This is a genomic window from Chitinophaga filiformis (assembly GCF_900102545.1).
GTDB classification, from domain to species: Bacteria; Bacteroidota; Bacteroidia; order Chitinophagales; family Chitinophagaceae; genus Chitinophaga; species Chitinophaga filiformis.
On record NZ_FNBN01000003.1, the window covers coordinates 219,330 to 334,672 of the forward strand.

The window sequence follows — 115,343 nt, forward strand, 5'->3', positions numbered from 1 at the left end:
GGAGCAGCTTTCTTAGCAGCGGCTTTTTTAGGAGCAGCTTTCTTAGCAGCAGCTTTTTTCTTAGGAGCAGCCTTTTTAGCAGCAGCTTTTTTAGCCGCTTTCTTAATTGTTGCCATTGTTTTTTGAATTTTGGGTTAGTAATTAAAATTGGGTATTAAAAAAAACTTTATGGCAAACACTGTTCCAGACTTACGCCTGGGCAGTGGTGTCAAGTGATTTTACGGAAACGATGGTTCTATTATCACGTCCCTTTCTGAATTCCACAACACCATCAGCTACAGCGAAAATGGTAAAATCTCTACCAATTCCTACATTCTGTCCAGGATGATAAACGGTACCGCGCTGGCGAATAATAATGTTGCCAGATACGGCTGCCTGACCACCAAATATTTTTACTCCCAGCCTTTTGCTCTGGGAATCACGGCCGTTCTTAACGCTACCTTCACCTTTTTTATGTGCCATTTCTTATGTAAGGTTTAAAACTTTATCAATTAATAATTAAGCAATCTCGTTGATCCGGATCTTCGTAAAGTGTGTACGGTGACCAACTTTCTTTCTGAAACCTTTTCTGCGTTTCATTTTGAAAGCAATTACCTTATCACCCTGAACGTGGCTCAGGATCTCTGCTTTAACCACTGATTTTACATCAGTACCAACGGTCAGCTGGCCGCCATTATCTATTAACAGCACTTCAGAGAACTGCACTTTATCTCCAATATTTCCCTGCAACTGCTGTACAAAGATTTCCTGGTCTTTTTGTACTTTGAATTGCTGACCTGCGATTTTTACAACTGCAAACATAGTTATCCAAAAATAATTTCCTGCAAAAGTAGGATTTGTTTTCTAATTGACAAAGTTTTCTCAGCTTTTTGCTATCAGCCTGTAAACAGACTGATTCCGCTGAGAATTACAATTTATATTTTCAAAGATACATACTTTATTTTAATATAGTTGATTGTAATCACTATATATACTACTGTTTTCGCTGATAAATCCAGCCTCCGGGAGCTGCGCCACATACTCACAAATACCTGTGAACCCTTGCAATATGGGCTTTTATAACAATTTTTATTTTATACATTTGTCCTTTCACTTATCCTAAAATAAAAGGCATGAAGCTTAAATCACTGCTTGCCAAACCATTTGCTTCCATCATAGCCAACAAGATCAGGAAGGAAATGCAACGGGCGGTAGAAGACCAGGAGGCAATTCTGGAGGAGTTGATAAAAACAGGCAGGAAGACCGAGTTTGGAAAAGATCATCATTTCGACAATATCAATAATTACAATGATTTCAAACAGGCAGTACCTGTCAGGGATTACGAGCAGTTCAAGCCCTATATTAATAAAATAAAGGACGGTAAACAGAACGTATTATGGAAAGGACAGCCTATTTACCTGGCTAAGACTTCCGGTACAACGAGTGGTGTAAAGTACATTCCTATTACAAAAGACTCTGTTTCCAATCATATAGATACAGCCCGCAATGCGTTGCTGATGTATATGGCGGAAACCGGGAAAACTGAGTTTGCCAGCGGAAAGCTCATTTTCCTGTCCGGCTCTCCCGTGCTGGAAAGAGTAGGAGGCATTCCTTATGGTCGCCTGAGTGGTATTGTGAACCATCACGTACCCCGTTATCTGCGCACCAATCAGCTGCCTTCATATGAAACTAATTGTATAGAAGACTGGGAAACCAAGTTGGATAAGATTGTCGACGAAACCATTGATCAGGATATGACGCTGATCAGCGGCATCCCACCATGGATGCAGATGTATTTTGACAGGCTGATTGAAAGAAGCGGAAAACCGGTAGGGGAGCTGTTCAAGAACCTGGACGTACTGGTATATGGCGGTGTGAACTTTGAACCTTACCGCGCAAAACTGTTGGCTTCCGTTGGTCGCCCGATCAATACAATTGAGACTTTCCCGGCATCTGAGGGCTTCTTCGCATTCCAGGATACACAGGAACATAAAGGATTATTGCTGAATACCAACTCAGGTATCTTCTATGAATTTATTCCTGCGAATGAAATATTTGATCCGAATCCTACCCGTTTATCTCTCAGGGATGTACAGGTAGGCGTGAACTATGCGCTGGTAGTAAGTACCAACGCGGGTTTGTGGGGATACAATATCGGTGATACCGTGAAGTTTGTATCCACTAATCCTTATCGTTTGCTGGTAACAGGCCGTATCAAACACTTTATTTCCGCGTTCGGAGAGCATGTGATCGGAGAGGAAGTAGAGTATAGCCTGATGAAGGCCGCAAAGGAAGAAAATGTGCATATCACAGAGTTTACCGTGGCTCCAATGGTAGCGCCGCAGGACGGACTGCCTTATCACGAGTGGTTTGTGGAATTTGAAAATCCGCCTGCCGACCTGGCTGCTTTTTCGAAAAAAGTAGACGGATACATGCAGGAAAAGAATATTTATTATAATGATCTGTTGACAGGAAATATCCTGCAACCCCTGAAGATCAGATCGGTGCGCAAGCATGGTTTTATTGATTATATGAAGTCTGTAGGTAAACTTGGTGGACAGAATAAGGTACCCCGTTTAAGTAATGACAGATCATTAGCAGATGAATTGAGCAAGTTCCTTCAGTAAGAACTTTTTGCCGGGAATTAGTAATGAAGAATAAGAGGATAGTACTCCTTCCTCTTAAATCCGACATCCCTAATTCTCTTATTTCCCTTATTATTGCATCAATGAGTAAGAAGAACATAGCCATATTTGGCTCCACAGGATCTATTGGCATCCAGGCACTGGAGGTGATTGAAGCACATCCTGACAAGTTCAGTGTGGAAGTATTGACCGGCGGACAGAACGCCGCACTGTTAATTGAACAGGCTCTGAAGTTTCGTCCGAACGCCGTTGTGATAGCCGATGACACACAATATGAGAAGGTTAAGGAAGCACTATTCGATAAAGGGATAAAGGTATTCGCGGGCGCCAAAGCGATGGTAGAAGTGGCTGCCTGGAGTAATATAGATATGATGTTGGCTGCTGTAATGGGGTTTGCCGGTCTGGCGCCTACCCTGGCAGCTATTGAACAAGGTACACCTATTGCCTTGGCCAACAAGGAAACCCTGGTGGTAGCCGGAGATATCGTAATGGCAGCTGCTGCCAGGAGAAACGTGCCGATAATCCCTGTAGATTCTGAGCATTCCGCTATTTTCCAATGTCTGCTGGGTGAGTCGCTCAGCAAAGTGGACAAGGTGATCCTGACCGCTTCCGGCGGACCTTTCCTTGGTAAGAAACCTAACTTCCTCATCAACGTGAAGAAAGATCATGCGCTCCAGCATCCTAACTGGAGAATGGGCGCCAAGATCACGATCGACTGTGCAACCCTCATGAATAAAGGTCTGGAGATGATCGAGGCCCGCTGGTTGTTCAATCTGCCACCAGATAAGATCGAAGTAGTGATACATCCTCAGTCAATTATCCACTCTATGGTAGAGTTTATTGACGGATCGGTGAAAGCGCAGCTGGGTGTGCCTGACATGAAATTACCTATACAATTGGCTTTAGGATTTCCAGAGAGATTAGCCAACGATTTCCCAAAATTCTCTTTCAAGAATAATCCTACGCTAACATTCGAACAGCCTGATACCAAGACTTTCCGCAACCTTGCCATCGCTATTGAGGCGATGCACAAAGGCGGAAATGCTGCCTGTGTAATGAATGCTGCCAACGAAGAAGTAGTACATGCCTTCCTGAAGAACAGGATTGGTTTCCTGCAAATGACAGAGGTGATCGAAGAGATTATGGTGAAGGTGCCATTCGTTGAAAAACCCACATTGCACGACTACTATGAAAGCGACCAGGCTGCCAGAGAATACGCGAATTCTATGATCAATGCGATCGTAATTTAATATTACATTAACGCTGTACTGCAGTTGAACCGCCTATATTTGTCGGACATCTATAGATTATTAACATTATATATTTACTGTCAGATTCATCTACATGACCACACAAGAAATATTGGTAAAGGCCGGGCAGTTAATACTGTCACTCTCAATACTGGTAGTATTACATGAGCTTGGGCACTTTATCCCTGCCAAGCTTTTTAAAGCAAGGGTTGAAAAATTCTATCTGTTCTTTGATCCCTGGTTTTCCCTGTTTAAGAAGAAGAAAGGAGACACAGAATATGGTATAGGTTGGTTACCCCTCGGTGGATATGTGAAAATATCCGGTATGGTGGATGAGAGCATGGACCGTGAGCAGATGGCCAAACCACCCCAACCCTGGGAATTCCGCTCCAAACCAGCCTGGCAGCGTCTGATCATTATGATAGGTGGTGTGACTGTCAACCTGATACTCGGTTTCCTGATATACGCCATGATGCTCTGGCATTGGGGCGAAAGCTACCTGCCTACCAAGAACCTGACCTACGGTATAGCCGTAGATTCCCTGGCAAGCAGCATTGGTTTACGCGACGGAGATATGGTCCTGTCTGTTAACCATCAGCCTGTTGAAAACTTCAAAGCCATCCCTGCCGAGATCATCCTTCGTGAAGCTACCAGCATACAGGTTTCACGCGATGGTAAACCGCTGGATATCAAAATCCCTTCTGGTTTCATCCGTGAAATGATCAAAAAGAAAGGTACTTTGATGGAGGTACGTGTTCCCTTCACTGTAGATAGCGTGTTACCGAAATCTGCCGCTGAAAAAGCTGGTATTCGTAAAGGCGATAAGACTTTGACTGTCAATGGTCAGCCTGGTTATTATTTCCATGAATTCAAAAAAGCTTTACAGGCATATAAGAACAAAACTGTTCCGGTACAGGTATTACGCAACGGAGACACACTTCAGTTATTCGCCCATGTACCAGAGACAGGTATGTTAGGTATGGCTCCAGCCAGTCCGGACAAGGATTTCAAACTGGCTACCCGTGAGTACACTTTCTTTGAGGCAATCCCTGCAGGTTTTTCCAAATGTATCAGTACGCTGGTGAAATATGTGCAGCAGTTGCGCCTGATCTTCGTATCCAAAGAAGTAAAGGCGAATGAGTCATTAGGAGGTTTTATCAGCATCGGTAACCTGTTCCCTGCTCATTGGGACTGGATCGCCTTCTGGGAAATGACAGCTTTGCTGTCTATCATCCTGGCATTTATGAATATCCTGCCGATTCCGGCCCTGGATGGTGGTCACGTACTCTTCCTGCTGTACGAGATCATTACAGGTCGTAAGCCTAGTGAGAAGTTCCTGGAATATGCGCAGATTGTGGGTATGGTTATCCTGTTTGGCTTGCTGATATATGCGAATGGACTGGATATATGGAGGAGTTTATTTAAATAGCTGATAATCAGTTTGAGTATTGAAAAAGAGGCCTTTCATGGCCTCTTTTTTTATGTGGTGAATTTGCTTCACGGCGTTATTGGCAAAATGTTGTTGTTTGTTCGTACATAAAGTACATTGGCTTGTTCCAGGTCCAACTTAAAGGCATGTATGCGCCGTATATAAGCCATGTATACGCCATATTTAAGGCGTACTTTACTTTCTTTATGTCCACGTATAAGGCATATATACGGCATTTTTAAGGCATGTATAAAGCGTACCTGGCCCTATTGAATACAAATATCGGTCAATTCTCCTGCATTAGCCCTTACTGTGATGGAATTTCGTTAGAATGTTGTACCTTTGTAAGCTGCGAAAGCAAACTGGGGTCGCCTGGTTTTGACAGCATAGATCTTTGAGAGTGTAAGCATGTCGTGCGTTGTATAATTAGCACGTAAATCTGAATATACAACCTTTAAATGGCGAATCTAACTACGCCATGGCTGCCTAATCAGCGATTAGCGCACCCATTTTGGCCGCCGCAAGTTCCCGTCTGCTAGAACTGCCGCCGCCTAAATCAAAACCTTAGCGGAATAGGTACTTATGGTTTCCGTGAGTGGGTACCGAAATAACAACGGATAAGGACCAGGCTGGTTAGTTGCGCCCCTGGCAAGGTTCCGACACACTAATGCGCAAATAAACATGTAGAAAGCTTTCGGCGAATATGTTTGGACGCGGGTTCGATTCCCGCCGACTCCACAGAATAGATTTCAATCTGTAAAAATTGAAAGCCATCTTCCCAGGATGGCTTTTTTTATTCGATAAATTGTTTATCTCCAATAAATTAACCAATCCAGGAAGGGCACTTAAGTTTATGAGACTGCATACATCGTTGATAAATGAAATTAAAGTGCTGATCTCCCAAAGTAGGGAACAGGCTGTTCGTGCTGTGGATCATGCCCGGGTGCTGATGTACTGGAATATAGGCAAGCGTATTTTTGAAGAAGAGCAGGCCGGTAAAGAACGGGCTGAATATGGATCGTATCTTCTTAAATCATTATCAGAAGCCTTACAACCGGAATTTGGAAGTGGTTTTTCGGTACGTCAGTTGGAACGATACAGGCAATTTTACAGAATGTATCCAAATACGTCCGCACTGCGGACGCAATTCGCATGGACACATTATAAGCTGCTGATATCAATTGATAATGAGAAAAAAAGGGAATACTACCAATTAGAAGCAGCAAATAATAATTGGACCGCTCGTCAACTGGAGCGGCAAATTAACTCCCAGTTGTATGAAAGACTTCTCTTGAGCAATGATAAAGAAAGCGTATTGGCTGTAGCGCGTAGAGAAAAAATGCCATTAAGTCCAAGCGAGATCATTAAAGATCCGATGATATTAGAATTCCTGGGTTTAAAACGCGAAGCCGCCTATTACGAAAAGGATTTGGAATTGGCGCTGATTACTCACCTTCAGGACTTCCTGTTGGAACTAGGAAATGGTTTTTCATTTGTTGCCCGTCAAAAGCGTATGCATATAGAGGGGGATGAGTTTTTTGTTGATCTCGTATTTTATAACCGGTTATTACAAAGCTTTGTGTTGTTTGAAATCAAAACCCATAAACTTACGCATCAGGATTTAGGGCAACTGCAGATGTACGTGAACTATTATGATCGTTTTGAAAAGCAGGATTTTGAAAATCCTACTATTGGGGTGTTGCTATGTGCTGATAAAAACGATGCTATGGTAAAAATAACTCTCCCGGAAGATAATAAGTCGATTGTGGCGAGTAAATATCAGCTATACCTGCCTACGGAGCAGCAGTTATTGGATGAGTTGAAAAGTGAATTGGATAAGTTGAAGGAGAGTGATAATAGTTAGAAGATCCTAAAAATGTATTGTATTAATGCAACAACCATTAGATAATGGTCATTCTGTTTTAACTTTCCAACGAACTTGTCGTGACAAGAATACAGTACCGTTGGCCTGACTTGATGAACAAGCAGTACCTTGGAGTAGAGTGGACAGGTAGATCATGTCGCCATCCAAGATCATTTTGGGGGGCGTCAGCATTTTTTTTTGATAACTGGCGCAGGCAATGGTTTCCGGAAAAAAAGATGGAAGTAGGTTCTTGATAAATATTCTATATGGATCTGATATTTGAAATGCTTATTCCTTCCGGCATAGACGTTCCCGGCATCACATTCAGAGAGCCTTTCTATGAGTGGCAGGGGGAAAGATATCCTCAGGGACCGCCAGAGACTAGCTTTGGTTCAAATTTTAAACTCGTTTACGGGCAAATACCTGACTTTGTAAAAAATAAAATACCTGTTGCATATGCCTCCGTTGACTGGCAGTGCATTTGCGTGAAAGGTTCCGGACTGGATTTGTACGGACATAAGCTCTGGATGGATCTCCCTGAAGATGAAGAACCCGAAGATCCCGAAGAAGAGCATTTTACCTTAAGGGACCTGCTGCATACAATCTGTACACGTCGCAAATGGATTATTGTAATTGATATCGATGAGGCATTTGAAGTCATGCCATCAGGCGGCCTTTCAGATGTAATAACAGCTTTGAATGGTGTTATAATAGGAGAAATAGAGGGTAAAGGATTCCTGATCTGTGGAGAAGGTAGTGAACTTTGTCTGACTATCTCCGAAAATCCCTGATACTGAAAGGTCAGATAATTAGCATTGTGCTGATTGGCTGCGCCTCGCTCTTCATCATCATAAGCAGTACGTACCACCGCAACAAGCGTTAAACACACCAGCGCCGATGCCGGTTTATTCTATGCCCCCGAGGAAAGCCTGGAACTACAATTCGTCGACGGGATGGGCGCGCCGGCCAGCATGAAAATGGACAGTCTGCGTCTGTGGGAGAGAAGTGGGCGTCATCTGAACGAAGCCTTATACTATCAACATTGCACCCTATTTGCAGAAGGGTAACAACCATATCGAGCTGCCGGTCACTAACTGCTGGATTAGCCGTCTCATTGGTGATGAGCGGAATAGTACGCAACAACGATATACTTTTTCTACATACAAACATTACAGCGCCGGGAATTCAACAGTGCCGTCGGGATTGGTTGGGAGGGTATGGTAGGTGTTTTCAAAATAGTTACCTTTTTTGTGCTTTTTGGTTTTTTTTGTCAATTTATTTTCTTTCCAAACATCAATTCTAACTTAAATTTGATGCCGCATAACGCTGTATCTAGCTCACGATAGAATGAAATGCTACAAAATGAATAGTCAACGAATAAGATAGGACGTTTTCAAGGACTTATTTAGCTTAACAAATAATACAGCAAAAGATGGACGATAGAAATGCAACAGTTTACTATATTTAAATTATAGTTTTGTTATAAGTGTTGGTGTGTGAAACTCCGCCTTTCGGCAATATTTGAACGGTTATTATCATACTATTACACTAGTTAAACCAGTTAGACCAATTACAGCAAAATGCCAATAAAAAAATCCGAGCTCTATAGCTCCATTTGGGCGAGTTGCGATGAACTTCGCGGCGGCATGGATGCCAGTCAATACAAAGACTACGTATTATTCATGCTCTTTATTAAGTACGTATCCGATAAATACGCAAATTCTGACGATTTCGCACCACCGGTAACTATTCCTAAAGGCGCGAGCTTTAAAGATATGCTGTTACTGCGTGGTAAGGACGATATCGGTGATAAGATCAATACGCAAATTATCCAGCCACTGATTGACAGCAATTCCAGGTTGTCAAGAAGTGACTTCCCCGACTTCAACGATCCAAATAAGCTTGGAGAAGGAAAGGCCATGGTTGACCGCCTTACTAATCTGATCAACATTTTCAACAGCCCTTCGCTTGATTTCTCTAAGAATCGGGCTGATCACGACGATATTCTGGGTGACGCCTATGAATACCTTATGCAACATTTCGCGCAGGAGAGTGGTAAAAGCAAGGGGCAATTTTATACACCTGCAGAAGTGAGTCGCATCCTGGCCAAGGTAATCGGCATCAGCCCTAAAAATTCAGTGGCTGCTACTACGGCTTACGACCCTACCTGTGGATCGGGTTCGTTGCTACTGAAAGTGGCAGCAGAAGCGGGCAAACACATTACGCTCGAAGGACAGGAGAAGGATGTGACTACCTCCGGTCTGGCACGTATGAACATGATCCTGCACGATTTTCCTACAGCCAATATCATGGCAGGTAATACGCTGGCCAATCCGAAGTTCAAAGACGGGGATAACCTGCGTACCTATGATTATGTGGTAGCAAATCCGCCGTTTTCTGACAAGACCTGGAGCGCGGGAATCACACCTTCTGAAGATCCCTTTAATCGTTTTGCATGGGGTGAACCGCCGACCAAGCAGGGTGACTATGCTTATCTGCTGCACATCGTTCGTTCCATGAAGTCCACCGGAAAGGCAGCCTGCATCCTGCCACATGGTGTATTATTCCGTGGCAATGCAGAAGCGGCAATTCGCAAACAACTTATCCGTTCGGGAATACTCAAAGGCATCATCGGTTTACCAGCCAACTTGTTTTATGGTACCGGTATTCCTGCTTGCATCCTGGTGTTGGACAAAGAAAACGCCTCTGCCAGCAAAGGCATTTTCATGATTGATGCCTCCAAAGGCTTTATGAAAGACGGCAACAAGAATCGCTTACGTGAGCAGGATATTCATAAGATTGTGGACACCTTTAAAAAGCTGGAGACCATCGAAAAGTTCTCCCGTATGGTATCGCTCGAAGAAATTGCTGACCCAAAGAACGATTACAATCTCAACATCCCGCGTTATATCGATACCACTGAGCCGGAAGATATTCAGGATATAGATGCACATCTGAACGGTGGCATCCCGCAGCGCGATATCGATGATATGAAACACTACTGGGATATACTACCTGGATTAAAGAACACACTTTTTGAAGAAGGTCGTAGCGGTTATCTAAATGCACGTTTGCATGCGCGGGATATCCGCAGCACTATTCAACAAAACAAGGAATTTTTAACACTAAAGGAAAATAATAAGAGCATTTTTGAAGGCTGGAAAAAGAAAGCCCTGCCGGAACTGAATGGATTTGACAAGGGTGCTCATCCTAAAGATTTGATCTATTCACTCTCAGAAAGCCTTCTTGACGATTTCCGCAAGGCAAAGCTTATCAACGCTTATGAGGTGTATCAACATCTGATGGATTATTGGAATGAGAATATGCAGGACGATGCTTACCTTATTGCAGCCGATGGCTGGAAAGCGGAAACCCGCCGCGTAGTCGAGGAAGTAAAAGCTGGCAAAGATAAGGGCAAGCAAAAAGACAAGGGCTGGACCTGTGATCTTATTCCGAAGGCATTGTTGGTATCGAAGTATTTTGCCAAAGAACAGGAAGCCTTGGACACCAAGCAGGTAGAACTGGAAACAACGCAGGCCTCCCTGACAGAGCTGGAAGAGGAGCATGCCGGAGAAGATGGTGCTTTTGCCGAACTCGAGAAAATCAACAAAGCAGAGATCAGTAAGCGGTTGAAGGAGATAAATGGAATTAAAGATTATAAAGCGGAGGAAAAAATTCTGAACCAATGGCTAAAGTTAGACGCACAGCAAAGCACACTGAAGGCCGAAATAAAGAAGCTTGATGAAGCGCTGGATAAACTTGCTTATGAGAAATACCCTAAGCTCACGGAGGACGAAGTGTGCTCCATAGTCATCAATGATAAATGGCTGCCAACTATTGAAGCCAGTGTGCAAACTGAAATGAACCGCCTGAGCCAGCAACTCACAGAGCGCCTGAAAGAGTTAATAGAGCGCTACGAAACATCGCTGCCGCAAATTCAACTGGCGTTGACCGAAGCCGAAGAAAAAGTAAAGTCTCACCTGGAAAAAATGGGGTTCGCATGGATATGAAGAATGGTCTCAAAATGACGGAATTGGGATTAGTGCCAGAAGATTGGGAAATCGAATATCTGAGTAATTGCTGTTCAAAAATTACCGATGGCACTCATGACACACCAAAACCTGTTGCATATGGAATTCCGTTCCTGACAGCAGTTCACATAAAAGAGAACCGAATAGATTTTAATAATTGCTATTATTTGCCCGTTCCTGTTCATGAGGCGATATTCAAAAGATGCAATCCGGAAAAAAATGATGTACTGATGGTGAATATCGGAGCTGGTGTTGCAACAACAGCTCTTGTTGAAGTTGATTATGAGTTCAGCTTAAAAAATGTCGCCCTCCTCAAACCCAATGCGGCCAAATTGACCGGATCATTTCTGAATTATTGGCAAGTCTTTTATAAAAAAAACATCGTCAGCTCTATAATTGGTGGGGGGGCACAACCATTTTTATCATTAAGTCAAATTGGAAAGTTAAAAATTCCACTACCTGCAATCCCAGAACAAGCCGCCATTGCCACGGCCCTGTCCGATATGGATGCGTTGATCACCCAGACCGAAAAGCTCATCGAAAAAAAGAAAGCGATCAAAAAAGGCATGATGCAGCGACTGCTTTCGCCTTATGATGCAGAGGGGAAGATGAAGATCGGGTGGGAAATTCTTCAACTCGGCGAAGTAATAAAAATTAGTAGAGGTGGGTCACCTAGACCGATACAAAATTATTTAACTGCTGATCCAAGTGGAATTAATTGGATTAAAATTGGTGATACGAGTATAAAGGAAAAATTCATCACATCTGCGCAAGAAAAAATAATTACAGAAGGAATATACCAGTCTCGCCAAGTCTTCGTTGGTGATTTCCTCTTATCGAATTCGATGAGTTTTGGAAGACCTTATATTCTAAAAATTGAGGGATGTATTCATGACGGATGGTTAGTACTTCAAGAATATCAAAATACATTCGATAGTGACTACCTGTACTATCTATTAAGCTCAAACTTTGTATTGAATCAGTATCGAAGTTTAGCTGCTGGTAGTAGTGTTTTAAACTTAAACAAAGAAATTGTTGGGAATGTTAAATTGTTTAAACCAAGATCATTTCAAGAGCAAACTTCTATTGCTAAGACATTGAATTCAATAGAGCATGAAATGAGTCATTTAAATGCTAGGCATGAAAAACTGCTATTTCTCAAACAATCCATGATGCAAACCCTACTTACCGGCAAAATCAGAATATATAAACCCGAACATGAACCAGCAACCCCGATCTGAACGAGATTCCCAAAACCGGGTAGTGAAGCAGCTTTTCACTCAAACGCTCGGTTATACTTATCTGGGTAATTGGGAGAAGCGTGACCATAACCGCAATATTGAAACGGATCTGCTCAAACAGAACCTACAGAAACGAGGTTACTCTGATGCGCAGATTTCCGCCGCTTTGCTGCAATTGGAAGTGGCTGCAGATGTCACCGGCACCACACTCTACCAGGCAAACATGCGCACTTATCATTTGTTGCGTTATCCCATCCGTGTCAAAACATCCGTAAGCAAACCTTACGAGGATGTGAACATCATTGACTGGGACAATCCGGCGAACAACGATTTCGGCATCGCCGAAGAAGTCACTCTCAAAGGTGGCTACCAACGCCGGCCGGATGTGGTGCTTTACCTCAACGGCATTGCTATTGGGGTAATTGAGTTCAAGCGCAGTTCGGTGGAGATCAACGACGGCATCCGCCAGCTCATTACCAACCAGGAGGATATCTTCAACGAAAAATTCTTTTCCACTGTGCAGCTGCTTTTCGCCGGCAGCGACTCCCAGGGCTTGCGATATGGTACCATTGGCAGCCCGGAGCAGTTTTTTGTGGAGTGGAAAGACAAAGATAGAAAGGGCAGTACTCTTTCCGGTGAATTGCTTGATGCACCATTGGCGCAGCTTTGCAATAAAGATACTATCCTTGATCTCATCCGAAATTGCGTCGTGTTTGATGCTGGGCAAAAGAAAGTACCGCGGCAGCATCAGTACAACGGCATTAAAGCTGCACGGGAACGTATCCGTCAACGCGAGGGTGGGGTAATCTGGCATACTCAGGGCAGTGGCAAAAGCATCCTGATGGTGTTGCTTGCGAAGTGGATCATGGAGCATGATGCCGACGCGAGGATTCTTATCGTCACCGATCGTGATGAACTCGATAAACAGATCGAAGGAGTGATGCGTAACGCAGGGGTATTACCTGAGGATGCACCCTCACCACGTATTACCTCAAGAGCAAGATTACTGGAGGCTATTGGCGCAACCACACCCCGATTGCTTTGTGCCCTTGTGCACAAGTTTGACACGACCGACCTGACCGGAGCTCTGCCGCCAGTTAGTGGAAAGTTCTATGTGTTTGTGGACGAATGCCACCGTACCCAGGGCGGCGACATGAATAAACAGATGAAGCGTTGGATGCAGCATGCTATTTTCATTGGCTTTACCGGTACGCCCTTGCTGCGCAACGACAAGCAGACCACCCGTGAGGTATTCGGAACGAACATTCACACCTATAAATTCCATGAGGCAGTTGAGGACGGTGTTGTACTCGACTTGAAATACGAAGCGAGAAAAGTACCCCAGCAACTCACCTCGCAAGCCGCTATTGATAAATGGTTTGATGCGAAGACCAAGCATCTCAACAACTTCCAGAAAGCCGTGGTGCGCAAGGCCTGGGCTAATATGGAGAAGCTGATGAGCGCCGGCGAACGCAAACTACGCATTATTGCCAGCATCATCGAAGATTTTACCCTGAAAAACCGTCTGAACAATAACCGCGGTACAGCAATCCTGGTGGCGGCTTCCATTTATGATGCCTGCCACTATTACCGGTTATTCCTGAATACCGACTTCGGACGCTTTATAGGTATTGTCACCTCATACGAACCTAATCATAATGCAATTTCGAGAGAACCAGCCAACAGTGACGAACGATACAAGTTTGACACATATACGAAATATGTATTGAGACCTGACCAAACCACTGGGAAATATGAGGAGGAGATTAAGAGAAAATTTAAGGAAGAACCAGCCAATTGTAAACTGCTGATCGTAGTGAGTAAGTTGCTCACAGGCTTTGATGCGCCTTCCTGTTCATATATCTACCTGGATAATGAACTGCACGATCATAACCTTTTCCAGGCCATCTGTCGAACAAACCGCCTCGATGGCGAGGATAAGGACTTCGGGTATATCGTAGATTTCAAGGAATTGTTCGGCAATTTGCAACAGGCCATTGCAGTATATACATCTGACGAACTGGATCTGGAAGGAGGTGGCGAAAAAGAGAATAATGTAGAGCTCAAACACTGGTTATTGGTTGCTCGGGAAAAACTAAATGCCGCCCGGGAAGGGCTCAATTATTTATGTGACCCAGTGGCTCAGCCCCGGGAAGTAGAGCAGTTTTTCGATTATTTTTGCGGAGATGCCTCCAATCCGCTTTCACTGAGCGAAACCGAGCCGCTGCGTATTGCATTCTATAAAGCAGTAGTAACTTATGTAAGAGCATACGGTGCTATTTCCCAGTGCATGAGTGAGGCAGGATACAGCGATAGTGAAATTGCAGACATTGAAGAGGAGATTGATTTTTATTCTGAAGTACGTCTTTCTATTAAGCGCTATTCAGGAGAGGAACTTGATGTTAAGCCGTTCGAAGCCGATATGCGTCATCTGATGAATACCTATATCAAGGCAGAACCTGCGGATCCACTGGGTATGGTGGATCAGTATTCGCTTGTCGATCTGATCATCCGCACCGGTATTCACGACGCCATAGCTCAGAAGTTAAATCAAAAAGGCAAACTATCACGTAACGCTATTGCTGAAGGCATCATCAATAACGTAAGGCAGACGATTATTCGCGAGCGCCTTACCGATCCGCGCTTCTACGAAGAAATGTCGAAATTGCTGGATGACCTCATACGGCAGAAACACGAGGAGACTGAAGATTACGAAGCGTTTTTGCGAAACGCCGAAGAGCTTGTAAAAAAGATGGCGCAAGGACAGGACACAGACGACGTTCCCGAAAACTTGCGAGGCAAACCAGAATCCATCGTGATATACAACAACCTTCCTAATATTCTCTCCACCAATGGAGTTAGCAACCAGGATGCAAAAAAACAGACAGTTCATGATGATAAATTAATACAACTTGCATTGGAAATTGATCGTGTAATGCGTGAAAGTGCACCTGCAGGTTGGCGAGGCGATGATATACGCGAGAAGCAGGTCTTGAATGCCTTATTTCCTGTGTTAAATAGGGACCGGGGAGCAACCAAAGCATTGTTCGATCTCCTCAAGAATATGAATGGCTACGAATGAGAGATGTGATTCAACTAGGAGATATCAGTATTGAAGTGGACAGGAAAGCGATAAAAAATGTACACCTGTCGGTACATCCTCCGGATGGAAGAGTGACCCTGTCAGCCCCTTTAAGCACGCGCCTGGAAGTGGCAAGGGCCTATGCGATCACTAAACTTGCCTGGATCAGAAAGCAGCAGGAAAAAATGAAGGAACAACTGCGGGAAACGCCCCGTCGATATGTTCAACGTGAATCACATTACCTCTGGGGAAGAAGATACTTATTGAATGTAGTGCATACAGAAGATAAAGCGCATGTAACGATTGATCATAAGCGCATCACGCTGCATGTGAAAACCGGAAGTAACAGAAACAAACGGGAAGCCGTTATGTATGAGTGGCAAAAATCATTGTTGCACGATTATATCCAGGAGATAATTCCCAAATGGGAGAAAATGCTAGGAGTAAAGGTGAACGCTTACTATGTGCAGCGAATGAAAACAAAATGGGGGAGCTGCAATCATCGTTCGGGCACTATCCGATTAAATACAGAACTGGTTAAAAAGCCAAAAGACCTTGTGGAATATGTGATCGTTCATGAAATGGCCCATTTGCTTTTTCCAAATCATGGCGAACATTATGTGGCACTGATGAACCGTTTTTATCCACGCTGGCGTGAAGCCAGAATGGAACTTAATGAGCTGCCGCTGAGCCACGTGGAATGGAAGATGCCGTAAAATTGTCAATTCTCTGATCACGCTACAACGTCTAAATAAATAAACAAGATCCTATTAAGCCCCCAACACCCATTGTAACACCTGGGTTCCTATTTCCGTCTGCCACTTACTGATATCGGTAATCACCTTTATACCCATCACAGAACATTCTTTATCACTTAGTTGATGATGCTTATCATAGTAGATCCCTTTTTTAATGCCAAAATTCCCCGGATAAACCAACGCCACTTTTTGAGCATCATAAAATTCATGATACACATACAATTGTCTTAAGTCATCCGGAGATGGATTACTACCATTCAGATTCTTCCATTTTGTATCGAGTACAACACATTTATCCTGCTCTGGCCCATATTTGAAAACTATATCGGCCTTTATGCTCGACCGATAACCTGCCGCCGGTTTCCAAAAGTATTTTGATGCCTGCGCTATCACCCTATAGTCGGATAGTTGTTTTCTCAGATATGCCCGGATGCTGACGAAAACAAAACGTTCCCAAAGCATATTCATATCAAACATTAACGCCAGTACATGATTTTTCCCTGTCCTGACATCAGGATGATAGTTTAACAGTAATAAGCGCGCGATCTCGATAGCCTTCCGGTAATGTTCAGTTTTCCTGTTAAAGATTATTTTTTCGAACATTGCCTCAGTTACTCTGATGTCCGACTGTTCAGGAAAATGGAGTAGGAGGGAGCCCATTCTGCTGGTTAATGCGGTATTGGAGTTTAGCTGTTGTAGTAAAAGGATGGCTTTGTAAAGAATCTGGTGCAATGGATGCTGAACGTCGTATACTGTATGCCTCGTGAAAAATCGCTCTTTTCTTATCAGGTTCTTTTGAATCTGTTCACCAAACAGCAGGTTGCCCTTAAGAGAATTACAATTGCCATCTGCCTTTTTATATTTTTTTACCAGACCCAGATGTACTAAATGCTCTACTTCCTTAATGAATAATTCAAAATATAAGTCAAGTATTGAATTATGCTTGACGTTTAAAGTACTACTGCTGGGCGCTTCCACGTCAAACACGCCAACGGAGCGCAGCATGCCTATGAGCGCTTCACGCCATGCTGCTTTACTGTCTGTATGATCGGCCTTAGGTAGTACTTCTATGGTAGTTTTGCCTATCTGAATAACTCCAACATACTCACAGAACTTTACACAATTGTTGCCAAGGGAGAAATAAGGCACACCATTTTCTCCATGAAAATCCTGAAGTGCCTCTAATAAAGTCCTGTCATTATGTAGTTTCAGCGTGTCATGTTCAAAGACAGTGAGAATATTTTGCTTAGCAGTGGTCAAAGTTACTTTTATTTAAATAAGAGTTCTATGGCTTTTTCAAAGTTCATAGAGACTGGCTGGCCGTCAATCTCAAGCGTATAATTTACCGGTTGGGTATAATCAACTATTTCGTAGATGATTTTACCCTCTAATACAGAGCTGTCATAGTTATTAAAGCGGGCAAACACAGTATTCCCGCCTGTATGCTTCGCTCTGACAAATCCTTCTCCGAGTACTAAACCGATCTTACCATAGTCGCCGTAGAAGTACTCCTGCAGTAACGGAATAATCTTGTTTTGGAAAGCTTCAGTAAGTTTTTCAATTGAATTAACCTGCATGAAAAAGCTATGTCCTATTAAATGATCTCTGTTTAATAAAACTTCTATACGGGTATTGATCTTATTCAGTAACGATTCAAGTTCGATACCGTTAAGTATACCCCTCTGATCTCTTAACAGCCCCTCTTTGGTGATTAAGGATCCTTGAGGGGCAATTTCATGGAAAACAAACCTTCTCCTTAGAGCTGCGTCAAGGGCTTCTACGCTGCGGTCTGCGGTGTTCATAGTACCTATTATATACAAGTTGGAAGGAACACCAAATACGTCTTTACTATACGGTAAAGTAACATAGAGTTGCTCTTCTTTACCCAGACGCTTGTTGTCTTCAATTAAAGTGATCAGCTCTCCAAATATCTGTGACATATTGCCACGGTTGATTTCATCTATAATTAACACAAAATTCCCATCTACGGACTCCACTGCCTGATTATACTTGTATTTTTGTTTAACATATTCTCCCAGTGCTTTTGTATAGGATGCCCAGTCTGATGCTTCTCCGGTTTTTAGATATTGCTCAAGCACTTCTTTTTTTATTACCCCTTCATATGCCTTCTCCGTATTTGCGTGAAACTTTATGTTATTATTGGAGTTTTTATAAATAGTGAACTCTTTGGCGCGTACCAGGGTTTCTAAGATCAGTTTATTGCCATCCGCGTGATCGATTTCGTTCAATAGCTGTTTATAGACAGCTTCAAAATTACTGTTCTTGATTTCTTTTTTCTGTGCGTCCAGACAGAGCTTTTTAAATATACCATTTTGAATTTCGTAAATAACATGATTATTGTCTGTGGTAGCAGGTTTTATTCCTTCAATAAAATCCTCATAGCTCATACTTTGATGGAAGGTAGTGAATATGATCCTCTCTTCCGATACTCTCTTTTGGAATTGAGTTTGAACAGCAGTTCTGTCAGCCCAGTTTAAATTTTGTTCTGCTTCTTCTCCTATTATCCGCAAGGCTTTTTCAATAGTACTATATGTTTTTCCTGTTCCCGGTGGACCAAAGAGTATTTGATTCAGAGGGTGTTTGGAGCGAGGTTGACTAACGGCTTCTCCCGATTTCATTTGCATAATACTCCTGATTTGATTTCCGACATTGTCTTCAAGGTATAACAAGGCTTCTTTTATTTTATCAATTAGATCGTCATCCGTCGGATCGATACCTTCTTTATATCCAATACTTTTGGCCTTTCCCCACTGTATCCATTCACATTTTTCTGGAAGATCACCAAACCTCTTTCCAAATTCTGAAAAGTAATTTTGTTGGTCGGGACCTTCAAAATGAATGTCCACAAAATAAAAATTGCTTTTCTTATCTCTGGTCAGGGTAGACACTTCAAAATGAGCTGAGAAATTACCTATTATGCCCTCAGCGTCGCCTATCCAGGTGTACTTTTCTTTTATCCTATCTGCTTTTTTTCCGAAGGTAAACTTGCTGAGAATAGATTCGTCTCGGGCCATACTTGCTTTTAGCTCCTCTATAACAGTACTAAAAGACTGTTCTTTTTTATCTAACATTCTATAAAATATATCCTGTGCTAAGATCTTATGATTTGTATCCGGATAAGCAGTACCTGGAAGTAGGCTGCGGAGCATCTCCAACAGCTCATCGTCTGTCTTCACATATTTCTCAATAAAATCGTCCACCAATTTAAGATAGTGCGGATACTTTTTACCTGCTTGTGCGGGCTTCTCATTTAATAATTTGCAATATTTACTATAAAAGGAATCTTTATAAAGACTGTAAATGTCGGGATTATAGAAAGTAAGAAAAGTAGCAATTGTGCGCTCATCATGATGATGTTTAAGCGTTCCCCCTGCCAAACGATAGATATTATCAACCGCTTTCTGAAAAGCAACGATCCTCGTCTCCAAATCAACTGATTCGTCAAAGAGGATTCTAAAGGCTTGGGCATATTCCTCAGGACTTTCTTTGGCCAGTTTATTTTTTACATCTATACCACTGTAGAAAATTAAATTGCCGTAATCTATGGCCAATATTTCTGCACCAAAATCTGGTGTATCTAATCTGGGTCTTCCTTTGTATTTAGCCAGCAATTCCCAGTTATAAATTTCCTCTTTAAGGGCTGTTTCCACCAGGTACTGTTTATAATCTTCAACAAGCTGTTGAACAGGTCCTGTTTTGTCCGACCGGATCTCAAAATCCGGACTTAATTTAGTCAGGTATTTCTGCGCCATCAGTGTATTTAGCTCGCCATGCTCCAATGGCCGCCCATTAGCAAACTTGTTCGCAATTGAAACAATATATTTAGGCGGATAGCTTTTGTTGTTATAGATTAGTTCATGGACTTTTGAATCTACTGAGGCATCTTTTAAACCGTTTGTGTCAATATCGGCTATTGCCATCAATATATGATCTTTAGTGATGTTGGTAGGGATCATCTTCGTTGGGGATGTTTTCGGATTATAAATTCTTAGAAACAGTAAACAAGCTGGCAATATAAGACTTTTCGGCATTTTGATTGCTCATGCCGGACATATCCTGAAAATCCGGTTTGTACTTCAGCCATTCTCCTTCGTATTTCTGATAGAGGGTGAAGATATGTATCAAATGATATTGGAAACCCGGGATACTGAAGAAGCCAGCTATTTATGGCATTTTGAAAAACAACGGGCACTTTTACCTGCCTTTTTAAAAGAATTGGACCGGCAACTGGATATCATCAGAAATCAGGGTCGACACGTCTTCATCACTTCTGCTCCTGAAAATTTCAACCGCGTTGTCCATGACTACAGTAATGAACAGAAAGGGTTCATTACCTGGAAATATATGTTGGAAGAGCGTCTGATATGATAATTAGCCATTTAAAACAACATTCCCCTTCTTTGTGGCTACAATAGGCTTATCTTACATTTAATCATTTCTTGTTGACTACCTTGAATTGAAGCTCCATTACACAATGCATACGGAAGAAAATGCGACATTACTTAAGACGCATTATTCCATTTCAAGAAGCGTTACATGCGCGGCAACTGCCCTCCATTTCCCTTCTCTTTTTACATACACATCCTGGTAGCAATTTTTCCCTTTTACATCTTTACCATCTATCTTCATTATAAATGTTGTATACGCTGTAATCAATCCAACATCAGGGGTTAACAATTTGACATCCACATTATCAATTTTTACCGCGACCGTTTCCTGCTTATCCAGGTTAGCTATAATATCATGTTTAGACATTTTGGTTCCTTTAGGAGATATCAAAACAAAATCATCCGCAAAGATCCTATTCAGTGTGGCAGCGTCTTTCTTTGGATACGAGTTAAGCCAGTCCTGATTGATGCTGGTTAGCTCTTCAACGTCCGTTCTGGTCTGTGAAAATGTGTGCTGAATAGGTAATGCCAGCAAAATTGAAAGTAGGAGCCTGACCATATTACTGATTATTGGGAGATGGTAATTATAGTTGTCAAGATTAACTATTGGAAGTTAAATAATTTTTTTAGACGATTCCTGGGAATCCACCTGACAATATCTCTGTAGAAGATTGTGACCCAAGATACATTGAGCAAGTTAAGCCAGCTTGTCCCTACTTTTACTTTTTCTTACAATTTCGGAATCCAATTCCGAAATTGTAAGAAATTGGATATATGAAATTGTAAGTAATTGATTATTATTTTATTATTGCTAATTAAACAGGCGCAATGTCGGCCTCCCTTCTTCCGCCAACCCCTTCCATAATCCACTTTTTCCTTTGAAATTGTCCCGACTTAAGTCCAACTCAAGTCCTATTCATATTCGACTGAAGTTCTATTCTATAAGCTCATTAAAGGCTGATTATAAGGTCATTACAATAGCCCAATAGGATATATAAGTGTACCTCTTATACCATTATAATGCCCTTAAGAAATAAAATCTCAATCGAACAAAGAAGCCTAACTATCAGTTGATTAACCCCACTTTTTCCGTAAATTGAATAAAATCTATTGCCTGTTATGGCCCAAAACTTCAACATCCTTACTCAAGGTCTCTCCGGCCATGTCGGAGACCTGATCTATTACGAGCGTAACGGCAAACAATTCTGCCGTAAAATGCCTCAATATGGCCCGGACAGCATGTCCGCCGCCAGTAAACAAAGCAGCCGCGAATTCGCAAAGGCCAGCAAGGCCGCGAAATCGATCCGTGCTGCCCTGAACGGTATCTGGCAGCCGGCGAAGGACGAAACGACCGTATACAGGCTAAATAAGGCCGTTTATGCGGCGCTGAGAGAAGACACCCAGCCAAGAGGCAAACGTGTATTCAGCCCTGCTGCCTTGCATCAACACCTGAAAGATTTCCGCTATAATAAGAAAGCTGTCATGACCATCGGGGGTATAGACACGGTACGCCAGGAAAACGGTAGCATTGAGATAAAACTCCCGAAGAACTGGCAACACTGGCTGAAACCACCCAAAGACGCCCGTTATATTCAGCTCCAGGCCGTAGCGCTGGATATGGACCTTGAGCAGCATACCTGCCTCGGAAGTACCACAGCTGCCAGCTGCGTGCCACTGGGAGAAAAACAACACACCCTGTTGCTGCCCGCTAAACCGGTCAGGGTCACCGCTACGATCGTCCTTTTACAGATTCGCTTTCTGCATACGAACGCCGGTATTCAGCCCGCCGGTACAACAAGCAGTGAGCAAGCATTTGTGACAGCAGTATTGGCCCCGGTATTACCATTGATGGAAAAGACAAAAGGGCCAGTCAAAACATCCAGGATTGCGAAGCGAAGCCGTTCCGCAGCCGAGATGTTGGATAGCAAGCCACAGGAAAAGACAATGCCTTCGCATAAAGAACAAACAAAGTTTGCCATCAGGGAAAGATTCATTCAGGGAGGACTGATCCCTCTGCCGGATATACCGGAAGGATGAAACATAAGACTGATTTAATCACAATCCAATAAGAAAGTCTGCACAAACAATAAGCTAAAAAGCCTGGAAACTAGTCCCAGGCCTTTGGTATGCTTTCCTATTGCCGTACAAATTCCTTCACCAACACCATCGTACAATTCGTCGTCGAACGATGCCTGATCGCTTTCACGGGCTGATACTCCGGATCGGTATAACAAGCCAATGCCGCCTCCTCCGACGGAAACCTGATAATAGCATTCATGCTTTTGGCTACGCCTTCTACAGCGATTGCATTTAGATCCGAAGCCACTACTTCAGCACCATACTTCTGCAGTAATTTATACACAGGAGCAGCATAATTCGCATACTCCTCCATATCAATGATGTCATAACTATTGATATAATAAACCGCCATTTACGAAAAGATTATAGGTTAAAAAATATATTCCGGCGGAGTAATGCCTTTGCAACGCAAATAAGTTGTTGCCTGCCCTCTGTGATGCGTAATATGATCCACGACACCAAAGAATCCAACGATAGATTCTTCATCCTTCGCCATCTTATCCACTGTATTTTCAAGTACTACGAAAGCCTCTTCAAGCCATGCAATGGTTGCATCTTTGTCCGCAGTTACTGCCGGTGGCTCCCAGGCCACATCCTCTTTTTGGATCAGTGTTCCTTTGAACCAGTAGATCCCGTAACCAATATGATGCATCAGTTCCCGGAAACTCCAAACGTCTGCTGTTGGCTTAAAATCATAATGTGCGGATGGCATTCCGTTAGCCACTGCCAGGGTGTAAGTTTTTGAATTTTCCAGCTTGGCCAGTAATTGCTTTTTCATACAATGTTTATTTTGATGAAACAAAGCTAAAAAGCTCGTCTGGCGTTGACTTAAGACATCTTGCTGTTTTTAGGTCCGTAGTTGAGAGGGAGCCTTTCCATATATGTTTTTATACGACGCAGAGAAATGCTCCAGGCTATTGAACCCACAGGAGAAAGCAATATCAGTGATAGGCAGATGGGTATTCCTGATTAACAAAGTAGCTTGGGTCAGCCTTACCTTTAATAGATATGTATAAGGCGTAACGCCTGTTAACTGTTTAAATAAACGGCTGAAATGAAAGGGACTTAAATGACCTATACCTGCCAGTTCAGTTAATGAAATATCATCGGTAAAACGGTCATTAATATAATACTTCACCGATTCAATGATCGGAAGATAAAACTTCTTCTGTTTATAGCTCAGCAGAGGATGTTCTTGCGGAGCGCCAGCTGATATCACCATTAATAGAAGATTAGCAACAAGCTGCTCTATAAACAATGAATCATGACGTGATTTCGCAAGTTCACAAAAGATGATATGATGCAGATGCTCCGTTTGCGGCGTCGCCTTTATTAAGACCGACTGTATATCCGGATTATTAAAAAACCAGGAAAACTCATTAGTCTGTCCCTTGAATGACTCCAGATGCTCAGCAGGCAATGAAAAGATAGTACACTCATCAGGAAGATCGTGTACATGTCCCACTCTGTGCTCATACCCCTGCTTACAGACCAGGAATAATCCATGGTGAGCATCAAGGTCATCTCTAAACACTTTAAACTCGAAATTCCCCTTGCGTACATAAGCAATAGAGAAAGTTTCCTGTGATTCAGTTTTTGACACCGTACACTCCGTACATCTGCATAAAAAGTTATGCACCGTACACAATTGTGACTCGTAAAGTGTGGTAATATCTGCCTGCATAGCCTTGTAAATATATGACAAAGTAAAGCGGCATGAGTGACAACAGTATGTCAGCAGGAAAAGTACCAGGCTGATGCTTCCAATGTCATTTTGATAGATCTAAGCTGCAAGTGTACTAATACGATCCGTCCTCCCGTCGTTTAAACCAAAAATCAACGTATGTAAATGCAAAATTAACATATTGTTTCTACCATAAATCAGCATAAACAAACAGGCCTGAGCACAGTATTTCCACTGCTCAGGCCTGGTAAAATAATCTTACACGGCTGAATCATCCAGCGCATTGAACACTAGAACCTGAAAACAAAATTAGCCGACAGTCTTCTTGGCATCTGTTTCTCCAATGTCGTCCATCCGCCGAAATACTCCTTATCAGCCAGGTTATCTACTTTCACACCAATACGGTATTTACTCGCATTATAAAACACCGAAGCATTGAGCACAGTATAAGAAGGCAGCGTAAATAAACCCGTTCTGGCATCATTGGTAATAACATTATCACTCGCATAGTTACCGCCAAATCCAAGCCCTAATCCCTTAGCAACACCCTTCGTAATAGTATAGCTGATCCACGCATTCGCGAGATTAGCCGGGCCTGCGGAAGTCGGTCTTCTGCCTTTTAAAGCGTCAATAGCCTGCACCGCCTTGCTGTCATTATAACTATATCCGGCTACAATGTTCAGGCCCGGCAGGGGGTTGGCTATCACATCCAGTTCGATACCTTTACTTTTCTGGGTACCATCCTGAACGGTAACATTATAACTCTGTCCGTCGCGTACAACGGTTTCACCACGTGTGATATTCTTTACAAGCAGGTCGTAGTAGCTGGCAGTCGCAGTCAGCCTATGATTGAACATATCGAGTTTCACACCACCTTCCCACTGGTTAGCCTGTTGTGGCTTGAAAATATTGGTATAATCATCCAGTACCTTTGTACCCGGAGCAACGTTGCGGAAACCATTCATATAGTTACCAAACACACTTACCTGGTCTTTTACGATCTGGTATACCAACCCGAATTTCGGAGATACCGCTGTCTGTCCATATTTACCGCTGATTACACCAGTAGCATAGTTTTTACTTCCTTTGCTTTCGAAACGGTCAATACGTACACTCGCCATTACACTCAACGCATCTGTGAAGTTGAACACATCTGAAACATACGCACTATACACCTGGTTGCTGTTACCATCCTTGGTTCCGCCAAGACCGGCCAGTTTCGCATCTACCGCTGCTTTGGTGAGCATGGCATAACGTGGATCATTGTTGCGGGTAACGTTTACATAGTCGAACAGTGCATAAGCGCTGTTATCATTCACTGCGCTTACATCCGCGAAATCAAGACCGAATACCACCCTGTTACGCATACTGCCAAGCCTGAAATCTCCTATGAAATTTTGCTGGATGTCAGTGGTAGTAGTGGTAGAGTTCTGATAGTAAACGAAGCGGCTGATCAATGAGTCGTTAGCTGCTATCGGTCCCGTAGGACTTCCATCCAGGAACATCACATAGGAATAGTTGCCGTCGCTTTTACGAACACTTCTTGACAGATTAGTCTGAGATATCCATTGATCAGAGATCTTGTAAGTAGCCTGTCCGTATAAATTGATGGTAGGCGTTTTGTAAGTAATATCATTGCTGGTGTAAGACCTGTCAAAGTCCATGTTTAACTCAGCAGGCGTGTGCGCTATTAATGGACGGCTCCTGTTCATGAATACCATCAGCGCATTGGTGCTCTGTGCGGTATAAAATTCAGCGTTGATCAGGAATGATAACCTGTCGTTCGCTTTCACAGAAAGACTGGGCGCTAAAAAGAATGACTTTTTAAATCCTGCATCCTGGAAACTTCCCTCACTGTGATAAGCCGCATTTACACGCAATAATGCAGTTTTATCAGCATTCAATGGTGCATTCACATCGGCAGTAAAGCGGCTCAGGCCAAACCCACCGGCAGTATAACTTACTTCTCCTCCAAAATGATCGTATGGTTTTTTAGTAACGATATTCAGTAAGCCGCCGAAAGAAATAAAGCTGCTACCAAATAAAGTACCTGATGGTCCTTTGATAGATTCAATCCTCTCTACATTCGCAGGGTCGATACCTCCGTTAGTCAGACCGGGAATACCATTGATCATGGTAGGTTGTACACTGAATCCACGCATAGAGAAATAGCCAGCGCCATCATTAGGACGGCCGGTAGATGACCAGAGTCTGTTCACACCTGGTGTGTTCTTTAACGCATCGTCAAAATTAACAACCACCTGTTCCTGCATCAGTTCTTTCGACACCACATTATACACCTGCGGATTCTCCAGGTTCTTCAACGGCAGGCGTGCTACATACTCAGACTCCTTTTTAGCAAACTTGCTGCGGCCGGTATTCACAACAACTTCCTGCAGCTGCATATCAGACAATGATAAGGAAATGGCTACCTGAACAGTATTATCACTTGTTACTGTTACAGTTTCTTCTTTGGAACCGTATCCAACCAGTGTTACCAGCAAAGTGTAAGTACCTGGTTTCACATTACTCAAAACGAAAGCACCATTTTCATCTGTAAGAGTAGTTTTCTTCGTGGTTTTGAGTCTTACCGTAACCTGATCAGCAGGTTTACCATCAGTAGTCGTAACCGTTCCTCTGATAATTCCATTCCCGTCTGAATCATTGTCATTGGCAGAAAGCACGCAGGGGCAAAGTATCATCAGCGTCAAAAGCAGCAATAGAAAAGATTTCATATAGTGTTGATTTGGGCCGCCAAATTGCTGCATTCTATTTTTATTTATTTTAACATTCGGGAATAACTTTTACGCTATCGGGAAAAATAGTTGTTTATCTTATCTTGCAGTTAAATAAATTATGTTTTTTCATTTCAGAAATAAATTTCCGCAACTAGATGCCTTCTGGGATAAATACCTCCCATTCCAGAAGCGTTTGGAGGTTCCAGCAAAGACTATTTTGCTGGAAGAGGGAAAGGTTTCCCAGCACTACATTTTCATAGAAAAAGGTTGTGTACGTTTATTCTTTAACAACAATGGTGAAGAGAAAACAGTACAGTTCTTTTTCGAAGAAGAGGGATTAGCCTCTTTTGATAGCTTCGTTAATAATGTTCCCAGTCAGTGTTCTATCGAGACGATCGAACCGTCTGTTGTTTACATGCTGCCCAGGCAATATGCTATTCAAATGATAGAGGAGTTAATGATAGAGAAGGGCTTTGCTCAGATGATGTTGCAGATGTTTGCGCTGCGGCAGACGCACTATATCAATGAATTTATCTCCTTTATTCGTGATACTCCCGAGCAGCGTTATCAAAATCTGCTAAAGGAACGTCCGCATATTATACAGCGGGTGCCACAGCATTATATTGCTACTTATCTGGGTATAACTACTGTACACCTGAGCCGTATTAAAAGTAAAATAGCGAAGGGGAAAACACATTTCTAAAAAGGCCTCGGTAGTCAATACGAAGGCCTTTTTAAATGAGATATATCGATCAGATTATTACAGTGTCTTCGGCGTATATACCTTTAAAACACCATCATCCTCGCTGCTTACGATCAACAGGCTTTTTCCTGTAGGACTGTCTTTAGCAGCCACAAACAGTACTCCTTCCGGAGCATCGCCTGATTTCAGTATCTGAAGGAAACTCGGTGCATTAGGTATAGATACATCATAAACGGCTACAGCGTCTGCGCGTTCCATGCCAATGAATGCAATGTTTTTATTACCTACCTGTCCCAGCGCGACACCCTCCGCCTCTACACCTTTATCGTCACTGCGGGCATCGTCATAGTAACCTGCAGCATTGGCCTTTACCTCTAATTCATTCTTGCTGTCATAGATGAGAGAACCATTACTACCATTCCAAACGCTGAATGAACGTGCGCCAAAAGAGTAAAGCGTCTCATAAAGACCGTCTCCATCAGCATCGCCCAAAGTCTTGGTGATGTTCAGACGACCGAGTTTTGCGTCGACCTTTAGCTCTGCAGCATTAGGGAAAGCAGTCGGATCCAGGGCAATATTCTTGATACGGTCAGCTTCTTTAAAAGCGTCATATTCACGTACGTCACCTTCATTTACGGTAAAGAGGTAAGGGATCGCACCTGTTTGCAGTACGGCAATAGCATCAGGCTGATACATGCCTTTAACAGGCCATTTGCCGAAGGTAACGCCATTATCCTTATCAGAGGGATCTATGGCATTGGCATCGGTGTTATAATCTTTAAAACCCAGCGGGAAGATATCTGTAGCAGTTTTTGTAGTCAGATCAATCTTCGCGATAGCATTATTTTCCTGTAAGGTTACCCATGCTGTTTTTGAGTCTGGAGATACAGTTACATATTCAGGTTCCATATCCTGGGCAAAGCTGGCATTAGGACCGAACACACGCAGTCCTTTCTGCATCAGGGCTGTCTGCTGGGAGGCAAAGCTGCTGAAATCAATATTGACAACGCTGTAATTATCTTTCACACTGATCACAGACACAGAACCTAAAGGATCATTAGTATAGGTTGCATTGGGCTCACCTTCATTGGCAGTAAGAATATAGTTACCATCAGGGCTGAAGGTGACCATGTCTGGTAAAGCGCCGGTAGCGATAGTTTTGATTTCCTGGTAATTGCTGGTATTATATACCGTTACTTTACCAGGTTGCTGTTTGTCCAGTGCTTCTATAGCAGCGGCCAGCTTACCGTTGTTTACAGATACGCTGTTTACAGCGCCGCTGTTGGTGGGGATGGAGTCAATCACCTTCATCTTGGTAGGATCGGCCATGTCTACGACATCGATCCTGTTTCTGCCACCATTGTTTACAACAAACAGTCTTTTGGTAGCCGGGTCGTAAGCGCTGATCTCAGCTGCGCCCGCCTCGCCAATATCCAGGGTACCGATTTCTGCAAACGTAGCAGGATCTTCATTAACAGTGGGCTGATCCGGATGGTCGTCCTTAGAGCAGGCGGCAAGCATAGCAAGGATAACAACAGGTAACAGATGTTTTAGTTTCATATGCGTCATATAGGTTTTGAAGTTCGCAAGGGTACTGAACCCATATGAATATATTATTAAGAAAATGTTTCTAAATTATTAACATCTGATCCATCAGAGACTCTTCGGTAATTTAAACCATCTCCCCGGACTTAATAACATATGTTATCGTGCAATTGTACTGCCCATTCTAATTTTGTCCCAACAAAAAAGAGAAAAAAATGAAAGCCGCAGTAATGTATCAGCATGGAGAACTTCCTAAATATGTAGATTTCCCTGAGCCAACCATTCAGCATGATGATGAGTTATTGGTGACCGTAAAAGCAGTTGCTATTAAACACATTGATAAAGGCAGTGCTTCAGGCAGGCATTATTCAAGCGACGCTCCAAAACAAGATGGCCGGGTAGTTGGTGGAGATGGCATCTGCCTGTTGGAAGATGGTACAAGAATATATGGTATAGGTGTCAGCGGGATGTTGGCAGAAAAAGCAACTATCCGCAAGAATTATATAGTGAAAGTGCCGGATTCCCTGGATGACGTCACAGCAGCAGCACTGCCGAATGCTGTTATGGGCGCTGCTATGGGCCTTAAGTTCAAGGCAGATACTCAGCCGGGAGACATAGTATTGATCAACGGTGCGACAGGTTTTACCGGCCGCATTGCTGTTCAGATAGCCAAACACTACGGCGCAAAAAAGGTCATTGTAACCGGTAGAAACCAACAATCGCTGGAAGACCTTTTATCACTCGGTGCAGACGAAATAATTTCCGTATTACAGGATGATGAAAGCTTTAAAAACAGGATTAAAGAAATCCATTCACAGACGCCCATTGATATCGTTATTGACTATCTATGGGGGCACACCGCAGAAATGATATTGGGTTGCCTGAAAGGTAACGGTTCATTTACCAATAGAACAAGGTACGTATCTATCGGTAGTATGGCAGGAGATATCATACAATTATCAGCTGCAAATTTGAGAAGCGTCGATCTGCAGTTAGCAGGATCAGGCATGGGCTCCTGGTCTAAGTCTGAGGTTGGTTTGCTCTTTACGGAGATGTTGCCGGAAATGTTCGAGCTTGCGGCCACAGGTAAACTTAAGGTAGGAGCTACACAGGTAAAGTTGAAAGATATTGCTGAACTATGGGACCTGGATGTTTCTAACGGACAACGCCTGGTGGTAACCATTTAAGTAACCCTCTTTCCCAAGTCTTAATTACTTACAATTATGATAGCAGCACTATTAATTGCCGCGTGGTCATTCATTGTCCTGAGGCTAAGGAAGTCTGGCCTAATGAGGGGAATAAGAGCCTGGTTAATGAAGTCTGTATTCGCGGGAAGAGAAAAATAAGGTTGAACAATAATACAACGCCCCTGACCATTAGGTGAGGGGCTTTATAATTCTTTTGCAGGGTCCCAGAAGAACTTCCTGAAGTTCACCACCTTATCGCCTTTTAATTCCACACCTTCCTTTTCAAGTAATTTCTTTCGGGCTGCAATACCTGCTGGTTCACCTGTCAATTGTCCCTGGCTGTTCACTACACGCTGTGCCGGTACAGGAGGCTTTTCACGGCCGCAGGCGCCCATTGCATGGCCTACCATGCGGGAGTAGTTTCCTTTGCCTAAGGCCTTTGCAATCGCTCCGTAAGAGGTTACACGGCCTTTGGGAACTAATCTGGCAATCTCATAAACGAGTTTGTTGAAATCCGGGTCATTCATCATACTGCATAATTATCGTTATGAAGTTAGAGAATTCTTGTCAGCGTGCCAATATCAATGATAATCCCTGACCAGTATACGCAACCGGCCAGGGATCTGTAATGGTACTGCCCTCGAATTTTGAATATTCACATGACAACTACAATTTTCCCGTCTGCTGAATTACTATCCATTAACCTATGCGCCGCAACAATATCATCAAGCTTAAACGTACAGCTGATATTCAGTTTTATATCACCTGCTTCTACATCACGGATAAACGTCTGCAAATGCTCACTGTTTAACCTGATCTGGCCAGTGCTGTACATCGTAAGACGAACTGTTGCCGGAATATATTCCATAGGCGCGAAATTATTTATTGTCCACTGTTCTGAGAGCATACCGGTCATACAGACTGTTCCTCCCTGTGCAGCACATTGGAGTGAATCTTTTAATGTCGCGGCGCCCACCAGTTCAAGTATTTTATCTATGCCTGCAGGAAACGAAGTTTTAATCCTGGGAGCCAGCTGACCATCATCAATGAATACCTCATCGGCACCATTATCAAGGAGCAGTTGTTCCTTTTCTGGTTTCCTAGTAGTTGCCACTACATACAGCCCGTTCTTTTTCGCCATCTGTGTGGCAAGCATGCCAATAGAAGACGTGCCTCCCCTGATCAGTAAAGTTTCGTTCTTTTTGATATCCAGTGCCAGATGCAGCGAGCCATACACTGTCTGGAACATCTCAGGAATAGCACCAAGTTGTTCCCAGCTCAAATGACTATCGAAAGGAGTAAGAATAGACCGTGGCAGTACGGCATATTCCGCATAACTGCCATCATATGCCCTGCCCATTTCTCCCATGAAGGCAGCTACTTTTTGTCCCTGTGTCAATTCTCCTGCCGGATCATTTTCTACTTCACCTACACATTCAATACCCAATACCCTGGGGAAAACCACGCTTGGCGATAAGCCTTTACGTGTCATTAATTCCGATCTGTTTAATCCAAAAGCCTTTACTTTTACCAGCACCTGTCCTTCCCCCGGAGTAGGTATCTGCCTTTCTTCCAGTGTAAAGTTTTCCGGTCCGCCAGGGCGGTATAATACTGCTGCTTTCATGTATACTTATTTAGATAATTATTTAATGCTGATGAGCGGCAACATAATTGAACATATAACGATAGATCTTCCAGGCCTTTCTCTCTTTACGAAGCACAAAGAAATCCCTGCTCTGCTTTGCCGATGGCTGCCCTGTCAGCAGATCATGGGTAGTAGCGATGGCAGTCGCCTGCACAAATGCATACCGTGTATCCAATACAATGTCTTCTACCGTAAAATCAATATGAAACTTTGTTCTATGGATGTAGTTGCCATTATTCCTGGTCGACAGATCCTGCGTGGTAAAGGTCTTCATACCATCAGCCATAAAGAGCCCATCTGCTGTATAAAAGGCGGATATCAGCGCAATATTCGCTGTGTTTAAGGTATCTGCATATGCAGTCAGTAATTGCTGCACTGACTTTATTTCTTCCTGGAAGCTCATGTCTGTCCTTTTTTGTAGTGCAAAGGTGACATCTTAAAGCAGGATCAGCCAATGACGTATCTTAAGAAATACCCTTAATATAGTTTAAGGGTTGGACCTTTGAGACAGGTCTTTACGGATCTTACTGAGGAATTCAGGGGTGATGCCGAGATAAGAGGCTACCTGTGTATTAGGTAACCTATTGGCGATATGTGGATATTGTTCCAGGAAGGATTGATAACGCTCTTCCGCTGTTGAGCTGATATTCTGCAATACCCTATTTTGGAGGGCGATGAATTTTTGTTCGATAATGATTCTGAAGTTGCGGTCAAATTTATGATGGTTGATATAGAGAGAAAGCAGATCAGGATGTTTGATCTGTAAGATAAGAGATGGTTCTATTGCCTCTATATATAACTGACTGGGTTTTTCAGAATAAAAGCTGGCCAGATCAGTGATCCAGTCATTCTCCGCAGCCAACTGGATATTGTGTTCTTTCCCGTTCTTATCCACTGCGTACATCTTGAAGCAACCGCTTACAACAAATGTAAAGTGACGACATACATCTCCCTGTTGAAGGATAAGCCCACGTCGCTTTATTTTTCGCTCTGTAAAGTGCAAGAATAGCTCTTCACGTTCCTTGCTGTTAAGTGGGAAGTAGTTTTTGAAATAGTTGATTAACTGCTTTACTGATGTATTTTCAGCGCTCAAAATCCAAAGAATAAGGGTTTATTACGAGATTATAAGTAAAGATAATAAAATCAGGCTACTGAAGAGAATATCACACTGACAGTAGTACCGGTGCCCACTTCCGAAACTACTTTTAATTTGATGCCATGATAATCAGCAATACTTTTTACAATGGACAGGCCCAGTCCATAACCTTCCCCATCCGTATTCTTTTTCCTGAAACGGTTGAATATGGTGTCAATATCTGAAGGATCAATTCCAATTCCCGTATCCCTGATAGAAACAGTATAGGAACCATCCACAGTAAGGGTATCACTAATATGAATACCGCCGTCCTGTTTATTATACCGGATAGCATTGTTGATCAGGTTGTAGAATAACTGGAATAGCAGGTCATGATTCATTTTACGCAAGGTAACCAGTGGCTGCAAGACAACAGTCATCCGGATATTTTTATCTTCCAGCCGGTGTGTCAGTTCCTGTATGATCTCGCCGATCATTCTCCCAGGCTGAATAGTATCCTGCCTGGCATACTGATCGTTCTCAATCCTTGATATCAACAACAGTGAATGCACAATCTTTTTCAACCTGTTAAGCGTTTTCATCATCTCCATGATCTTTTCCATTGCTGTTTCATCCAGGTCATTTAACAGCAGTAGATTTTCCATCTTGGTCTGTAAAATACCTATGGGTGTCATCAGCTCGTGAGATGCATTGGAAGTAAACTCTCTTTCCCTGTCAAAGTCTTCCTTTATCCGCTTCATCAGTTCAATCAGAGAATTGTCCAGGTATTTGAAGTCAATGGTTGTAGTGCGGATAGGAGAAGGGATCTCCTTGAATGGAAAGACAGGATTGATCAGCTTTGTCTGGATGATTGTTTGTAATGGTTTAAGGAGTATACGGGTAAAGGAAATGTCCGTAAGCAATGTCAGTATTGTCAGCAGGCCTAATACGTATAAGGCAATCCTTTGTAACGGACCATTATACTGGCTGATAGACGCAATCGTCTTACCGATTTCCAGCTCATACAACTGATCATTGTATTCAAAGGCCTGGTTGAGGATGCGGTACATCACAGTATCGCCCTCTATAATTCTTTGTGCCGTCTGAATAGTATCCGGTGAATAGATATGCTTCGCCCGTTCCAGGGAAATATATTCTTCCCTTAGCAGGGTATAACTGCCATACGTTGAATCTCCCTGCAGATAATAATCAATACCATTGGTCTGGATATTGGTCATTACCTTTTTCGCCTGCTGCTTTAACAGGCGGTTGGTGCTTTGAAAAGCAACCCTGTCAATAAGAACAGGCAACAGTATAATAAAGAGAATAACAGTTGCTATCTTCGACAGGGTAGAGGTAAGCGTAAGTTTGGTAAGCAGCTTCACGATATGGTTATAGTTTAATTTTGTATCCTACTCCTCTGATAGTTTGCAGCCATTCTACTGTTCCGTGCTCGGTCAATTTTTTGCGGATATTTTTTATATGTACATCGATGTAGTTGGAATCATAATCATCGTCTGAAAAGCTTCCCCAGATGTGCTCACTCAGCTGCATACGTGTAAGCGGACGGTTCTTGTTCAGCAACATATAACTCAGCAGATCAAACTCTTTTTTCGACAGGTCAATATCTGCATCTCCATACGATATCATCCGGGTATTTAAGTTGACAGTGAAATCACCCAACGCCACGAGATTACCTTTCAGTCCTGATTTCCTGCGACTGATCGCCTGCATACGCGATTGTAGTTCCAGTAGTGAAAATGGCTTGGGCAGATAATCATCAGCTCCCAGGTCCAAACCCTTTATACGATCTTCCAGTTTACCACGGGCAGTAAGAATGATGTAGGAGGCTTCCGGACAGCTCTTCTTGGCATCCTCCAATACCAGTAATCCGTCTTTATCGGGTAAGCCAAGATCAAGCAGTATAAAATCATAGGGACTTTCCTCCATGAGCTGTCTTGCCTGCTTTGCAGTAAAGGCAAGATCACAAAGGTATCCTGCCTTCACCAGGAAATCTTCCATTTCCAGCGCCATGCCTCTTTCATCTTCAATGATCAGTACTTTCATATCAATTAAAACTGGTAGTAAAAGCTTGCCGTAAAAAATGAATTCGCTTTCCCCGGATCAGATTGGGATTTTTGTCCAAGCAGGGAAAGCTGGTATTCCAACTCTATCATATAGCTGGCCCTGTTGTAAGCCAGGGGCAGTTTCAGATTGTAGGATAACAGATCATAGCTGGTGGTAGCCTGGGTAGTAGTCGTGCTACTTGTTCCGCTTCCAGGAGTGGTGCCGAGAATGGGAGGAAGAATACCCAGTAAACTGTCCCTGAGGCTTTTTTCCTTTATATAGTAAGTATAGAACCGTTGAGTGCCCGCTGTCACATCTATCAAAGGAGTAAGCGTCACGATATCTTTTGAAGTCACACTAAAGAGATTAATCTGTTTACTGATCCCCAGCGTAGAGAAGAAATCATTGGTCTTTCCGAAAGCATAATCCACTCCCAGCGTGGTGGTAAGCCAGCTCTTATGAGTGAGGCCTACTGCTGCTGAATGAGGATTGGCTGCCTGCAGGAAAGGAGAAAGCTTAGGAAAAAAAGTATAGTTATAGCTAAGATCTGCCGACAAACGTTTACTCAGTTTAAATGCAAAACCTGCTCCTGCGCTGTAGGCTGAAACAGTATGATCGTGATCGTTCAATAAACGATAGGCTGTACCAGTCAGTGAGAAGCCCGAACGATGCTGGTATTTAGCTACAGCTGCCACATAGGCCATTCTTTCTGCTGATTTTTGTCCGTAGTAATTCGCATTGTTGGCATAACTGCTTCCAACAGTAAGCGTTGATTTCTCAGTAGTAGATGCACTGTCCTTTTGTAATGTACTATCCGTCTGCGCCCGGCAAAAAATGCTGATCAATAATGTCGGCAGTAATAAGAATATCTGTTTCATGGTTTTTCATTGAATGGCGGTGTTATGGCACACGAACACCTATTTTCTTTATGACAATCTTTGGCTTGATGATTTGCGTTGGTTTTACAGGCGTCACCACCGTTGGAACAGCGATAGGTTTCAGCTGTTTTTTAGCCTTGGGAACCTCTTTAATAACCGGTTCCACTGGCGGCTCCTGCTTTGGTTCTACTGTCTCCGTCTCTACCGGCTTTTTAACAGGAATAGTGTCAGGCAGCGCGGTATATGGGGGTACTACCTTGTAAGTAGGTTGGGGTAGTTTTACACTACCCCAACTATAGAGGGAAATGATTAATAGTATAGCGGTTATTCCTACATGGCGATATAATGCCCCTTTGTTCATATTCACAACAGTATTTTAATAATGTGTTACCTGAGTCCCACTTTCATATTTGCCCCGATATGAGCGGCAGGTTTGATAGATGGCGCCTTCAGGTTATTATGTACAACTCCTGCAACTTTTACGGATGATGGAGCGACAGCTTTTGCATGTGTCTTTACACCAGCGTCTACTGATTTTACAGCTGCTGTTGTACCTACAGTAGCCTGTTTAACGTCAGTGTTGGCAGTTATGGCAACATTTTGTGTGCTTTTAACAGTCGCGCTGCCTGTACTTACAGCAGTCTGTTTGATTTCGCTGTTGACAGCTGTGGCGGCATGCTGCGTGCTTTTAACAGTCGCACTGGTGGTGCTGTTTACCCCGTTCTTTAATGCATCTGCATGTTCAGTGGCAGTAGCAGCAGCAATGTTTGTTTTGCCTTCAGAAGCAATAGCTGTACCGTTTTTAGTATTAATCCCGGTAGATCCATTTGCAGCTCCTTCAGTCCCCATTTTTACATTGCCTGGTTTAATATCAGCCTGGGAAGCAGTCTGCGCAGACGCTGTTCCGTTCACTGAATTAGTCCTGACAGTCGCTGATTGTGTTGTTTTTACAGTGGCATTCTGAGCAAATACAGCACCTGAAAATAAAAAAGCGGCAATGACAAAAAGTGTTGTTTTCATACAATTCCAGTTTTAAATTAGTAATTATTGCTTGTTGATACAAACTTAGAACCCCAACATGAAGAAAAAATGAAAAACGGGTTGTGGGGGAGGAGAGGGAGTGCCAGAAAAATATCTGATACAGGATAAAATAATATTATCGGCAGTAAGGATCCTCTTGTTGTGGCCTGCTATTTGGGGTATCTTTATATATTAACCATCACCGCTATGAATATTCTTACGCAAATATACACACATCTGCTGGACACCCTTGAGGGCGAGAACTGGACTGACGTAAATGTAATGGATAGCCTGAAGGACATAACGGTACAGGAGGCCACGTTGAAAACAAAGGCTTCACCTAACACGATCGCATCCCTGGTAAATCACCTTATCTACTGGAACCGGGTGATGATACAGCGGATAAACGGTATCAAGGTAAATATACCTGATATTAATGGATTCGATGTTCCCAGCTTGACAAGTGAAGTGGAGTGGACAAATTTGAAGAATGAGCTGGTTACATCTACACATGATCTGGCCAACGCGATTAAGAAAGTAGATGAGAGCAGACTAGAGGAACCGATCCTGCCAGATCATTCCTCTACATATAAAAGCCTGCATGGCATGGTGGAGCATTTACATTATCACCTGGGGCAGATAGTGATCCTGAAAAAGCTGATTAAGGCGGGTAATTAATTGTACCGCCTTAATCATTCTCTTCTTCTTTTTCCTTTTCTATTTCTTCCGGATTATCTTTCTCATCGTTTTCTTCTGCTTTCTCGCCAATCTTTCTAATAACAGAAGATATGGGTCCTTTCATATGTTCCTCGGGGTCTGGACCAAGTGTTTCCGGGTCTGGTTGTATGTTGGAATCTTCCTTTTCCTTTTTGATGTCTTTATCTTTTGGATTGTCCTGTATCATAAAAACGTATTTATTATTCTCCCGTAACAAAATCATGCCAATGCATGAGCATAATGCCGGGTTTGGGCAGGCAATCAATACGGGCTGTTTGAATTTTGCAAATGATGGTTTGATGTTCGTAATTGCTATGATGTGGCTCCTGCCTAATTTTGGGTATTATTTAACGTAAACAGATTAATCAATGAAACTAACAGGAAATAAAATTTTAATTACCGGCGGCGCCAGCGGTATTGGGCTGGGGCTTGCAGAAAGATTTCTACAGGAAGGCAATACCGTGTTGATCTGTGGAAGAAGGGAAGCTACTTTGAAAGAGGTGTCAGATAAATATCCATCTATCATTACCAAAGCATGCGATTTATCAACAGAAGCCGGACGGGAAGAGCTGTATAAGTGGGTTGCTACACATCACAGTGACTTGAACGTGCTGGTGAATAATGCCGGTATCCAGAACTGGATGAACATTACAGATGCGGATTTTTATCAGCGTGCAAAGACTGAGATAGTAACGAACATTGAAGCACCGGTGCATTTAACAGCGCTTTTCAGTAACCTGCAATCGTTGAATGCGATCCTCAATGTCACTTCAGGATTATCTTTTGTACCATTGACTAAAGTGCCTGTGTACAGTGCTACCAAGGCATTCTTCCATTCATTCACACGGTCATCACAATACCTGCTCAAAGCAAAAGGTATAGAAGTGATTGAAGTAATACCGCCTGCATTGAATACAGACCTTGGTGGAAAGGGGCTGCATGATGCTGCACCTCCGGTAAGTGATTTTATAGAGGCAGTATTCAAACAGTTAAAGGAAGGCAAAACAGAACTGACTTTTGGCTTCAGTGATGCTATGTCAAAAGCTAATCCTGAAGAGTTGACTAATGCGTTTAACAGGATGAATCCAAGCTGACGAAGCGCAATTGAATGTGAACAAACCCGCTCTGTCAGGAGCGACATGTTCGTAGTGGGGGATGTTGTGTCATATGTATACGTCTTCTCCCGGAAAATGGCGGTATTGCTAAAAGGCGGTGCCGCCATTTCCTTTATACAGCACACTCAGGTATTGATCAGCTTCCCACTGAATTGTTTCAATGTGAAATAGACAATACCAAACATAGTGAAAGAAACTGATACCAATAGCATTCTTTCAAGAGAAGAGATATTCTTTAACATATTGACGATATAGTTTAGCCTTAGTGCGCAATAGCGTTGTTGCTGAATAAAGCACTGTTTGCTGTTATACGATTAATGATTCTGTTGTACTTGTATCTCATCTTGATCATATATTTCCTGAAAGTGTTACCACCTGCTTTAAATAGTTTTTTGTGCGCCAGCCATACCACGAATGCAGTGGAGAAGTAGAAGATACAATAGGCCCTGAGAGAGAGGGCCTTTCCCAAAGCAGTCTTGCTGTTGAAGATGATGGAAAGCCGCTCCGTCTGAAACTCAATATGAGGCGCTTCATCAATAAGGATATCGGTACAGATCTGCTTCAGTAATTTGCACCTGGTAGCGTCTTTCATAGATTGATAGAATATTTGCGCAGTACTTTCCACAACAGTAACTGTCAGCGTCCATATCTCCATATTAGCATTGAAATACCTTACTTTCCTGAAAAGTGTATCTCCGAGATCTGCTTTGATCCTTGGTTTTCCTATTCGGTCGAGGTATATGCCCAGGTTGTTGCCATGTTTCTGTTCTTCCTTTATAAAGAGAGCAGTAGCTTCTATATACGCCGGATCGTTGGTCTGGTTGGCATACCTGGTTACTGCTTTCAGCAGATGCCTGCCGTCTGATGTCTCTCCCAGTTGCCATGCCTGAAGCGAATGTAATATTGCCGAAATTTCCTGTTCAGAAATCTCTGGTTTCAAAGACCAGTCTATACGCTGGCGTTTTGCGTTTTCTTTAAAGTGCAAAATCCACTGATTACTTGTTTTCATGTGTTGTATTTTATCATAGTTAGTACAGGTCGATAATTATGCTTTGTGTTTCAAAGTGTGGCGGCAAAAAAAAAGGCAAAACAATGCCTTCATCAGACTATCAGCATTATGCTTGTCACGATCAAATGAACCGGCCTACTGAAACGTACCAACATTGCAGGTAACATCAGGTCCGGGTGCTGTTCTTAGTACCTTTGAAGGAGAAACTACCGGCAATAGGCAAACAGGGAGATCTCGCAGCTAATTATATCGCTGTTAACAGGTTACAAATGCATGCATGCTGCTGATCTCTACCTGTGTGAAAGTGCTTATAAAGTACTTTGAATAACAAAGTAAGTGAATAATTTTAACATTGAGTGAAATATTTTTGTTTCCCGTTTTACCGCTCATAAAAGCTTGCTTTTAGTACTGCAGATCTTTTTATAAATTGGATTAAACTATCTCTACAACATATGCGTAAACTGTCTATTGTCGCCTGTGCCTTAATATGTACCAGTTCTATGTGTTATGGCCAGGAAAGACCCACCATTGATTTTGAAAAATATGACCCGCCTTCCTCACTGGTAGTACCGGAACATAAACTGACAAGGGCGAAGTTCCCCTTCATAGATGTACACAACCATCAGAATGGCTTATCGTCAGGGAACCTGCGTGACCTTTTGCAGGACATGGATGCCCTGAACATGAAAGTGATGGTGAATCTCAGCGGAGGAAACGGCAGTCGCCTGAAAGCTCAAACAGACAATGTAAAGGATAAGGCGCCTAACCGCTTTATCATTTTTGCAAATATTGATTTCAGCGGTATAGGTGAGGAGGGATGGACGGAGAAAGCCGTGCGTCAGCTAACAGAAGATGTGAAGAATGGTGCAAACGGTCTGAAAGTATTTAAGAACCTCGGACTCAGTGTACGTGATAATAACGGCAAACGCGTAGCTGTTGATGATCCCCGCCTGGATGCTATATGGGATCAGTGTGGTAAACTGAAGATCCCTGTACTGATACACGCTGCCGATCCAAAACAATTCTGGCAGCCTGCAGATTATAACAACGAACGCTGGCTGGAATTGATCACCCATCCGGGCCGTAAGCGTAGTAATACTGACCCAGCACCCTGGGAACAGATTATTGAAGAGGAACACCGTATGTTTAAGAAACATCCGGGTACTACTTTCATAAACGCTCACTTTGGCTGGTATGCGAGCGATTTGACGCATCTATCGCAGCTGATGGAGGAGATACCCAATATGTATGTTGAATTCGGAGCAGTGATTGCTGAAATAGGACGGCAGCCAAGGGCCGCAAGACAGTTTTTTGAGAAGTACCAGAACAGGATCCTTTTCGGTAAAGATTCCTGGCAGCCAGAAGAATACACTACCTATTTCCGTGTGCTCGAAACAGCAGATGAATATTTTCCATATCACAAAAAATACCATGCCTTCTGGCGTATGTATGGTATGGCGCTGCCGGATGATATCCTGAAGAAGGTGTATTATCAGAATGCGTTGAGAATTATTCCGGGGATAGATAGGAGTTTGTTTGAGTAATAGCAAGGGGCTGTCTCATAAATAACTTTTATCCAATTTATTCGGGTACCTAATGGAGAGAATTTCCGTATGAGAAATTCTCAGAGCCATCGAGTTACTTATGAGACAACCCCTTGTTTTATCAGTCATTGTTTGCAACCGGACTTACATAAATGGCTTCCGGAAGATCTGCGAATACATGTTCTGTCACCGCACAAAGCCACATCGGATGGTTCACAGGTTCGCCCATATACGTTTCCATTATATAGTTGCCTCCACCGATAGAATCACGTAAATCGGTAACCAGTTTAAGGGTATCCGATCCCTCAAAAGGTTCGTCACTCATATCTATAAAGCATTCATTGGTATCACCACTGATCCTGTTAAGCATAGTATCTGCACCTTCCACCATTTCCAGTTCGGAAACATCACCCTCCCAACCTGGCAGATCAATGTACCACCTGTTCGAAGGAGATTTGTAAAATCTGAATGTGTGTCTCATATCTCTATATGATTTTAAAAGAGTGCAAAGGTAATGCATCGTTTCGTTCAATACGGTAGTACCGGGTATCTATATTGCGTATTTCCGGTATATGTCAATGTGACAAGGTTAAGACTTGCATCAAACTGCATATAACCAGGATTATCCTCCGATGATCCTCCCATTTGATCGGGAGAATATCGGAAGATAATCCTAATCATATGCAACTTACATGCTGGTTTGATGAATTCTTCTTTACTTCGCAAACGACTCCAACAGCGCCGCCGTTTTTCCCGGTTCAGTGATCATTGCATCATGTCCTGTCGCTAGCGCATAATATTGCCAATCCTTGCTGTTTTTTGTCTTTTCTGCAAAAGGAACTATCGCCGGCAGCATTTTTACCGTACAGGCGATATAGATCAGCGGAAGATGATTGCCGTAAGGATGTTGCAACACCAGTGGCTGTGTAAATGTCCGGAAAGGATGACCCACCAGTCGCGCATTCACCCAGCTGATATCTGTCGGATTGCTTACACCAAATGTCTCTGCAGACCATGCCGGAAGTGTAAGCCCGCTGTCTTTTTCTGCGGCTTTCAGCATAACATCCTGCACCGCTTTAGGCTGAATAGAGAATGCACTTTGCCCGTTCTCCGGCAGTATGGCATCCAGGAATACCAGTTTACTCAGCCGTTCAGGGATCCTGTCGGCAACACCGGCAATTACAGTACCCGCATAGCTGTGACCCACCAGTATCACATTATGCAGATCTTCCATTTCTATCAGGTTGACAATATCAGAGATATGTGTTTCCAGGTTGACCGCAGGACTTAAAATATTCTTATGTTCTCCCAGTCCGCTGAGCGTTGGTGTATACACAATACCGCCATGTTCCCTGAGCTGACTGCTTACACGCTGCCAGCACCAGCCGCCATGCCATGCGCCATGTACCAGCACATATACAGGATGTTTGGAGGAAGAAGATTGTGCGTATATATCCGTCAGGATGAAAACGGATACCAACAGTAGGAATGCCAGTCTGATTGTTCTTATTTTCATAATGTTTATTTTTGATGCAAATTTATCCCGGCCCGTAATGGCCGACAATAACTCACCCGAAAGTGAGCCGTTAAATAAATCTTTATGGCGAGCAAGATTAAGGAGACTTCTACCAATGCATATAACCTGAAAGTATTGGCAGCTTCATGTGAAGTGAATGATATTCTGAAGATGATCAGTCCCAAATGGAAGATGCAGATCCTCTATTGCATCTCACAGGGAGTACGGCAGTTCAGCCGCCTGAAGGAAACCTTTCCTTCATTGTCAGACCAGGTATTGGGAAAAAGGCTGAAAGAGTTGGTGGACGAGGGGTTGGCAGAGAAGACGGTATTGAATGATACCGTTCCTCCACAAGCTATCTATACGCATACTGGAAAAGGAGCAGCCTTGTTGGCTATTATCCTTGATTTACATCTATGGGGAAAACAAGACTGGGGAACTGGTCCAATGGAATTCTGTAAGTCGATGCAACCTACTTCCCTCTGATAAGCCAGCCGCCCAGAGGCGCCGACCGCCATCCCATACTGAAACCGAAGCTACTTAGCGTAAATAAAAAGAGGTTATATCAAATTTACTTTTGATAAACCTCTTTTTGTTGGGATTGTAACAAAAGATGTTACTTTTTTATGTTCAGTACATGTTAGAAGCCATAAGTAACCGATGCACTGAGAATCTGCCCCGTGGAAGTACCTTCTTTCTTTAATTCACCATCTACATAGATCTGCACTTTTAATGATGAAGATGCGTTTACCCCTGTTGCACTAACGGCTGCTGTTGCCACTACTGTGCCTGCCGGAACGGTGATCTCAGGACTGGTCCAGGTAGTACCAGTAAGGCTGGTAGCAGTTGTCTGATTGGAGTCATAAGCGTAAACAGCTACAGAGATATTGGAACCGGTACTGGCTGTTGCCTTGAATATAACTTTATGGGATTTGGATGCCGGTTTGTTATCATCGTCTTTAGAACAGCCAGCAAAAGTGGAGGCTAACATCAATGTGAGCAACGCGTTTCTTAAAAATTTCATACATGCAAAGTTTGGTAAAATGCCTACTCTTTCGGTTAATCAGTTTTCGGCGTCCCTGTTATCGGAAAACAAAGTTATACCTGACCGTTAGGCATGACAATACCCGGAACCCATGATTTATTTCTACCTGTTTCCAGGTATTTCTTTAATTTTACTGACCATGATCCGTTTACTTAACCTGATAGCATTATTCGTAATCATCTCTTTATGTTGTAAAGCCCAGTTGCCTCTTGATCAACAGAGATATTATGATAGCTTAACCACCATATTGCAGAAAACCACCTCCGATAGTGTAAAGGCCAGGGCCAATTACGGACTGATTTATTATTGGGTACCCAGAGATACGGCAAAGGCCAGACAATGCCTGGATGAAGCGCGCAGGTTTAGTAAACAGTATCCCTTCCTGCTGGCTATTTCTTATGCACATGAAGGGTATCTCTATTACAGTGCTGATATAGAAAGAAGTGATGCCGCCTTTGCGAAGGCTGACAGTCTTTTAAACAGCTTTACTACGAAAGAAGCGTATCAGTCAAGAGCCAATGTATGGATAAATCGTGCAGCCATCAGACAGAGGAAAGATGATGACAGGGCCTATATTGATATAATACTGAACAAAGCCATTCCCTATGCACTCAAAGCAGGAGATAGTGCTATTGTAGCATCCCAGTATGTAGGCATAGGTACTGCCTTTATGAACCTGGAAGAATATGACAAAGCAGAACCTTACTTTGACAAGGCCATTGCTATCTTTCAATCGACCCATGCTCAACCTTCAAGATTAGTGGCAGCGTTGAACAGGGCAGGAGAGAATTACACCTATCTGAAGAAATTTGACAAAGCAAAGAAAACAGTCGCCGCTGTAAAAACATTGCTTGCCCCTTATCCAGAATCAGAGCTATATGCGGTACATTATATGGTGGAAGGACTGTGTTACCTGCATGATCAGCAGTATGCACTGGCAGAGACCAGCTTTAATAAGGGAATAGCAGCTGCTAAAGGGCCTAATAAATCTTATGTGATACAGGAGCTCCTATTTTATAAGGTGAAAGCATTACTCGCGAATAAGAAGTATGAACCGGCCAAACAGATCCTTCTTGAGCTTTCCAGGGATGAAGAAGTGATGGAACTGGGCAGCAGCAGATTGGAAGTATACGAAGGACTGGCAGCAAGTTACGCAGGACTGGGACAGATGAAGCCTGCTTATGAGTGGATGAAGGAATCCCGCCGTCTGAGCGACAGCCTGCATGAGAGTGATGTTGCCAACGATATCAATGACCTCGAGATGAAGTATCAGCGTGCAGAAAGCCAGAAAGAGATCATTACGCTGAAAGCAAAAAATGAACAGGCAGCCCTCTCCGCAAGGAACAGCCGTTTATATATTTTACTCCTTGCCTCCACTGCCTTGCTCTTGTTAATAGTAGCCACATTTGCCTTGCTCTACTATCGTAGTAACAGGAAATTACTGGCGCAAAAAGAACTGAATCATCAACAGGAATTGAAGGAAATAGAACAACAACAACGCCTGCAGTTTGGTCAGGCTATTTTACAGGGCGAGGAACAGGAACGCCGCAGGCTGGCCAGAGACCTGCATGATGGCCTTGGAGGAATGCTGGCAGGTGTGAAACTGAACCTTTCAGGTCAGGTGGAGAAGATAACTGCTGAACAGCAGCACGAACTGCGGAAGACAATCACTCAGTTGGATGATTCCGTCACTGAACTGCGTCGCATTGCCCACAATATGATGCCGGCAAACCTGCTGAGGTTTGGGTTGCAGACTGCGTTGAAAGATTTGTGCGAGTCCACGATGACAACTGCTTTGAGTATAGACTTTCAGGCTTATGGCATTGAGCCGTCTATGCCTGAACAGACGCAGATAAACATCTACCGCATTGTACAGGAATTGCTGGCGAATGCTATCCGTCATGCAGATGCCAGTAATATCATCCTGCAATGCAGCCAGGATGGAGATACATTCCTGATCACACAGGAAGACAATGGAAAAGGCTTTGATACATCCATCAATGGGAAGGGAATAGGGCTCAGTAATATCAGGAACAGGGTAGGTTTCCTAAGGGGAACGATGGAGATCAGCTCTGTTATCAATGAAGGAACTACAATAAACATAGAACTACATGTCGGATAATAAGACCACACTCGCCATTGTGGATGATCATCCAATTGTACAGGAGGGATTGCAGAAACTATTGGTGAATGCAGCAGATATCACAATTGTGGGTTGCTTTACCACAGGAACGGACTTCATTCATTTCCTGAAGAAAAATCCGGTAAATGTTGTGCTGCTGGATATCAGTCTGCCGGATGTCAGCGGTATCGATCTTTGCAGGGAAATAAAGAAGTTGTCGCCTGATACCAGTGTACTGGCATTGAGTAATCACAGTGAACGCAGTATGGTGCTGCAGATGTTGCAGAATGGAGCGACAGGATACCTGCTGAAAAATATCTCCGGAGAAGAACTAATAGCTTGTATTAACGAGGCATTGAATGGACAGCTTACTTTCAGTCATGCGGTGAAAGAGATCATGTCCAGGCCATCTTTAAATGAGTTAAAAGACATTCCTAAACTGACAAAAAGGGAAAAGGAGATCTTACAACTCATTGCTGATGGTATGACGACAGCCGATATAGCAGGAACGTTGCATTTAAGCCCGTTGACAGTAGAGACGCATCGTAAAAGCCTGTTGCAGAAATTCGAGGTGAAGAACGTAGCAGCAATGATCAGGGTAGCTATCGAGCAGAAGCTGATACCCTAATTACCATGTTCCGCTCTTTGTTTGACGATCTGCAGGATATTATTCTGGATATCTTCCATGATCCATCCGGCCCACCAGCTGGCGTAAAAATTAAAGGAAGTGGTCAGCTTAAAATGACTATACAGATGCAATCTGTAAGTATTATCATTTAAACGCTCAAGTTCATAAGTACCGTTCAATACATCAAAATAATCGCCGCCCACCACTATATGTTCATCCATAGTAGTCGAGGGTATGTCATATGGATTCGCCTTGATAGTAAAACTCATTTTCCGCTGATGCTCGTAGTCTGTCACTGTTTCATCGAATATCAGGCCTTTATCAAAGATAGCCTTACGGAAGGCGCCTTTGCCTTCAAAGTTCAGCTCTGCTTTTATAGGGCGGGGAAAGCCAAGGAATCTTGTGAACCATCCTTTGTCCTGTGACTCGTTGATTTCTCTTACACGCGTTACATTATTCCAGATCTGTTCTTTGCTGGCATGAATATCTATATGGGTATCTGCCTTGTAACGGCCTGGTATTGTGGCAATGCGTTGTTCGATAGGAGAGATGAATAGAGGTAGCAATAAGATGAACGAAATGTACATCTTCTCATTCTTGTGTTTTTCTATCTTGAAGAATCCAGCTACCTCACCTCCTATGGAAGCAGCTATTAAAAAGACCGGCATGATCATAATCCAGCATGCCCAACCTTCAATGGTAAGCAGTATGGTAACAGCAAAGAAGACGAGGATCGGCAACCATGGCATGCACAGACGGTAGAATCTTGATTTTACATTTTCAATGGGAGAAAGATTGATGGTCAGCGCGCCGATGCCAAAAGGGACGAAGAACAGGAAGGCAAAGCTCATTAGTTTAAAAAGGTCGTTCAGCGTGGCAAGACCAAAAAGGCCGCGGAGAATTAGGGCAAATACAACGGGTATAACAACCGCGAACATGACTTTTTTACTCGGATATTTCATATGTAAGGGAATCTGCTCGTAAATATAGTCAAAGCCGCCATATATCCCCCTCAGAAAAATTTATTTGACCAGGCAACCCTTTCTCTGTAAACTGCATTTATAGAAGTACAAACCCGCTGTTCTCTTGAATATACCGGAACTCATAAAAGAAGCCAAAAAGGGCAGTACGGCTGCTCAACGTTACCTGTTTGACCTGTTGTCGGACAGGATGCTCATGGTATGTCGCCGCTATGTCAGGAATCAGCAGGATGCGGAGGAGCTATTGCTGGACGGCTTTTATAAGTTCTTTAAGTCTCTGCCGGAGCTAAACTATCAGGGAGATGCCGCCCTGCATAGTTGGGCAAAACGGATCATGATCAATGAATGCCTGATGTTTCTGCGGAAGAAGAATGCGTTTGTAGTGGTATCAGAACATGTGGCAGAAACAGTGGCACTGGAAGAAGATGTGTTGAACAACCTATCGGCCGCAGAGATCTTTAATCTTGTCATACAATTGCCCGCAGGTTACAGAGCCGTCTTCAACCTATATGTTATCGAGGGCATGAATCATGGGGAGATAGCCGGACTATTGGGAATATCAGAGGGCACTTCTAAGTCCCAGTTAAGTAAGGCCAAATCATTATTGCAAAAAATGCTTATGCAGCAAAATATTGAGTATGTCAAACGAAAAACACAGTGATAGCTGGATAGGTAAACTAGACGAGCTGGAAAGCTTACCGGGTGAGACGCCGTTTAATAAAGCGGCAGCATGGGACCGTTTGCATCAGCGGATGGACGGAAAAAAGACTAAAAAGAGAGGGATTTTGTACTGGGCAGCTGCTTGCCTGTTCCTTGCTGCTATGGCACTTCTTTTCCTCGAACAGGAACGTAAAGCACCTCCGGCATCATATGTGGAGAATCCGGATAAAAAGAAGGTGCATGAAGTAGTAGTTGATGTAACAGAAACGCCTGTTATCGTGAAAGCCCCGGTAGTACCAGTTGTGGGGGATAGTCCTGCAAGGAAAAAGTCACTTCCCGTAAAGGACAGGAACCCAATCATTATATCGGATGTAGCTACCATACTACCTCCTATCATAAAGGCAATTCCTCAATCTGATACTATGCTGGCAGAGACGACAGCAGTGGCAGCAGCACCTAAGAAAATGAGGGTAGTACACATCAACGATGTAGGTGGTGATGTGATCGGCAATGCCTATGTATATCCTGAACACAAACAATTCAAAATAAGTCTTAGTGGTCCTGCTGGTTTCGCCAGCCAGATAGTGGCCGATAAGACAGATAAAACAGCATCCTCGCCCAAAAATTAAAGCAACATGAAGACGAACATTTACTTTCTGATGCTCTTTATGAGCATCACCGGGATAGCCCATGCCCAGAAAAATCAGCCCTCTGCCAATGAAGACCGGATCTTTGACGTTCCCGCAAATGAGATCAATAAGCGCTTTTTCATCGCCCTCGATAAAGGCGATAAAATGCAGGTAGAACTGGTAGATATGAAGGACCTTGCCCGTGTTGGAAATATCGATTCACTACTAAAGATATTTTTGACTGACCTGACTCCACTGAAAGATTCCTTGTCAGACGAGCTTTCTGTAAAGCGTATCGATTATGTGATGGAACCACCTGCGGCAAAGAAGATCCGTATCAGACAAGGGAGACCTTCCGGCAAAAGTTTCCTCATCCAACAGAACGATGTGGCAGCATTGAAACTGGAACAGGATACCGTTCATTTCATCGGTGTAGTGCCTGTACCTGGTACCAAAACTATCCACCGTTACAGAATTAGTTTCTTCGTAAACCACCTGGAAGATCTTGCCGCTTATGCAGATGGACGTTTACAGGCGCGGTTGGTCAGTCTCCGGGAGAATGTGAATACTAATTGGGTGAGAGGCGATAATGGTATGATGCACATCAAAAAGGATTACACCATTTCGTCAAATGTACCGGCTGGTTCAATCTATGCTCATGGTGACTACCTGGCCTTTACGCCTTCTGCCAATATTCAGAATTACAAAAACTACTTTGTACCATCTTTCAGCCTGGGGGCTACTGTAATAGCCGGAACGATGGGGAGCAAGGGAAGAACGCATGAATTCGGGGCTTACTGGGAACCTAACTTCTTCTTTGGAAAGAATAGTGAAGGCAAAGTGAAAACGTACAGGAATGACTTCCTGACGCTGGTATATGGTACAGGACCTGGGAGGAAGGAAGTGGAAAAGAAAGAACCTTATCTGCAATATGTTTTCTCTCTCAGTTATCTCATTCACCGCAGCGGAGACTATTTCGAAGAACATACCTTTCGGGCTGGTTTAGGACGGATGTCGTTGTTTGAAGGCAAAACCAAGATAGAACCTGTCCTGTACTTTCATGAATTCCTGAAGGGAGTTACACCCGGTGTAAGACTAATACAAAGCTTTTAAGGGCACCGATTTATAGAACTATTTAAGCGGAAACAGAGAATTACGGGAATTCCCGTAATTTTCGCTTATGTATACAAGGAACCTTACCCAACAGCTGGAAATCGACTATGTGATCACCGAAAGATGGCCCTTGCCCCTGCATAAACATACCCATTATGAACTGCTTTATATCATGCGGGGAAAGGGCCAGCATATCATCAACGGACATGGTTATAACTATGAAAAGGGCGACCTGTTCATCCTTGCCCCACAGGATAGTCACTTCTTTATTTTTCAGGAGAAAACTGCTATCTGTTTGGTAAAGTTCCATGAAGATTTCTTCCAGGATTTCCTGCAGGATGCGAGGTTTAAAGCGCTTTTTACACACCTTTCATCTCCTTATCGCAAACTGTCTGCCACAAGCAATAACAAACAACATATTGTACCATTGATGGAACTGATCATTGCTGAACACCGGAAGGAAACCACTTACCAGCAGATCATCATTAAAAATGCATTATCGCTGATCATGGCGCTTACCGTCAAAGATGCCGGCGAGCATACCACCACCGCTAAAGATGATAAAATCCAGTCCGTCCTTAATTATATACATCAGCATATTGCAGATAAACATCTGCTCTCTGTACAGAAGATGGCAGAAACCTTTCATATCAGCAAAAGTTATTTTAACCAGTATTTCAAAAATGCTACCGGCTGTGCCTATAAGAAGTATGTACAGGAATATGCACTAAAACTGATTGCCCAGCAACTCGTAGACCGGAATAAGACCATATCACAGCTGGCGGAAGAATTTGGATATAGCGATGAGAGCCACCTGACCCGGTCATTTAAAGCGTATTTCAAACAGACGCCTTCTGCGTTTAAGAAACAGCAACAGGTGGTCTGACCTGGCTTCATTTTATACAGGATATTCATTGTTTCGTTCAACTTTTCAGCCATGGCATCGTCTCAACTTTGTACAGGATAATTAAAACGTGACGTTATGCACATTGATCATACTACTCTGCGGACAGATCACCTGGAGGAAACAAGAGATTTTTTTATCCGTGTTTTTGACATGGTGGAAGGACCAAGGCCTGCCTCCATTGCAAGGGCTATGCCAGGGTACTGGCTGTATTGGAAAGACGCGCCGCTGGTGCATCTCATACCCAGTTCATTTTATCATGACAGGAGCGGAAAGGCTGCTGCAGAAGCGATTGATCATACTGCTTTTTATATGGAGGATTATGAGGGGTTTAAACAAAGACTGATTGATCTGGGAATAAAGTTCTCATCTATGGACCTGGAGGATATAGGCGAGCGGCGGATGTTTTTAAGGACACCGACGGGGATATTGCTGGAGACGGTGTTTAGGAGTGGATAAGTAATCTATGTTCCCTAAATTTGTACCAAAAGCTCCAAAGAGATCTACGCCATGAGAAAAAACATACTGGACCTTTCCGGCAACAAAGGCCTCCCTTTACCGCTGGACGCGGCCATTTCCTTTAATCCCTTCATTGACTACCTCCGTAAACGGGTAGCTGGAGAGAAAACGGCCAAGGCTGGTATATACAAGAACGCACTTGCACTGTTCGACAAATACAACGCACAGGACCTTGATCTTACGCTTGATAATATTCAGGAATACGAAGAGCTGTTAGAACAGATGTATGTCTGTTTATCCCCTCCATTGGCGGATGAATATGAGGTAGCCTGGGGACTTGGATTTCCCTTCCAGCCAATTATCTGTTATGGCACCACCATGCTGTATGAGTTAATGCAGGAAACAGTAACAGATCAGGATAAGTATGTGGTGACCAAAACACCGGAACAATATCATCAGAGCCGGCTGCAACTGGTATATTCCTTCATATTGCAGCGCCTGTATAATTACCGTATTCCCGTACCGGCAGGACAATACCATGCAGGTGTCAATACAGAAACAGGACTGCTGCAATACTTTGCCGTAAATATCAATACCGATTTCCTGGAAGTAATGCCTGTCGGCCCGCTGCCTACACCTGATTTTACAGAGCTGTCAGTACGCATGGCTGAAGAAGAAGGATATGAAGTGTTTGAAAAGCTGCTGCCCCTGTCAATGTTCAGGTTCAGGGGAATAACGATGGTAACAATATCAGACGTTACTGCTCAGAAGGCTGTTGAGAATATAGAAAGCGTCCGGCTGGCCAGAACGCCGGATAATGATGAGACCAGTTATCATCATGTTATCCAGTCGCTGAAAACGATAGTAGGAAATAAAAAGATTGAGTTTGACCTGTTCCCGTTGGTAACGGTGAATAATGAGCCGGTATACGGATACAGGAAAGGAGGAACAGGCATCCTGTTCGATGTATGGGGAGAACGGCTGTCGCCGGAAGTTTTCCGTAAGCAGGCCAAAGGTTATTTCTCCAATCCGAACTCCTTTTTCTCGAAGGATCTTTTTAGTGCAAAGGATATAGAGATCGGTTTTTTGGACCATTTCCGGAAACTAAAAGTCAGGTCCCTGGCGCTGATGCCAGTGTTTTATAACCGTCAGCCGGTAGGAGTGCTTGCAATGCATACCTGGGAAGACGATACTTTTGATGAAACAGCAGTTTCATTACTGGAGCCTGCACTAGCGGCCATAGGAAGCCTGATGCAGGTCTATATCGACGAATTTAACCTGGAGATAGAAAGCATTATCAAAGAGAAATTTACCTCTATACAACCATCCGTACAGTGGAAATTTAACGAAGTGGCCTGGCACTACCTGTATAACAGGAAGAGAGGGCTACCGGAGAAAGCGGAGACTATCCATTTCAATGAGGTATATCCGTTATATGGTGCTATAGATATCAGGAATTCCACCCTGGAGAGGAATAAAGCGATCATTACCGACCTGGATAATCACCTGAACCTGCTGATGAACACCTTAACAGCGTTACAGCAGGAGCATCACTCCGTGCTTCAGGAAGAGATGATCTATAAGTGCAGTAAATGGAAAGAGGTACTGAAACAGGAACAGCTGAATGGCAGCGATGAAAATAAACTGGTGACCTTCTTCCGGGAGGAGACAACGCCTTACCTGACGCACCTGTCAAAACATAATGGGAATAATGCATCGCTGGCAGATTATATGACAGCGCTGGAAAAGTTCAATAGCAATGTGTATGGCAACAAACATGCGCTGGAGCTATCTATGCAGATGATCAATAATGTAGTCAATAACTACTTCGAATCAGAGAAAGACCAGCTGCAAAATTCATATCCCTGTTATTTTGAAAAGTTCAGGACAGATGGAGTAGAATATGACATCTACATCGGTCAATCCTTTTCTCCTAACCAGCCATTCAACCATTTCCACCTGAAGAACCTGCGCTTATGGCAACTGTCTTCTATGGCGGCAGTAGCACAGCTGACAGCATCTTTAGTGCCGGAAATGCCAATTCCATTAGATACCACACAGCTGATCTTTGTACACAATCATACCATCGATATCAGTTTCAGGGCTGATGAAAGGAAGTTTGATGTGGAAGGGGCCTATAACATCCGGTACCAGATGATCAAAAAGCGGATCGATAAGGTACATATCCATAACTCCGAAGAACGACTTACACAGCCGGGCAAGATCGTCCTGATCTATTTCGATAAAAAGGACATTGAGGACTATCTTCCTTTTATTCACTATCTGCAGGAGAAAGGGACCCTGAATAACGACCTGGAAGAACTGGAACTGGAAGATCTCCAGGGACTGACGGGATTAAGGGCACTGAGAGTAGGCGTTGCCCCGGGAAATTTAAACGGGATGCCGAAAAAAGAACTCGCTAATTAGCCATATGTGGAAAAAAGGCTATTGGATATTGACGCTCTTGTTACTATTTGATAACTAATCAGGCACAGACCTAAAATACGAATTTCCATAAACAGGAATCCCGCAGCACAGAAGCCGCGGGATTCTTTTTATAGAGAGTAGGTTGGTAATTATTTGCGGTAGTGCGCGCGTAACATCCATGCCATTTTCTCATGCGTTTCCATCAGTCCTGTAATGTAGTCACTGGTACCTGCATCTTTATACGTGTTGGTGAATGCGTCAATGTTACCTCTCAGGAACTCTATAATGCTTTCGTGATCTTCCAGTAATTCCTTAATAAAACCAAGGCTGTTATTGTCTCTTTCGCTGTACTCAGTCAGATGGGTGTGTTCCAGGAAGCTTTTCAGCGTACCTGGTGCATAGTGACCGAGAGTACGGATCCTTTCTGCTACGCTGTCCATGATCTCATCCAGTTCCTCGTACTGTGATTCGAAGAATAAATGCATGGAGTGAAAATCGGGTCCTTCTACATTCCAATGTGCGTTACGGGTTTTAGTATAAAGTAAGAACTCGTCAGCCAGTAATTTTACCAGCTGATTAACTACCTGCTGTCTGTTTGCTTCAGTAATACCAATATTCGTATTCATATATCGCTTGTTTAATACTGCGAAGGTAGAACATTCTTCCTTCCATAAATTCTTCCGGCTATAATTAACACATCATTTACAGTAATGTTTACAACTATAAAATCCCGGAAGACTTATCGACACTTATAGCGTAAATAAAACGAAGGGGCATCCCTGTTACCAAAGACGCTTAACAAATCAGCTTTTTGATGATCTCCAACCCCTCTGTCACCCTGCTCATATCCCGTTCCGCTCCCATCGCTATTCTGATATACTCACCTACGCTAACTCCTGGCGCGGCAAAGATAGTTCCCGGCATCACCTCCACACCAGCCTGTAGTAAGGAAGCATACAACACCGCAGATGTAATACCAGCCGGCAGCTTCAACCAGCAATGAAAACCATTCTCATGCCCATACACCTCAAACCCTGAAAGCACCTCCCTCGTCTTCATCTGCCGGTACTTACCTTCCTCACGCTTCCTGAGAATCAGCTTCTCCAGTTCCCCGCTGGTAATAGCAGTCGATACAAACCTGGTAAAGAAAGTAGACGGATTGCTGGAAGTCAGTTTCAGTAACATGATGATTTGCTCCTTGTATTGCTCAGGAGCAGCAATGAATGCTACCTTAACATCAGGCGCAAATGGTTTGGACAGACTGTAAATATACCAGCCCAGATCAGGCGCCAGCTGTGCAAAGTTGGCTGGAGGATTATCATCCAGGAAGCCATAGGCATCATCATCAATAATAATCTGCCCATTCTTACGGGCGATATCGATCAGTTCCAGCCGGCGCTCCAATGGCATCACAACACCCGTAGGGTTATTGACAGTAGGCATAATATAGATACCCCTGACATTGTGTTGTGCACTGGCAGCTTCCAGTGCCGACGGCAACATTCCCTTTTCATCCGTTTTGCAGCCGATCAGCTGTATATTCAACAGCCGGGCAATCGTCAGGAAATTGGAATAGGTAAACTCATCAACCGCAATAGCTGTGCCCTGCAAAGATGCGGCAAGCAGTGCCACGATAATAGCCTGGTGACCAGAGATCGCCATGAATACACGATCTGTACTGATAGCAGGTCCGCTACGGGAGATCCATCCGGCTGCTACATGTCTGTCTTCCTGGTTGCCTGCGGCTGGTTTAACGGTAAACCACTCATTGTAAGTTGTGCAATGGCTGTCTGTAATAGATTTGAATACGGCCTGCTGGTCGGCCAGTACCGGGTAATTTGAACTTAGCGATATCATGGAGCTGAGGATTTGGATCGCCAAAAGTACAACTATTTCTCTTCAGAGATCTTACCCGCCTGTGATGCCAGTAAGGTAATGCCGGAACCCAGTAATGCAATCAGTGCAAAAGACCAGCGCAGACTGGTAGCTTCAGAAATGAAACCAATCATCGGAGGGCCTAGCAGGAAACCCAGGAATCCGACAGTAGATACAGCAGCAATAGCCACACCGGGAGGCATTGTTTTCGACTTGCCTGCCAACGCCAGCACCAATGGTACTACTGATGATACGCCGACACCCACCAGCAGAAATCCAATAGTAGCAGTAATGAGATAGGGGAAACAGATTGCCACCAATAAGCCCGAGGTAGTCAGCATACCGCTGACCTGTAAAACTCTTTTAGTGCCCAGTCTTGTTACAAACCTATCGGCAATGAACCTGCCACCTGCCATAGTGCTCATAAAAGCAATGTATCCCGCAGTAGTGAGGTGTTCGGGTACCTCCACGATCTTCTGAAAATAGATACCACTCCAGTCGAACATGGTACCTTCCGTTACCAGGCTGCAGAAAGCGATCAGCCCCAGTTTAAGGATGCTGCTGTCTGGTTTGGCAAAGATGGGTTGTGAACTATCTGAAACTTCATCTGCAGGCAAAAGGTATCGATAGAAGATCAATACCAATGCCCAGCAGATAATGCAGATGAAGATAAAATGTTGCAACACCGGCAGCTCCATGTTAATAGCGATAGTGCCAAGCCCTACACCGGCAAAACCGGCTAAACTCCACAGACCGTGGAATGAGGCCATAATGGACCTGCCATACAATGCCTCTATTCCAACAGCCTGTGTGTTCATGGATATTTCAAAAACATTGTTCATAAAGCCGAAACAGAACAAGAGGATCACTAACTGCCATATATCTGAAGCTAATCCGATCACAGAAAGCATAAGGGGGAATAACAATCCGGCACTGATCAGTACTTTGCGGCTACCCAGGCGGGTTACCAGCCAGCCGGATACGGGTAGGCTTACCATCAGACCAATGGGCAGGGCAAACAATACGCCGCCCAATGCAGCATTGTTGAGCTGGAAGATAGCCTTGATATCATGGATCCGGCAGGCCCAGCTGGTGTAAGTCAGTCCGGCGATGAAAAAGAAAACGCTTGCAGCAATACGGTGAGACCGCTTGAGGTTAAGATGGACAGTCAGATCTTTCATAAATCGTTACGAGGTTAAGGTCATGAGGCCAATATGCTGCTCCAGTTCATCATAATCCGAGATCTTGATGATGTCGTTGATATGAGCCAGCTTCTTATTGTCAATACCGATAAACTTTATGCCAAGTTGTTGTGTGGCCTGGTAATCCCAGTTGCCATCACCGACATAAATAATATCAGAAAGCTCGGGCGATTCATTATGCCGCTTGTTCATCTTGTTGATGGTATGACCGATAATATCACGCCTTGCAAAAGCATCCTGTGCAAAAGATGCCGCACTGCAATCTTCAATATTGATGCCCGCACACTGCAATTTAAACAAAGCAGATTGTTTCCATCCGCCGGTAGCCAGACCTATCCTCAGATCTTCATTACGGGAAAATGTGCTGATGATCTTACCTGCTTTGGGAATTTCCCGGAAGTGACCGGCGTGTTTCTCATAGGCGGCTTCCAGCAAGTTGCAGAAGCAATCTATGAAGTTCTCGATTTCGGTAACTGTGCACGGACGGTTCCTGCGCTCAAGTGATAACTGGTTTAGAATACCTGAGTCGGTAGTGTTCTCGTAATGCCCGTAATTGGTATTAAAGTCCGAGAAATTGAAAGTAGTAGCAATGGCCTGTGTATAACAGAGATCGTCTATCTCGGTGGTATCAGTCAATGTACCATCTATATCAAAAATAATGTACTTCATAAAAGCAGTTTTAAAACTTGATGACAGATTTCAGGCTGGAAATGTCGTTGTTACGCTGACGTTTGGCAACATTACATCCCAGGTCTGATACAGCATCTTTGAATTCATTAATGCCGTACGCCTTTGTAATGATCTTCTCCAGTCCCAGCACCTGACTGTTGATGAGGTCAACAGCATGTTTAAAGGTGTCTTGTGAATCAATGGAGCCGATGATGGAAATACTGCGGTCGGTGATCTCACGTGGATTAATGGTCTGCTGATTATTACGCAGTCCTATCAGTGCAATCTTTCCGCCATCGGCTACTGCATCGATTGATTTTTCCAGCATGCTGCCTGTAGTGTCTACGATCAGATCATATTGGTGTTTACGAGGTGCAAAATGACCAGACAGGTACCAACCGGAAGTGAGAATATCATTGTTGGAGATTAACTCAGTTCTGTTGGCAGAAGTTTCATAGATAGTACCTGCCTGTATACCGTATTGTTTCAAAGCCAGGTAGAATAGCAGTCCGATTGGACCACCACCCAGTATAGCTACGTTGTAAAAGGGAGTGACCGCCAGTTTCTTCACCGCTGTCAGTACGCAACTGAGTGGTTCAGACATAGCACCCTGTTCAAAAGGTACATCATCACCCAGCGGATAGATAAAACGTTTGGTGGTCTTGAAGTATTTAGTGAATGTACCGTCAATAGAGACGCCTGCTTCGGTGCTCGATTTGAGGAAACAATGATTGCGTAATCCTTTCCTGCAGTTCTCACAATAACCGCAGTAATAGGTAGGGTCGATAATGACACGATCGCCTACATTGAAGTTCTCAACACCTCTGCCTTTTTCAACGATCACACCGGCAGATTCATGGCCGATGATGACTTTCTCCCTTGCATTATATTCTCCGGAGATGATACTGAGGTCTGTACCGCAGATGCCGGTAGCGCGGATCTCTACGATGACTTCATCAGGCAATGTGATAGCGGGTTCTTCCCGTTCTTCCAATTGAATGTTCCAGGGGCCGTGATAAACGATAGCTTGCATGGGTAACAATTTTTAAAGCTGACTGAATAATCTGTCAAGTCTGTCGCAGATCTCCTGTATATCGTCGACAGTGGCAGTGAGAGCGGGTCTTACTTTTACTACATTGCCAAAGCCGTAACGGGAGCCTCTGAGAATGAGTCTCTCTTCTTCGAGCGCTTTGTCAATGATCCTGTTGGTGAGTGGTACATCCGGAGCGCCGTCTTTATCAACGATCTCCAGGCCCCACATATATCCCATTCCTCTTACGTCGCCAATGAAGTGACCATACTTTTCTTTCAGGCCGTTCAGCAGATTGCCGAGTACTACACCGTTATCGCGCACGTTCTGAAGGAATCCTTCGCGGGATACGATCTCCATTGTTTTCTGAGCAGCAGCGAGGGAGAGCAGGTTACCACCGGAAGTATAGGAGTGCTCAAATTTCTCCAGCACCGCAAATTCAGGCCTGTAGAGGATGGCGGCAGTAGGAATGCCTATACCGCCTAATCCTTTCGCAAGCGTGATGATATCTGGTTGCATATCAAAATGTTCACTGGCAAACATGTAACCAGTTCTGCCGATGCCGGTCTGTACTTCGTCAGAGATAAGGACGATGTCCAGTTCATCACAGATCTTTTTGATCCTTTCAAAATACCCGGGAGGCGGCACAATGTTTCCACCGTTACCCAGGATGGGTTCCATGATGATGCAGGATACATTGCCGGAGCCGCCGTATTCTACATAGTCGTAGATCGCTTCCGTACATAAGTAACCGCAATTGGGATACTTAGCAGCATAAGGGCATCTGTAGCAATAGGGCGCAGGCACAATAGCATGTTTGTTAGAGATGGTGTTGGCGAATGACTTTCTTCTGAAAGCATTTCCTGAAATACTGGTGGTGAAAAGAGTTTGTCCGTGATGGGAGAGGGACAGGCTGAGTACTTCATTTTTACCATTGAACTTGTTGGCTATTTTAACAGCACCTTCGTTGGCAGTGGAGCCAATGATATCACGCATCCAGCCATCGGTGATACCTTCAGGAGCATGTTCCAGAATGCTGTGCAGCACATTGGAAGCAAGATCGCCGGTAAATGAGGAGGAAACATGTATCAGGTCTTCTACCTGTTGTTGCAGGATCTCTACCACTTCAGGATGACTGTATCCGAGAGAGAGGTTAAAGGTACCTGACACGGCATCGATGTACTCTTCGTCATGCGAAGTATAAAGGCGTATGCCACTGCCTTTAGTAAACTGAATGTTAACAGACATGGGGGTTGGGTTTTACATAAGAAAAACAAAAAAATGGTGGAATGGCGTAAGATAACGGGTCACATGGACTGAGTTACATAACGAACAAATGTTTCTTGAACTTCCTGCAGGGAATCCGGGTTATACAATTTTTTTTGAGTCGTGGAAATGAAAATGTGTCTAGCTTCATTATCAAAATTCACGATGCCAAAGTAGAATGTATTTGTGAGAATTTATTTTTTTTGTTTAAACTGAATCCTTTATTTTTTATTAAATAGGATTGTAAATTGATGATAGAAGTGAGAGATGAGTGTCGGCTGTAATGCTTTGCTGTCAGTTATTTCAGGACTTCGCTGCATTGATGCTGCATGCAATGGACCTGTTGCATTACTGCATTTATTTTATGGTATAACAGTGTTATAAAATAGCAACTGAAATGATGTTGCGGCCATGTGTTGATAACTCCGTAAAACAGGAATGGCCATCCCGGTTTAATGCGGAACAGCCATTCCTGTATTACTTTCATTTCTCTGTTTATCTGAACAACGTTTAGCGTCGTTATTCAATTACTGTAACCTTCCCTTTGTATACACCTGTGATACGGCGCTCACCAAATTCAAGTACATATGTGAAGGTTTGATATTCCGGCCCCTGTACAAAAGTGAGACTTCCTCCTGTTGGCTTACTGAGGATCTCGCCTGTTCCCGTTACTTCCTGTCCCTCTTTATAGATGACATTCTGGTAAAGTAATGCCACATCAAAATTTTTGTCCCTGTCAAATGCCGCTGAATCGGATGGCATATAGGTATAGGTAACTTTATCTGATAATGTTTCCAGCAGGAACTGAACGGTATGTACCTTGCCGGAGAAGGATGCGGATTGCTTCATATCTGTAAAGGCAACTTCAACACCGCCTGTCCAGTTCTTCCTGATAGCATACTCCGTGCGGAAAAGTGAATCATTGAGTACAAAACCATTACGGGGATTTACACCATCATTACCTCCGTATACGCATCCTGAAAAGTATAAAAATAGTATAGCAGCCGCAAGGCTGAGAGTTGACATCTTCATTAGTTGTAGGTTTCTTGTAGTCTATACCGATAATAACACAAATATATAAATAGTTTCTGATGAGCGGAATAAAAAAAGACTGCCATACGAACAGGCAGTCTTCCTTAAGTAGGAGAATTTTTTCAGTTATAGAGGCACAACGTTCACGGTATCCTTGAACTGGCCTTTGACAGTAAGATTGTCTTTGAAATTCAGCTCATATACAATGTCATAAATCTTCTCTGTCTTCTTAACAGTGATAGAACCACTGATCAGCGAACTGGTATTCAGGCGGTGATCTTCAGCCTCTTTAGTGAAATCGCCATTGGCAAATGGCTGTTTGTAGTAGCCGTAGATATAAGAAAAATTCTTTGCTTTGTCGAAGCCCGCAGCCCCGGATGACTTATAGGTATAAGTCGTATTTGGTACAATCTCAGTAGTGTCGAAAGAAATACCGAAGACAGTAACATTACCGGTATAATTACTATCCTTACCAAATAATGCTTTATCCGTAAAGTTTATTTGCCTTCCAGCTAAATCCTCATGGACGATGTTACAATAAGGAGTCGCCAAAAATTCCCCGTTGTAAGTGAGGCCATTTACAGAAGATTGGTCAGGAGTTTTCTCATCGTCTTTGCTACATGCAGCAAAGAACACAGTTGCAGCCAGCAGGCTGAGTGCTAATTTTTTCATGGTTTGTAAATTGTTTGTATGGGTATAGGTTAAACATCGTCACTATGACGAATAGCATTCGGTTTCCTTTTTAATCAGATTGACAAATACAGTAAAACGGTGATTCTGTGTACGGGCGGAATACAATCACAACAATCCTACTGGGGTTGCGGGCGCAAATATAGTAATATTATTTATAATGCAAATATGTAGGGAGAGATGGATGTCCTGGCGACCGGAAACGATTGCCAGGACGAAAAGTACATGGTTCTATCAGGATTGGCCGTTAAGGGCCGCTTGTAATTCTGCTTCGTTTGTAAGATCAAGCCGCAAAGGGGTAATGGAAACAAAGTCATTCTCCACGGCCCATCGGTCGGTACCTTCCTCTGCAGGCTCCAGGGGAGTAACAGTGAACCAGTAGTGTTTACGGTTCATGGGGTCGGTACCGGGTACGATCTTTCCGTCATACAGGCGTACCGATTGCCGCGTCCACCGGATACCTTTTGGCTGAGGTGGAAAATTGACGTTAAACAGGCTCAATCCGGGCTTTTCGAGCAACAGTTGAAGCACCATTTCTACATAATTCTCAAAAGCCGGAAAATTGGGTTCTGACTTACCCACGGGGGTGCTCAGTGCAATACCTTTAATACCGAGTAGTACAGCCTGCTTGGCAGCAGCCAGCGTACCTGAATGCCACATCCCGTTACCGAGATTGGGCCCCATATTGATGCCCGATAGCACAACATCCGTCTTTGCATACAGGTGAGTACCCAACGCCACACAGTCGGCAGGTGTGCCGTTTACCCTATACGCTTCTATACCTTCAAAGTTAATGGGAGAGGCCTTGAAGGAAAGCGGGCGGGAATGCGTTACCGCATGTCCCATAGAAGACTGCTCCACATCAGGCGCTACTATCCTTACCTCTCCGAACTTCCTTGCCACCTTTGCAAGGAAAGCTATACCCGGGCTGTAAATGCCGTCATCGTTGGTAATTAGTATTTTCATACCTATGCGGCCTCCAAATTCATGCCATGGGGCATGGTATCCTTTTTGCAAATAATATGTTATGAAAGCGCATTTACTGCACAACCCCAAAGCGGGTGATAAGGACCATTCAGAAAATGAGCTGATAAAACAGATCAGTGCTCATGGCATCCGTTGTATATACTCGAATGTAAAAAAGGAATGGGTCAAAGAACTTACACCAGATGCAGATTTTATAATCATTGCAGGAGGGGATGGTACGGTCAGAAAAGTCATTCTCGAATTTCTCAATGGTAAAGCACGCGATAAAAGATATCCCATTGCCCTGTTACCCATGGGCACAGCCAATAACATCAGCAGGTCACTACACCTGATGGGCGATGCGGATGATATCATTGAATCCTGGCGCCGGCAGCATATTCAGAAATTCGATATAGGAAGGATAGCTGGTTTTCATGAAGAAATGTTCTTCCTCGAAGGCTTCGGATTTGGCATATTCCCGGTATTGATGGCGGCCATGAAACAACTGGAAGAACCAGACGAGCCGGAAGAGAAACTAAAAATGGCTCTGGAAATGCTGCATGATGTTGTAGCCGATTATACTGCCCAGGAATGCCGGCTGGAGATTGACGGTGTGGACCACTCCGGCAAATACCTGATGGTAGAGGTCATGAATATCCGATCCATCGGCCCCGGATTAAACCTTAATGCAGATGCCGATGTGGGAGATGGAGAAATGGAAGTGATATTGCTGGGAGAAGATAAAAGAAAAGCCTTTTCAGCATATATCAGGGATAGGATCACCTCTGCTGCACATAAAGATTATGATCTACCTGTCATCAAAGGGAAAAATATCAGGATAGGCTGGGAAGATGAACACGCCCATATTGACGATGAACTAATAAAAGCAGGACAGGGCAAAAGCTACATTGTCAGCATTTTGAAGCGGGAACTGAACTTTTTAGTCCCTGCCTGAGCAGCGATAGTTTGCTTCCTGCCCGTATAAATGGTAATTTGCAGCTTTTTATGTGATATTAGCTTTATATGAATCTGTTAGAAGTATCGGGTGTGCGCAAGCAGGAGGGAGACCAGGAGGTGCTGAAAGGTGTCAGCTTCACACAAAAGGAATTCCAGAAAATAGCCATAGCAGGAGAGTCAGGATCAGGTAAAAGCACTTTGCTGAAAATAATAGGTGGACTCACACAGGCGGATGGTGGAGAAGTGCTGTTTGAAAATGTGCGTGTGAAAGGTCCGTTGGAAAGACTGCTACCAGGACAGCCGGGTATCGCTTATCTTTCCCAGCACTATGAATTGCGCAACCACTACAGGATGGAAGAGATCCTGTCATACGCCAATACGTTATCTGACGAAGAAGCGGAAACGCTCTATGAAATATGTCACATCAGTCACCTGATGAAACGCAAAAATGATCAGTTGTCAGGTGGTGAAAAACAGCGTGTGGCGCTGGCGCGACTGCTCACTACTGCGCCGCGTTTCCTCATCCTCGATGAACCTTACTCCAATCTCGATCCTATCCATAAGAACACATTGAAAAAGGTGATCCATGAAATAGGCAAACGTCTCGATATCACCTGTCTGCTGGTATCCCACGATCCGCTGGATACTTTGTCCTGGGCAGATGAGATCATCGTTATGAAAGATGGGCAGATCCTGCAACAGGGACCGCCTCAGCAGGTGTACAGTCAGCCGGTAAATGAATATGCCGCTGCCCTGTTTGGCGCCTACAACCTGATCCCTCCCACATCAGCGAAGGATTTCAAAGGCCTTCCCGGTATCAGTGTCAATGGTAAAAGCCTGTACATCCGGCCCGAACGTTTTGAGATCACTGATAAAGCAGAACACACACTGAAGGGAACAGTAAAGGAAGTACACTTCATGGGAAGCATCTATGAAATAGCCGTACAACTGCCCTCCAGCGTAGTCACAGTCAAAACAGGAAACAGTCATCACCGTGTAGGAGAGGAGATCTATCTGTCTTTATCCCCCGATGATGTATGGTATGCCTGACAACGTCACTAACAAATCATCATCAAACATAACGTTATCAACAAACCGCAATAGGACTCCGGAGGAGTCCAGGTGTTTGTAGCGCGGCGTGACAACCCCGGGAAATCCGTACGATGATAACCCCTCGTTAATTGACAACGTCCCCCATGATAATAATCCCATATGACGTAATTTCGCACCCATGAATTTGACCCAGGAGCAGACCGCCATCATCAAAAGCAAAGGAGACATCAGGATCATCGCCGTAGCTGGTGCCGGTAAAACCACCACACTGGCCGAATATGCAAAGGCAAGGCCTGACAAACGCATTCTGTACCTCGCGTTCAACAAAACCGTTAAGCTGGAAGCAGAGAAGAAATTCGCAGCTATGAAGCTTTCCCATGTGAGAGTAGAAACGGCGCACTCGCTGGCTTTCTATTACATCGTAAGAGGCTCTAATTATACGCTTAAAAGTGAAGGATACAAGGTCAATGAGATCGTAGACATCCTGAATCTGCGGGGCCTGAAGGGCAAGCACACCGAATCTATCCTCGCTACACATATCAACGCTTATCTCGCTTACTTCTGCAACAGCGCACCTGCGAAAGTGCAGGACCTGGACTATGAAGATATCCTGACAGATAAAGAAGCCATCGAATTTGCCACTAAATACAAAAAGGACATCCAGTACCAGACCCGCTTATTCCTTGACAAAATGAACAAGGGAGAGATCCCTATCACACACGATTTCTACCTGAAGAAATTCCAGCTGGCACGTGTTGTACTGGACTACGACATTATTCTTTTTGACGAAGGACAGGATGCTTCCGGCGCCATGCTGGATGTATTCCGTTCACAACAGGGCACTAAGGTGCTGGTAGGCGACAGCCATCAGCAGATCTATGGCTGGCGTCATGCGGTGAATTCACTCGATAAACTGAATTATCCCTTATATACACTCAGTACCAGTTTCCGTTTCGACCAGGACATTGCAGAACTGGCGTCTTATGTAATACAGTGGAAGAAGTTGTACAGTGCTCCCATCACGGTAAAGATCATCGGCTTCGGAAGGTCCCGTAAGAATAATACCCGTGCAGTGGTAGCAAGAACGAATGCAGGCTTGCTGGTGAAGGCGATTGAACTGCTGATCGAAAAGAAAGAGATCAGAACCATTTATTTTGAGGGCAGGCTGGAGAATTATACATATGCCAATGAAGGCGCTTCCGTATATGATATCTTAAATCTCTATACAGGCGATATCGGCCGTATCAGGGATAAGACCATTGCCAGCATGGACAGCATGGAAGACCTGGAAGAGTATATTAAAACGACAGGAGAGGCGCAAATGGGTATGCTGGTGGATATGGTGAAGAAATATGGAACGAAGATCCCCGGTTATATTAAAAAACTGAAAGATTGCCACCTGGACCACGATGATAAGGAGAAAGCAGACATGATCTTTTCCACTGTACATCGTTGCAAGGGAATGGAGTATGATGAGGTGACACTGACGAACGACTTCATCACATACGACAAAGTAGTGAAACAGGCAGAGAACATCGACAAGGTCAATATCTCAAAACTGTCAGAAGAGATCAACCTGTTGTATGTAGCTATTACAAGGGCCAAAAGCCATCTGTATATTCCGCAGGAGATACTGACAGGACAACAGAAAGCAGCGCCGGCTATGAAGAAAAAAAGATCCTCCGCAGCAGAGACGAAAGGAGAAAATTATGTGTATGCAGGAGAAAGAAAGTAATGCTGTTGTGCCTCGGTTAATTCTTCTTAAAGTTCAGCAGATCTATCATCAGGTTAAATGCATCCATCGCAGTAGGACTATTCAGCTTTAAAGGTTTGATGATATATCCTGATATACCCAGTTTCTCTGCGGTAGCTTTGTCTGTACGGTCGCCGGAAGTAGTGAGTATAAAGCGTTTGATCTTTCTGAATTCCTCCCGGTCGCACATATATTCCAGTACTTCAAAGCCGTTCACTTTGGGCATGTTGATATCGATCAGCATCACATCCGGCAATGGTCCGTTATCAGGGTTGATCTGATCATTCAGCAACGTGATGGCTTCCTCGCCATTTTTGGCGTTGGTCAGTTTGTAAAAGATATTCAATTTATCAAGTGAACGCTTAATATCTATCACATCCAGCTTATCGTCTTCTACCAATAAAATATTAATCGGTTGCATTTGTTACTCTTTTGACCAGGTGAATGAAAAGACAGAACCCTTGCCTGGTGAAGAAATTACGTTGATCTGTTGTTTCTTCAGATCTATGATTTTCTTGACTATTGCCAATCCTACCCCAGTGCTTTCGAAGCTATCTCTGTCTTTTAAAGTCTGAAAAATAATAAAAATCCGCTGTTGATAATGCTTTTCAATACCATTTCCATTGTCTTCGATGAAAAATTCATAGTGATCGGGCTGCTCTTTATAATATACTTTAACGCTGGGAGAGGGCTTATCATTGTGTTTAATGGCGTTGCTGATCAGGTTTGAGAAGATCTGGAAGAGCCATAATCTTTCTGCATAAACAACCGGCAGATCGCCGATCTCAACGTGTACATCACCGGTATCAGGCAGGTTGTCTACCGCTTCTTTCACAAGCGCATTGAGCTGTACCTCCTCCTTTTCAATCTCCTCCTTGTCAGCCTTGGCATAGGAAAGCAGTCCCTCAATGAGGTTTTCAGCCCTGTGTACACGCCCTTTGATAAGCTCCATATATTCAGCCACCTTGGGAGTCAGTTCCTGCTGATGATCCTCTTCAATCCAGGATACCACATTACTGATGCCTCTCAAGGGCCCTTTCAGGTCGTGGGACACGATCTGGGCAAACTGGTCCAGTTCCTCATTGGATCGTTTTAACAGGGTAATATTCCCCGACAATTCACTGGCCATATGATTGAGCGCGTTGCCGAGAGAGCTCAATTCATCCTTACCAAGGTCTTTAATAGTCACATCGTAATGCCCACTGGCGATATTGTTGGCCATATCCGTCATAACCCTGATACGGCGGGATATCTTCAGGGTGACGAAGATAATGATGAATAATCCAAGGATAATAGATGTGGAAGTCAGCAGTAAAGATAACCTGTTGGTGCGCGTTACAGAGGCCGCCAGTTCCTCTTTCCGGATATCGCGCATAGCATATTCCGAGGTAGTGAATGCTTTGAATTGTTGCTGCAGGGCCGTTTGTATGCTTCTTTCATGACCGGAGGCAAACTTCTCCTTATACACCCTGTTGAAGGTATCCAGGTGCTCGCGACTGATGCCGGCAGACATCCTGGCCTGTTTCAGCGGATCGGTGTATTCTTCTGTCCACTGATCATTCAGGTCCTTGATCTCCCTGAGCATTCTGCTCTGTGCCGGGTCGGTGATAAGCCCTTCCATTTCCTTCAGGATCTGCGTATTTTCAGTATTGGCAGTGTCATAAGCCTCCACAAATGAGTGTTCACCTGTCAGCAGATAGCCCCTGAGCCCATTTACCATCGTCAGCAGATTCCGCTGGAACCTGCTGCTGTTACGCACCAGGTTGGTGGACCGGGTGAAGTAATCATTGTTCTCCATCACGGCATTTGACAAGCTGAAGTTGACGAATGTAGTGATGGAAAACAGTACCAGGATGGATACGAATCCAAGAAATATGTAATGAGAGATCTTCATTGTACCGGCAAGTCTAGTAAAAAATGAGTATAAACGCAATTTTGAAACGATGAGTGGCTGACAGCGCGTGTATCAAACTATCCTGAAAAATAGTGCAGCTGTTATTACCGTCCGGTATAGTTTTGGCGGCTGTCCTGGCAATGCCTGCACCGCTTACATACATCCATTATGCGGAGATGTATATAACGGGGTGTCTGGCGATACATGCTGGTAAAGGCTTAGGAGCGGGGATGTTGGTTTAATTGATATCTTGCAGGGCTGAGATCTTCCATTCGTCATTTCATGACCCGCGTTATTGAGAAAATTTATTATGTTGAAGCAACGCCATTCAAAGAACGAAGGAAGCTATTGAACAAAACAGAAAACCTGCAATTGCCGGAAGCTTTATACAACAACGAAATCGCACAATACTGTCAAACTGAAACTGAAGCAAACTATGGATGACCAACTCAAAAACGAGGAGCATACCGGTACATCCCGGCGCTCTTTCCTGAAGAAATCCTCTCTGATCACTGCATTGGCGTTTACGCCCGACACTGTGATCAAAGCCGCTGAGAAGGGACTTGATGAGCAGATCGCATCGGCTATTGAAACAATGCCGCTGAACGTTACCATCAATGGAGTGAAACAAAGTGTCAGGATAGAACCACGTGTTACCTTACTGGACCTGTTGCGGGAACGTCTGCATCTGACAGGTACTAAAAAAGGCTGCGACCACGGACAGTGTGGCGCCTGTACCGTACATGTGGATGGTCAGCGGGTGAACTCCTGCCTGACACTGGCCCTGACCACTGAGGGCCGGAATGTGACTACCATCGAAGGACTGGCAGACGGAGACAACCTGCATCCTATGCAGAAGGCTTTCCTGGAGCATGATGGTTTCCAATGCGGTTATTGCACACCGGGACAGATCATGTCTGCCGTATGCTGCATTCGTGAAGGGCATGCCAATACACCAGATGAAGTGCGTGAATACATGAGTGGCAATATCTGTCGTTGCGGCGCTTACTCCAATATCGTAGATGCTATCATGGACGTAAAACAGGGAGGGAAAAAAGTATGAACCAGTTCAGTTATGTGAGGGTCACCTCTAAAGAATCTGCCATATCCGCTATGGCAAAAGATAAAACTGCGATGTTCCTGGCAGGTGGTACCAACCTTGTAGACCTGATGAAGAGTGGTGTGACGAGTCCTGAAAGGCTGGTAGATATCAACAATGTGCCACTGGCCACAATAGAAGAAACAAAGACCGGCCTTCGTATAGGAGCGCTGGCAAAGAATACTGCTGTTGCGGAAAATGCGCTGGTCATCAAACATTTCCCACTATTGTCGCAGGCCCTGAAAGCAGGCGCTTCTCCGCAGTTGAGGAACATGGCCACTGTAGGTGGTAACATGATGCAGCGTACCCGCTGTCACTATTTCTACGACAATGCATTGCCCTGCAATAAACGTAATCCCGGCTCCGGCTGTGGCGCAATAGGAGGTTTCACCAGGATGCACGCCATCTTTGGCGCCAGCGATAAATGCATCGCTGTACATCCCAGTGATATGTGTGTAGCACTCACTGCCCTGGATGCAGTGATTACAGTGGCTGGTCCTAAAGGCGAAAGGAAAATTCCCTTCGGAGATTTTCACCGTCTGCCAGGCGATACCCCTGAGCAGGATAACAACCTGCAGCGGGGAGAGCTGATCATTGCAGTAGACATTCCTTTCAACCAGCTGTCAGCACATACGCATTACCTGAAAGTACGCGACCGTGCATCTTACGCCTTTGCGCTGGTATCAGTAGGTGCAGCGATGCAGATCAAAGGTGGCAACATAGCCGACGTGAGATTGGCCATGGGTGGTGTAGCGCATAAACCCTGGCGTTTGAAGGAAGCAGAGGCCTGGCTGAAAGGCAAGTCCGCCACAGAAGAGAACTTCCGCAAGGCTGCCAGCATGGCAATGACCAATGCGAAGTCGCAGGGTGGCAATGCATTCAAACTCACCTTAGCGCCCAACACAATTGTGGAAGCGCTGAAAACAGCTGCCGCACAGGCATAACATCTTCTAAACGTTAAAAACCCACCATATGGGAACCGATAAAAAAAGTGAGCCGATCAACCGGGTAGATGGCAGGGCCAAAGTGACTGGTAAGGCAAAATACTTTGCAGAATTTGAAGTGCCGGGAGTAACATTCTGTGTGATGGTGACAAGCCCTATAACACGCGGCACTATTACAACGATCAATACCAAAACCGCTGAACGTGCGCCCGGTGTGCTGGCGGTATTCACTCACCTGAACATGCCTGCCATCCTGGGTTGGGCAGAACAGGGCAATAACAGTAAACTTCCTTCCGGCGGAGAACGATACCGCATGTTAGGCAGCAATAAAATCCTCTTCAACGGTCAGCCTATAGCTTTAGTCATTGCAGATACCCTGGAGCGTGCACAACATGCCGCCTCCCTGGTAACAGCTACCTACAATAAAGCCGAACATCATACCGATCTCCTGAAGAATAAGGAAAAGGCAGCCATGCCTCCCCGTATGGGCGACTATACCCGCGGAACTGATGCCAACGCACACAATACTGCCCCTGTAGTATTAAAGGCCGATTATACTGTTCCCATCGAAGTACACAATCCCATGGAACTGGCGGGTATCCTCGCATTCTGGGAAGGAGACGATAAGCTCACCGTATATGCCAAAACACAGGGTGTCAAATCCACCCAGCGTACTTTGGCAGGCGCCTTTAAACTCGATGAAAAGAACGTCCAGGTATACTCTGAATTCGTTGGTGGAGGCTTTGGTATGGGACTACGTACCTGGCCACAGGAAGTAACAGTGGCCGCTGCTGCACGCGCATTGAAAAAGCCGGTAAAACTCGTACTGACCCGCGATCAGATGTTCACACTGGTAGGGCATCGTCCATACACCATTCAGCATATCAGCATGGGTGCTACCCGGGACGGCCAGTTAATGGGCATTTACCATGAAGCTACCGGTGAAACTGCCAGTTACGACGACTTCACGGAAGGAACCGTTGGCATGACCCGCTTCATGTATGCCTGTCCGAACGTTACCACCAAATATCGCATCGTACCACTTGACAGAGGCGTACCTATCTGGATGCGTGGTCCCGGAGAAGCCACCGGTGCATTCGCACTGGAATCAGCCATCGATGAAATGGCCTACAAGGTGAATATGGATCCCCTGCAATTCCGCCTGAAGAACTTCGCAGAAACGGATCCTGAAAAGAACAAACCATTTTCCAGCAACAATCTGAAAGAAGCATATCAGCTTGGCAGTAAGAAGATCGGCTGGGCCAAACGTAATCCGGTTCCAGCCTCTATGAAGGAAGGAGACTGGCTGGTAGGCTATGGTATGAGTACCGGTGTATTCGGCGCTCACCGTGGTGAATCTACCTGTCGTGCACAGCTGAATGCTGATGGTACTTTACTGCTGCAAAGCGCTACCAGTGATATCGGTCCTGGTACCAGTACTGCCATGGTGCAGATAGCCCATGAGGTAACTGGCCTGCCTATAGAAAAGATCCATTTTGAGCTGGGTAGTACGGCTTTCCCGCCTTCAGGTAGTCAGGGTGGTTCTTCTACCGTATCCTCCGTAGGATCTGCCGTATTTGACGTCTGTACCGCCCTGAAGGGTATGCTGACAGAAGCCGGCCTGACCTTCGACAATGGCACCGTGAAGCCAGCTGCTGGTAAGTCTGACAGTTTGCAGGAGGTACTCTCTAAACAGAACAAGACTTTCTTTGAGATAACAAAGTCCTCCAAGGGCGGTGCAGAGCAGGAGAAATATTCCCTGTATTCTTTCTCCATTCACTTTGCAGAAGTGCGGGTACATCCTGCTACGGGTGTTGTACGTGTGAAAAGAGTAGTGACCGTAGCGGATTCCGGTAGGATTGTAAGTCCTAAAACAGCCGCCAGTCAGATGATCGGTGGTGTAACCGGTGGTATCGGTATGGCGCTCACAGAGGAAGGTATCATTGATCATCGCTTCGGGCGTTTTGTGAACAATAACCTTGCAGACTATCATGTTCCTGTAAGTGCTGATGTTCCACATATTGAGACGATCTTCATTGATAAGCCAGATCCGGTCACCAATCCAATGGGCTCCAAAGGTATGGGAGAAATCGCCTTGATCGGTTTCTCTGCTGCAGTTGCGAATGCTGTTTATCATGCTACAGGTAAGCGGATAAGAGAGCTGCCTATTACACCGGATAAGATATTGTCTGCGTAATATTTTAGAGGCCTCCGGAGATGGGGGCCTTTTTTTGGCGCATTTGGCTTTCGACTACGGCTTCAGAGTGGGATCCTGGCTGAGTTCTTTGAAGCGCTATTGGGTATTTTTCTTTGGATTTATGTTGCTTCCTGCCATATTATTGGGCCTTCGGCTGCGGCTTCAGAGTGGGACCCTGGCTGAGTTCTTTGAAGCTTCGTGCTATTGGGTGTCTTCAAGCGGATGGGCTTCGGAATATATATTAAACCCCTGGTAGGTCGTATCGGCTTCGCTTCAAACAACTTAGGCCAGGGTCTCCACCTGAAGCCTCCCGCTACTTATGAGTGTCCGGTGATATTTGTGAGTAATATGAATCAGGGAGCCATATCAAATATGCTAAACGAATGCTATAAGCTAAATCTCTGCTTTGGCATTACATACGTCTTCACACAGGTCTTTCTGCTATAGGATCATCTGAAGTTTTGGAAAGGGCCTTCGGTAGTAACTGTGGTAACACGTAATAATCTGGAAATATGACATCCTGCCTCATATCTATATCATATCTGGATTCTATTATTCTATAAACAAATTCCCGTTTGGCACTGCATACGTTCGTCCATGGATGTAAGTGGAACGCCCCGCGGATGGCTTCGGTGGAGACCCTGGCCTAAGTTCTTTGAAGCTACGTTGATACGACCTACCAGGGGTTTAATATATATCCTGCCGCCCATCCGCTTGAGAATGCCAATAGCACGAAGCTTCAAAGAACTCAGCCAGGGTCCCACCTGAAGCCAGGAGCCCTGAAGGCGGATGTCCAACGCCTAAAGACTAAGAATCCATTGTGCATATATTCCTCTCAAATGGGGATAACTTTTATCCCAGCTATCCCTGCTTCGAGAGATTACAAGTCCACCACACAGGCATATCACAGGCATATCAAAGGCATATCAAAGGCATATCAAAGGCATGGATAAAGCATACCAACGCGACCCAATTTTGACCCATGCCAATAATCCCAGGCAAGCCCTTCTGTCAATTGCCTGAAACCTCCCGCCGTCACCAGACAAACCCGAAAATCCCCCTATGAAACAACAACAATAAAAATCGTAATTTCACAGATTGCCTCAGCCGCGAGGCGAGAGACAGCGAAACGAGATATGCATACAATCAACGACGTCCACCAGCAATTTGCAGAATACTTCCAGATACCGGCCCTAAAGCCGTACGCCTACCTGCTTTCAAGAAAGCTGAGTGAAGGCCATATCTGCCTGCACCTGGATAAACGTATTGAAAATGGTGGAGAACTCCCTGCATTCTGCGACAACCTGCCAGTCGGCAGTAAACAGTTGCAACAGATACCGCTGGTAGCAAAAAATGGCAGTGACACACAGCCCTTTGTGTTGTACCAGGAACGGCTGTACCTGCAACGGTACTTCCGCTATGAAACGATTTTCCTGCACCGCATCCATCAGTTCCTCGCTACTGAAAAGACCGTACTGCGGGAAAGGTTGGAAATGTTGGAAACAAACCGTGCATTCATCAGTAAACTGTTTGCCGCAGGTCCCGCATTCAAAGCCGACGGTGGTGACCCGGCGGACTGGCAACTCAGTGCTGCCGTAACAGGAGTGCTGAACAATTTTACGATTATCACCGGCGGTCCCGGTACCGGTAAAACTACTACCGTTGCAAAGATCCTGGCGATACTATACAATCTCGATCCATCTCTGAAAGTAGCACTGGCGGCGCCTACAGGGAAAGCAGCAGCACGTATGGCAGAGAGTCTGCGGAATACACAGCTGCCGGTGGATGAAACGATCACCGCGCAGTTTCAGAGCCTGACACCTAGCACCATTCACAGGTTGCTGCGGTCTAAAAAAGATAGTCCCTACTTCGTACATAATGCAGACAATCCGCTGAACTTCGATGTCGTGATCGTAGATGAATGCTCGATGATCGATGTCGCTTTATTTGCCAAACTACTGGATGCCATTGGCGCAGGAACCAGGCTGATACTACTGGGCGATAAAGACCAGCTGGCTTCAGTGGAAGCAGGCAGCTTATTCGGTGATCTCTGTCAGGCACAGGGTACACTGAACCTCTTTACGGCTGAAAGACTGGCACTGATCAATTCTTTTATCCCGGATGAACAAAGGAAACTACCATTGACACAGGTAAAAGAACAGGACCCACATCCACTTTTCCAGCACCTGGTAGAGCTGCGGCGTAGTCACCGGTTTAGCGGAGAGAAGGGGATCGGTAAATTCAGTAAAGCTATCATCGCCAATAACCAGACCGCTATACAGAGTTTTCTGCCCCCCGGTGCAGATGAACAGGTGATAATCGATCAGGAATATTCGAAGGAGTTGTTCAGGGATTTTGTATCAGGTTACAGCGCGTTTATTGTAGAGAATGATATCCGTACCGCCCTGCAGCTGCTGAATGATCTTCGGGTACTATGTGCCATCAGGGAAGGAGAGGAAGGCCTGTATGCCATTAACAAGACGATTGAAAAGATCCTGCATGATAAAAGACTGATTAAGGTGAATGCCGACTTTTATGAGAACAGACCCATCATCCTGACGCGTAACTATTACGAACATGGCCTTTTTAACGGCGATACGGGCATTATCCGTCCGGATGAACTAGGGGTGCTCATGGCATGGTTTGAAGACAGTAACGGGGAGCTGAAGGCCGTTTTACCAGGCTACCTTACGGAGGCAGAAACGGTGTTTGCCATGACCATCCATAAAAGCCAGGGATCAGAGTTTAAAGAAGTGATGGTGATCCTGCCAAAAGCGAAGGATGTGCCTATCCTGACACGGGAATTATTGTATACTGGTGTGACCAGGGCAAAACAGAAGGTGTATGTGCAGGCATCGGCAGCAATACTGATGCAGACAGCAGCACGTTTTGTGGAAAGAGCCTCGGGTATAGGTCAGCGCTTTACAGATGACCATCCCTGAAATTGAATAACACTTATGGCACTATATCTGAAAGTGTCCAATTCCCTGGAGATACTCTCCATGGGACTGGCACAGGAACTTAAAACTTCACACAGCCGGGTGTTTGAACAACATCTCATCGTTACACAAACGGAAGGGATGAACAACTGGCTGAAACTGCAAATGGCAGAATACCTCGGTATTGCTGCCAATTGCCGCTTCCTGAAACCAAATGATCTCATCCATCAGATCTATTTCCTGATGGATGGCCACTATACTGAAATGCTTTCCGGCAGGAACCTTACCTGGCTGCTGTATAAGCTGCTGGGAGAAGATGCCTTCCGCGAAACCTATCCCGCCGTAGCTACTTATTATCACAGTACTGAACCGGATAGTGACCTGAAAAGAATGGCACTGGCAGAAAGAACAGCTGACCTTTTTGACCAGTACCAGATCTATCGCCCCGAAATGATCCGTGAATGGAATGAACAGGCGGAAGATCCACTCGCAAAGATGGACTGGCAGCAATATCTCTGGGGCAAAGCCAAGAAGGTATCAGGTAATGCGCTGCCGGATAAAACGATCGTCGGACAGCACATACTCGATATGCTGAAGAACCCCGATCAACAGGCCCTGCTGGCAGACCGTATGAATACCGTACACCTGTTCGGTCTCTCCATCATCACGGCATACCACGTGCAGATACTGCATGAACTGTCGTCTTTCATCGATGTGCATTTTCACATTATCAACCCTTCTCCGGAACTCTACTGGTTTGATGATAAGAGTGAGAAACAACAGGCCCGCTGGCGACTAAAAGGTCGTCCTTTGCTGGAATCAGACGTAGCTGGTAATCCGTTGCTGATGGGCTGGGGACGTGTAGTACAGGATACCTTCGGACTGTTCTTCCAGTATGATGCTTTTATCAACGCCTACGACAGCGAAGGAATTGTAGTACCGGAACCAGATACATTGCTGAATAAGATCCAGCATGATATTTTCAATAATGCCAACGAGAACAGGAATCCCATCTTCATGGAAGACATTGAAGACGGTTCTATCACCATCAATAATTGTTACACCGTTGCCCGTGAAGTAGAAGTCTTGTACAACTACCTGGTACATCTCATCGATAGAAAAAGAGAAACTTTATCTCCCCGTGATATTGTCGTGATGGTAAGGGATATCGATGCATATGCACCTTATATCAAAGCAATCTTCAACAACGCACCTTATAAGTTCCGTTATACTATCGCAGATGAAAGTTATGCAGATAGTGATAACCTCTTTAACGCATTGCATGCCATCCTCAGGATCAATGAAGAGAATTTTAAAGCGGAAGAGGTGCTGCAGTTGCTGGATTCATCTTATATCAGGAAACGTTTTGGGATCAATAATGTGCCATTGGTTCGTTCTGTAGTTGATCAGGCGAATATCCGTTTTGGGATACATGGTGCAAAGGAAGATGAAACCTTCCTCGTGAGCTGGAAGTATGGTATCAGGCGTATCATGTTTGGCATTTGCATGAGTGGTGGTGAAGAATATGGTAAAGGTGATGACAGCTTCTTCCCGTTGGATATCCTGGAAGGCGGCGATAGCCTCGAGGTGATACGCTTCTGTCACTTTGCAGAAGTATTGATCACGGCTGTGGAAGAGCGTAAGAAAGAACGCAGCATCAGCGGGTGGGTAGAGTATATAGAAAATCTGCTGCACAACATGGTGTACGAGCCTGATGAGGAAGTGGATGAAGATTATAATACCCTGATGCAGCAGCTGGCAGACTACAACCTGCTGAACGAATATATGAGCGATACGGTAACCTTTGATGTGTTCAGTCACAGCTTCCTGCAAACACTGACCGGTACCACCCGTACAGGCCTGTTTGTGAATGGTGGTATCACCTTCTGCTCACTGATCCCCATGCGTAGTATTCCTTTCAGAGTTGTAGCTATGCTGGGACTGGATTATGATAAGTTCCCCCGTCGCGAGCAGCCCATCGGCTTTAACCTGATGGAGAAGAACAAACAGAGAGGTGATCGTAACGTAAAGGATAACGATAAACACCTTTTCCTGGAAACAGTATTGTCGGCCCGTCAGTATCTATACATCAGTTATGTAGGGCAGAGCGCCAAGGATAATAGTCGTATGCCGCCTTCCGCATTGGTGGATGAACTGCTGGATTACATAGAATCCGGTACAGATGAACCTGACCTGGTGAGAAATCAACTGGTAACCAGACAACCTTTGCAAGGCTTCAGCAGGAAATATATGACGGGAGATGAGCGTTTGTATAGTTACCTGAACACAACTGTGCCTGAACGTCCAATTACGAGGGCGGGTAAGGTAATGGAGCCGTTAGCGTTGGAAGAAGTAGACCTGGATGAACTGGTGCGCTTCTTCAAAAATCCTTTCAAAGCATATTATAACAAAGTACTAGGCATCTACTATAATGATGAGCAGGTATTGTTGAATGAGACGGAGATCTTTCAACTGGATAGCCTGCAACGGTGGAATCTGAAGAATGAGCTCCTGCAAATGGATGCAACTGCCATTGCCAACATGAAGATCCGCCTGGTGAAGACTGGTCGTCTGCCATTGAAGAATATGGCGTATGTGGCTTTGCAGCAGATTGAATCCGAAGTGCAGCCGGTGCGCGATAAATACAGGACCTGTATCAATGGCGCAGAAGAACAATCTGTACAGGTGAACCTGGATATAGAGGGCACACTGCTGAAAGGCACTATTCATAGTGTGTTTGATGGTAAACTGGTGCAGGTGTCATGGTCGAAACGCGAGGATAAATACCTGATAGAGGCCTATATCCGCTACCTGGCGGGCAGGGCGGCAGGTGTACTGACAGGCATGTGTTTCATTTCGGGGGCCAGTAAACAGGAGGCCTTCGAGGCAGCGCCACTGGAGCAGGAGGAAGCTTTACGTAGATTAACTGCATTAATGGATATATTCAGGGAAGGATTTGAACACATCACACCATTCTATCCCGACTTTGACATTAAGCCCGCAGATGTGGCAGAACTGGATTTCAGCAAGTTTGTGAAGAAGGTGGATAAGGCATTGGATAAGGGCGACGATAGTACAGTAGATCCTTACATTTTCCGTGAATATGAGAACGGTTTCTTCAATGATGAAGCCACGCTGGATACTTACAAGATCATCTGTAATCATGTACTGCTGCCACTGGCAGAAGTGATACCGGGTTATTACAATTAATAGAGGCAAGAACAATGACTGAGCATATCAACTACCAGGATTTTGACGCAGGCACCGTGCCACTACAGGATAGCAACCTGATAGAGGCCAGTGCCGGTACAGGAAAAACATATTCTATCGCCATTCTCGTATTGAGACTGGTACTGGAGAATGCGCTTTCTGTAAAAGAGATCCTGATGGTGACTTTTACAAAGGCCGCGGTGGCTGAGCTGGAAGAACGTATCCGCCTGTTTGTGCGGAACGCCTATAAAGCCAGCCAGGGACTGGAAATAAAGGATGACAACATCCTGCGGCTGGTAGAAGAAGCAGTTGAACGTAATGGCCTGGAACAGGTGCAGCAACAGCTGAAAGATGCGGTATTGTTCCTCGATGAAACAGCTGTATTGACAATACATAGTTTCTGTCAGAAGACACTGAATGAATTTGCCTTTGAAACTGATCAGCTGTTTGGCGCCGAAATGATACAGGATACCCGCACCCTGATCGAGGAAGAGGTACAGAAGTTTTGGCGTAAGCATGTCACTACCCTGCATATCCGCTTACTGGAAAAGATCTGGGAGCCCGGTATGATGGCCGGCATCAATACAGCCCTCAATGAGCATATGGGAGGTAAGCGTTATTACGCTTATGAGCCGGGTAAACGGTATGAAATTAAAGCAAAGGAGCAGGAGCAATGGTTGCAACAGCTGGATGCTGTTGATGAGAAGAAAGATGCGGCGGAAAAGGACTTACTGATCTTTATTAAAGATAATACAAATAAGCTGAGGGCATTGTGCGAAGGAAACCAGTACGCGAAGAAAGCCCTGTTACCATGTGTAGATAATCCGGAGCAATTCATTGGTGTTATAAAGGAAAAGCGCAGTTCCGCCGGTTACATCGCTAAATTATTCCCTGATCTGTTAGAGCGCCAGGATAAGGTGGCTGCTCTGGATGAGGAGCGTAAAGGTATTGTACAGCAGGTTATCAGTCGCTTGTACTGCTTTGCGATAGAAGAAATTGCAGCAGGTGTGAAAGGTTATAAAAAACGCAATAACCTGCTGAGTTATGATGACATGATCACGAACCTGCACCGGTCATTGGTAGAGAAGAATAACCCCGGACTGGTAAAAGTCTTGCAGGAAAAATATAAAGCAGTATTTGTGGACGAGTTCCAGGATACTGACAGAATGCAATACGAGATCTTCGAGAAAGCATTCGGTACAGATACTATTCTATTTTATATCGGCGACCCGAAGCAGAGTATCTATGCATGGCGTAAGGCGGATATCTTCACATATTTTAAGGCCAGGGCCAGCGTGCAGCATGTGTATGGTATGAACCATAACTTCCGTTCTTCTGAGCCATTTATAGAAGCCATGAACACCTTCTTCCTGCCGGTGGATGATTTCGATACCTTCTATTTCAATGGTGAAGGGAACGCGATCAACTATATAAAAGTAGAAAGCCCGGAGAGGAATACAAAAGGGCTCTTATACAGAGGAGAAGCAGCAGATGTACCTATCACTGTTTTTAATGCTTCCAACAGCAATGAACTGACAGAGAGTGTAGCGGCGCAGGTAGCTTTGCTACTGAGAAGCGGCGAATATACTATCGGCAATGAAGAGGCAACGCGTCCTGTCAAGCCTTCCGATATCGGCATCCTGGTACGTACGGGCAGACAGGGTAGGGAAGTGAAGGCTCAATTAGCTAAACTGGGCGTACCTGCTGTGACCGTAGATGATGCCAGGGTATTACAATCCGAAGAGGCAACCTACCTCTTATACCTGCTGGAGGCAATGCTGGAGCCTAACCGTTCCTCTATTAACCGCGCATTGTTATCTCCCTTTACGAACCTGAAACTGGAAGACGTACTCCAGTTGGATGACGAAGTCACCCTGGCATATTTCGGCAATTATAAGAACCGCTGGCAGCAGGATGGGATCTATACTGCCATGATGGATTTCATTACAGACTTTAATGTTCGTAATATACTATTGCATGCACATCAGGAAAGCGGTGAGCGTGTGATCTCCAATCTGTTCCAGCTAACAGAATTGGTGCATCAGATCCAGAGCCGTAAGAATCTATCCATGACAGAACTGGTATCATGGTTGAAACGCGGCATAGATGGTATGGCTACAGAAGGAGATGAATACGAACAACGTGTAGAGAGTGATGAAGAGGCTGTGAACATTGTAACCATCCATAAAAGTAAGGGACTGGAATACAAGATCGTAATGGCGCCCTTCCTTGATTTTGTAGAGAATAAACATGCAGAGTTCTTCAGCTTCCGTGATCCTGTTACGGGCGATTATGTGGGTGTGGAAAAGAAGCGTATGACAGATGAGCAACGTAGTTCCTATGCCCGTCAGGCAGAGCAGGAGAACAGGCGTTTATTGTATGTAGCCATTACCCGTGGCGTATATAAATGTTTTGTTTTCCGTAACAACAGCAAGTATTACAGCAATTCAACCTTATTAACTTTCCTGCAGGCACTGGTGGCAGCAATGCCAGCTCCCGATATTATTAAGTTTGAACAGGACCTTCCCGTAGCGCCGGAACAGCAGGCTAACCGGAATACCGGAGCAGTAGTAAATACCGGTACAGATACGCCTGTCAGGTTTGTATTGAAGGAGCAGAACTGGCGGAAGATGAGCTATACCATGCTGGCAGCAAAGGCAGAACATAGTCTGAAAGGGCGCCCGTTGCAACAGGAAGATCCTTATGAGACATTCATTTTTCACACGTTAAAGAGAGGAGCGAAGACCGGTAACCTTTTACACTTCCTGTTTGAGAATATCAATTTCTCTGAAGATAGTCGCTGGGAGAAATGGCTGACAGAAACCATCCGCCGCTTTGTACCGGGACAGCAGGAGGTATATGCACCTATGCTGCGTCAGTTGCTGGAGCATGTGTTACATACTGATATTACAGTAGGAGGACAAACTTTCCCATTGTCAGCCGTTATCTGGCATAAACGTATCCCTGAATTTGAATTCGACTTTCCTGTATCGGCTTTCTTCCCTGATATGCTGAATGGCCTTTCTGACGATAGGACCAGCGTCATTGTACGCCGCTTCCATGAGCATGGCAGTCATGAGCTGGAAGGGATCATGAATGGCAAGATGGACCTCTTCTTTGAGCATGAAGGGAAGTATTATATCCTGGACTGGAAATCCAATTACCTCGGAGATTCACCGGAAGATTATTCACCTGCTGCCTTATCTGTTGCGATGAATGAGAACAACTATCATCTGCAATACCTCATCTATACACTGGCTGCCAAGAAATACCTGGAGAGCCGCCTGCATGCATTTAACTATGAAAAGCAGTTTGGTGGAGTGATCTATTGTTTTGTGAGGGGCATCAGAAAAGGGCAGCCCACCGGTATTTTCACCAGTAAACCACCCTTGACGAAAATACTGCAGCTGGAGAATAGTCTATCGCCCAATATCAATAAAAAACAGCCACCACAGCAAAAGCTGTTTGATATCTATTAAACCATATTGTCTTATGCAGGCCGCTTCATCAACAGGTCTGCCACATATCCTGCGCTAAGCGGAATAGGGTCGTATTGGTTGAATTCTTCCATCAGCCTGGATATATTCGTTTTATATAAAGGGGTGTCCAGTATTTTGTCAAATGCCTCACTGATCTGATCCGCACCGGGACTTTCCGTATGAAGATTGATGCCATATTTCATGTAGCCTATCCTGGCACAGGTCTCGTTCTTACACTCATCCGTGCCTGCAGCAATGATAGGAAGCCTGTTCTTTAGGCTTAACAACACACCGCCATATCCTCCGTTGGTAATAAATGCATCCGCATAAGGCATCACCTCATTAAAGGGGATATAATCTTCAATGATGACATTCCGGTAGGGATATAGGGCGCGCAGTGCTGCAGTGTGTGATCCACCTGTTGTGACGATAGTCAGCACATTTGTATCACGGAAGGCTTCCAGTGCAGGTATGATGATCTTACTGACATCTTTTTCTGTTCTGCCCTGCGTCACCAGCACAACCTTCCTGTATTGCTGTAGTCTTTCATCAAACCAGGGTATTCCTTTTTTACCTGTCGAATAGGGCAGCAGGGCACCTATATAGCGTATGTTACTACCCATATCGCGGCGCTGATATTCAAGCCCGGGAGTGCCTATCTGCAACACCAGGTCGGCATGCTTTACAATGCTGTCCAGCATATTGACGCCTTTGGTGCTGATGCCGTATTTTCTGAAGACCTGTTCATACGCTTTGTAAGATTGTTTGAACAGTATTTTATCTGTGAGAAAACGTAAGATGGCCTGTCTTAATCTTCCTAATGGATGGTGGGATGGTGTCATGCCCAGGCCATAAGGAGGCAGGTCTCTCGAAGCTTCTGTCAATGGAATAACACCAATGGCAATCACCGGCACCCCCAGTATCTTACGAACAATAGGAGCAGCAGTGAACATATTGTCCACTATGAGAATATCGAAAGGGAATACTTCATAGATGTGACGGATATCTTCAAAGTGTTTAACAGCAGGTTTTGCAAGGATATTGGTCATATCGTAGTTCAGCTTTGCAACCCTGTCTGTGATCCTGGTCCTTTCAGGATGTATCTCATCTACATTCTCACCATGTACATCCTTATGTTGTCTGTGTGTATAATGATAGATATATAACTCGTGGAATTTAGCGGTATAGTATTTCGATGCATACCATCTTACGTCGCATCCACAATCCTGTAAATACTTGGCTAAGCCTGTCAGCGGATCTATATGGGCATCAGTTGAGATAGTAGCAAATAATACTTTCTTACCGGCAAGTTGTTCAATACTACTTATCATAATACGTGTTAAAAGGGTATGTGATAATGCTTGTAATAAATTGAGTTACCTGACTTAAAGCATTAACGTTAATGGCTATGTCGTATGTCGACAGGAACGTTGTAGAGGAATTGCAGGTTCAGCGGGTAAGTAGAAGTTGCGTAGTTCACTATAGTAGTACAAAGCTAAGGGATTTCTGATGATAAAATACATGCCTGCTGAAAAAGATAACATTATTCCTCTTTTATGATAATCTATTAATTGTCAGCATAACAACTTATTTTAGTAGGTATTTAGAATTCCGTTCCGTGTATTATGAAAAGTGTTAGTGCCCTGCAGTTTATCTTGTGTCTGAGCCTGGCTGTACTATTTCGCAGTCATCCTGCCGCTGCGCAGCAAATGGCTGTTTCCCGTTATAATGTATCCTGGGATACACAGAGTAAAAGCGCCGCCGATGCCATGCCTTGCGGAGGAGGAGATGTTGGCCTGAACGTCTGGGTGGAAAATGGTGATGTATTATTCTATCTCTCAAGGAGCGGTACATTCGATGAGAATAATGCAATGCTGAAACTGGGAAGAGTACGATTGAAATTGTCTTCTGGTCCGCTAAGTATCAAGGGATTTAAGCAGGAGTTACAATTGCAGCAAGGTAGTGTGAGGATCCGCGATGAACATACAGATATAGAGATATGGGTAGACGTATTCAATCCCGTAGTGCATGTGGCTATAAGGAATGATCGGGCCGTGAAAGTAACTGCTACCTATGAGTCATGGAGGTATGCCAACCATCTTATTACAGATACTAAAGAGTGCCGCATGAATTCTTATAAGCGCTTACAATCGTTCCCCATTACAACGTATAAAGATGACATAGCTTTCCATGGAAATGATGTTGTTTTTTGTCACCGCAATCGTGGGGATGTACAGGATATTTTTAACTATACGGTGCTGAAGGAAGGGATGGAGGCCGTGAAAGATCAGTTATATGATCCTTTAAAGAACAATACTTTCGGCGGTATGATGCGTGGTGATCAGATGGTAGCTGCTGGTGTGGATTCCGGTACTTATGCAGATGCGGCTTATCGCGGATGGTCTTTGCAGAGCAGGAAAGCAGTGCGTACACAACGTCTCACAATAGGGCTGGAAGTAGCACAAAGCGCCAGTATCAATGAGTGGAGAGATGGGTTACAACGCATAATGAATACTGCCGGCAAAAACCGTGAAATGGCACGTCGTAAAACACAGGAATGGTGGCAGCAGTTCTGGGACAGGAGTTACATTTTCATAGACAGTAAAGATAACGCGGCGGTGACCGTTGGACGTAATTATCAGCTGTTCCGTTATATGCTGGGATGTAATGCCTTCGGCAAATGGCCGACTAAATTCAATGGCGGCCTTTTTACATTCGACCCCCGCTATGTCAATGAGCAATACCCTTTCTCGCCTGACTTCCGCTTGTGGGGAGGCGGTACGATGACAGCGCAGAATCAGCGGCTGGTGTATTATCCCTTACTGAAAAGCGGTGATACAGATATGATGAAGACGCAGTTTGATTTTTATCTGCGGACAAAAAAGAATGCAGAGCTCCGCAGTCGAACATACTGGAACCATGCAGGGGCATGCTTCACAGAACAGATAGAGAACTTCGGATTACCCAATATCACCGAATATGAGCCTAAAAGACCTCCCGGCACTGATCCCGGTGTTGAATATAACGCATGGCTGGAATACCAGTGGGAAACGGTATTTGAGTTTTGCTTAATGATGCTTGATGTGAACCGTTATACAGGGATATCGAATCCTGAACATATTGCCTTCATCGAAAGCTGTCTTACTTTTTATGATGAACATTACCGGCAGCTGGCAAAGAAAAGGGGCGTCAAAGAACTGAATGAGAAAGGGCAATATATACTATTCCCTACATCGGCGGCAGAAACCTTCAAAATGACCTACAACTCCACGACAGTGATTGCTGCTTTACAGGTCATCCTGCAAAGGATGTCTGAGCTACCGGAGATACAGAAAGATACACTCCGCCTGACGAGGATACAACAGCTGCAAAAAAGGGTACCGCCTATTGCATTGACGGAATTTGAAGGGCATAAAACCATTGCGCCGGCGCTTGCCTGGGAAAGAGTACAGAACACGGAGACGCCGCAATTGTACCCCGTTTTCCCCTGGGGTATCTACGGAGTGGGTAAGCCCGACCTGGATATTGCCCGCAACACATGGGAATATGATCCACATGCAGTGAAATTCCGGAGTCATATAGGTTGGAGACAATACAACATCTTTGCCGCCCGTCTGGGACTAATGAAAGAGGCGGCTGCACTCACCAAACTGAAATTTGCTGACGGACCTCATCGTTTCCCCGCTTTCTGGGGCCCCGGCTTTGACTGGACACCCGACCATAACTGGGGAGGAACCGCCATGACGGGTTTACAGGAAATGCTGTTGCAGGTAGATGGTAAGAAGATCTATCTGCTACCTGCCTGGCCGGCAGACTGGAATGCGGTGTTTAAACTGCATGCGCCCAATAACACCGTTATTGAAGGTCGTGTGAACAATGGTAAAATGGAACAGTTGAAAGTCACACCTGTCTCCCGGAAAGAAGATGTGATCATCATGTAAATATGGTGGCATGTGGTTTGTACCGCCATTCACATCTTTCCCCAATTAAAGAGAACGAATGAAAAACGGTACAATGATGCAATACTTCCACTGGTATATTCCTGAAGATGGGAGCTGGTGGAATACAGTAAAGAACGACGCGCCCAAACTGGCGGCGATGGGTATTAACGCTATCTGGCTGCCGCCGGCTTTTAAAGGAGCCGGTGGTATTGATAGTCGTGGCTATGATGTGTATGATTTGTATGACCTTGGTGAGTTTGATCAGAAAGGAACGGTACGCACGCGTTATGGCACCCGTCAGGAATATATAGCGGCTATTAAGGCTATCCAGAATGCAGGTATGCAGGTATATGTGGATGTAGTGCTCAATCACCTGATGGGAGGCGATGAAACAGAAAGGATAACTGTCAGGAAGGTGGATCCTGAAAACAGGAATGAATTCATTTCGGATCCTCTTCTTGCAGAGGCATATACCAGGTTCACTTTCCCCGGACGCAAAGCTGCACACTCCACATTTATATGGGATCATCAGTGTTTTACAGGAGTAGATCATATCACCGGTTCTGACGAGGATGCCATCTTCAGTATCCAGAATGAATATGGAGAGAAATGGGAAGATGTGGTGGATGAAGAAAAAGGCAACTTTGATTTCCTGATGGGAGCCGATATTGAATTTCGTAATCCTGCAGTACGGGACGAACTGAAACGATGGGGAGAATGGTACTACAATACAATTAAGTTTGATGGTCTCCGGCTGGATGCAGTGAAACATATTACCCCTGGCTTCTTTACAGAATGGCTGGACTATATGTGGAATTTTACCGGTAAGAAGTTTTTTGTTGTAGGGGAATACTGGGCAGCCGACGATGTAGAACCAGCACTGAAATATATAGATGCTATTGAAGGCAGAATGTCGCTGTTTGACGCCTCTTTGCATCATAACTTCTTTGATGCTGCCAAAGCCGGTAAGGATTATGATCTTACTGCCATCTTTGAAGGCTCCTTGGTATCGCAGCAACCTGCGCTCGCAGTAACCCTTGTCGATAATCATGATACACAGCCGCTACAGACGCTGGAAGCACCTGTGGAAAACTGGTTCAAACCAATAGCCTACGCTTTGATATTACTGCGGGAGCATGGTTATCCCTGTGTTTTTTATCCTGATCTGTATGGTGCAACCTACACTGGTAAAAATAAAGAAGGGGAGGATGTCAAAATTGAGCTGGCGCCCGTAGAAGGGTTGGACAAGCTGCTCGCTGCCAGAGATCAATATGCTTATGGTCAGCAGAGGGATTATTTCGACCATCCCAATTGTATTGGCTGGACACGTGAAGGTGATGAGGAGCATAATGGTTGTGCCATTGTAATCTCCAATTCAGAAGAGGGTACGAAACATATGGAGATAGGAAAACGTTATGCCGGCAAGCGGTTTAAGGACATATTGGGCAGGCGCGGGGAAGAGGTAGTGATAGACAAAGAAGGATGGGGCGATTTTCTGTGCGCTGCGGGTGCAGTATCAGTTTGGGCGCCCGCTGGTAGCTGACGCCGTAAAAGTCATGTGGTTAATAGGGTAAAGACCCGGGAATTCATAGATTGTTTGTTTGTAGATCGCGAACAGCGAACAGGATTTTTCCTTTTATCCCAAAATTCGCTGTATAGCCGAATGCTTCTATTATATTTACCCCGAAACCATTTATCAATCAAATTATGATCAACAAAATCTTATTGCCCCTGGCGCTTGCAGGTGCAGTCATCGCACAGGTGGCTGTACTACCGGCACAGGCGCAGATGAAACCCTCGCCTTCCAGAGTATTGAATGTTGACTCTTCCGTAGTAACGAAACATGAAGTGACCATCAAGGGACAGCGGGTACCCTATACGGCAACTGCAGGCACTATCCCTGTATGGGACGAAGAAGGCAAGCCTGTTGCCGGCGTGTTTTACACTTACTATGAACGGGATGATGTAAAGGATAAATCTGCCCGCCCGCTGGTGATTTCCTTCAATGGAGGTCCTGGTACGCCCTCCGTATGGATGGAGATCGGGTATACTGGTCCGCGGATGCTGAATATAGATGATGAAGGCTATCCGGTACAGCCCTATGGCATGAGGGACAATCCGCATTCCATCCTGGACGTTGCCGATATCGTGTACGTAGACCCTGTGAATACCGGCTATTCCCGTCCGGTAAGTAAAGATATTCCCGGCAGCAAATTCTATGGTGTGAATGCCGATATCAAATACCTGGCAGAATGGATCAATACATTCGTGACCCGTAAAGGACGCTGGGCTTCTCCTAAATTTCTGATAGGGGAAAGCTATGGTACTACCCGTGTATCCGGATTGGCGCTGGAGCTCCAGGATGCACAATGGATGTACCTTAATGGCGTTGTCCTGGTATCGCCGACAGAACTGGGCATACTGCGTAACGGACCTTTGGATGCAGCCCTGAAACTGCCTTATTTTACAGCTACTGCCTGGTACCATAAAAAGTTGCCGGCAGATCTGCAGCAGAAAGATCTGAAGGATGTACTGCCCGAAGTGGAAAACTTCACCATCAATGAGCTGATCCCAGCCTTGTCAAGAGGAGGAGCGCTGGAGGATGCACAACGTAAGAGCATCGGAGCCCGCGTTGCCCGTTACAGCGGACTGAAAGAGCAGGTGGTACAGGAGAATAACCTGGATGTGTCTACCAACCTTTTCTGGAAAGAACTGCTGCGCGACCAGGGGTATACCGTTGGCCGGCTGGATTCCCGGTACAGGGGTATTGACCGTCAGACAGGCGGTACCAGTCCGGACTATAACGCAGAGCTGACGGCATGGTTACAGGCATTTACACCCGCTATTCACATCTATCTGCGGGAAGAACTGAACTATAAAACAGACCTGAAGTATAACATGTTTGGTGATGTACATCCCTGGGACGGGAAGGATAACAGGACAGGAGAGAACCTGCGTCAGGCTATCGCCCAGAACCCCTTCCTGCACCTGCTGGTACAATCGGGTTATTACGATGGCGCCTGTGATTACTTCAATGCCAAATACAGCATGTGGCAGATGGACCCTGGCGGTAAACTGAAAGACCGCCTGAAATGGGAAGGCTACCGCAGCGGGCATATGATGTACCTGAGAAAGGACGATCTGGCCGCAGCGAATGAGAACCTGAGAAAGTTTATCCAGGAATCTATTCCGGCCAAAGGACAGGCCGCAAAATATTAAAACAGGAGGCTCCGTACAGGAGCCTTCTTTCTTTGACGTAATATTGTGTATGCAAAGGCTTATAGCACATATCAGCAAATTCGTGGAACTGACGGAAGAAGACAGGGAGACCATATTGTCCCTGATGCAATACCAGGAGGTAAAAAAGAAAGAATACCTCCTCCGGCAGGACGCTATCTGCAATGCCAATTACTTCATTCTGAAAGGTGTTTTCCGTAAGTATTACATTGACGAAAAAGGATCAGAACAGATCATTCATTTTGGTATTGATAACTGGTGGATTACCGACTATGACAGCCTGGATAGAAGGATACCCTCTCAATACTTCATACAGGCCGTGGAACACGCTGAAGTGGCCGTATTGGACTGGAGAGTTCAGGAAGAGCTTTTCGCCAAAATACCAGCCCTTGAGCGCTATTTCAGGTTAATCCTGCAAAGGGCATATGCCGCCTCTATGCAGCGCATCCGGTACATCTATGATTTTACCGGGGAAGAACGTTATTATCATTTCAGTAGCCTGTATCCCGAATTCCTGCAGCGTATCCCCCAATATATGGTGGCATCCTACCTGGGTTTTACCCCCGAATTCCTGAGTAAGATCAGGGCTAAGAAAATCTGAACAGTCTTTTCTTGAACTCGATTAAGTTTTGGCAACAGGCAGTGTTGGAAATTTGTGTCAACAAAAACACAAAATCATGGAAACGCGTCTTGTTATGGAAAAGGTGGAACCGGAAGCTTATAAAGCAATGTTTGCGATGGAAAAATATCTTCGTACAACGGATATCGCTCCATTGCACAAGGAACTCATCAAGATCAGGGCATCCCAGATCAATGGCTGTGCTTACTGTATTGATATGCATACAAAAGATGCGCGTAAACTGGGAGAAACAGAACAACGTATCTACGCTCTGAACGCCTGGAGAGAAACGCCTTTCTTCTCACAGGAGGAAAGAGCCATCCTGGCCCTGACAGAAGAAGTGACCCTGATCAGTCATCATGTGAGCGACGCCACCTATAATACAGCCATACAGGTACTGGGAGAGAAACTGACCGCCCAGGTAATGATGGCGGCGGTGGCTATCAATTCCTGGAACAGGATAGGGATTGCCACCAGGATGATGCCTGTATGAGTATAGTATGTATAGTATAGCAATATAGTGCGATTCTATCTATAGGCTCTCTGGTCCTACATTAGGACTGCCGTTCTATAGCCTTGGCTATAGAACAGTGCCTGTAATGCTATAGTAGAGAGCCTGTAGGTTATAGGTCCCACACTATTCCCACACTATTAGTACACTATCTCCATGCTGTCTCAACCCAGGAGATGTCCTTCGGGGAGACTATCCGGTAGTTGACAAGAGAGACAAGTATGCTATCATATGGATGCGTCTGGTATACGCTTTGTACCAGACGTATACCAGACGTATACCGGGACAAACACGAGACATACACGACGTATACACGACGCATCTCCGGGACGTCCCTCGGATCGGGGTCGATGCATCCCCAAATCATATAAGTAATTATCTTTATGGCGGGCCTGCTTAAACCTGCCTATTAATGAAAACCATACTTATCCTGGAAGAACTGGCGCTTTTCCTGCTTGCCATCTTTGCCTTTCATCTGCAGTCGCCATATGCCTGGTGGATGTTTCCTGCATGTATCCTGTTACCTGATCTGTCTATGCTGGGCTACCTGGCCGGCAACCGTAGCGGCGCTTTTGTGTACAACCTGGTGCACCATAAGGGTGTTGCACTGGCAGTCTACCTGGTAGGTCTGTATTTCCACCAGGACTGGGCTGTTTTTACCGGTATCATCCTGTTTGCCCATTCGGTAATGGACAGGATGTTCGGTTACGGTTTAAAGTATGAAACCGGTTTTAAAGACACACATCTGGGTAAGATCGGTAAACAATAAGCTTATTTCAGATATCTGATCAGGAATGCCGCTGTCGCTTCGTCTACCTTGAGGGCATTGCTGTATTTCATCCAGTGATGGGTATCGTCGGGAATGGCGAGATACTCAAAGGGTACGCCTTTGTCCTCCAGGCGGCGGAACAGGTCTATGGTCTGGTTGAACTCTACATTGCGGTCGTCATCAGCATGAATAAGCAATACCGGAGAAGTCCAGGTATCCACATAAGCCACCGGCGACGATAGCCAGGAGACTTTTAAAGCTGTATCAACATCGGGTGCCGGGTTAGCGGTTGGAGGAGGTAGAAATTGTGAACGGTTATGTACTCCGTGTATGTCTACGCCTGCGGCGAATAGTTTTGAGTCCCTGCCCAGTGCGTGTGCAGTCAGAAAGCCGCCATAAGAGCCGCCATACACACCGATCTTTGTAGCGTCCACCTGTGGCTGCGCTGCCAGCCATTCGCCCGCAGCTTTGATATCCTGGTATTCGGCTGCCCCGATGATGCCGGCATGTGGAGGCTTGTTGAATTCATAGCCATAGCCGATACCCAGGCGGTAGTTCACCGACAGTACTATAAATCCCTGGCTGGCAAGGTACTGGTTCACTGCATATCCATTGGCATAATAATCCATATAATGCCAGCCCAGTAGCATCTGGCGCTGCGGACCACCATGGATGTACACAATGGCTGGATGTTTTGCTGCCTTGTCTTTCGGTTCAAATAGTTGCGCATGTACCAGAGTGCCATCGGGCGCTTTGAAGGTAACCGGTTTTGGAGTAACCATCTGTGCTTCCGGGAAGCCGGCAGGCAGTAGTGTTTTGCCTATTACCCTGGGCGTACCCTTCTGAAAAGGCATCACAGCTGGCAATAAGGGTTGTTGCGCGGTAGCGGTCAATGCAGCAATGGTGTGGCCGTCGCCTGTTACGACCGGGTATGTCTCAATACCATCCCCCGAGGTGAGTATTTCCATGGCTGCTTTATCTACCGGCACGCGGGCGATATGCCTGCGGTCTATGTCCGTAGGGGCAGCACCGGTATTGGCACTGAACACGACCCATTTACCATCAGCAGTAGTTTCAATATGTTCAACCATGAAGTTGCCGGGTGTCAGTAACAGCGGTGTACCTCCGCCAGGCGCGATGGAATAGAGGTGCGGCCATCCGTCGTGATAGGAGAGGAACACGATCCTGTTGACTGCAGGCCAGTTGAGGTTCGTACCACCGTCAGTGGTAGGGATAGAGCCGGGTAGTGTAGTGGGTGCTTTCCATAATAGCTTGCCTTCTCCGCTGACAGCATCTGCTGTCCAGATGGACCAGGGCTGGTGTTTCCGTGCCAGCAGGGAATCTGTTGCACCACCGGTACCGGGTATACGTATAAACGCAATCTGCTTCCCGTCGGGCGACCAGCGGGGAGAAAAGTCTTTTGAAAAGCCAGGCGCCATCCATTGCAATGATGTAGCTGCATTGCGGTATACGCCGATGTAGGAATGATCATTACGGTTATTCGCAAAAGCCAGTCCAGAGCCATCGGGCGCCCATGTTATACTGTGGCAGGAACCTTTTACAGCAACCAGGTTCCTGGCAGGAGTCGCTCCATCTATGGCAGCGATCCATATCTGTCCGTTCCTGATGAATGCAACACTGTCGCCACGCGGAGAAATGGCTGGATAGTCGCCTTCCGACAATACTTTGGCCGTACCGCCGGCAAAAGGAACTGACCATATCTCCGTTTTCGGAGGAATAGGCAGATGGGCTGCATTTACAGGATTGCTGCTTTCTTTTCCACCATGATCACCTCCACGGGTATACACTACCCATTTGCCATCAGACGAAATGGATAGACTACTGATCTCCTGCCCGTCGTCAAGCGTATAGCCGGTGACTTTCCGGGGAGTAAAATCAGGGCCAGCTGCAACATATACATTCCTTTTCCCCTGTTCATTCAGCGCCCAGGCAATACCACTACCGGTGGATGCGCTGGTGAGTACGGAGGGGAAAGGATAAGCAGTAACAGCTTCCATGGAAAACTGCTGTGCGTTTAAGCAGCAGATGTGCAGGAAAATGGTTGTAATGAGGAGGACAGATCTGATCATGGGCTTGCAGGAAAGTTTAAATCAGGAATTAAGAGTCAGGAATGAGAAAATACGAATACAAATTGACATTCTGGTATTTTAGTCAATTCATTGTAGGTGGCAGTACTGAAAGGTGCTGCTGTACTGCGTTTCTGATTCCTGGCCCTTAACCCGGATTCCGGCAGGCTACTGTTTCTGCTGCTGAATAATGTTCCGGATCACAAATTCAGTCAGCGCATTGCGTCCGGCAATACCCAGTTTGACGGCTATCCTGTACCGGTGATTTTCGATGGTACGGATGCTTACATTCAGTTCATCAGCCATCTGCTTGGTGCTTTTGCCTTCCGCGATCATTTTAATGATGCGGTTTTCAGCTTTGCCAAGCCGGTGATAAAGTGCCTGTTGTGCGGTTGATGAGTTAGCAAGTGATACACTCCTGGTTTCATCGGGCGTATGCACATGGTTGAACTTCGCAAAGCGGCCCAGCCGCGAGCGGATGCTGAGCAGGAGGTCGCGTTTTCTGAACGGCCTTGCCAGGTAATCATCTGCTCCAAGATTCATGGCCATGCGCATTTCCTGTTTGTTGTCTTTTACACTGATAAAGATCAGCGGAATATGATCAAAACCAGGATCGTTCCTTAAAGCCATAATGAAATGATGCCCGCCTGTTCCACGCAGGTGTGCACCACAAATGATAAGATCGGGTTGCTGTTGCTGGCAGATGATGATTCCTTCTTCTTCTGAGGACGCTGTATGAATATCATAAGATTGGGTAATCAATAACTGCCGGGTCTGTCTTACAAATACCTGATCCTCATCTACAAGTAAAATTTTATAGACTGCAGTATTCATCAGAAAAGTGTTTGCAGGTTGACATACAGGTATGAATGTAACCGATTACAATACCCATATATATGGGGGATACTTGTCGGGCATGCTTAATGGCTCCGGTCTCCGCTGGCCAGAATTACTCTCATAAAAACAGAATGGAATGGTCGTGTGCATTTTTAATTGGTTAATATTAAGTAGTTAAGCGGTAGATGCAGACACACGTATGGCATAGTTAAATTTCCGTCTCGCGTGCAGCTTCCATCAGCTGTTTAATAACATGGTCTTTCAGGTAGAAGATATGGGAATGGTCTTTCCAGTGGCGTAAATATGAATAGAATAACGGGTGCGATTTCAACTAATGATCTTCGTCATATATAAAATAAGCGCTAGTACTCAAAAAAAGGTGAGCATATACTTACTGCTTATTCCCGCCGGGCCTGGTAAAGTAATCTAGGTGACTACATTTATATTAGTAAATATAGTGATTTGTTTACATATGGAAATTGTATGCCGTAAATCATGGGTTAGGGATAATCTCATGTGATTAGGGTAAAATAATATTATAAAAAATGGCCTTTTGAAAATATGCGTACAAGCACTGCATAAAAAGTTATCCACATTTCAGGTCGTTTTTAGGTTAAAAAATGTGGATAACCCTACTCTTCGTAGAGGCGGCAGAGGTAGATATAACGTTCACCTACCCCATGTTTATTGTATGAGACAAAATATATATTTGAATGCCCTGAAGCCTCCGTCAGTAAGGTAATACAAGGGGTCATATGTATATAAAGTACCATGTGTTTGATCCCGGAAAATGGCCATTTTTATGTGCCAAAATACATGGTATGAGCCCGGATTTCATTTGTAATGTTCTGATTTATAATTGAGAAGTAGGAGGGGGTAACGCTCATTAATTTTTAAAAAGATATTGTTTTATCAATAAATATAGATATTTTTATATTCGAATTTACTATATCCTTGACTGTCGGATATTTATAAATCATAATCCTATAACCAATGAAGAACGCTGCCTTATACGAATTGTGGATTGCTCTGAGAGCGATATTCCATATGCCTGATCACCAACCCCGGCTTGCCCGGATTTATATATATAATAATAAGAGGACAGTTGGTAGACGGCATTTCTAATGAGAGCGATACATTGGTACAACAGCATTCAAAATATACTATTTGCAGTAATCCTAAGCCTATGCGCATAAATTACAATTCTCGCTTAAATCTGCTAACATCGATGCAGCAGCGAGTTGGCCTGGTCTTTACCGATATTAAAAAGATGTCTGATCGCTGCCTGTTCATGCTACTTTTTATAGTAGGTATGACCTGGTTGCCAGCGAAGGCAAATATTCCGACAGCCGGAAAAGTAGCTACTGGTGTTACCGTAAATGGTAAACCCTACACCAAATCCGTTGATATATGGGTAACCTACCAATATACCGGTTCCGGTGCTGACGGTGCAGTAAAGACAGGAGATCAGATCGACTATAAGATCTTTATTAAAAATACTGGTGATGAAGCCCTGACGGTACGTGTGGTAGACACACTGCCGATACACACCATTTTCTACGGCGCCTCTCCCGGAGGTACCCTGAATAATGATGTGCTGTCATGGAACAACCTGGCCCTTGCTCCCGGAGCACAGACCTCTGTTTCATTTTCGGTGAATGTGGATGGTACTCTAACCGGTGTAGACTATATTAATAACACCGGGTATGTGGATATCGGAGATGGAAACGGATTAATGCACACTTTCGCTCCGGCAGTCGACAACAACATCAACGCAGCAAAAGGTACCGACAAAGGCTGGCCTGCTACGAGGACCCCGGTTGATAACGGTATGAACTCCATCTGCTGGAAAAGTGTAACCTATACTGGTACTGGTCCTAACGGTACTATCCAGTCAGGCGACCTGGTTACTTATGTAATACACGTACAGAATACCGGTACACAGCAACTGCAGAATGTGATCATTACTGACTACGTTCCGGTTTATACTAACTTCTACGATTCGCCCGACGCGGCTCCTGATGCCAACAACCTGCTGACATGGACTATTCCTTTACTGGACCCCGGACAGTCTGCAGTACGTTCCTTCCGTGTAAGGGTAGCAACAGACCTGACAGGTGCGAAAGCCATAGAAAATACAGCTTATGTAAATAACGGGAACGGTAAAGGATTCGTTCCGACATTGCCTTCCCTGGCTACTGATCCTAACCAGCCAGATCCTAATGGCGCAGGCAAACCATCTACTTCAATTCCTATCGTGAGCGTAGTCTCTTTTGAAGGATGGAAAATAGTACTGAACTCCAGCGGCGAAGCAAGTGTAACCTCCGGTGAAGAGCTGTCATATATTATATATGTACGCAACACAGGTAACACCACCATCCCTACCCTCCAGGTAAGTGACCCGGTGCCTGCCCTGACAACTTTCGAATCTGCAACAGATGGTGGTATCCACCTGGTAGGTTCAAACACAGTAATGTGGGCGGTAAATAACCTGGCCGCCGGCGCGATTGCCACACTCCATTTTAAAGTAAAAGTTGATCCTTTACCAGATGGTATAAAGAGCATCGACAACACAGCAAGGATCCAGATCGGTGGTAACTCTGACTCTACTTCCAAAGCAACCTATCATTGCGATCCTAAGGAAGCAGGTTGCGACAAGGGAACCGTAACAAGTATCAAAACAGCCGGTAAAGCTGCCGGTATGGTGATCTCCAACGTTGTAACACCTAACTCAGACGGAAAGAACGACTACTTCATAGTAAGAGGAATTGATAAATACCCTAACAGTCAGTTGTACATATTCAACCGTTGGGGAGGTGTTGTATACCATAACCCTGACTATCAGAACAGCTGGGATGCAACAGGATTAAGCGAAGGTACCTATTACTACCGCCTTGAGTTGAACAGTCCTACCGAAGGGGTAAAGACTTACAAAGGTTGGGTAATGATTATTAGATAATGAACTGTGATCCTAAAAGTGCAATTATGTACATGACAAAAAAATGGTTTACTGTAGTATTATTACTTTGCCTGGCAGCAGGTTCCCGTGCACAGCAAAGTGTCCAGTTCAGCCAGTATATTTTCAACGGATTGAGCATCAATCCTGCATATGCGGGTTATAAGGATGTACTGCATCTCAATGCCGCTTACCGCCAGCAATGGACTGGTATAGACGGCGCTCCACGTACTGCCAGCGTATCGCTGGATGGTCCTCTGAACAGAGGCGCTAAAGACGCAAACGTTGGTCTGGGTGTACAGGCCATGATGGATAACCTGGGACCTCAGAGCGCGGTTTCCCTCTATGCTTCCTATGCATACCGTATCCGCCTCGATGAAGAGGATACCCGCCGCCTCTGCCTTGGTATCGGCGTGGGTGCAACACAGTATGGCCTGAGTGGTAAAGACCTGGTCTACCTGGATAATGGCGACCGTATCATTCCTGATGGTTCTGCCAAATCTACCGCTCCCGATGCACGTGTAGGTATCTACTACTATACTCCTTCACTTTATATTGGTGTCTCTGCGCTGGATCTCTTTTCCAAATACAGCAGCTCCGGTTATAAATGGAGAGGATATACATATGAAAGTATCAAAAGAAAGCAGCACGTTTATTTAACAGCTGGCTACATGTTCCCGGTGAATGATAAAATTTACCTGAAACCATCAGTACTGTTCAAAACTGACTTTGCAGGTCCTGCTGGTCTGGATGCAACATTGATGATGCACATTGATGAACTCTTATGGATAGGTGGTTCCTACAGAACAAACCTCTCTGTATTCAACAAGAAATCAGTTGTAAGCAATACATCGCTTGACAAAGCCAATGCGGCAAGCGCCATCCTTGAATATTATGTCTCTCCCAAGTTCCGTGTAGGTTATTCCTATGACTACAGCATGAACAAACTGGCAGGTATACAGAGTGGTTCGCATGAACTTTCAATTGGTCTATTATTTAATTCAAAGCTTTTCAGCACATCCAATCCCCGCTATTTTTAATATTTAAAAGATCATCAAATCTCGATATGCTACGTTGTTACGCGATATTATTGTGCACCACTCTGACGGTTCCGGTGATGCTGTTTGGCCAGGAGCAGAAAAGCGTGCGGGTAAGGGCTGATGAGGCTTTTGAAAGACAGGAATATGCTGTTGCAGGATCCCTGTACGGCAGGATCATATCAAAGAAGAAAACCAAAACTTCTATTGATCTCCTGGAGCGCATCGCTCTCTGCAATCGTGAAATCGGTCAGTATGAAGACGCTGCTTTCTGGTATGAGAAAATGGACGAACGTCCTGATTGTCCGCCAGTGGCACACCTGCAGTACGGGGAAATATTGAAGAGCGCGGGTAAATATGTTGAAGCAAAACAACAGATAGCCAAATTTAAAAGTTCAAAAGCGGATAGTATCCGCCTGGCGAATGCTATGATGGCTGGCTGTGATAGTGCTATCGCCTGGAAGACTAACCGTCTTGACATGGCGATGGAAAATATCAAAGAGCTGAGCTCCTCCGGTTCTGACTATGTAAGCGGTGTAACAAGACAAGGTCTCCTGCTGGTATCAAACGGTTACCGTAAGATGACTATGAACCTCCTGCCTGAGAAGAATCCGAAAATTGATACACGTACCAATCAGCCTTACTACAAAGCATATATCTTTAAACAATATTCACAGGGTGTGGCCAATACTTTCGTTGAAGAAGTAGTGCCGCAATTATTAGCCCTGGTACCATACCACGTCGGACCTGTATGTTTCAATCCCAGGGAAGATACCATCTACGTAACACTGAACTCCTGGCAGCAGGATATTGCCAACCGTAAGAAACGCGGTCCGGTAAATGGTGAACGTACCATGATGGTGTTCTGGTCTGTGAAATCAGGTGATGAGTGGAGACCACTGGAACCCCTGAAAGAGATCAATGCAACTGGTTATTCTACCGGTCATGTTGCCCTCAGCCGCGATGGTAAAACCATGTACTTTGCTTCCAACAGAAAAGGCGGTCAGGGTAAAATGGACATCTGGTTCAGTGAAAAACAGAAGAACGGCAGATGGGGTAAACCTAAAAACTGTGGTCCGGTTATCAACACTCCTTTCGATGAAGCATTCCCTACCTATAATGAAGAAGACATGCTGTACTTCTCCAGTAAAGGCCATCCGGGCATGGGAGGTTTTGACATCTTCCGTGTAGCAGGCAAGGGAACTGAATGGCATCGTCTGCAGAACCTGCGTTATCCGTTCAACTCCGGTGGCGATGATCTGGGTTTCATCATGAAGGCGAATATGTATGAAGGTTACTTCTCTTCCAACCGTCCTGGTGGTGGTGGCAGCGACGATATTTACCGCTTCATGGATACGCACTTCACAGAGAGATTCAACAATGACGAAGGTATCCAGCCTTATAAAGATCCGGAGCCGGGATCAAATCCAAACCCGGTAATACTGGCACAGAACAAACCTGCTGAAAAACCAGCGGAATCAGTCGGAGTAGCTACTCCGAAACCTGACGAACCGGTGGTGGTTTCTCCTAGACAGACGGTAACTGCACCGATCAGCTTACCTGGAACAGTAGCTTCGTCAACACCGACAAAACCTGCTGAGGAACCAGTAGTACACTCTCCGAAACAGACAGTAAGCGCTCCGATAGATATTCCAACTACAGTGGCTACTACACAGCACCAGACTGCTGAACCACTGGTAGCGAAAAACGAACCAGCGGGCGAACCGGTAAAGGAACCAGTAAGCGAACCTGTAAAAACACCGGTTAAACGTACACCTCCTGCCAGATCAACTGGCAAGAAACCGGTGAAAACGCCTGCAGTAGTAGCCGCTCCTGTAGTAGCGCCACCAGTAACAGAGACGAAGTCAGAATACGAACCGGAGCCGGTAGCAGAGAAACCAGCTGAGAAGATCGAAACGGTAGCAGTAGCGCACCCGCAGGAAACCAAACAGGATGTTGAAATGTCAGAAATGGACCATGCTATCCAGAGTAAAATGGAAACCATGGAGTTCTACTACGACTACAACAGCGCCATCCTGACCTCTAAATCAAGAAACCTGCTGGATAGGGTAGCCGTAGTGCTGAACCAGTATCCTGACTGGAAACTGCAGATACGTTCTTACACTGACAGCCGTGGATCTGACGCCTATAACAAAGACCTCTCCGCTTTACGTTGTTATGCCGTAATTGACTACCTGGTGAGGAAAGGTGTAGCTTCAAGCAGACTTTACTACGAGAACATCGGTAAAGATCCTAATGATCCATGCGGTAAAGGTGTACCTTGTACGGATGAACAGTATATGCGTGCAAGACGTACCATGCTGAAAATCATTCACAAATAGAATTATATAAAATAAAATAAAGAACGCCCTCCCGGTATTATGCCGGGAGGGCGTTTTGCATATAACAAAAAAAATTATTTTTGGGATGGTACCTTAACACCTTAGGTACGACACCTTTATAGAGAGTCTGGAAAAGAGCGATTCAAGAGACATTTTATATTAACCATACGCCTTAAAATAATACCATTTGCCTGTGAAGACCGGTCTTAGATCTGCACAACTTACTTAGAGAGCAACCCGACGTAATAACAACCTGTGGCCTGGATGTAAGCAGAAATAAACCAATAGGTCCATATCGTTCTCAAAAAACCATCATAAATGAAAGTAAACTTTACCTTTCGTAGCGCATTGCTGTACCACCGTGTAAGGCATGCACTCCTGCTGTTGCTGCTCATGCTGGGCTTATCCCCCCTCATGGCGCAGGTTACTCCGCAGGTGCCTGCGACAACAAAGAACCACAACAAACAGGTGATAGGATATATCACCCAATGGGATGCCTGGAAAGACGTGGCTGGAATTGTGCCCAAAGGGGGGTATAACCAGCTGAACGTGGATTATTCACAATACACCATCCTGAACTTCTCCTTCTTTGGTGTGGCGAAAGACGGTTCGCTGCACAGCGGCGACTTCCGCAACAAGAACATTTACCAGGTAGGCGCCGTACAGGAACCCGGTGCACTGTTAAATGAAGACATTTACAGCAGCTGGGACCTGTTCCTGCTGAAAGGCGAACTGGATGCTCCTTTATATTATATCTCAGAAGGCAGCTATGCTTATACCCTGGGATACCGCAATGAAGGCAGCGGCTGGAAAAACGTAAATACCGGTCAGACCGGCGCTTTCCCTTTATCTGTTCCTAAACAGGGCGGTGCACAGGGCCTGATTGACCTGGCTCACGCAAAAGGTGTAAAAGTAATGGCTTCCATCGGCGGCTGGAGTATGTGTAAACACTATCCTGAAATGGCAGCTGATGCTACCAAACGCGCTAAGTTTGTAGCTAATTGCGTAGACCTGATAAATATGGGCTTTGATGGTATCGACTTCGACTGGGAATACCCTAACGATGCCGGTATGAACATCGAAAAATACAGCACTGCTGACTTCAATAACTTTGCTGCACTGGTAGAAGCAGTAAGAGCAGCTATCGGTCCTAATAAACTGATCACAGCTGCTTTCGCCGCCGCTCCTGCTAAACTGCAGGGTTTTAACTGGGCTCGTCTGAATAATTCAATGAATTATTACAACATGATGACCTACGACTACAATGGCGGATGGTCTAATAAAGCCGGTCACAATGCTCCACTGTACGACTATCCTGGTGCTGAATACAGCAACTTCTCTGTAGACGCTACTGTGAAAGCGTTGAAAGCCCTGGGTGTAAACATGTCTAAAGTAAACATTGGTGCTCCCTTCTATGGTCGTGGTGTAGTAACTACTGGTGCTGCTGCACTGAATGCTGCTACAACCAAACGTGCTGAAACAGTACAGCCGGATGGTCCTATCCAGACCTGCGCTGATTACACCAACTGGCAGAAAGACCTGTGGGATGGTACGCCTAACTACAGCTATATCCTGCAGCAGACAGGTTCCGGATGGACTGAAGGCTGGGATGATGTAGCAAAAGTACCTTACAAAACAAAAGGCAACTATTTCCTGAGCTATGATAACGAGCGTTCAGTAGGAGAGAAAGCTAAATATATCAAGGACAATGGACTGGCAGGTGTAATTATCTGGCAGGTATTCGGTGACATGTTGAACATGACCAGCAGCACCGTTGCTAAGGGCAAGCTTATCTATTGTCCTAACACTACTTCTCCGCTTGTAAACAAGATCAACGCTGTATTTGCTGATGGCACCACTCCAACAAACCAGTCACCATCAGTGAACCTGACTGCGCCTACTGCAAATGCAACATTCACTGCACCTGCCAACATCACTGTGAGCGCTAACGCTACAGACAGCGATGGCAGCATTGCAAAAGTACAGTTCTTCAATGGCGCTACCAGCCTGGGTACTGTTACCGCTGCTCCGTACAGCATTTCCTGGAACAACGTAGCTGCTGGTACTTACAGCATTACTGCTGTAGCTACTGACAATGCAGGCGCTGCTACCACTTCATCAGCAGTATCTGTTACCGTAAAAAATGGTACTGTTGATCCTCCTCCAACTAACGGCAAAGTAGTAGTAGGTTACTGGCATAACTGGAACCTGGCATCTGCTCCATATATCCGCTTACGCGATGTAGACAGCCGTTACAATGTGATTGAAGTAGCTTTCGGTACTACCGGCAGCGATTACTCTACTGTAAGCTTCACTCCGGACGGTACTACTGTAGCTGATTTCAAAGCTGATATCGCTACACTGCAGTCGCAGGGTAGAAAAGTGTTATTGTCACTGGGTGGTGAAACCGGTACACTCATGCTGGCTACAGAAGCTAACAAACAGTCTTTCATTACCAGCATGAAGAATCTGCTGGATAGCTACAATTTCGACGGTTTTGATATCGATATCGAAGGTGGTACTTCTTTACAGCTGAACAATGGTGATAATAACTTCATGTCGCCAACTACGCCTAAAGTAGTGAACCTGATCGCTGCTGTGAAAGACATCGTTGCTTACCGTAAGGCACAGGGTAAAAACTGTCTGTTGACAATGGCGCCTGAAACATACTATGTACAGACAGCTTATGGCGCTACTTATTCTCCGCTGGTAGGTGCCTATCTGCCTATCATCTATGGTCTGCGTAACGAACTGTCCTGGATCCAGCCACAGCTGTACAACACCGGTTCTGTAATGGGCCTGGACAACAAAGTATACAACTCAGCAACTGCTGATTTCATCGTATCTATGACTGAGATGCTGTTACAGGGCTTCCCTGTATCAGGTACCAGCCAGACTTTCCCTGCACTGCGTGAAGATCAGGTAGCCTTCGGTTTGCCTGCTGCTCCTGGTGCTGCTGGTAGCGGTTATACTGCTCCTGCTGAAGTGAAGAAAGCACTGAACTATCTGACCAAAGGTCAATCTTACGGTGGTGGTTATACACTGCGTAAAGCAGCTGGTTATCCTGGTCTGCGTGGTATCATGACATGGTCTGTAAACTGGGATAAAGTAAATAACAGCGAATTTGCTGCCAACTACTATCCTTATTTCTTCGGTTCTACTCCGGGCAACCAGTCTCCGGTAGTGAGCATTACATCTCCGTCTGCAGGCGCTTCTTTCACAGCACCTGCTTCCATCACTATCACTGCAAGTGCATCTGATGCTGATGGTACTGTTTCTAAAGTTGAATTCTATAATGGTGCGACCAAATTAGGTCAGGCCACTTCTGCTCCCTATACCTATTCATGGACTAACGTAGCAGCCGGCACTTACAGCCTTACAGCTGTTGCTACTGATAATGGCGGTGCCGTTGCTACATCCTCTGCAGTATCAGTTACAGTAAACGGTACAGGTAACAATACCTGCGATGGTATTGCCGCCTGGTCAGCTACAGCTGTTTACACTGCTAACATGCAGGTAGTTTACAATGGTAAGATCTACAACGCAAAATGGTGGACACAGAACGAACAGCCTGATACCCACAGCGGTGATGGTCAGGTTTGGGCATATGTGCGCAATTGCGGTGGCGGTACTGGTAACCAGGCCCCTGCTGTAAGCATTACTTCTCCTGCCGGCGGCGCTACATTCACAGCTCCTGCTACAGTAACTATCCAGGCTTCTGCTTCAGATGCTGATGGTACTGTTACTAAAGTTGAATTCTTCAATGGCAGCACTAAACTGGGTGAAGCAACTGCAAGCCCTTACTCTTACACATGGAGCAATGTTGCAGCTGGTTCTTACAGCATCACTGCTAAAGCTACCGACAACGGCAATGGTTCAACTACCAGCGGCGCGGTAACTATCACAGTAGGTGGCGGTGGTAACACCGGTAACTGTGCAGGTGTACCAACTTATCAGCCATACCCTGCGGTGTACAACCTGGGAGATAAGGTGGTATACAACGGTAACCTGTATGAAAGCCTGTCCAACGGTCTGTATAACGTAACGCCTGGTACAGCTGACTACTGGTGGAAACCACTGGGTGCATGCGGAGCAAGTGCTGCAACCGTAGCAGCAGTATCTCCGGTACCTGATAACGTTGCAAATGAGAAAGTACTGGTATTCCCTAACCCGCTGACAGGTACTACACTGAAAGTACAGTTCAACGCTGCAGCAGGTGAGAAAGTACTGATCGAATTGTGGAGCACTGGTGGTGGTACCGCTGTGATCCGCAAACAATATATCGCAGGCTCGAAAGGCCAGCAAACAGTTGATCTGGATGTTTCTCAGGTGCCAGCAGGTTCCTGGATACTGAAAACAAATCATCTGAAGAGCGGTCGTAAGGGCACTGCGAAAGTAGTACGCCTGTAAGCCGTAACTTAGGAATCGGAAATCAGAAACTACGGGTCCCGGCCCGTAGTTTCTGATTCCTGGTTTCTAATCTCTGTTTTCCTGATTATCTGTCAACCAACAACCTATCAACCATATCAAAAGAGAGTCTTATGCTGCTTTTTACATCTGCTGTCAATACTATATTTCACGCGCTCTTTCTGTGAAGCAGGCCATGAGGCCCCCTTCACCTCCCTCGAAATAATTGTTTATTTATTTGTTGACGCTAAAATTCCATCGTATGAGTAAAAATTTTACACAGGTACTTTTTAAGAGCTTTATTATTCCTGTCCTGATTGCAGCCGGGCACCTCACGGTGCTGGCGCAATCAGGTATTTATGGAGGAGGCCCCATTTACAAGAACCGCAGTTATGCCATCAATGAGCTGAGAAATTCAGGATACACCTATGTAGTGGTGTGGACCATTCACATCGATGCCAGCGGTAATTTTAACTTCAATGCGGAATTCCCCCTGGTGCAGAATGGCGCTTATGTGGGGGGCAGTTCCTATCCCAATTTTGTGGATGACATGGCGCGACTGAAGTCTGCGCCCACTACTATCAACAGGCTGGAGTTCTGTCTCAGCGCCTGGGGATCTTCTACTTTCGCCAACATAAAAAATCTCATTGCTTCACAGGGTACCGGCAGCAGCAGTATCCTGTACCGTAACTTCCAGGCATTGCGGAATACCTTCCCGATGGTGGACGCTATCGGCTTTGATGATGAGAGTACTTACGATGTCAGCTCGGCTACCGCACTGGCGGTAATGCTGGGCAATCTTGGTTTTAAAGTCAGCCTGGTACCCTATACCAATTCCGGCTTCTGGACAAGCGTAGCTACCAATACCAATAACCAGCGTGCCGGAACGATTGACAGGATAGATTTACAGTGTTATTCCGGTGGCGCCGGCAACTCTCCCTGCAACTGGAACTTTGGCACTATACCCGTATATGCCGGATTATGGGATGCAGAGAAATCAACGTCACAGGTGCAAAGTCAGCTGAACACCTGGAAGAACAGCTGCAGCGCACGTATCAAAGGAGGGTTTATGTGGCTGTATGATGATATTGATAACAGTTCACAGACAGCTGCTTATGCCACAGCTATCAGGAATGTATTCGGTGGTGGAACGCTCAGTACAGCTGCGGTGACCTTTTACAGGGACTGTAATTACGGTGGACTGGCGATCAGTTTGCCGGTAGGCGATTACAACCTTACCAGACTACGTTCCTTTGGTATCAGGAATGACGATATTTCATCCGTAACAGTAAACAGCGGATATAGTACACGCCTCTACGTAAACGATAACTTTGGCGGCAATTCCCTTGCGCTTACAGCCAGCAATGACTGTCTTGTGGATGAAGGCTGGAACGATCTGGCAAGCTCCCTGATCATACGTGCAGGTTCGGGCGCAAGAACTGCTAATGAGGCAGGACAGAAGACCAGTTTTTCTTCGGCCCCGGTAGTAAAAGGATTTATCCTTTATCCTAACCCTGCAAACAGCGAATTGATACTGGCCGCCGATGAAGATTTAACAGGCGTATTCATGCAGGTATTTGACATGACAGGAAGGTCGGTCATGTCGTTCAGGAACACCATTAACAGGCTGGATCTGTCCAGGCTGCGGCCGGGCGTATATACGCTGGTATTTAACAGGAACGGCAGCAAAGTAGCCCGCCAGTTCATAAAGCAATAACCATTTGAAATATATCCTTGTTACAAGTTCTGCTCTACACTTCTTGTACTTGAGCGTTTAAAGGGAAACACATCTTTGTCCGGAGGCAATGGGTGGAACTTGTAATATGGCAGCACGGTTTCATGACCGGCTTATTTTTTATCCCTCAAAATGTAAAGCATGAAAACAACGAAATGGATCAAGGCGTGTCTGCTGATGGCAGCAGGTGCGTTTATGTCCGTACAGACATTTGCCCAGTTCAAGGTAGTAGGTTATATGCCTTCCTGGTCTGGCAGTGTAAGTGCGATTCAGTACAGTAAACTGACGCACATTAATTACGCCTTCGCATTACCAACTTCTACAGGTGGCCTGCAGGCCATCGAAAATCCTTCCAAATTATCCAGTCTGGTTAGCAGCGGTCATGCCAATGGTGTGAAAGTGCTGATAGCAGTGGGTGGTTGGAACAATGGTGATGATGGTGCATTTGAGTCATTGGCTGCAAATGCGTCCTATCGTACCAATTTTGTCAATACCATGATCAATTTCGTAAATCAGTACGGACTGGATGGTGTGGACATCGACTGGGAATACCCGGACAATGGTGCATCCGCAAATAACTACCTGGCATTGATGCAGCAGTTATCCACTGCATTACATAACCAGGGAAAACTGCTTACAGCAGCTGTTGTTGGTACCGGTGGCGCCAGCATCCTCAATGGAGTATTCAATGTAGTTGATTACCTGAACCTCATGGCTTATGACTATAATAATTACGAACACTCTACTTACAATTATGCATCTCAGTCGCTGTCTTACTGGGTTGGCAGGGGCCTGCCTAAGGCAAAAGCAATCTTAGGTGTGCCTTTCTATGCCCGTCCATCATGGAACAGCTATGCAACATTGCTGTCCCAGGGAGCCAATCCAAATTCCGATTATTTCGGAAGCGACTACTACAATGGTATCCCTACCATCAAGTCCAAAACCAACCTGGCATTCGATCAGGGTGGTGGTATCATGATGTGGGAACTGTCTCAGGATGTTAACAATGGTAACTCCCTGCTGAGCGCTATCTACCAGGTGAAGCTTGACCGTAGTGGTGGTACGAATCCTCAGCCCGGTTCAGTGATCCAGGCAGAAAGTTATACTTCTATGTCAGGTGTTCAGACAGAAGCCTGTACAGATGAAGGCGGCGGATCTAACGTAGGTTACATCGAAACCGGCGACTGGATGGCATATTCCAACATCAACTTCCCGACTTCCGGTACTTATAAGGTAGAGTACAGGGTGGCCAGCCAGAGCACTGGTGGTCAGTTATCACTTGACCTTAACTCAGGTTCAATTGTACTGGGTTACCAGAACATTCCTGTTACCGGTGGATGGCAGACCTGGACCACTGTTTCACATAACGTGAATGTAGCTACTGCAGGTACATATTCTGTAGGTATCTATGCACAGTCAGGTGGCTGGAACATTAACTGGTTCCGTATTACTAAAGTGTCTACAGCTAAAACAGTAGCTGCTGCAAATACAAGCGATGTGGTGTTTGAATACAACAAAGTTGCTGAAAAAGCGCCTTTATTATATCCAAACCCTGTTGCTACTTCACTGAACCTGAAAGGTGACTTCAACCAGCCGGGTGGTATCATTACTATCTATGACCTGAACGGTAAACAGGTGCTGAACGCCAAAGGCGGTGTAAGCAACATCAGCGTAGATGGTCTTCCTGCCGGTACTTACCTGCTGGTATATACGAAAGGTGATAAGAAAGTTACCCGGAAATTCGTGAAGAGATAATATAACCCTGGCCTCCGGCAAAGAGTGTTTCCCTTTTTACACAGTCCCTTTTATTAACCATTTAAACAAAACCCTTTATGATGAGATCACTAAAATTGTCCCTCATGTTAACCGCTGGTCTGGCGCTTGCAGGAAGCGCTGCATCAGCCCAGAACTGGCAGCTGGTCTGGCAGGACGAATTTACGAACAGTATAGGCCCCGATTGGGTATTCGAAACCGGTACCGGTTCCGGAGGATGGGGCAACAATGAACTACAGTACTATCGCCAGGAAAATGCCACTATTGAAAATGGTCAGCTGGTGATCACTGCCAAACAGGAGAGCTTTGGTGGTATGAACTATACGTCCGCCCGTATGAAAACCCAGGGCAGAAAATCATGGAAGTATGGTAAAATAGAAGCCCGTATCGCGATACCTTCTTTCCAGGGCTCCTGGCCAGCCTTCTGGATGTTGGGTAGCAACATCGGTCAGGTTGGATGGCCATCCTGCGGGGAAATAGATATCATGGAACATGTGAACACGAATGCAGAAATAAATGGAACTGTACACTGGACAGGCACCGATGGCAATCATGCTTCCTATGGAAGCACTACGCCAGTGGGAGTAACCGGGTACCATGTCTACAGCATTGAATGGGACGCCAACGCCATTAAATGGTTTGTAGATGGGGCACAGTACAACGTGATCAACATTGCTAACAATGTAGGAAGTACCGAAGAGTTCCAGAGAGATTTCTTCATCCTGCTCAACTTTGCTATCGGCGGTAACTGGCCTGGCTTTACTGTGAATAATGGTGCGCTGCCTGCCAAGATGTATGTGGATTATGTGCGGGTATACCAGAACGGCGGCGGTACTAATCCTGGCTTCTCTACTACTATCCAGGCGGAGTCTTACAGCGCTATGTCTGGCGTACAGACCGAGGCTACCACTGATGCAGGTGGTGGTTCAAACGTAGGTTATATTGAAACCGGCGACTGGATGGCTTATCCAGCCGTGACTATTCCTACCAGCGGTACTTACAAGGTAGAATACCGTGTAGCCAGCCTGAATGGCGGTGGCCGTTTATCACTGGATGTAAATGCAGGTGCAAACGTACTCGGTTACCTGGATATTCCTTCTACAGGAGGATGGCAGAACTGGACTACCATATCGCACAATGTTACTATCAATGCCGGCACTTACAACTTCGGCATCTTCGCTCAGTCAGGTGGTTGGAACATTAACTGGTTCCGCATTACCAAATTGTAAACCATGATCTACTATTAAAAAACGTCAAACAGTTTCCCTATGAACAAAATGTTAAAATATATAGCAGGTACATCATTATCATTACTGGCTGTTTCGCTTACACATGCGCAGCAAAAAGAACCTTACCGCCTGGGCACTCCTGCCGGTCTTCTGCAGGATATCCGCTCACAGGCTCAGAGACCGCATGCAAGACTGGTAAGCGCTACAGAACTTAAAATAGGCGCAGGCGCTGTGCTGACAGGTAAAGTGAACTCCCGTCATACAGATGGCAAAAACATGGAGTCAGTGATCGGTGAGATTGAGAACACACCTGGTTCTTCCTTCTACCTGCAGGTAAAAGATGGAGAAGTAACAGGAAATATCATCCTGCGCGGCAGTAAAAAAGGTTACAAATATTATACAGATAAAACCGGTACCGCCTATGTGAAAGAAGTACCATTGGATGAACTTTTATGTATTGATTATAATAAAGCACCAGATGAAGGCACAGGGGGAAGAACAGCACCGGCCAATACCAGCGTATTGAGCGCACTGGCCCTGCCTGAACTGCAAAGCCTTCCGGGAGCCAATGGCGTGGTATTACTGGACTTTGACGGTCAGTATGTATCAGGTACATTATGGAACAACGGTAATCCTATCAATGCGGCGGCTTCAACGCTTTCAGATGCGGAGAAGCAGGAAGTGTGGGAACTGGTAAGTGAAGATTTCCGTCCGTTCAAACTGAATGTGACCAACAGTGAAGCGGTATATAATACCTATCCTGCCAACAGGAGAATGCGTTGTATTTTCACGCCGACCAATACTGCCGCTCCCGGAGCTGGTGGTGTTGCATACGTTGGTTCTTTCAACTGGGGTAATGAAACACCTTGCTGGGTATTCAACGGTGGCGTAAAAGGCGCTGGTGATGCTGCTTCCCATGAAGTAGGTCATACCTTCGGTCTTTCACACGATGGTCGTACTACTCCTGCAGAGGGCTACTATGCAGGTCATGGCAACTGGGCGCCTATCATGGGTGTAGGTTACTATGTACCTGTAGTACAGTGGAGCAAAGGTGAGTACACCAGTGCTAACCAGCTGGAAGATGACCTGGCGAAAATTGCCAGCAGCACCTATGGTGTTGGTTACAGAAACGATGATGCGGGTGGTTCTACCGGCGCAGCAGCAGCGCTGAATGTTATTTCAGGAGGTACAGTAAACACTAATGGTGTGATAGAGCGTACCGGTGATGTAGATTTCTACAGCTTTACAACCAGTGGTGGTCCGGTGTCGCTGAACTTTGCAACACCTACCCGTCAGCCAAACCTGGACATTCTGGCTACATTGTATAACAGCAGTGGTGGTGTGGTGGCCAGCAGCAATCCTACAGGACTGTCTGCATCCATCAGCGCTACGCTGGGTGCAGGTACCTATTACGTATCTGTAACGGGTACAGGTTATCTGAATCCTGCTAATACCGGTTATTCCAACTATGGCTCCCTGGGTAGCTATGCTATTACAGGTTCTATTTCTGCAACAACTGCAGCTACAGTGTACAAAGATTGTAACTATGGCGGATATGCAGTTGGATTATCTGCAGGTAGCTATACCTTGTCGCAGCTGCAGGCCAGAGGCGTAGTGAATGATGACATCTCTTCCCTGAAAGTGGCCAGTGGTTATGAAGCAATCCTTTACAAAGACGATAACTTCGGTGGTGATGCCTATCTGTTCAGAGGAGACTTCTCCTGCCTGGTAGATCTGTCGCTCAATGGCGCACCGCTGAACCTGAACGACTGGACCTCTTCTATCGTGATCCAGCCTTCTACTGCTAAAGCAGCAGCGCGTACTACAGGCTCATTACAGTATATAGAAAAGATAAGTTCAGCAGCCGCTGCTGAAAGCAAACTGGGTACCACCCTGAACGTATTGCCGAATCCGTTTGTAAATGATGTAGTAGTGAGAACTACTGCAACCACTAAGGAAGGATACCTCTACGTAAGCGTGTTTGCACTGGATGGTAAAACTGTACTGCCTGCCAAACGCATCGTGAACGGTGAGAAGATTGACCTGTCAGGTGTAGCCAAAGGCGTATACCTGATCAGGATCTTCAACGGTAAGGATACTGAAATAAGGAAGATCATTAAGCAATAATAAGCACCCTGCTTGCAGGGATTGTGTAAAAAAGTAAAAAGCAGGGCTACCACCTACTTAAAGTGGTAGATCCTGCTTTTTGCTTTTTACCTTTTTCCCTTTTCTACAGTAGTAAATACATTCCAAATACTTTTAATTTAATTTTTTATGATAAAATAGTACATAATAAAAAGAATTGTTACTATTTTATATGTCGAAAAGATGGAGATTTAACATTGTAATGAAAACCCGGAGCCATTAAAACTGCCGTATAATTTGTATTGGGAAGTACGAATTATATAAACGACGTGATATGAATACACAAGATGCCGAGTTAGTAGTAAAATTAGTAGCAGATGATGTAAGCGCCTTTGATGCCCTGTACTGGAAATATCACCAGGCAGTCTATCGAAATATTTTCAAGTTTGTTAAGGAACCCATTGCAACAGAAGATATTTTGCAGGAGGTCTTTGCCCGCCTGTGGGAAAAGAGAAAGGACATTAATGCCGGCCAGTCAGTTGCCGGATGGTTGTTTGTGATCAGTTTTAACCTCTCGGTAGATTATGTACGGAAGAAACTGCGGGAACACACTTTCCATAAGGAATTATACAATCTGAATATTGAAACCAGCAACTGGGAGGACAATCCAGGTGCTTATGAAGAACAATACCGTTTACTGGAGGATGCCCTTTCCCAGCTTTCTCCAAAAAAACAGAAGATTGTCACTCTGTGTAAACTGGAGGGCAAAACATACGATGAAGTAGCAGAAGAACTGAAGATTTCGAGAAATACAGTTAAAGAACATTTATCTATCGCGATGAGCCGGATCAATGAGTACATACAGAAGAATAAGGAACACAAATATGTACTGTTGCTCCTCTTAATGATGAAAAATTAGTTCGTAAACCATAATGGGCCGCCATTAAAAGAGAATGTAAATGCCACGGAACCAGTGGCAGGGCCCTTATATAATTATATAAGACACATGAAGAGACCAACCTTTCCACAGTCAGACATATTATGAATAAGAATATGTAATAATTCTCGTAAACGCACCCACCCACATCCTTAGGGTCGCCGTATTTAGGATAAATAATCATCAAAATAGTGCAGAACAGGAAGGAATACCTCAAGCAACTGTTGCATCAAAAGGAGTGGAAACAGGAAGACCGGGATTGGCTGCTGCAATATTTGAATGAAAACGATCTTACAGACCTGCAGGAAGTTGCAGCAGAAGCTTATAATGCGGAACTGCACAGTGCAGATCCTGTTCTCGAAAGAGAACAATCAGAGCGTATACTGGAAAAGATCCACCAGCGTATCAGCGCCCGCAGGAAACCGGAACCTGTTGTGAGATGGATCGGCTTCAGTCGCTGGAAAGTAGCCGCTGCTGCCATTATCATCCTGATTGCAGGGGCAGGCATTCTGGGCTTGCTCAGAAAACCCGTAAAGCAACTTTCAGTTACGGCCGGGATGCAAAGGAAGACAGTTACGCTGCCTGATGGTTCGGTTGCCTGGCTGGAACCGGGAACAACTTTAAAATATACCGGCAACTATGGAAGGAAAGACCGTAGTGTAACGCTTGCAGGAGAAGCACTGTTCAACGTAGAAAAAGATGATAAGCACCCTTTTATAGTTGCTTCATCTTTGATCAGCACTAAAGTACTGGGTACTTCCTTTAATATGGAAGCAAGGAATGTAACAGAGGCGAAAGTAGTAGTACTGACAGGAATGGTCCAGGTTGAAGCAAAAGGAGAAAAGAATCAGGAGGATAAAGAGGTGATCCTCACAGCCAACAAAGGAGCAGTATATAACAGTAACACTCATTTGTTGCAAATGTCTGACGCCACCGACGATGCAAGGTTTTATTCGCAGCGGCAGCAGGGACGGTTTATTTACGATGGAGAAGAAGTAATAAAAGTAGTAAACGACCTGCAGAGGTATTATAATACGGAGATCAAAGTAGACGGAAGGATACAACACTGTGCATTTTACGGAGATGTAAACATTGTGGATGACCTGGAAAAGGCACTCGATCTGATCGCAGTGTCGCTGAACGCCAAAATCAATAAGGATAAAAATGGAAACGGCTATATCATTGCCGGAGGTAACTGTCATTAGACAAAAAAGACACAACTAGCAGTTAACCTACCTGATGCCTTAATAAGTATAAATGTACTGAGCATATCCAACGGTATGCTAGCCAGCTTGTTTTATAAATATTGCACACAACCAAACTAAATCGCATTATGACGACCCAGGAACGAACGCCATCAGGTTAACTATATCCTATAAAGTTAACTCAGTAAGCTAAACATGTACTGCACCGCAGCAGGTGCGCTATTGCCCTGGTCCCGCAAGGACCGGTAATGGGGATGCTATTTCCCGAATTGAACCAAAATCAAATCATAACCGATGCTCAAAAAGGCGACCCTATCCCTCCACCTGATGATGCTCGCACTGCTTGTGTTGTTACAAGCCATCACAGTGCCGGCGGCTGCTTCAGGAATACAGGATGCCCTCGACAAAAAGATATCACTCGAATTGAAGAACGTGTTATTAAAAGAAGCACTGGACAAGATCGGCAATCTCGCAGAAGTATCTTTCATCTATGCTGGCAGCAAAATGATTGTGGCCAACAAAGTAGATGTCAGCGCACACAACGAAAAAGTGGGCGATCTGCTGAAGAAATTACTGAAGCCCTTGTCATTATCCTACACGGTGCTCTACGACCGCATAGTGATACGACCCGTTGAAAAAAAAATCGACAACCTCACCGTTCCGGAAAACGACCGGCAGGTAGCACAACGTACGCAGGACGTAAAAGGTACAGTGATGTCTCCTAAGAATGAACCACTGCCCGGCGTAGCCGTTGCCATTAAAGGCGCTACCAGGGGAACTACTACGAATGAAAAAGGTGCCTTCGAACTGAAGAACGTTCCCGGCGATGCAATACTGGTATTCAGTTTCACCGGTTACCAGCAGCAGGAAGTGAATGTAGCAGCTTATAAGAGTGGCGTCATTAACATACAGCTGCAGGAGAAAACAACCAAACTGCAGGAAGTAGTGGTAACAGGTTTCCAGGATATTGATAAGAGTAAATTCACCGGTTCTTCTGCCCGCATTAAAATGGACGAAGCCAAAATAGATGGTATGCCTGATGTAAGCCGTATGCTGGAAGGACGTGTGGCCGGTGTGGCTATCCAGAACGTGTCCAGCACATTTGGTACTGCTCCCAAGATCCGTGTACGTGGCGCTACTTCCATCAATGGGGATAACAAACCACTATGGGTAGTAGATAACGTGGTGCTGGAAGATGTGGTGA

General features: G+C 44.9%; 90 protein-coding genes and 1 other RNA gene (1 of these 91 only partly in view). 52 read left to right on the top strand and 39 right to left on the bottom strand.

Going from position 1 to position 115,343, the window contains the following annotated elements:
• Positions 1 to 189: 189 nt before the first annotated feature.
• Both rpmA and rplU read right to left on the bottom strand, forming a co-directional pair.
• A complete protein-coding gene (rpmA, locus tag BLR32_RS13295; RefSeq protein WP_089832517.1) occupies positions 190 to 462 on the bottom strand; it encodes a 50S ribosomal protein L27 in 273 nt (90 codons plus the stop codon).
• 36 nt (positions 463 to 498) lie between these two features.
• Positions 499 to 801, bottom strand: a complete 303-nt coding sequence (gene rplU, locus BLR32_RS13300; RefSeq protein WP_089832519.1) for a 50S ribosomal protein L21 — start codon at positions 799 to 801, stop codon at positions 499 to 501.
• A gap of 311 nt (positions 802 to 1,112) precedes the next feature.
• Here rplU and BLR32_RS13305 point away from each other — a divergent pair, with 311 nt between their 5' ends.
• From BLR32_RS13305 to BLR32_RS13350, 10 genes are all read left to right on the top strand, one after another.
• On the top strand, positions 1,113 to 2,606 hold the full coding sequence (locus BLR32_RS13305) for a GH3 auxin-responsive promoter family protein (protein ID WP_089832521.1): 1,494 nt from the start codon (positions 1,113 to 1,115) through the stop codon (positions 2,604 to 2,606).
• Positions 2,607 to 2,707: 101 nt separating this feature from the next.
• Entirely contained in the window at positions 2,708 to 3,874 is a 1,167-nt protein-coding gene (locus BLR32_RS13310) for a 1-deoxy-D-xylulose-5-phosphate reductoisomerase (RefSeq protein ID WP_089832523.1), read from the top strand.
• A 94-nt stretch (positions 3,875 to 3,968) separates the two neighbouring features.
• Positions 3,969 to 5,303, top strand: coding sequence for an RIP metalloprotease RseP (gene rseP, locus BLR32_RS13315; RefSeq protein WP_089832525.1), 1,335 nt, complete (start codon positions 3,969 to 3,971; stop codon positions 5,301 to 5,303).
• Between the two features lie 364 nt (positions 5,304 to 5,667).
• Positions 5,668 to 6,044, top strand: a transfer-messenger RNA (tmRNA) gene (ssrA, locus tag BLR32_RS13320).
• Positions 6,045 to 6,066: 22 nt separating this feature from the next.
• Positions 6,067 to 7,167, top strand: coding sequence for a PDDEXK nuclease domain-containing protein (locus tag BLR32_RS13325; protein ID WP_245705420.1), 1,101 nt, complete (start codon positions 6,067 to 6,069; stop codon positions 7,165 to 7,167).
• A 266-nt stretch (positions 7,168 to 7,433) separates the two neighbouring features.
• Positions 7,434 to 7,958, top strand: a complete 525-nt coding sequence (locus BLR32_RS13330; protein WP_089832527.1) for a hypothetical protein — start codon at positions 7,434 to 7,436, stop codon at positions 7,956 to 7,958.
• 789 nt (positions 7,959 to 8,747) lie between these two features.
• Positions 8,748 to 11,177: a type I restriction-modification system subunit M gene (locus tag BLR32_RS13335; RefSeq protein WP_089832529.1), complete on the top strand. Its 2,430-nt coding sequence runs from the start codon at positions 8,748 to 8,750 to the stop codon at positions 11,175 to 11,177.
• Positions 11,168 to 12,439 (top strand): restriction endonuclease subunit S, encoded by a 1,272-nt coding sequence (locus tag BLR32_RS13340; protein WP_089832531.1) that lies wholly within the window; start codon positions 11,168 to 11,170, stop codon positions 12,437 to 12,439. The genes BLR32_RS13335 and BLR32_RS13340 overlap by 10 nt, the downstream gene beginning before the upstream one ends.
• The gene (locus tag BLR32_RS13345; RefSeq protein WP_089832533.1) at positions 12,417 to 15,521 is read left to right on the top strand and encodes a type I restriction endonuclease subunit R; all 3,105 of its coding nucleotides are present in this window, start codon (positions 12,417 to 12,419) and stop codon (positions 15,519 to 15,521) included. The genes BLR32_RS13340 and BLR32_RS13345 overlap by 23 nt, the downstream gene beginning before the upstream one ends.
• The gene (locus BLR32_RS13350; RefSeq protein ID WP_089832535.1) at positions 15,518 to 16,237 is read left to right on the top strand and encodes a M48 family metallopeptidase; all 720 of its coding nucleotides are present in this window, start codon (positions 15,518 to 15,520) and stop codon (positions 16,235 to 16,237) included. Before BLR32_RS13345 ends, BLR32_RS13350 begins: the two co-directional genes overlap by 4 nt.
• Positions 16,238 to 16,291: 54 nt before the next feature.
• Here the strand turns inward: BLR32_RS13350 and BLR32_RS13355 are convergent, their stop codons facing one another.
• Entirely contained in the window at positions 16,292 to 17,539 is a 1,248-nt protein-coding gene (locus tag BLR32_RS13355) for an McrC family protein (protein ID WP_089832537.1), read from the bottom strand.
• Between the two features lie 8 nt (positions 17,540 to 17,547).
• Entirely contained in the window at positions 17,548 to 20,256 is a 2,709-nt protein-coding gene (locus tag BLR32_RS13360; protein WP_176842265.1) for an McrB family protein, read from the bottom strand.
• A 76-nt stretch (positions 20,257 to 20,332) separates the two neighbouring features.
• On the opposite strand from BLR32_RS13360, the gene BLR32_RS13365 reads away from it, so the two are divergent.
• Complete coding sequence (locus BLR32_RS13365; protein WP_089832541.1) at positions 20,333 to 20,668, top strand: hypothetical protein; 336 nt, start codon at positions 20,333 to 20,335, stop codon at positions 20,666 to 20,668.
• Between the two features lie 144 nt (positions 20,669 to 20,812).
• Here BLR32_RS13365 and BLR32_RS13370 read toward each other — a convergent pair whose 3' ends face one another.
• On the bottom strand, positions 20,813 to 21,247 hold the full coding sequence (locus tag BLR32_RS13370) for a nuclear transport factor 2 family protein (RefSeq protein ID WP_089832543.1): 435 nt from the start codon (positions 21,245 to 21,247) through the stop codon (positions 20,813 to 20,815).
• Positions 21,248 to 21,807: 560 nt separating this feature from the next.
• Between BLR32_RS13370 and BLR32_RS13375 the strand changes: the two genes are divergently transcribed.
• Positions 21,808 to 22,725: a hypothetical protein gene (locus tag BLR32_RS13375; protein ID WP_089832545.1), complete on the top strand. Its 918-nt coding sequence runs from the start codon at positions 21,808 to 21,810 to the stop codon at positions 22,723 to 22,725.
• 97 nt (positions 22,726 to 22,822) lie between these two features.
• Here the strand turns inward: BLR32_RS13375 and BLR32_RS13380 are convergent, their stop codons facing one another.
• The 4 genes from BLR32_RS13380 to BLR32_RS13395 all read right to left on the bottom strand — a co-directional run bounded on the left by BLR32_RS13380 (position 22,823) and on the right by BLR32_RS13395 (position 27,186).
• A complete protein-coding gene (locus BLR32_RS13380) occupies positions 22,823 to 23,119 on the bottom strand; it encodes a DUF1330 domain-containing protein (RefSeq protein WP_089832547.1) in 297 nt (98 codons plus the stop codon).
• Positions 23,120 to 23,137: 18 nt separating this feature from the next.
• Positions 23,138 to 23,545 (bottom strand): DinB family protein, encoded by a 408-nt coding sequence (locus tag BLR32_RS13385; protein WP_089832549.1) that lies wholly within the window; start codon positions 23,543 to 23,545, stop codon positions 23,138 to 23,140.
• 69 nt (positions 23,546 to 23,614) lie between these two features.
• Positions 23,615 to 24,370 carry a helix-turn-helix transcriptional regulator gene (locus BLR32_RS13390; protein ID WP_176842266.1) on the bottom strand — a complete coding sequence of 252 codons (756 nt, stop codon included), beginning with the start codon at positions 24,368 to 24,370 and terminating at the stop codon, positions 23,615 to 23,617.
• Positions 24,371 to 24,741: 371 nt separating this feature from the next.
• Complete coding sequence (locus BLR32_RS13395) at positions 24,742 to 27,186, bottom strand: TonB-dependent receptor (RefSeq protein WP_089834150.1); 2,445 nt, start codon at positions 27,184 to 27,186, stop codon at positions 24,742 to 24,744.
• Between the two features lie 196 nt (positions 27,187 to 27,382).
• On the opposite strand from BLR32_RS13395, the gene BLR32_RS13400 reads away from it, so the two are divergent.
• Positions 27,383 to 27,892 carry a Crp/Fnr family transcriptional regulator gene (locus BLR32_RS13400; RefSeq protein WP_245705421.1) on the top strand — a complete coding sequence of 170 codons (510 nt, stop codon included), beginning with the start codon at positions 27,383 to 27,385 and terminating at the stop codon, positions 27,890 to 27,892.
• A 57-nt stretch (positions 27,893 to 27,949) separates the two neighbouring features.
• Here the strand turns inward: BLR32_RS13400 and BLR32_RS13405 are convergent, their stop codons facing one another.
• Positions 27,950 to 29,452, bottom strand: a complete 1,503-nt coding sequence (locus tag BLR32_RS13405; protein ID WP_089834151.1) for a choice-of-anchor I family protein — start codon at positions 29,450 to 29,452, stop codon at positions 27,950 to 27,952.
• A gap of 200 nt (positions 29,453 to 29,652) precedes the next feature.
• Here BLR32_RS13405 and BLR32_RS13410 point away from each other — a divergent pair, with 200 nt between their 5' ends.
• Entirely contained in the window at positions 29,653 to 30,624 is a 972-nt protein-coding gene (locus tag BLR32_RS13410; protein ID WP_089832555.1) for a quinone oxidoreductase family protein, read from the top strand.
• 203 nt (positions 30,625 to 30,827) lie between these two features.
• Here BLR32_RS13410 and BLR32_RS13415 read toward each other — a convergent pair whose 3' ends face one another.
• From BLR32_RS13415 to BLR32_RS13455, 9 genes are all read right to left on the bottom strand, one after another.
• Positions 30,828 to 31,154 carry an MGMT family protein gene (locus BLR32_RS13415; RefSeq protein WP_245705422.1) on the bottom strand — a complete coding sequence of 109 codons (327 nt, stop codon included), beginning with the start codon at positions 31,152 to 31,154 and terminating at the stop codon, positions 30,828 to 30,830.
• 125 nt (positions 31,155 to 31,279) lie between these two features.
• Positions 31,280 to 32,248 carry a zinc-binding alcohol dehydrogenase family protein gene (locus BLR32_RS13420; protein WP_089832557.1) on the bottom strand — a complete coding sequence of 323 codons (969 nt, stop codon included), beginning with the start codon at positions 32,246 to 32,248 and terminating at the stop codon, positions 31,280 to 31,282.
• Between the two features lie 22 nt (positions 32,249 to 32,270).
• Positions 32,271 to 32,672 carry a nuclear transport factor 2 family protein gene (locus BLR32_RS13425; RefSeq protein ID WP_089832559.1) on the bottom strand — a complete coding sequence of 134 codons (402 nt, stop codon included), beginning with the start codon at positions 32,670 to 32,672 and terminating at the stop codon, positions 32,271 to 32,273.
• An 84-nt stretch (positions 32,673 to 32,756) separates the two neighbouring features.
• Positions 32,757 to 33,362 (bottom strand): Crp/Fnr family transcriptional regulator, encoded by a 606-nt coding sequence (locus BLR32_RS13430; protein ID WP_089832561.1) that lies wholly within the window; start codon positions 33,360 to 33,362, stop codon positions 32,757 to 32,759.
• A 50-nt stretch (positions 33,363 to 33,412) separates the two neighbouring features.
• On the bottom strand, positions 33,413 to 34,729 hold the full coding sequence (locus BLR32_RS13435; RefSeq protein WP_089832563.1) for a sensor histidine kinase: 1,317 nt from the start codon (positions 34,727 to 34,729) through the stop codon (positions 33,413 to 33,415).
• A 7-nt stretch (positions 34,730 to 34,736) separates the two neighbouring features.
• Positions 34,737 to 35,411 carry a response regulator transcription factor gene (locus tag BLR32_RS13440; protein WP_089832565.1) on the bottom strand — a complete coding sequence of 225 codons (675 nt, stop codon included), beginning with the start codon at positions 35,409 to 35,411 and terminating at the stop codon, positions 34,737 to 34,739.
• A 5-nt stretch (positions 35,412 to 35,416) separates the two neighbouring features.
• Positions 35,417 to 36,289: an outer membrane protein gene (locus tag BLR32_RS13445; protein ID WP_089832567.1), complete on the bottom strand. Its 873-nt coding sequence runs from the start codon at positions 36,287 to 36,289 to the stop codon at positions 35,417 to 35,419.
• A 22-nt stretch (positions 36,290 to 36,311) separates the two neighbouring features.
• A complete protein-coding gene (locus BLR32_RS13450; protein WP_176842267.1) occupies positions 36,312 to 36,656 on the bottom strand; it encodes a hypothetical protein in 345 nt (114 codons plus the stop codon).
• Positions 36,657 to 36,676: 20 nt separating this feature from the next.
• A complete protein-coding gene (locus BLR32_RS13455) occupies positions 36,677 to 37,309 on the bottom strand; it encodes a hypothetical protein (protein ID WP_089832571.1) in 633 nt (210 codons plus the stop codon).
• A 207-nt stretch (positions 37,310 to 37,516) separates the two neighbouring features.
• Between BLR32_RS13455 and BLR32_RS13460 the strand changes: the two genes are divergently transcribed.
• Entirely contained in the window at positions 37,517 to 37,987 is a 471-nt protein-coding gene (locus tag BLR32_RS13460; RefSeq protein WP_089832573.1) for a DinB family protein, read from the top strand.
• A gap of 10 nt (positions 37,988 to 37,997) precedes the next feature.
• On the opposite strand, the gene BLR32_RS13465 is transcribed toward BLR32_RS13460, so the two are convergent.
• A complete protein-coding gene (locus BLR32_RS13465; protein WP_143011464.1) occupies positions 37,998 to 38,213 on the bottom strand; it encodes a hypothetical protein in 216 nt (71 codons plus the stop codon).
• 181 nt (positions 38,214 to 38,394) lie between these two features.
• Between BLR32_RS13465 and BLR32_RS13470 the strand changes: the two genes are divergently transcribed.
• On the top strand, positions 38,395 to 39,120 hold the full coding sequence (locus BLR32_RS13470; RefSeq protein WP_089832577.1) for an SDR family oxidoreductase: 726 nt from the start codon (positions 38,395 to 38,397) through the stop codon (positions 39,118 to 39,120).
• Positions 39,121 to 39,403: 283 nt separating this feature from the next.
• Here the strand turns inward: BLR32_RS13470 and BLR32_RS13475 are convergent, their stop codons facing one another.
• Positions 39,404 to 40,150 (bottom strand): hypothetical protein, encoded by a 747-nt coding sequence (locus BLR32_RS13475; protein WP_089832579.1) that lies wholly within the window; start codon positions 40,148 to 40,150, stop codon positions 39,404 to 39,406.
• Positions 40,151 to 40,602: 452 nt separating this feature from the next.
• On the opposite strand from BLR32_RS13475, the gene BLR32_RS13480 reads away from it, so the two are divergent.
• Positions 40,603 to 41,694, top strand: a complete 1,092-nt coding sequence (locus BLR32_RS13480) for an amidohydrolase family protein (protein WP_089832581.1) — start codon at positions 40,603 to 40,605, stop codon at positions 41,692 to 41,694.
• Positions 41,695 to 41,815: 121 nt separating this feature from the next.
• Here the strand turns inward: BLR32_RS13480 and BLR32_RS13485 are convergent, their stop codons facing one another.
• Both BLR32_RS13485 and BLR32_RS13490 read right to left on the bottom strand, forming a co-directional pair.
• The gene (locus BLR32_RS13485) at positions 41,816 to 42,175 is read right to left on the bottom strand and encodes a DUF6717 family protein (RefSeq protein WP_089832583.1); all 360 of its coding nucleotides are present in this window, start codon (positions 42,173 to 42,175) and stop codon (positions 41,816 to 41,818) included.
• Between the two features lie 234 nt (positions 42,176 to 42,409).
• Positions 42,410 to 43,210, bottom strand: coding sequence for an alpha/beta fold hydrolase (locus BLR32_RS13490; protein ID WP_089832585.1), 801 nt, complete (start codon positions 43,208 to 43,210; stop codon positions 42,410 to 42,412).
• Between the two features lie 84 nt (positions 43,211 to 43,294).
• Between BLR32_RS13490 and BLR32_RS13495 the strand changes: the two genes are divergently transcribed.
• Positions 43,295 to 43,696: a winged helix-turn-helix transcriptional regulator gene (locus BLR32_RS13495; RefSeq protein WP_089832587.1), complete on the top strand. Its 402-nt coding sequence runs from the start codon at positions 43,295 to 43,297 to the stop codon at positions 43,694 to 43,696.
• Positions 43,697 to 43,850: 154 nt separating this feature from the next.
• Here the strand turns inward: BLR32_RS13495 and BLR32_RS13500 are convergent, their stop codons facing one another.
• Positions 43,851 to 44,234 (bottom strand): hypothetical protein, encoded by a 384-nt coding sequence (locus tag BLR32_RS13500; protein ID WP_089832589.1) that lies wholly within the window; start codon positions 44,232 to 44,234, stop codon positions 43,851 to 43,853.
• A 160-nt stretch (positions 44,235 to 44,394) separates the two neighbouring features.
• Here BLR32_RS13500 and BLR32_RS13505 point away from each other — a divergent pair, with 160 nt between their 5' ends.
• Both BLR32_RS13505 and BLR32_RS13510 read left to right on the top strand, forming a co-directional pair.
• Positions 44,395 to 46,377 carry a sensor histidine kinase gene (locus BLR32_RS13505; RefSeq protein WP_176842268.1) on the top strand — a complete coding sequence of 661 codons (1,983 nt, stop codon included), beginning with the start codon at positions 44,395 to 44,397 and terminating at the stop codon, positions 46,375 to 46,377.
• On the top strand, positions 46,367 to 47,005 hold the full coding sequence (locus tag BLR32_RS13510; RefSeq protein ID WP_089832593.1) for a response regulator transcription factor: 639 nt from the start codon (positions 46,367 to 46,369) through the stop codon (positions 47,003 to 47,005). The genes BLR32_RS13505 and BLR32_RS13510 overlap by 11 nt, the downstream gene beginning before the upstream one ends.
• Here the strand turns inward: BLR32_RS13510 and BLR32_RS13515 are convergent.
• Entirely contained in the window at positions 47,002 to 47,967 is a 966-nt protein-coding gene (locus BLR32_RS13515; protein ID WP_089832594.1) for a hypothetical protein, read from the bottom strand. The genes BLR32_RS13510 and BLR32_RS13515 overlap by 4 nt on opposite strands.
• A 124-nt stretch (positions 47,968 to 48,091) precedes the next feature.
• Here BLR32_RS13515 and BLR32_RS13520 point away from each other — a divergent pair, with 124 nt between their 5' ends.
• The 6 genes from BLR32_RS13520 (at position 48,092) to BLR32_RS13545 (ending at position 54,177) form a co-directional block, all read left to right on the top strand.
• On the top strand, positions 48,092 to 48,646 hold the full coding sequence (locus BLR32_RS13520; protein ID WP_218124193.1) for an RNA polymerase sigma factor: 555 nt from the start codon (positions 48,092 to 48,094) through the stop codon (positions 48,644 to 48,646).
• Positions 48,624 to 49,274 carry a hypothetical protein gene (locus tag BLR32_RS13525; protein ID WP_089832596.1) on the top strand — a complete coding sequence of 217 codons (651 nt, stop codon included), beginning with the start codon at positions 48,624 to 48,626 and terminating at the stop codon, positions 49,272 to 49,274. The genes BLR32_RS13520 and BLR32_RS13525 overlap by 23 nt, the downstream gene beginning before the upstream one ends.
• A gap of 6 nt (positions 49,275 to 49,280) precedes the next feature.
• On the top strand, positions 49,281 to 50,387 hold the full coding sequence (locus tag BLR32_RS13530) for a hypothetical protein (protein ID WP_143011465.1): 1,107 nt from the start codon (positions 49,281 to 49,283) through the stop codon (positions 50,385 to 50,387).
• A 67-nt stretch (positions 50,388 to 50,454) separates the two neighbouring features.
• Entirely contained in the window at positions 50,455 to 51,273 is an 819-nt protein-coding gene (locus BLR32_RS13535; RefSeq protein ID WP_089832600.1) for an AraC family transcriptional regulator, read from the top strand.
• A 96-nt stretch (positions 51,274 to 51,369) separates the two neighbouring features.
• A complete protein-coding gene (locus tag BLR32_RS13540; protein ID WP_089832601.1) occupies positions 51,370 to 51,750 on the top strand; it encodes a VOC family protein in 381 nt (126 codons plus the stop codon).
• A 51-nt stretch (positions 51,751 to 51,801) separates the two neighbouring features.
• Positions 51,802 to 54,177, top strand: coding sequence for a GAF domain-containing protein (locus BLR32_RS13545; RefSeq protein WP_089832603.1), 2,376 nt, complete (start codon positions 51,802 to 51,804; stop codon positions 54,175 to 54,177).
• Between the two features lie 149 nt (positions 54,178 to 54,326).
• Here BLR32_RS13545 and BLR32_RS13550 read toward each other — a convergent pair whose 3' ends face one another.
• From BLR32_RS13550 to surE, 9 genes are all read right to left on the bottom strand, one after another.
• Positions 54,327 to 54,803, bottom strand: a complete 477-nt coding sequence (locus tag BLR32_RS13550) for a Dps family protein (protein ID WP_089832605.1) — start codon at positions 54,801 to 54,803, stop codon at positions 54,327 to 54,329.
• Between the two features lie 169 nt (positions 54,804 to 54,972).
• The gene (locus BLR32_RS13555; protein WP_089832607.1) at positions 54,973 to 56,034 is read right to left on the bottom strand and encodes an aminotransferase-like domain-containing protein; all 1,062 of its coding nucleotides are present in this window, start codon (positions 56,032 to 56,034) and stop codon (positions 54,973 to 54,975) included.
• 32 nt (positions 56,035 to 56,066) lie between these two features.
• The gene (locus BLR32_RS13560; protein ID WP_089832608.1) at positions 56,067 to 57,233 is read right to left on the bottom strand and encodes an MFS transporter; all 1,167 of its coding nucleotides are present in this window, start codon (positions 57,231 to 57,233) and stop codon (positions 56,067 to 56,069) included.
• Between the two features lie 6 nt (positions 57,234 to 57,239).
• The gene (locus BLR32_RS13565; protein WP_089832610.1) at positions 57,240 to 57,923 is read right to left on the bottom strand and encodes an HAD family hydrolase; all 684 of its coding nucleotides are present in this window, start codon (positions 57,921 to 57,923) and stop codon (positions 57,240 to 57,242) included.
• Positions 57,924 to 57,933: 10 nt separating this feature from the next.
• A complete protein-coding gene (locus BLR32_RS13570) occupies positions 57,934 to 58,956 on the bottom strand; it encodes a zinc-dependent alcohol dehydrogenase (RefSeq protein ID WP_089832612.1) in 1,023 nt (340 codons plus the stop codon).
• A 12-nt stretch (positions 58,957 to 58,968) separates the two neighbouring features.
• The gene (locus BLR32_RS13575; RefSeq protein ID WP_089832614.1) at positions 58,969 to 60,201 is read right to left on the bottom strand and encodes an aspartate aminotransferase family protein; all 1,233 of its coding nucleotides are present in this window, start codon (positions 60,199 to 60,201) and stop codon (positions 58,969 to 58,971) included.
• Positions 60,202 to 60,738: 537 nt separating this feature from the next.
• Positions 60,739 to 61,251, bottom strand: a complete 513-nt coding sequence (locus BLR32_RS13580; RefSeq protein ID WP_089832616.1) for a hypothetical protein — start codon at positions 61,249 to 61,251, stop codon at positions 60,739 to 60,741.
• A 126-nt stretch (positions 61,252 to 61,377) separates the two neighbouring features.
• The gene (locus tag BLR32_RS13585; RefSeq protein ID WP_089832618.1) at positions 61,378 to 61,923 is read right to left on the bottom strand and encodes a hypothetical protein; all 546 of its coding nucleotides are present in this window, start codon (positions 61,921 to 61,923) and stop codon (positions 61,378 to 61,380) included.
• 252 nt (positions 61,924 to 62,175) lie between these two features.
• Entirely contained in the window at positions 62,176 to 62,907 is a 732-nt protein-coding gene (gene surE / locus BLR32_RS13590; RefSeq protein WP_089834154.1) for a 5'/3'-nucleotidase SurE, read from the bottom strand.
• A gap of 61 nt (positions 62,908 to 62,968) precedes the next feature.
• On the opposite strand from surE, the gene BLR32_RS13595 reads away from it, so the two are divergent.
• From BLR32_RS13595 to BLR32_RS13605, 3 genes are all read left to right on the top strand, one after another.
• Positions 62,969 to 63,862, top strand: a complete 894-nt coding sequence (locus tag BLR32_RS13595) for a diacylglycerol/lipid kinase family protein (protein WP_089832621.1) — start codon at positions 62,969 to 62,971, stop codon at positions 63,860 to 63,862.
• Positions 63,863 to 63,930: 68 nt separating this feature from the next.
• Positions 63,931 to 64,914, top strand: a complete 984-nt coding sequence (locus BLR32_RS13600) for an ABC transporter ATP-binding protein (protein ID WP_089832622.1) — start codon at positions 63,931 to 63,933, stop codon at positions 64,912 to 64,914.
• Between the two features lie 181 nt (positions 64,915 to 65,095).
• Complete coding sequence (locus BLR32_RS13605; RefSeq protein WP_089832624.1) at positions 65,096 to 66,652, top strand: UvrD-helicase domain-containing protein; 1,557 nt, start codon at positions 65,096 to 65,098, stop codon at positions 66,650 to 66,652.
• Between the two features lie 16 nt (positions 66,653 to 66,668).
• Here the strand turns inward: BLR32_RS13605 and BLR32_RS13610 are convergent, their stop codons facing one another.
• Together BLR32_RS13610 and BLR32_RS13615 are read right to left on the bottom strand one after the other, a co-directional pair.
• The gene (locus tag BLR32_RS13610; RefSeq protein ID WP_089832626.1) at positions 66,669 to 67,091 is read right to left on the bottom strand and encodes a response regulator; all 423 of its coding nucleotides are present in this window, start codon (positions 67,089 to 67,091) and stop codon (positions 66,669 to 66,671) included.
• Between the two features lie 3 nt (positions 67,092 to 67,094).
• The gene (locus tag BLR32_RS13615; RefSeq protein ID WP_089832628.1) at positions 67,095 to 68,564 is read right to left on the bottom strand and encodes a sensor histidine kinase; all 1,470 of its coding nucleotides are present in this window, start codon (positions 68,562 to 68,564) and stop codon (positions 67,095 to 67,097) included.
• A 436-nt stretch (positions 68,565 to 69,000) separates the two neighbouring features.
• Between BLR32_RS13615 and BLR32_RS13620 the strand changes: the two genes are divergently transcribed.
• The 6 genes from BLR32_RS13620 to recB all read left to right on the top strand — a co-directional run bounded on the left by BLR32_RS13620 (position 69,001) and on the right by recB (position 82,432).
• The gene (locus BLR32_RS13620; RefSeq protein WP_089832630.1) at positions 69,001 to 69,627 is read left to right on the top strand and encodes a (2Fe-2S)-binding protein; all 627 of its coding nucleotides are present in this window, start codon (positions 69,001 to 69,003) and stop codon (positions 69,625 to 69,627) included.
• Positions 69,624 to 70,607 (top strand): FAD binding domain-containing protein, encoded by a 984-nt coding sequence (locus tag BLR32_RS13625; RefSeq protein ID WP_089832632.1) that lies wholly within the window; start codon positions 69,624 to 69,626, stop codon positions 70,605 to 70,607. Before BLR32_RS13620 ends, BLR32_RS13625 begins: the two co-directional genes overlap by 4 nt.
• 28 nt (positions 70,608 to 70,635) lie before the next feature.
• Complete coding sequence (locus BLR32_RS13630) at positions 70,636 to 72,804, top strand: xanthine dehydrogenase family protein molybdopterin-binding subunit (protein ID WP_089832635.1); 2,169 nt, start codon at positions 70,636 to 70,638, stop codon at positions 72,802 to 72,804.
• Between the two features lie 1,136 nt (positions 72,805 to 73,940).
• Positions 73,941 to 75,746: an exodeoxyribonuclease V subunit alpha gene (gene recD, locus BLR32_RS13640; protein ID WP_089832639.1), complete on the top strand. Its 1,806-nt coding sequence runs from the start codon at positions 73,941 to 73,943 to the stop codon at positions 75,744 to 75,746.
• A gap of 15 nt (positions 75,747 to 75,761) precedes the next feature.
• Positions 75,762 to 78,953: an exodeoxyribonuclease V subunit gamma gene (gene recC / locus BLR32_RS13645; RefSeq protein WP_089832641.1), complete on the top strand. Its 3,192-nt coding sequence runs from the start codon at positions 75,762 to 75,764 to the stop codon at positions 78,951 to 78,953.
• A gap of 14 nt (positions 78,954 to 78,967) precedes the next feature.
• A complete protein-coding gene (gene recB, locus BLR32_RS13650; protein WP_089832643.1) occupies positions 78,968 to 82,432 on the top strand; it encodes an exodeoxyribonuclease V subunit beta in 3,465 nt (1,154 codons plus the stop codon).
• An 11-nt stretch (positions 82,433 to 82,443) separates the two neighbouring features.
• On the opposite strand, the gene BLR32_RS13655 is transcribed toward recB, so the two are convergent.
• On the bottom strand, positions 82,444 to 83,763 hold the full coding sequence (locus tag BLR32_RS13655) for a glycosyltransferase (RefSeq protein WP_089832645.1): 1,320 nt from the start codon (positions 83,761 to 83,763) through the stop codon (positions 82,444 to 82,446).
• Between the two features lie 294 nt (positions 83,764 to 84,057).
• On the opposite strand from BLR32_RS13655, the gene BLR32_RS13660 reads away from it, so the two are divergent.
• From BLR32_RS13660 to BLR32_RS13685, 6 genes are all read left to right on the top strand, one after another.
• Positions 84,058 to 86,373 carry a DUF5703 domain-containing protein gene (locus tag BLR32_RS13660; protein ID WP_245705423.1) on the top strand — a complete coding sequence of 772 codons (2,316 nt, stop codon included), beginning with the start codon at positions 84,058 to 84,060 and terminating at the stop codon, positions 86,371 to 86,373.
• 58 nt (positions 86,374 to 86,431) lie between these two features.
• Positions 86,432 to 87,916 (top strand): alpha-amylase, encoded by a 1,485-nt coding sequence (locus tag BLR32_RS13665; protein ID WP_245705424.1) that lies wholly within the window; start codon positions 86,432 to 86,434, stop codon positions 87,914 to 87,916.
• 164 nt (positions 87,917 to 88,080) lie between these two features.
• On the top strand, positions 88,081 to 89,592 hold the full coding sequence (locus BLR32_RS13670; RefSeq protein WP_089832648.1) for a S10 family peptidase: 1,512 nt from the start codon (positions 88,081 to 88,083) through the stop codon (positions 89,590 to 89,592).
• 49 nt (positions 89,593 to 89,641) lie between these two features.
• Positions 89,642 to 90,211, top strand: coding sequence for a Crp/Fnr family transcriptional regulator (locus tag BLR32_RS13675; RefSeq protein WP_089832650.1), 570 nt, complete (start codon positions 89,642 to 89,644; stop codon positions 90,209 to 90,211).
• A 76-nt stretch (positions 90,212 to 90,287) separates the two neighbouring features.
• Complete coding sequence (locus tag BLR32_RS13680; RefSeq protein WP_089832652.1) at positions 90,288 to 90,722, top strand: carboxymuconolactone decarboxylase family protein; 435 nt, start codon at positions 90,288 to 90,290, stop codon at positions 90,720 to 90,722.
• A 430-nt stretch (positions 90,723 to 91,152) separates the two neighbouring features.
• Positions 91,153 to 91,509: a DUF4260 domain-containing protein gene (locus BLR32_RS13685; protein ID WP_089832655.1), complete on the top strand. Its 357-nt coding sequence runs from the start codon at positions 91,153 to 91,155 to the stop codon at positions 91,507 to 91,509.
• Between the two features lie 2 nt (positions 91,510 to 91,511).
• Here the strand turns inward: BLR32_RS13685 and BLR32_RS13690 are convergent, their stop codons facing one another.
• Together BLR32_RS13690 and BLR32_RS13695 are read right to left on the bottom strand one after the other, a co-directional pair.
• Positions 91,512 to 93,599 (bottom strand): S9 family peptidase, encoded by a 2,088-nt coding sequence (locus tag BLR32_RS13690; protein ID WP_089832657.1) that lies wholly within the window; start codon positions 93,597 to 93,599, stop codon positions 91,512 to 91,514.
• Between the two features lie 165 nt (positions 93,600 to 93,764).
• Positions 93,765 to 94,430 (bottom strand): response regulator transcription factor, encoded by a 666-nt coding sequence (locus BLR32_RS13695; RefSeq protein ID WP_089832659.1) that lies wholly within the window; start codon positions 94,428 to 94,430, stop codon positions 93,765 to 93,767.
• Between the two features lie 1,231 nt (positions 94,431 to 95,661).
• Between BLR32_RS13695 and BLR32_RS13700 the strand changes: the two genes are divergently transcribed.
• The 11 genes from BLR32_RS13700 to BLR32_RS13750 form a co-directional block, all read left to right on the top strand.
• Positions 95,662 to 97,392 carry a T9SS type B sorting domain-containing protein gene (locus tag BLR32_RS13700; RefSeq protein ID WP_176842269.1) on the top strand — a complete coding sequence of 577 codons (1,731 nt, stop codon included), beginning with the start codon at positions 95,662 to 95,664 and terminating at the stop codon, positions 97,390 to 97,392.
• Positions 97,393 to 97,418: 26 nt separating this feature from the next.
• Positions 97,419 to 98,429 (top strand): PorP/SprF family type IX secretion system membrane protein, encoded by a 1,011-nt coding sequence (locus BLR32_RS13705; RefSeq protein WP_176842270.1) that lies wholly within the window; start codon positions 97,419 to 97,421, stop codon positions 98,427 to 98,429.
• 26 nt (positions 98,430 to 98,455) lie between these two features.
• Positions 98,456 to 100,768, top strand: coding sequence for an OmpA family protein (locus BLR32_RS13710; protein WP_089832665.1), 2,313 nt, complete (start codon positions 98,456 to 98,458; stop codon positions 100,766 to 100,768).
• A 318-nt stretch (positions 100,769 to 101,086) separates the two neighbouring features.
• Complete coding sequence (locus BLR32_RS13715) at positions 101,087 to 105,178, top strand: glycosyl hydrolase family 18 protein (RefSeq protein ID WP_089832667.1); 4,092 nt, start codon at positions 101,087 to 101,089, stop codon at positions 105,176 to 105,178.
• A gap of 259 nt (positions 105,179 to 105,437) precedes the next feature.
• Positions 105,438 to 106,892: a T9SS type A sorting domain-containing protein gene (locus tag BLR32_RS13720; protein WP_089832669.1), complete on the top strand. Its 1,455-nt coding sequence runs from the start codon at positions 105,438 to 105,440 to the stop codon at positions 106,890 to 106,892.
• Between the two features lie 159 nt (positions 106,893 to 107,051).
• Positions 107,052 to 108,665 (top strand): glycosyl hydrolase family 18 protein, encoded by a 1,614-nt coding sequence (locus BLR32_RS13725; protein WP_089832671.1) that lies wholly within the window; start codon positions 107,052 to 107,054, stop codon positions 108,663 to 108,665.
• 77 nt (positions 108,666 to 108,742) lie between these two features.
• Positions 108,743 to 109,912 carry a carbohydrate-binding protein gene (locus tag BLR32_RS13730; protein WP_089832673.1) on the top strand — a complete coding sequence of 390 codons (1,170 nt, stop codon included), beginning with the start codon at positions 108,743 to 108,745 and terminating at the stop codon, positions 109,910 to 109,912.
• Between the two features lie 39 nt (positions 109,913 to 109,951).
• Positions 109,952 to 112,039, top strand: a complete 2,088-nt coding sequence (locus BLR32_RS13735; protein WP_089832674.1) for a T9SS type A sorting domain-containing protein — start codon at positions 109,952 to 109,954, stop codon at positions 112,037 to 112,039.
• A gap of 292 nt (positions 112,040 to 112,331) precedes the next feature.
• Entirely contained in the window at positions 112,332 to 112,916 is a 585-nt protein-coding gene (locus BLR32_RS13740; protein WP_089832676.1) for an RNA polymerase sigma factor, read from the top strand.
• Positions 112,917 to 113,125: 209 nt separating this feature from the next.
• Complete coding sequence (locus tag BLR32_RS13745) at positions 113,126 to 114,139, top strand: FecR family protein (protein WP_089832678.1); 1,014 nt, start codon at positions 113,126 to 113,128, stop codon at positions 114,137 to 114,139.
• A gap of 294 nt (positions 114,140 to 114,433) precedes the next feature.
• Positions 114,434 to 115,343 carry the beginning of a SusC/RagA family TonB-linked outer membrane protein gene (locus tag BLR32_RS13750; protein ID WP_089832680.1) on the top strand. 2,747 nt of this gene lie beyond the right edge of the window, so 910 of the gene's 3,657 nt are visible here — the first part of the coding sequence; its start codon is at positions 114,434 to 114,436; its stop codon lies off the right edge, out of view.

Coding starts and splice junctions, on each gene's coding strand:
- rpmA (WP_089832517.1), bottom strand. CDS start 462: ATGGCACATAAAAAAGGTGAAGGTAGCGTTAAGAACGGCCGTGATTCC.
- rplU (WP_089832519.1), bottom strand. CDS start 801: ATGTTTGCAGTTGTAAAAATCGCAGGTCAGCAATTCAAAGTACAAAAA.
- BLR32_RS13305 (WP_089832521.1), top strand. CDS start 1,113: ATGAAGCTTAAATCACTGCTTGCCAAACCATTTGCTTCCATCATAGCC.
- BLR32_RS13310 (WP_089832523.1), top strand. CDS start 2,708: ATGAGTAAGAAGAACATAGCCATATTTGGCTCCACAGGATCTATTGGC.
- rseP (WP_089832525.1), top strand. CDS start 3,969: ATGACCACACAAGAAATATTGGTAAAGGCCGGGCAGTTAATACTGTCA.
- BLR32_RS13330 (WP_089832527.1), top strand. CDS start 7,434: ATGGATCTGATATTTGAAATGCTTATTCCTTCCGGCATAGACGTTCCC.
- BLR32_RS13335 (WP_089832529.1), top strand. CDS start 8,748: ATGCCAATAAAAAAATCCGAGCTCTATAGCTCCATTTGGGCGAGTTGC.
- BLR32_RS13340 (WP_089832531.1), top strand. CDS start 11,168: ATGGATATGAAGAATGGTCTCAAAATGACGGAATTGGGATTAGTGCCA.
- BLR32_RS13345 (WP_089832533.1), top strand. CDS start 12,417: ATGAACCAGCAACCCCGATCTGAACGAGATTCCCAAAACCGGGTAGTG.
- BLR32_RS13350 (WP_089832535.1), top strand. CDS start 15,518: ATGAGAGATGTGATTCAACTAGGAGATATCAGTATTGAAGTGGACAGG.
- BLR32_RS13360 (WP_176842265.1), bottom strand. CDS start 20,256: ATGATCCCTACCAACATCACTAAAGATCATATATTGATGGCAATAGCC.
- BLR32_RS13370 (WP_089832543.1), bottom strand. CDS start 21,247: ATGGTCAGGCTCCTACTTTCAATTTTGCTGGCATTACCTATTCAGCAC.
- BLR32_RS13375 (WP_089832545.1), top strand. CDS start 21,808: ATGGCCCAAAACTTCAACATCCTTACTCAAGGTCTCTCCGGCCATGTC.
- BLR32_RS13380 (WP_089832547.1), bottom strand. CDS start 23,119: ATGGCGGTTTATTATATCAATAGTTATGACATCATTGATATGGAGGAG.
- BLR32_RS13385 (WP_089832549.1), bottom strand. CDS start 23,545: ATGAAAAAGCAATTACTGGCCAAGCTGGAAAATTCAAAAACTTACACC.
- BLR32_RS13395 (WP_089834150.1), bottom strand. CDS start 27,186: ATGAAATCTTTTCTATTGCTGCTTTTGACGCTGATGATACTTTGCCCC.
- BLR32_RS13405 (WP_089834151.1), bottom strand. CDS start 29,452: ATGAAACTAAAACATCTGTTACCTGTTGTTATCCTTGCTATGCTTGCC.
- BLR32_RS13410 (WP_089832555.1), top strand. CDS start 29,653: ATGAAAGCCGCAGTAATGTATCAGCATGGAGAACTTCCTAAATATGTA.
- BLR32_RS13415 (WP_245705422.1), bottom strand. CDS start 31,154: ATGATGAATGACCCGGATTTCAACAAACTCGTTTATGAGATTGCCAGA.
- BLR32_RS13420 (WP_089832557.1), bottom strand. CDS start 32,248: ATGAAAGCAGCAGTATTATACCGCCCTGGCGGACCGGAAAACTTTACA.
- BLR32_RS13425 (WP_089832559.1), bottom strand. CDS start 32,672: ATGAGCTTCCAGGAAGAAATAAAGTCAGTGCAGCAATTACTGACTGCA.
- BLR32_RS13440 (WP_089832565.1), bottom strand. CDS start 35,411: ATGAAAGTACTGATCATTGAAGATGAAAGAGGCATGGCGCTGGAAATG.
- BLR32_RS13445 (WP_089832567.1), bottom strand. CDS start 36,289: ATGAAACAGATATTCTTATTACTGCCGACATTATTGATCAGCATTTTT.
- BLR32_RS13455 (WP_089832571.1), bottom strand. CDS start 37,309: ATGAAAACAACACTTTTTGTCATTGCCGCTTTTTTATTTTCAGGTGCT.
- BLR32_RS13460 (WP_089832573.1), top strand. CDS start 37,517: ATGAATATTCTTACGCAAATATACACACATCTGCTGGACACCCTTGAG.
- BLR32_RS13465 (WP_143011464.1), bottom strand. CDS start 38,213: ATGATACAGGACAATCCAAAAGATAAAGACATCAAAAAGGAAAAGGAA.
- BLR32_RS13470 (WP_089832577.1), top strand. CDS start 38,395: ATGAAACTAACAGGAAATAAAATTTTAATTACCGGCGGCGCCAGCGGT.
- BLR32_RS13475 (WP_089832579.1), bottom strand. CDS start 40,150: ATGAAAACAAGTAATCAGTGGATTTTGCACTTTAAAGAAAACGCAAAA.
- BLR32_RS13480 (WP_089832581.1), top strand. CDS start 40,603: ATGCGTAAACTGTCTATTGTCGCCTGTGCCTTAATATGTACCAGTTCT.
- BLR32_RS13485 (WP_089832583.1), bottom strand. CDS start 42,175: ATGAGACACACATTCAGATTTTACAAATCTCCTTCGAACAGGTGGTAC.
- BLR32_RS13490 (WP_089832585.1), bottom strand. CDS start 43,210: ATGAAAATAAGAACAATCAGACTGGCATTCCTACTGTTGGTATCCGTT.
- BLR32_RS13495 (WP_089832587.1), top strand. CDS start 43,295: ATGGCGAGCAAGATTAAGGAGACTTCTACCAATGCATATAACCTGAAA.
- BLR32_RS13500 (WP_089832589.1), bottom strand. CDS start 44,234: ATGAAATTTTTAAGAAACGCGTTGCTCACATTGATGTTAGCCTCCACT.
- BLR32_RS13505 (WP_176842268.1), top strand. CDS start 44,395: ATGATCCGTTTACTTAACCTGATAGCATTATTCGTAATCATCTCTTTA.
- BLR32_RS13510 (WP_089832593.1), top strand. CDS start 46,367: ATGTCGGATAATAAGACCACACTCGCCATTGTGGATGATCATCCAATT.
- BLR32_RS13515 (WP_089832594.1), bottom strand. CDS start 47,967: ATGAAATATCCGAGTAAAAAAGTCATGTTCGCGGTTGTTATACCCGTT.
- BLR32_RS13525 (WP_089832596.1), top strand. CDS start 48,624: ATGTCAAACGAAAAACACAGTGATAGCTGGATAGGTAAACTAGACGAG.
- BLR32_RS13530 (WP_143011465.1), top strand. CDS start 49,281: ATGAAGACGAACATTTACTTTCTGATGCTCTTTATGAGCATCACCGGG.
- BLR32_RS13535 (WP_089832600.1), top strand. CDS start 50,455: ATGTATACAAGGAACCTTACCCAACAGCTGGAAATCGACTATGTGATC.
- BLR32_RS13540 (WP_089832601.1), top strand. CDS start 51,370: ATGCACATTGATCATACTACTCTGCGGACAGATCACCTGGAGGAAACA.
- BLR32_RS13545 (WP_089832603.1), top strand. CDS start 51,802: ATGAGAAAAAACATACTGGACCTTTCCGGCAACAAAGGCCTCCCTTTA.
- BLR32_RS13550 (WP_089832605.1), bottom strand. CDS start 54,803: ATGAATACGAATATTGGTATTACTGAAGCAAACAGACAGCAGGTAGTT.
- BLR32_RS13555 (WP_089832607.1), bottom strand. CDS start 56,034: ATGATATCGCTAAGTTCAAATTACCCGGTACTGGCCGACCAGCAGGCC.
- BLR32_RS13560 (WP_089832608.1), bottom strand. CDS start 57,233: ATGAAAGATCTGACTGTCCATCTTAACCTCAAGCGGTCTCACCGTATT.
- BLR32_RS13565 (WP_089832610.1), bottom strand. CDS start 57,923: ATGAAGTACATTATTTTTGATATAGATGGTACATTGACTGATACCACC.
- BLR32_RS13570 (WP_089832612.1), bottom strand. CDS start 58,956: ATGCAAGCTATCGTTTATCACGGCCCCTGGAACATTCAATTGGAAGAA.
- BLR32_RS13575 (WP_089832614.1), bottom strand. CDS start 60,201: ATGTCTGTTAACATTCAGTTTACTAAAGGCAGTGGCATACGCCTTTAT.
- BLR32_RS13580 (WP_089832616.1), bottom strand. CDS start 61,251: ATGAAGATGTCAACTCTCAGCCTTGCGGCTGCTATACTATTTTTATAC.
- BLR32_RS13585 (WP_089832618.1), bottom strand. CDS start 61,923: ATGAAAAAATTAGCACTCAGCCTGCTGGCTGCAACTGTGTTCTTTGCT.
- surE (WP_089834154.1), bottom strand. CDS start 62,907: ATGAAAATACTAATTACCAACGATGACGGCATTTACAGCCCGGGTATA.
- BLR32_RS13595 (WP_089832621.1), top strand. CDS start 62,969: ATGAAAGCGCATTTACTGCACAACCCCAAAGCGGGTGATAAGGACCAT.
- BLR32_RS13600 (WP_089832622.1), top strand. CDS start 63,931: ATGAATCTGTTAGAAGTATCGGGTGTGCGCAAGCAGGAGGGAGACCAG.
- BLR32_RS13605 (WP_089832624.1), top strand. CDS start 65,096: ATGAATTTGACCCAGGAGCAGACCGCCATCATCAAAAGCAAAGGAGAC.
- BLR32_RS13610 (WP_089832626.1), bottom strand. CDS start 67,091: ATGCAACCGATTAATATTTTATTGGTAGAAGACGATAAGCTGGATGTG.
- BLR32_RS13615 (WP_089832628.1), bottom strand. CDS start 68,564: ATGAAGATCTCTCATTACATATTTCTTGGATTCGTATCCATCCTGGTA.
- BLR32_RS13620 (WP_089832630.1), top strand. CDS start 69,001: ATGGATGACCAACTCAAAAACGAGGAGCATACCGGTACATCCCGGCGC.
- BLR32_RS13625 (WP_089832632.1), top strand. CDS start 69,624: ATGAACCAGTTCAGTTATGTGAGGGTCACCTCTAAAGAATCTGCCATA.
- BLR32_RS13630 (WP_089832635.1), top strand. CDS start 70,636: ATGGGAACCGATAAAAAAAGTGAGCCGATCAACCGGGTAGATGGCAGG.
- recD (WP_089832639.1), top strand. CDS start 73,941: ATGCATACAATCAACGACGTCCACCAGCAATTTGCAGAATACTTCCAG.
- recC (WP_089832641.1), top strand. CDS start 75,762: ATGGCACTATATCTGAAAGTGTCCAATTCCCTGGAGATACTCTCCATG.
- recB (WP_089832643.1), top strand. CDS start 78,968: ATGACTGAGCATATCAACTACCAGGATTTTGACGCAGGCACCGTGCCA.
- BLR32_RS13655 (WP_089832645.1), bottom strand. CDS start 83,763: ATGATAAGTAGTATTGAACAACTTGCCGGTAAGAAAGTATTATTTGCT.
- BLR32_RS13660 (WP_245705423.1), top strand. CDS start 84,058: ATGAAAAGTGTTAGTGCCCTGCAGTTTATCTTGTGTCTGAGCCTGGCT.
- BLR32_RS13665 (WP_245705424.1), top strand. CDS start 86,432: ATGAAAAACGGTACAATGATGCAATACTTCCACTGGTATATTCCTGAA.
- BLR32_RS13670 (WP_089832648.1), top strand. CDS start 88,081: ATGATCAACAAAATCTTATTGCCCCTGGCGCTTGCAGGTGCAGTCATC.
- BLR32_RS13675 (WP_089832650.1), top strand. CDS start 89,642: ATGCAAAGGCTTATAGCACATATCAGCAAATTCGTGGAACTGACGGAA.
- BLR32_RS13680 (WP_089832652.1), top strand. CDS start 90,288: ATGGAAACGCGTCTTGTTATGGAAAAGGTGGAACCGGAAGCTTATAAA.
- BLR32_RS13685 (WP_089832655.1), top strand. CDS start 91,153: ATGAAAACCATACTTATCCTGGAAGAACTGGCGCTTTTCCTGCTTGCC.
- BLR32_RS13690 (WP_089832657.1), bottom strand. CDS start 93,599: ATGATCAGATCTGTCCTCCTCATTACAACCATTTTCCTGCACATCTGC.
- BLR32_RS13695 (WP_089832659.1), bottom strand. CDS start 94,430: ATGAATACTGCAGTCTATAAAATTTTACTTGTAGATGAGGATCAGGTA.
- BLR32_RS13700 (WP_176842269.1), top strand. CDS start 95,662: ATGCAGCAGCGAGTTGGCCTGGTCTTTACCGATATTAAAAAGATGTCT.
- BLR32_RS13705 (WP_176842270.1), top strand. CDS start 97,419: ATGTACATGACAAAAAAATGGTTTACTGTAGTATTATTACTTTGCCTG.
- BLR32_RS13710 (WP_089832665.1), top strand. CDS start 98,456: ATGCTACGTTGTTACGCGATATTATTGTGCACCACTCTGACGGTTCCG.
- BLR32_RS13715 (WP_089832667.1), top strand. CDS start 101,087: ATGAAAGTAAACTTTACCTTTCGTAGCGCATTGCTGTACCACCGTGTA.
- BLR32_RS13720 (WP_089832669.1), top strand. CDS start 105,438: ATGAGTAAAAATTTTACACAGGTACTTTTTAAGAGCTTTATTATTCCT.
- BLR32_RS13725 (WP_089832671.1), top strand. CDS start 107,052: ATGAAAACAACGAAATGGATCAAGGCGTGTCTGCTGATGGCAGCAGGT.
- BLR32_RS13730 (WP_089832673.1), top strand. CDS start 108,743: ATGATGAGATCACTAAAATTGTCCCTCATGTTAACCGCTGGTCTGGCG.
- BLR32_RS13735 (WP_089832674.1), top strand. CDS start 109,952: ATGAACAAAATGTTAAAATATATAGCAGGTACATCATTATCATTACTG.
- BLR32_RS13740 (WP_089832676.1), top strand. CDS start 112,332: ATGAATACACAAGATGCCGAGTTAGTAGTAAAATTAGTAGCAGATGAT.